Origin of the sequence: Kocuria rosea subsp. polaris, from assembly GCF_001483755.1 — a bacterium.
Classification (GTDB): Bacteria; Actinomycetota; Actinomycetes; order Actinomycetales; family Micrococcaceae; genus Kocuria; species Kocuria cellulosilytica.
This window is the reverse complement of the sequence record NZ_LQBK01000011.1, coordinates 1-111,955: the sequence shown is the minus strand read 5'-3', so window position 1 is coordinate 111,955 and position 111,955 is coordinate 1. Positions and strand designations below refer to the sequence as shown.

The window sequence follows — 111,955 nt, the reverse complement described above, 5'->3', positions numbered from 1 at the left end:
GCCCACCTCCTCGGCGGCCTCGGCGCCGAGCTTCTGCTCGAACGTGCCGCGCACGTCGATCTCGGTGAGGATGCCGAAGCCCTGCTCGGACAGCGCGGCCCGCGTCCGCTCGACCGCCTCGGCGTAGGGCAGCGGGACGACGACGGCGTTGGTGTAGCTCATGCTGGCGCTCCTTCTCGGTCCGGGTTCGTGCTTCGCGGTTCCACTGTTGGCACGCGGGGCCCGGAAAGGGAAGGGCCCGGCGGCCGGGTTCTCGCTGGGCGATACGGGGAGCGGGATTCGATACCCCTGGGGGTAGTTGAATACCCCAGGGGGTATCTGCCACACTCGGAGGGAACGCCCGGCGCACCGGCCGGCACCCCTCCACGCCCCGACCACCCCGCCCCGGCGGGGAAGCAAAGGACACGCACCATGACCGTCACCCTCGTGCTGACCCTGCTGCTGTCGGTGCTGATCGGGCTCTCGCTCGGCCTGCTCGGCGGGGGCGGGTCCATCCTGACCGTGCCGATCCTCACCTACGTCGCGGGCCTGGATCCCAAGGAGGCCATCGCGGCCTCGCTGTTCGTGGTCGGGGTGACCTCGGCCGTGAGCGCCGTCAACCACGCCCGCAACGGGCGGGTGAAGTGGCGCACCGGCCTGGTCTTCGGCGTCGCCGGCATGGCCGGGGCCTTCCTGGGCGGGCTGGCCGGGGGGTACATCCCGGGCACCGTGCTGATGATCGCCTTCGCCCTGATGATGGTCGCGACCTCCCTGGCCAAGATCCGCGGCCGCAGGAACGGGCCCGCGACGGCCCACGACGGGGAGCTGCCGGTTCTCAAGGTCGTCGCCGAGGGCCTGGTCGTGGGCCTGGTCACCGGCCTGGTCGGGGCCGGCGGCGGGTTCCTCGTCGTCCCGGCCCTGGCCCTGCTGGGCGGGCTGTCCATGCCCGTGGCCGTGGGCACCTCCCTGGTGGTCATCGCGATGAAGTCCTTCGCCGGGCTCGCCGGCTACCTCACCACGGTCTCCCTGGACTGGGCCCTGGTGGGTGCGGTGACCGTCGCCGCGGTCGCCGGCTCGTTCGCCGGGGCGCGCCTGGCCGGGCGGATCCCGGAGGCGGCCCTGCGCAAGGGCTTCGGGATCTTCGTCCTGGTCATGGGTGTCTTCGTCCTGGTCCAGGAGCTGCCCGGCGCGGCCGGGATCGCCGTGGGCGTCACCGCCGCGGCCGCCGGCGTGGCCGCGGCCGTCTGCTGGTTCGCCGTGCCGAAGTGCCCGCTGCGCGCCCCCCTCGCTGCCTGACCCCACAACCCACCACGTCCCCACATCCACACCGACAAGGAGGCCCCCATGGCCACTCTTGACATCACCGAAGCCGACTTCGCCCCCACCATCGAGAACAACGACATCGTCCTCGTGGACTTCTGGGCGAGCTGGTGCGGGCCCTGCCGGATGTTCGCCCCGACCTACGAGGCGGCCTCGGCCAAGCACCCGGACGTCGTCTTCGCCAAGGTCGACACCGAGGCCGAGCAGCGGCTCTCCGCCGCGGCCGGCATCAGCTCCATCCCCACCCTGATGGCCTTCCGCGAGGGCGTGCTCGTGTTCTCCCAGCCCGGGGCGCTGCCCGCCACCGGGCTCGAGCAGGTCATCACCGCCGTCAAGGACCTCGACATGGCCGAGGTCCACGCCGAGCTCGCCCGGCAGCAGGCCGGGCAGCAGGCCTGAGCCGCCCCCCTTGAACCAGCATACCCCTGGGGGTATGTTGGGGGCGGGGTCGCCCCCCGTCCCCTCGTTCCACCACCCGCTACAGGAGGAGAACCATGGACGTCACCGTCATCGACACCCCGCAGCTCGGGGACCGCAGCTACCTCGTGCACGACGGCACGGTCGCCCTGGTCATCGACGCCCAGCGCGACATCGACCGCGTCGAGACCGCCGTGGCGCAGGCCGGGGTGAAGGTCACCCACGTGGCCGAGACGCACATCCACAACGACTACCTGACCGGCGGCTACCTCTACGCCCGCAAGCACGGGGCCGCCTACCTCGTCAACGCCGCCGACGAGGTCTCCTTCGAGCGCACCCCGATCGCCGACGGCGAGACCGTCCGCGTCGGGGAACTCACCGTGAAGGCCGTGGCCACCCCCGGCCACACCCACCACCACCTCTCCTTCGTGGTGACCCACGGCGAGGAGCAGGCCGTGTTCTCCGGCGGCAGCGTCCTCTACGGCTCCGTGGGCCGCACCGACCTGCTGGGCCGCGAGCACATGGTGGGCCTGACCCACGACCAGTACGCCTCCGCCCGCCGCCTCGCGTCCGAGGCCCAGGAGCAGGCCGCCCTGTACCCCACCCACGGCTTCGGCTCCTTCTGCTCCTCCGGCCCCGCCACCGGGGCGGAGGAGTCCACCCTGGGCGAGCAGATCCGGACGAACCACGTCTACACCGATCCGGACGAGGAGCACTTCGTCGAGGAGCTGATCGCCAACCTCACCGCCTACCCGAACTACTACGTGCACATGGGCCCGGCCAACGCCGCCGGCCCCACCGAGCCGGACCTGTCCGTGCCCGACTCGCTCGCGCCGGAGGAGCTGCGGTCCCGTCTCGAGGCCGGGGAGTGGGTGGTGGACCTGCGCCACCGGGTGGCGTATTCCTCCGACCACCTCAAGGGCACGATCAGCTTCGAGTACGGCGACGGCTCGAGCTTCACCGCGTTCCTGGGCTGGATCTTCCCCTACGACCGGCAGCTGACCCTCGTGGGCTCGCGTGCGGACGTCGAGAACGCGATCCGCGACCTCTCCCGGATCGGCATCGACTCCCCCGACGCCGCCCTGGGCGAGGACCCGGCGAAGCTCGCCCCCGGGGCGACCGTCTCCTCCTACCCGCGCGTCGACTGGACGGGCATGCTCGAGCAGCGCCCCGAGGACGAGACCGTCCTGGACGTGCGCCGGGTGGACGAGTACGAGGACTCGCACATCGCCGGTGCGGTCAACATCCCGCTGCACGAGCTGCTGCCCCGGATGGACGAGGTCCCCGCGGGCCGGCTGTGGGTGCACTGCGGCTCCGGCTACCGCTCCGGGGTGGCCGCCTCCCTGCTCGAGCGCGCCGGCAAGGACCCGGTGCACATCGACGCCCTGTTCGCCGACGCGGAGGAGGCCGGCGTCCCGCTCGAGAGCTGACGCCGGCGCGGGGCCGGGTCCGCGCACCCGGCCCCGCGGCCCCTTCCCGCAGCCGCCCCACCCCAGCGAAAGGCCCGCCGTGAGCACCTCCCGCACCGTTCCCCCGTCCACCGCCGGACGGCGCAGCGTCACCGTGATCGGCGCCGCGGTCGTCCTCCTGCACCTCGCCGGCTGGGGCGCACTGCTCGCCCTCGTCGCGGGCACCGACACCCCCCAGGGCGGCACGAGCCTGTTCGTGGGCCTCGCCCTGAGCGCCTACGCCCTGGGCATCCGGCACGCCTTCGACGCCGACCACATCGCCGCGATCGACAACGCGACGCGATCGCTGACGGCACGCGGCCGGGAGTCCACGGCCACCGGCTTCTGGTTCGCCCTGGGGCACTCCTCTGTGGTCCTCGTCTCCGTGCTGCTGCTGACCCTCGGGGTGGAGGCCTTCGCCGGCGGCCTCGCGGACGAGGGCTCCGGGCTGCGCCGGGCCGCCGGGATCTGGGGCGGCACCGTCTCGGGGCTGTTCCTCGTCACTGCCGGGGCCCTCAACCTCGCCGTGCTGCTCCGGCTGCGCCGGGCCCGCCGCACCGCGCGCACCGGCGTCCTGGACCCCGCCGAGCTGGAGGCCCACCTCGCCGACCGCGGGGTGCTGCACCGCGTGCTGCACCCCATGACGCGGGCGGTGGACCGCCCGGCCCGGATGTACCCCGTGGGCTTCCTCTTCGGTCTCGGCCTCGACACGGCCGCCTCGATCGGGCTGTTCGTCATGGCCGGCGGGCTCGCCCCCGAGCTGCCCTGGTACGCGGCGCTCGTGCTGCCCGTGCTCTTCACCGCCGGCATGACGCTGTTCGACAGCGCCGACGGCATCCTGATGCACCGGGTCTACGGCTGGGCCTCGGTCGACGCCCGCCGCAAGCTGAACTACAACGTCACGGTGACCACCGTCTCCGTCGTCATCGCCTTCGTGATCGGCGGAGCGAGCCTGCTGTCCGTGCTCGCCGAGCTCGTGCAGCCGAGCGGCGGTGCGCTCGCTCTCGTGGCGGCGGTCGACCTCAACTTCCTCGGCATGGCCGTGATCGTCTTCTTCGGCGCCGTCTGGCTGGGCTCGCGGGCCCTGGACCGGTTCCGCCGCGACGGCAGGCCGGTCCCTGTGCGAGGCTGAGCCCGTGGTCCGACTCCTCCTGCTCGCCGACACGCACGTCCCCAAGCGCGCCCGCGACCTCCCCGCCGCGGTGTGGCGTGCTGTCGACGACGCCGACGTGGTGCTGCACGCGGGCGACTGGATCGACCTCGCGACCCTCGACCGGCTCGAGGAGCGCGCCGCCCGCCTGGTGGGGGTGTGGGGCAACAACGACGGCCCGGAGCTGCGCGAGCGGCTGCCCGAGGTGGCCCGCGAGACGCTCGGGGGCGTGCGCTTCGGCATGGTCCACGAGACCGGGGCCGCCGCCGGACGGGAGGCCCGCGCGGACCGGGCGTTCCCCGGCCTCGACGTCCTGGTCTTCGGCCACAGCCACATCCCGTGGGACAGCACCACCCCGGCGGGGATGCGGCTGCTGAACCCCGGCTCCCCCACGGACCGGCGGCGCCAGCCGTACTGCACGTACCTGACGGCCGTCGCCGCGGGCGGGCGGCTCACCGACCTGGAGCTGGTGCGCCTCCCCCGGCGCTGACGCCGCCCGGTCCGCCCCGGCGGGGCGCCCCCTCAGACCAGGCCGCGCAGCTTGTAGTAGCGCCGGCCCACCACGGTCCCGTTGACCCGGATCACGGCCCACACCAGCACGAGCAGCAGCGCCACCAGCACGGCGGGGACGGGCACGAAGACCGCCCAGACGACCAGCGCCATGCCGGGCACGGTCAGCAGGATCGGCCAGGCGTACTGCACCATCTCCACCGCCATGTAGTCCTGCATCTCCCGCAGCGCCGGGTCCTGCGGGACGGCGGCGCGGCGCACCGAGGTCCGCAGCCCCTTGCTCGCCCGGGCGCGGGCGTCCATGAGGTCGTTGCGGGGCGCGTCGTCCGCGCGGGTGAGCGAGAGGATGATGCCGCTGAGCAGCAGAGCGGCCCCGCCCACCACGAGCCCCCACTGGGCGGGGCTCAGCAGCCCGCGATCGCCCAGCAGGAGTGCGGCGGCGATGCCGCCCAGCAGCCCCACGACCAGGCTCGCCACGAGGGCGAGCACGATCCGCCGGGCCCAGATCGCATCGAGCTCCCCGAGCCGGGGGATCTGCACGTGCGGGTGGTCGGCCCCGCTGAGCCGGATCTCCTCGTCCATGGCGTACCGTCCTCTCGTCGTTCCGGTGCTCCTGCTCGGTCACCTCCATTGTCCCGCGACCCGGTCCCCGCGGCACGTCCTGCGCCGGAACGGCGGGGGACCCGGCCCGCACTTGACGGGGCACCGCCGGAGGTATTCGCTGGAGGCACGGCGGGACCGCCCAGCGGAGCCGCGACGACCACCAGGAGGCTCCATGACCGCCAGCGACCGCTTCTACCTCGACAAGGCGGATCCCGGCAGCTGGCGGGCGCTCAACGGGCTGGCCCGCAAGGTCGCCGCCGCGGCCGAGGACGCCGGGCTGTCCCGGGCGCTGGTGGAGCTGCTCAACATCCGGGTCTCCCAGCTCAACGGGTGCGCGTTCTGCCTGGACCTGCACACCGGCTACGCCGTGGAGGCCGGGGTGAGCGCGCAGAAGCTCGCCGTGCTCCCCGCCTGGCGCGAGACGGGGCTGTTCGACGACCGGGAGCGGGCCGCGCTGGCCATCGGGGAGGCCGTGACCCTGCTGCCCGACGAGGAGACCCGGCTGGCCGAACTGGCGGTGGCCCGGGCGGAGCTGACCGCCGAGCAGTACTCCGCGCTGCAGTGGACGGCGGTGGCGATCAACGCCTTCAACCGGGTCTCGGTCCTCTCCCGGCACCGGGTCCGCCCCCGGGCGGCGGCGCCCGAGGACCGGGGAGCCGGGGAGCAGGCGCCGGACGCGTCGCGCACCCCGTCGGCCGTCGCGGGAGGCACGGCGTGACCAACCTGGACGTGGACCCGCAGGAACTCCTGTGCACCGAGGCCGCCGGGGCCGGCGCGCAGCTGCTGGCACCGCGCGAGGTGCCCCTGGGCGGACCGCGGGCGATGACCGTGCGCCGCACCCTGCCCCAGCGGCGGCGCAGCCTCATCGGGGCGTGGTGCTTCGTGGACCACTACGGCCCCGACCTGGTCTCGGAGTCGGGCGGCATGACCGTGGCCAGGCACCCGCACACCGGGCTGGCCACCGTGAGCCTGCTGTTCACCGGGGGGATTGCCCACCGGGACTCCGCCGGCCACGACGCGATCGTGAAGCCGGGGGAGGTCAACCTCATGATCGCCGGGCGGGGCATCTCCCACCAGGAGTTCTCCACCCCCGGGACCACCCTCCTGCACGGGGTGCAGCTGTGGTACGCCCTGCCGGACGCGACCCGTCACATGGCCCCGGCCTTCGAGCACCACGCCCCCGAGCCGGTGCTCGGCGAGGGCACCGAGCTGCGCGTCCACCTGGGCTCCCTGGCCGGGGTCACGTCCCCGGTGGAGACCTTCACGCCGCCGCTGCTCGCCGCCGAGGCCCTCCTGCGGCCCGGGGCCCGCCTGGAGCTCGAGCTCGACCCGGGCCTCGAGCACGGCGTGCTGCTCGACAGCGGGGACCTGACGCTCGACGGCGCCCCCGTGCCGGCCGACCACCTCGCCTACCTCCCGGTCGGACAGGGGTCCGTGGTACTGGAGGCCGGTCTCAGCCCGGTCCGGCTGCTGCTCATCGGCGGGGAGCCGCTGGGCGAGCAGATCGTGATGTGGTGGAACTTCGTGGGCCGCACCCACGAGGAGGTCGTCGCCTACCGCGCCGCCTGGCAGGCGGAGATCGAGGCCGAACCCGCCGCCGCCCCGGTGGGCGGGACCTACGCCGACGGCGCCCCGTACCCGCGCTTCGGCCCCTACCCGCCGGACCAGCCCGCCCCGCTGCCGGCCCCGCCGCTGCCCACCGTCCAGCTGCGTCCCCGCGGCTGAGCCCGATCCCCCGGGAGAGCACCATGGACACCGCCGCAGTCACAGTCCGGAACAACCCCGGCCGGCACCGCTACGAGCTCCTCGACGGGGGGACCGTGATCGGCACGGCCCACTGGGTCCCCTTCGACGGCGCGGACGGCCCGCAGCGGATCTTCCACCACACGAGCGTGGACGAGGCCTACGGCGGACAGGGCCTGGGCTCGAGACTGGCCCGGGAGGCCCTCGACGACACGACCGCGGCCGGGCTGCCCGTGGTCCCGGTGTGCCCCTACATCAAGAAGTGGCTGCGCACGCACCCCGACCACCCTGCCGTGCGCGTGCCGGTGCAGCCCGAGCACCTCGCCGCCGTCCCCCGGCAGGAGCAGCAGTGACCCCGCCCACCCGGGCCGGACGACGGACGGGTCCCGCCCCGGGACGGGTGGAACAGGGTGTGCTCAGCTGCTCTGCGCGGCGACGAGGTCGAGGAAGTGGGCGCGCATCCGGCCGCGGTCGGGCTCCACACCGGTGATGAGCCGGAACGCGTCCACCGCCTGGCCGACGGCCATGTGGCCGCCGTCGAGCACCTGGCACCCCGCGGCCCGGGCGGCGGCGATGAGCTGGGTCTCCACCGGCAGGTAGACGACATCCGCGACCCACTGCCGGGCCGCCAGCAGGTCCGGGTCCACCGGCGTGCCGGGGTGGTGGTGCATGCCCACCGGGGTGGCGTTGACCAGCCCGTCGGCCGCGCGCACCAGGTCCGGCAGGCCCTCGACGGTGGCCGCCTCGACCTGCTGCTCGGGGAACAGCCGGGCCATGGCCGCGGCCCGCTCGGCCGCCCGGGCGGGGTCCACGTCGAACAGGTGGAGGGTCCGCACGCCGGCGCTGAGCAGGGCGGAGGCCACGGCGGAGCCGGCGCCCCCGGTGCCGACCTGGACCACGCGGTCCTTGGCCGCGCCGGGGAGCACCGCCCGGAACCCCGCGGCGAAGCCGGACACGTCGGTGTTGTGGCCGATGAACCGCCCGTCGCGGATCACCACCGTGTTGACGGCCCGCAGCGCCGCCGCCTCCGGGGCGACCTCGTCGAGGTGCTCCAGGACCAGCTGCTTGCACGGGTGCGTGATGTTGAAGGCGTTGAACCCGAGGTCGCGGCCGGCGCGCAGCAGCTCCCCCACGTCCTCGCCCGGACGGCCGATCACCTCGAGGTCCACCGGGCGGTACAGGTAGTGCAGGCCGTGGTGGTGGGCCTCGGTCTCGTGCATCGGCGGGGTGAGGCTGCGGGTGATGCCGTCGCCGATCAGGCCCACCAGGTAGGACTCGGAAGTGGTGCTCATGGAGGACTCCTTGCGGGGTGCGAGCAGGACGCGGCGGCGCCGACCACCCCCGGTGCGCAGCCGGTGCCGGTTGCGGGGAGAGCATCGCGAGCCGTTGGGACGCCCATCACAGTACACCGGGACGACCTCCGAGACCTCGTGTGCACCCACTATGTGAACACAGATGCCACAAAGTGGAAGTGCTGTGCGGGCGTGGCAGCGGGCGCACCCGACCGCCCGGCCCGTCGGTGGCGGCCGCCGAGTGGCTCGCCGCCCATCCGCACGTCAGCGGCTTCGGCGTGGAGACCGTCGGCATCGACGCGGGCGTCGCCGGCGGCTTCGACCCGCCGCTCCCCGCCCACCACCACCTGCTGGGGCAGGACAAGCACGGGCTCACGTCCCTGCGCCGCCTGGACCGGCTGCCGGTCCTCGGGGCGCAGCTCGTGGTCGCGCCCCTGCCGCTGGTGGGCGGAACGGGCAGCCCCGCCCGGGTGCTCGCCCTCGTCGAGCGGCCCGCGGCGTGACCGGCACGGTCGCTTCCTCGGCCCGGAGGCCCCGGTGGTGCAGGTGGACCTCGAGGAGTCCGTCCTGGGCGCGCACCGGCCGGCGGACCGGCCGCTGGACCTGGGGGTCGTGGGCGACTGCGCGCTCACGGCGCGGGACGTCCTCGCCGTGCTGGACGGCGCCGCCGTCCGGGGCGCGCCGGCGGTCAGGAGCCGGGCTGCTCGTCCCCCGCCGCGTCCTGCGGGGCACGGGTGATGCGCACCCGCTCCACCCGGCTGCGGTCCACGGCGAGGACCTCGAGCCGGTGGTCGTCCACGACGACCACGTCGCCGGGGCGGGCCACCCGCCCCAGCCGGTCCATCACGAACCCGCCCACGGTCTCGTAGTGGCCCTCAGGGATCACGAGACCGGCCTCCGCCGGGACCTCCTGGATGATCAGCCCGCCGTCCACGAGGACGGCCCCGCCCCGGCGCAGCACCGTGTCCTCGTGCTCCCGGATCCCGGCGTCGAACTCGTCGTAGATCTCCCCCACGAGCTCCTCCACCAGGTCCTCGAGGGTCACGATGCCCGCCGTCCCGCCGTACTCGTCGACCACCAGCGCGATGTGGTGCCCGCCCTTGCGCATGGCCTGCAGGGTGCGCAGCACGTGGTTGGTCTCCGGCAGGAACGGGATGGGCCGCACCACGTCCCGCAGGGTCCGCGGCGGTGCCTCGATGACCCCGTCCCCGTCCTCGTCCGCGAGCACGAGGTCGCGGATGTGCACGAAGCCCAGGACGTCGTCCACGCTCGTGCCGAGGACGGGGTAGCGGGAGTGCGGCAGGGTCAGCGCCGTGCGGTACGCCTCCGTGACGGGCAGGGTGCCGTCCAGGAACTGGACGTCGGGGCGGGGGCGCATGACCTCCGCCAGACGGCGCTCGCCCGCCTCGAAGACGTCCGTGAGGATCGAGCGGGACACGGGGCCGATGCCCCGGGTGTCCACGACCATCTCGCGGATCTCCTCCGCCGAGACCTCCTCGGCGGCGGCGTGCGGGTCCCCGCCCACGAGCCGCACCACCAGGTCGGTGGACACGGAGAGCAGCCAGATGACGGGGCGCATGAGCTTGGCGAACAGGTTGAGCGGCGGGGCCAGGGCCTTCGTGAAGCCCACCGAGCGCTGCATGGCCAGCCGCTTGGGCACGAGCTCCCCCAGGACCAGGGAGAGGTAGGCGATGACCAGGGTCATGCCGATCAGCGCCGTGGTCTCCGCGGCGGCGGTGGACAGCCCGGCCCGGACGAGCAGCGGGGCCACGTCCGGGGCGAGCGTGGAGGCGCCGTAGGCCGAGGAGAAGAACCCGGCGACCGTCACGCCGATCTGCACCGCCGAGAGGAAGAGGTTGGGGTCCCGGACGAGGGCGGCCGTCCGGGCGCCCTTGCGCCCCGAGCGCTCGATCCTCCGGACCTGGCTCTCCCGCAGGCTCACGATGGCCATCTCGGTGCCCGCGAAGACCCCTCCGACCGCCACGAACAGCAGGACCAGGAGGATGTTCACGAGGGTGCTGGAGTCCATGGCGACCACGCTACCGCCCCGCCCCGGGGCGGGTCCGGGGCACCGGCGCCGCGCCGGTATCCTGAGGCGACCGACGAGCCGGCCGCGCCGCCGCGCCGTCCGGCCGTCCGGGGGGGGAGGAGATCCATGGACGAGGTGTTCACCCTGCTCGGTCTCGGCCTCGTGGGCTTCGGGCTCTACGACGTGTTCCGCGGGCTCCTGTACCCCAGCGGCCGCGGCACGATCAGCTTCTGGGTGCTGCGGCTGGTGTGGAGGCTCTCCCGCAGCACGGACCACCGCTGGGGCTCCCTCGCGGGGCCGATCGGCGTGGTGGTCGTCATCGTGCTGTGGGGCATGCTCCAGGCGTTCGGGTGGGCCCTGGTGTACTACCCGTACGTCCCGGAGGGCTTCTACTACGCCGAGGGCATGAACCCGGAGGAGTACGACGACTTCGCCGAGGCGCTCTACATCTCGCTCGTGACCCTGGGCACGCTCGGCTTCGGGGACGTCGTGCCCACCGGGGCGTGGCTGCGCTTCGTCTCGCCGGTCGAGGCCCTGATCGGCTTCGCGCTGCTGACCGCGACGGTGTCGTGGTTCATCCAGATCTATCCGGCCCTGGCCCGGCGGCGCGCCCTCGCGGTGCGGCTGCGCGCCCTGCAGGCCGTGGGCTTCGCGGAACGCGTGGCGCACCTGGACCGCGCCGGCGCGAGCCGGACCGTGGACCAGCTCACCGCGGACGTGGTCGACGTGCACGTGGCCCTCGTGCAGAACGCGGAGTCCTACTACTTCCGTGAGGTCAAGGAGGACGCGGCGCTGGCCGTCTTCCTGCCCTACGCCATGGAGATCGCGGCCCGCGCCGGGGAGTCCCCTGCCGAGGAGGTCCGGCTCAGCGCCGCGATGCTCTCCTCGGCCGTCTCCGACATCGGCCAGCACCTGCGCACGGAGTTCCACGGCTCGGGCGAGAGCACCGAGGAGGTGCTCGGCGCCTACGCGACCGACCACGGGTACTCCACCGGTCCGGGCAGGCGCAGCGGGCGCTCTCGGAACTGACCCGCGGCTGCCGGGCCGCGCCCGGGGACGGACCCGGGGGCAGGACCCGGCGTGCCCGCGGGCGGGGCGAGGGGCCGGCGGTGGTCACCGCCGGGGGCGGCCGTGGCTCACCAGAGGTGGCGGCACTGCCCGTTCTGGCAGGAGAACTCGGGGGCGCGCCCGTCGGGCAGCATCATCGACGGGGACGCCAGCTCGACGTCGCGCGCCTGGTCCCAGTCGTCGGGCATGATCTGCACGTAGACCAGCTCGAAGCCGGTGGCGCCGCAGCGCGGGCACGGCGCGGTGGTGCCGCGCAGGCCCTCGGACGGGGTGGTGCTCATGGCGTGCCTCCCGTGGGAACAGGCGCCGGGCGCTCCGGAGCCGGTGGGCCCAGTGTAGTGGGCCCACCGGCGCCTCCGCCCGGGGGCCGGTGGAGGCGCCGGCCGGCTCAGGCTCTCGTGCCGGCCTCGCGCTTGGCGCGCTGGATCTCCTCGTAGACGTGGCCGCGCAGCTCCGTGAACCGCGGCAGGCCGCGGGTGGTGAGCTGGTCGCGGTCGTCGGGCAGGTCGATCGCGAGGTCCTCCTGGACCACCGTGGGCGAGCTCGAGAGGATGATGACGCGCTCGCCGAGGTAGACGGACTCGTCGATGTCGTGGGTCACGAACAGCACGGTCACGCCCATCCGGTGCCACACGTCCCGGATGAGGTCCTCGAGGTCGGCGCGGGTCTGGGCGTCCACCGCGGCGAAGGGCTCGTCCATGAGCAGGATCTTCGGCTGGTAGGCGACCGCCCTGGCGATCGCGACGCGCTGCTGCATGCCGCCCGAGAGCTGCCACGGGTACTTCTTGTCCGCGCCGCGCAGGTCGACGGCGGCGATCGCCTCCTCCACGAGCCGGCTCCGCTCGTCCCGGGCCAGCTTGGCGTTCTTCAGGGGCAGCTCCACGTTCTCGCGGACCGTCATCCACGGGAAGAGGCTGCGCCCGTACTCCTGGAAGACCACGGCCATGTCCTTGGGCGGGCCGGTCACCTGCTCCTCGCCCAGCAGCACCTCGCCGGAGGTCGGCGCCATGAGCCCCGAGATGCACTTGAGCAGCGTGGTCTTGCCGGAGCCGGAGGGTCCCACGAGGCACGCCAGCTCGCCGCGGTTGAGGTCGAACGTGAGGTTGCGGACGGCCTCCACGTCGCCGTGGTCGCTCTGGTAGATCTTCTGCAGCCCGCGCACGGACAGCAGCACGTCCTTGCCCCCGGTCCGGCCGGCGCCGCCGTCCGAGACCTCCGTGGCGGTCCCGTCCGGGCCGGGCCGGTCGGCGGCCGCGCCGCCGCCCGCTGCCGAGCTTCCTGATTCAGCCTGCATTCTCCACCTCTTTCAGGCCCCGGTACCAGGCGAGGACCTTGTGCTCAACACGTTGGAAGACGAACGCCAGCAGCACGCCGATGAGACCCAGGACGGCGATGCCGCTCCACATCTCGGGGATGGCGAACGACCGCTGGAACTGCACGATGGTGAACCCGAGCCCCGAGGACGAGGCGAACATCTCCGAGATCACCATCAGGATCAGCCCGATGGACAGGGCCTGGCGGATGCCGGCCATCATCTGCGGGCTGGCGGCGGGGACCACCAGGTGGATGATCCTCGACCACCCGTGGATCCCGTACGAGCGCGCCGTCTCGTTCATGACGGAGTCGACCGAGCGCACGCCCTCGATGGTGTTCAGCAGCACGGGCCACACCGAGCCCAGCACGATCACCACGACCTTCATCTGGTCGTTGACGCCGATGAGCAGCATCAGGACGGGCACCAGCACCGGCGGCGGGATGGCCCGGAAGAACTCGAGCACGGGCTCCAGCAGGTTCCGCAGCCAGCGCACCGAGCCGATCACGAGCCCGGCGACGACGCCGAGCAGGATGGACAGCGCCAGTCCCACCAGGAGCCGGCCGATGCTCGGCAGCACGTCGTCGAAGAACCGGTCCCCGAACCAGACGTCCACGAACGTGGTGGCGAACTCGCCCGGCTCCGGGACGTAGAAGCTGGTCTCCACCAGGGTGTAGACCCACCAGACGAGGATCAGCAGGACGGGCAGCGCGAGGGCGTAGCCCAGGGTCTTGACGAGTCTCACACCGCCACCTCTCCACGGACGGACGAGTGCCAGGACAGCGCCCGGCGCTCGAGCGCCCGCATCCCCAGGTTGATGAGCACGCCCAGCAGCCCGGCCGTGACGATGAACGCGTACATGGCGGTCACGGCGCCGCCGGACTGGGCCAGGGAGATCTCCCGGCCCAGCCCGGGCGTGCCGATCACGAGCTGGGCGGTCACCGCCAGGATCAGTGCCACGGCCGCCCCGAGCCGCAGCCCGGTGATCACGTAGGGCAGGGACGTGGGCCACGTGACGTACCGGACGCGGGCCACCGGTCCGAGGCCGTAGCTCTTGGCCGTGTCCTGCGCCACGGTGTCCACGTCACCGACCCCGTAGAGGACCTGGATGAGGATCTGCCAGAAGGACGCGTACACCACGAGCAGCAGGGTGGACTCGAGCTGCACCCCGAACAGCAGCACGGCCAGCGGGATGAGCGCCACCGACGGGATGGGCCGGAGGAACTCGATGGTGCTGTGCGTGGCCCGGCGCAGGAACGCGCTGCTGCCGATCACCAGCCCCAGGACGATCGCGGCGACCGCGGCGATGAGCAGCCCGAGGAACCAGGCCCGCACGGTCTGCCAGACCGCCAGCCAGAAGCCCGCCGAGCCGAGCTGCTCCCCGAGCTCCAGCAGGACCTCGCTGGCGGGGGGCAGGTAGCGCGGGTTGACGATGCCGGTCAGGGGCAGCAGCTCCCAGGTGAGCAGGAATCCGAGGATTCCCAGCACACCGAGGACGCCGGGTCCCCAGGACCGGCCGGCGCGGGTCCGTGCCATGGATGGGATCCTTCCTGTCGGTCCGTGCTCCTGCGCTACGGCAGGAGCGTGTCCAGGTCGGGCTCGTTGTTCAGCGAGCCGTACTCCACGGCCGCGCTGCCCAGCTTCTGGAACGACTCCCGGTCGAACTCGGTCCGGTAGCGGGGCAGTGCCATCTTCTCGCGCAGCTCGTCGCTGATCTCCGTGTAGGTCCCCACGATGTCGCGGACCTCGTCCGGGTTCTCGTTCGCGTACTCGAGGGACCTGTTCATGGCGTTCTGGAAGCTCTCGACGAGCTCCGGGTCCTCCTCGATCCGCTGCGCCGTCGTGAAGTAGCCGGCGATGTCGAGCTCCGGGTCGAACTCCACGAAGTTGTAGGACACCGCGCGGGCGCCCTCGTCGAGGACCTGGGTGAGGAACGGGTCCAGGATCCAGGCGGCGTCCACCTGGCCGCGGTCGAGGGCCGCCGGGGCGTCCGGGAAGCCGACCTCCACGAACTCGATGGAGTCGGGGTCGCCGCCGGCCTGCTCCACGACGTGGCGGATCGTGGTGTCGCCGATGTTGTTGAGGTTGTTCACCGACACGGTCTTGCCCGCCAGGTCCTCCGGCCCCTGGATGTCCGAGTCGGCGGGGACCACCACGGCGCTGAAGTCGCGCTCGGCGTCGCCGGAGGTCGTCGTGCCGTTGGTGACGAAGCGGATGTCCAGCCCCTCGTCCTGGGCGACCATCACGGACAGGGTGTTGCCGAAGGCGAAGTCGAAGTCCCCGCTGACCACGCCGGGCACGGCGGCGGCACCACCGGTGGTGGTCTGGATGTCGAGGTTGATGCCCTCCTCCTCGAAGAAGCCCTGCTCCTCGCCCAGCCAGATGGCGGCCGTGTCGACGATGGGGATGACGCCCACGGTGACGTCCTGCATCTCCCCCTCGGCGCCCCCGCCGCCGTCGCCGCCGCACGCGGCCAGCGCCAGTACGGATCCTGCTGCTCCCAAGCCCATGAGCGGACGCCGCATCATGCCTCCCTGTGTTCTCTGTGGTGGTGTCGGTGCTGACGTCGGTCCGGTGCTGACGTCCGTGGTCGGTGCCGGGCCCGCCCTCCGCACCCCGCTGTGCGACCCGGCGGACCCGGGCTGTGATAGGGATCACTCTAGTGGCGTAGCATTCACAAACCAGTACATCTTGTCGATGGACCGATACATGACGTCTATGAGCCGCCGGTCGAGGAGCATCCCCGTGGAGCTGGACCTGAACCTGATGCGCGTCTTCTGCACGGTCTACGAGCAGGGCAGCGCCACGCGGGCCGCGGCCGAGCTGCACCTCACCCAGCCGACGGTGAGCCACGCCCTGAAGAACCTGCGCCGGCAGTGCAACGACCAGCTCTTCGTCCGGGAGGGCCGGGGCCTGAGCCCCACTCCGTTCGCGCGGAGCATCTTCCCCCAGGTGAAGGCGGGGATCGCGCAGGTGACGGCGGCCGTCTCCTCCGGCGGCCGGTTCGATCCGGCGAGCGCCCGCGAGTGCTTCACCCTGGCCCTGACCGACCTCGGGGAGCTGGCGTTCCTGCCGTCCGTGATGACGGCGCTGCGGGAGCAGGCTCCGGGCGTGGAGCTGACCGTGCTGCCCCTGGACGTGGAGCACGTCCCGGAGGACCTGCTGCGCAACCGGGTGGACGCCGCGATCTGCGCCCCGTACATCGGCGGCGCCGACATCGTGCGGACGGTCATCGGCACGGACGAGTACGTCGTGATCGCCGCCCGCGACCACCCGCGCGTCCGGGAGCAGCTCACCCTCGAGCAGTTCGCGGCGGAGCCGCGGATCCGGCTCGCCCCCTCGATGGGCCACGAGCTCGCCGAGGTCGCGGCGGAGCGGGCGGGGGCCCCGGGCAGCACGGCCCTGCGGCTGTCCCACTTCACGGGCCTGGTCTCCGTCGTGGAGCGCACCGACTGCCTCGCGGTGCTGCCGCGGTACCTCGCCGAGACGCTCGTGGAGGCGGCCGGGATCCGCGTCTTCCCGCACCCCGTCGAGATGCCGGTCCTGCAGCTGGCCGTCTACACCCGTGAGCCCGGCCACCAGCGGCCCGCGCAGCGATGGTTCGCGCAGCTGATCGTGGACACGATGCGGGCGTCCGTCTCCCCGGACCCGTCGGCGCCGCTGCACCCCGTGCCCCGGCACCGCCGCCGCCCCTGACGGGTACGGCGGGCTCCGGCGGGCCGCGACCCAGGCCCCATCTGCTCCCACGGTGCGGCGGCGCGGCTCAGCGGCAGGAGACCGTGAACACCCGGCCGTCGCCGGACAGCTCCACGGCGCCGCCGCCCCGGTGCAGCAGCGACTCCCCGCCGCCCAGCTCCCACTCCCGGTCCTCGGCGCGCACCAGCACCTGCTCCCCCGTGCTCAGCAGGACCGCGGTGCCCTCCAGCTCGACCGGGACGGACCGTCCCGGCACGAGCCCGTGGGCGGTCAGCGACAGCCGCTCGTCCCACAGGGGGTAGACGCGGCGGCCGTGCTCGTCGGCGGCGGGCTCCACGACCTCCGGCTCCGCCTGCTCGTCGGCCAGCACGGCGAGCAGCTCGGCCACGTCCACGTGCTTGCCCGTCAGCCCGGCGCGCAGGACGTTGTCCGACGAGCTCATCACCTCGATCGCCGTTCCGGACAGATAGGCGTGGAGCTGCCCGGCCGGGGTGTGCAGGGACTGGCCGGGGGCGAGGCGGACGTGGTTCATGCACACCGCGACCAGCAGACCGCGGTCGTCCGGGTGCCGGTCCTGCACGTAGCGGACCATGGCGGCCACGGGGTCCTCCGGGTCCGCGGCGCGGGCCGCGGCGACGGTGGCCCGCACGGCGGCGGCGGCGGCGTCCTCGTCCATCGTCAGCACGGACGGCAGGACGGGGCGCCCGCCGCCGGCGACCTCGCGCAGCCAGTCCAGTCCCAGTCGCTCGGCCGTGGCGCGCAGCCGCTCCGCGGACCGGACGCCCGTGAGCAGCTCCACGCCGGTGAGGGCCACCACGGTCTCGGGCTTGGCGGAGCGGTCCTTGTAGTTGCGCCGCGGGTCGTCGAGCGGGACCCCTGTCCGCTGCTCGCGCTCGAAGCCGGCCGCGGCCTGCTCCGGCGAGGGGTGGACCTGGATGGACAGCGGGGCGTCGATGGCCAGGATCTTGAGCAGGAACGGCAGGCCCTCCAGCGGCTCGTCCCGGCCGTCCCGCACCACCGTCGAGGGGGCGGCGGGGTGCCCGCCGACCCACAGCTCGGCCTCGGGCTCATCGCTCGGGACGGGCCTGCCCTGGAGCCGGGCGAGCACCTCGCGGGAGCCCCAGGCATAGTGCTGGACCGGGTTGCGCATGCGGAGGATCTCGACCATGCTCGTCATCCAATCACAGGACCGCCCGCGCCCCGCGGCGCCCGGGAGCGGCCGTGGCCTAAGATCACCCCTTGTGACTATCGATCTCTCAGCTTCCTTCAAGGCCTACGACGTCCGCGGCATCGTGGGCGAGTCCATCACCGCGGAGACGGTCCGGGCCACGGGCGCCGCGTTCGTGGACGTCCTGGGCCTCGCCGGCCTGACGGTCCTGGTGGGCGGGGACATGCGCCCCTCCTCGCCGGAGTTCGTGGACGCCTTCGCGGAGGGCGCCGTGCGCCGCGGCGCGGACGTCGTGAAGATCGGGCTGATCTCCACCGACGAGCTGTACTACGCGTGCGGGACCTTCGACGCCGCCGGGGTGACCTTCACGGCGAGCCACAACCCCGCCGAGTACAACGGCATGAAGATGTCGAAGGCCGGCGCCGTCCCGGTCTCCTCCGAGACCGGGCTCTACGACATCCGTGACCTCGCCCAGCGCTATCTCGACGAGGGCGCCGTCCCGGAGGCCCCCGCGCCCGGCACGGTCACCGAGCGGGACGTCCTGGCCGGCTACGCGGAGTACCTGCGCTCGCTCGTGGACCTGTCCGGGACCCGGCCGCTCAAGGTGGTGGTCGACGCCGGCAACGGGATGGCCGGGCTGACCACGCCCGCGGTGCTGGGGGACGCCGTGCTGGAGGCGCTGCCGCTGGAGATCGTGCCCCTGTACTTCGAGCTGGACGGCACGTTCCCCAACCACCCCGCCAATCCGCTCGAGCCGGAGAACCTCGTGGACCTCCAGCGCGCCGTGCTCGAGCACGGCGCGGACCTGGGCGTCGCGTTCGACGGCGACGCCGACCGCTGCTTCGTGGTCGACGAGCAGGGCGGGACCGTCTCCCCGTCCGCCGTCACCGCGCTGGTCGCCGAGCGCGAGATCGACCGCGCCCGGGCGGAGGGCGTCGAGCAGCCGGTGATCATCCACAACCTCATCACCTCGCGCGCCGTCCCCGAGCTGGTCACCGCACGGGGCGGGCGCCCCGTGCGCACCCGGGTGGGCCACTCGTTCATCAAGGCCGTGATGGCCGAGGAGGGCGCCGTGTTCGGCGGCGAGCACTCCGCCCACTACTACTTCAAGGACTTCTTCAACGCGGACACCGGCATGCTCGCCGCAATGCACCTCCTGGCCGCCCTGGGCGAGCAGGACCGGCCGCTGAGCGAGCTGATGCACCAGTACGACCCCTACGCGGCGTCGGGGGAGATCAACTCCACGGTCGAGGACAAGGCGGGCGCCGTCCGGCGGGTCGTGGACGCCCTGGCCGGCCGGGACGTGACCGTGGAGGAGCTGGACGGCACCACGCTCAGCCGCCCGGACGAGGGCTGGTGGTTCAACCTGCGTCCCTCCAACACCGAGCCGTTCCTGCGTCTCAACGTCGAGGCGAAGGACCGGCGGACCATGGAGCGGGTCCGGGACCGGGTGCTCGGGATCGTGCGCGCCTGACGCCTCCGGAACGCACGGGGCCCCGCCGGACAGCTCGTCCGGCGGGGCCCCGTGCGCTGCGGGCGCCTCAGACCCCGGCGGTCTCGCGCGCCTCGTCGTGGAGCATCCACTGGTCCGGGCCCAGGATCTCGTAGGCCACGTTGCGGCCCGGGACGCCCTGGGCGATCACCGCGGAGCGGACGGCCTTCATGAAGGGCAGCGGGCCGCAGAGCACCACCTGCGCGTCGGCCGGGACCGGCACGGCGTCGAGGTCCATGAACCCGTCGTGGTCGCCCTCCCCCGGGGTCTCCATCCAGGTCTCCAGGCGGGCCGAGGGCAGCTCGGCGACCAGCATCTCGTGCAGCTCGCGCAGCGGCCAGGTCGCGGCCGAGCGGTCGGCGTGCAGGACGAGGACCTGGCGCTGCGACTCCTGGCGGACCAGCCGGTCCAGGAACGCGAGCATGGGGGTGACGCCGATGCCGGCGGAGGCCAGCACGAGGGGCCCGTCCCCGCCCGGGAGCACCACGTCGCCGTAGGGGTTGGAGACCCGCAGGACGTCGCCCACCTGCACGTCGTGGTGGAGGACCGGGGTGACCTCGCCGCGCTCGTCGAGGCGGACCGCGATCCGGCGCGTGCCCTCGGGGCCCGGCACGAGCGTGAACTGCCGCGGCTGCTCCACGCCGTCGGGCATCCGGACCTCGACGGTCACGTACTGGCCGGGCTCCGCCGGCGTCATCGGGGTGTCGTCGGCGGGCTCGAGGGTGATCGCCGTGGTGGTGGTCCCGGTCCGCTCCTTGGCCGCGACCCGGTACGGGGCGAACACCACGGTGTTGGCCTGACCCGCGTAGAGGCCCTCCTCGATCTTGATGAGGGCGTCGGCCATCAGCCAGTACACCTCGTCCCAGGCCGCCACGACCTCGGGCGTCGCGGCGTCGCCGAGGTCCCGGGCGATCGCGCCGAACAGGTGCTCGTGGACGATCGGGTAGTGCTCGGGGAGCACGCCCAGGGAGGCGTGCTTGTGCGCCACGCGGGAGAGCAGCTCGTCCGGGTAGCCCTCGGGGTGGGAGAGCAGCCACGAGGCGAACATCGCGATGGAGCCCGCGAGGGCCTGGGCCTGGGTCCCGTTCTTCTGGTTGGAGCGGCTGAACATGCCGTCCAGCAGATCGGGGCGCGCCTCGAACATGGACCGGTAGAACTCGGGGGTGATGAACGGGATGCGCTCGGCGACGACGCCGATGGTCTGCTCGATGACGGGACGGGACTGGTCGGACAGCACGGTTGCCTCCTGGGGTGCCGGTGGGTGACATCCCCAAACTAGCATTTGAGATGCTGGATTACGGAATCGGCGCTCCGGCCGCCGCGCCGCCCGGCGGTTCGGGCGGGCGCAGCCCGATGGACACCAGCACCGGACCCACCTGGCGCTCGCTCACGAGGTCCCGCACGCGCACGTCGTCGAGCGCGCCGTAGAAGGCCTCCCGGGCGTCGGCGAGGGCGCGGCGCAGCCGGCAGCCGTGGTCCAGGGGGCAGTCCCCGCCGGCCGACTCGCACTCGACCATCGCCGAGCCGGCCTCGAGCTCGCGCAGGAGCGAGCCGACGCTGGCATCCAGGCCGGCGGGGGTGATCGACACCCCGCCGGTGCGGCCGCGGCTCGAGGCGAGCAGGCCGAGCCCGCTGAGCCGGCCCACGGTCTTGGTCACGTGGTGGTAGGGGGCGCCCACGCCCTCGGCGATGGCGCGCGTGGTGAGCCTCTCCCCCTCGGGGACGGCTCCCGTCAGCAGCAGGACGCGCAGGGCAATGTCCGAGAAGGCCGTCAGCCGCACGTCCGGGTCCTCCGCTCGCTCATGGCGGCTCCTTCCCAGTCCTGGTGCGTCCCGGCCGTCCGCGGGAACGCCTCCATTGTCCCACGCGGCCCCCGGACGCGGACGAGGGGCCTCCCGTCAGGGAGACCCCTCGTCCGCGTCCGGGTCGGGGCGCCGCGGCCCGGACCGGGATCAGGCCTGGTTCAGGCGGTCCTCCAGCCCCGCGCGCTGCTCGAGGATGGGCTCGGGGACGTGGCCGAGCCGCTGGAACCACTCGTCGATGCTGGGCAGCTCCGCCTTCCACTCCCCGGCGTCGACCTTGAGGGCGGCCTCGAGCTCGTCGTCGGAGACATCCAGGCCCGTGAGGTCGAGGTCGTCCTTGGTGGGCACGGTGCCGATCGGGGTCTCCCGGCCGCCCGCCGTGCCCTCGAGCCGGTCGAAGATCCACTTGACCACGCGGGAGTTCTCGCCGAAGCCCGGCCAGGCGAAGCCCCCGCTCGGGGTGCGGCGGAACCAGTTGACGTAGAAGACCTTGGGCATCTCGTCCTCGCCGATGCGCTCGCCGACCTCGACCCAGTGCTCCAGGTAGTCGTTGGCGTTGTAGCCGATGAACGGGAGCATCGCCATGGGGTCGCGCCGGACCACGCCGACGGCGCCCTTCGCGGCGGCCGTGGTCTCCGAGGAGAGCGTGGCGCCCTGGAAGACGCCGTGCTCCCAGCCGAAGGACTGGGAGACGAGCGGCACGGTGGTCTTGCGGCGGCCGCCGAAGACGATCGCGGACAGCGGCACGCCCTCGGGGTCGTCGTACTCGGGGGCGAGGATGTCGGCCTGCTTGATGGGGGTGCAGAAGCGCGAGTTCGGGTGCGCGGCGGGACGGCCGCTCTCCGGGGTCCAGTCGCGGCCCTTCCAGTCCGTCAGGTGCTCGGGCGTCTCGTCCGTCATGCCCTCCCACCAGACGCCGCCGTCGTCGGTCAGCGCCACGTTGGTGAAGATCGTGTTGCCCCGGGCGATGGCGCGCATGGCATTGGGGTTGGTGGGCCACCCCGTGCCCGGGGCCACGCCGAACAGGCCGGCCTCCGGGTTGGTCACCCGGGCCTGCCCGTCCTTGCCGAAGCGGATCCAGGCGATGTCGTCGCCGACCATCTCGGCCTTCCAGCCCTCGAGGGTGGGCTCGAGCATCGCGAAGTTGGTCTTGCCGCAGGCCGAGGGGAAGGCCGCGGAGATGAAGCGGCTCCGGCCCTCGGGGTTCGTGATCTTGAGGATGAGCATGTGCTCGGCCAGCCAGCCCTCGTCGTGGGCGATGGCGGAGGCGATGCGCAGGGCGTAGCACTTCTTGCCGAGCAGCGCGTTGCCCCCGTAGCCGGAGCCGAAGGACCAGATGGCCCGGTCCTCGGGGAAGTGGACGATGTACTTGGAGGGGTTGCAGGGCCAAGGCACGTCCTCCTCGCCCGGGGCCAGCGGGGCGCCCAGCGAGTGCAGGCACTCGACGAAGAAGGCGTTCTGCTCGGTCATCTTCTCCAGCACGGGCGTGCCGATGGTCGCCATGATGCGCATGGAGCACACCACGTAGGCGGAGTCGGTGATCTCCACCCCGTAGCTCGGCCTCGCGGCCTCCAGGTGGCCCATGACGAAGGGGATGACGTACATGGTGCGCCCGCGCATGGCGCCGCGGAACTTCTTGCGCAGGGTGCCCTTCATCACCTCCGGGTCCTCCCAGTTGTTGGTGGGACCCGCGCCCTTCTCGGTCTTGGTGCAGATGAAGGTCCGCTCCTCGACGCGGGCGACGTCGTCCGGGTCGGAGAACGCGGCGAAGGAGTTGGGGAACTTGGTCTCGTCCAGGCGGACGAAGGTGCCGGCGTCCACGAGCTCGTCGGTGAGCTCCGTCCACTCGGCCTCCGAGCCGTCCACCCAGTGGATGCGGTCCGGCTGGGTCAGCTCCGCCATCTCCCGCACCCACGCGAGGAGGTGCGCGTGGGTGGTGGGCGCGTTGTCCAGAGCGCCCTTCACAGCCTCGTTCAGCCCGGTGGTCTCCGTCGTTGCAGTGGGGTTGTCAGCCATTGACATGTCTCCTCGTTGAGGCCGTCCGCCGACCGCCCGGGGCTCTCGTGGTTGTGCTCGTCGTCGAACACTCGACCCGGTGTCACCGGGCCCACAGTGAGCGGCGTGGAGGTGGGCGGCCGGTCTCTACTGTGATGTGGCCCCATCCTATCGCCCGGCCCCGCCACGCCCCAGCAGGGTTACGCGCGCCGCGGCCCGTCGCGCCGGGCGTCCGGCCGGGCGCCGGTGGATTTTGCGCAGCCGGAGGCCACATGTAGAGTTGTGTCCGGCTTGAACGGCGGTGACGCCGGGACGCCGATGCGCCTGTAGCTCAACGGATAGAGCATCTGACTACGGATCAGAAGGTTGGGGGTTCGAATCCCTTCGGGCGCACTCCAGCCGAGGAGCCCCTCACCAGCGGAAACGCCGGTGAGGGGCTTTTTCGTGCCCGGTTCCGGCCGGGCGGGCCCGGGCGAGCTCGGGTGACGGAGGGCTCAGGCCGCGGCGAGGGCGTGGATGTCGCCCCCGGCACGCCCCACGAGACCGCGGGTCACCACGGAGTCGAGCCCGGGCAGGGCGGCCAGGCGCAGCGCCAGGCGCCGCGCCTGCCGGCGCGCCCGGGAGGACGGCAGGAACCACTGCGCCCCGCCGCGGGCCACGCGCTGCTTCTCGGCCACGACCGGCCGCCAGGCCCGCTCCCAGTCCGCCAGCGCCTCGTCGACCGATGCCGCGCGGGCGAGCCGTTCGGCGAGCAGCCACGCCCCGGCGATCCCCAGGGACGCGCCCTGGCCGCCCAGCAGGGACACCGCCTGGCCCGAGTCCCCGAGCAGCACCGCCCGGCCGCTGCTCCACCGCGGCACCTCGATCTGCGTCACCGCGTCGTAGTAGAGCCGGTCCGCGGCGGGGCAGGCCGCCAGCGCGCGGGGCGCGATCCAGCCGAGCGAGCCGTGGACGGCGCGCAGGGCCTCGCGGGGCGCGGCCGGCAGGGCCGGCGCGGCGGTCCGGTGCACGGCGAAGGCGGCCACGCGCCCGTCGCGCAGCCCGTAGAAGCCCATGGCCCGGTCGATGCTGTCCGTGAGGCAGAAGCGGCTGCCGATCCGCCGGTACGACTCCGGGTCCTCGAACACGTACGCCGCCGTGTGCAGGCCGAGCCAGCGGCGGTAGCGCTGCTCGGGCCCGAACGCCGAGCGCCGCACCGCCGAGTGCACCCCGTCGGCGCCCACGACCAGATCGGCGTCGAGCACGGTGCCGTCGTCGAGCACCGCGCCGGCCCCGCCGGGACGCTGCCGCACGCCGACGACGCGCCGTCCGAAGCGGAGCTCCGCCACACCTCGCGCGTGCTCGCGGAGCACCTGTTCGAGGTCGGGGCGCATCACGCTGACGAGGTGCCCGTCGAGGGCGCGGGCGAACCGGGCGAACGGCAGGCCGGCCCGGTCGCGGCCGTGCTCGTCCACGTAGCTGAGCCGGTCCACCGTGTAGCCGAGCTCCCGGACCGCGGGCAGCACGCCCATCGCCTCCGCGGCGTCCCAGCCGGGGCCGAAGAAGTCCATCATGTAGCCCTGCTCCCGCGGGCGCGGCGCCCGCTCCAGGACGACGACGTCCCAGCCCTGCCGGCCCAGGCACCCGGCCAGGGCCAGCCCGGCGATGCCCGCCCCGCAGACGACCGCGCGCACGGCCCGCGCCGCTCAGTACCGGTCGCCGACGGCGACGACGCCGGCCAGCAGGTCGAGGTCCTCGGCCGTCAGGCGCAGCTCCGCGGCCGCCGCGTCCTCCCGCAGGTGGGCGGGGTCGGTGGTGCCGGGGATCGGCAGCACGTGCTCGCCCCGGGCCGTGGTCCAGGCGATCGCGACCGCCGCGCAGGTGCTCCCGTGCCGGCGGGCGACCTCGCGGAGGGGGGCGAGCACGGCGTCCTCGTTGGCGGCCATGGCCTCGGCCGTGAACCGGGGGTTGCGCGAGCGGAAGTCGGCGCCGGAGAACTCCCGGCCCGCGAGGCCACCGGCCAGGTAGCCGCGGCCCAGCGGGGAGAAGGGCACGAACACCGCCCCGTGCTCGGCGCACCAGCCGATGACGTCCCCGGAGGGGTCCCCGTCGGCGGTGGGCCCCGAGCCGTCGGGGTTGCGGGTCCACAGGGAGTACTCCGACTGGACGGCCGCGACCGGGTGGATCGCGTGCGCCCGGTCGGCCTGCTCCGTGCTGACCTCGGAGAGCCCCACGTGGCGCACCTTGCCGGCGGTCACGAGCTCGGCCATCGCGCCCCACGTCTCCTCGAGGGGGACGTCGGGATCCACGCGGTGCAGGTAGTAGAGGTCCACCACGTCGGTGCGCAGCCGGCGCAGGCTGTCCTCGGCCGATCGGCGCACCTCGTCCGGCCGCCCGCAGCGCTCCGTCCGGGGCGGGTCGAGGGAGGCGGCGCGCAGACCGGTCTTGGAGCAGAGGAAGACCTCGTCGCGGCGCCCGCCGAGGGCGGCGCCGACGAGCTCCTCGTTCGCTCCCCCGCCGTAGAGCACCGCGGTGTCCACCACGTTCATGCCGAGGTCCACCGCGAGCCCGAGGACCTCGTGCTTGCGCCGCTCGGTCAGCCCGTGCCGGTCGTAGACCCAGCTCAGGCCCATGGCTCCGAACCCGATCGCGCCCACGCGGTCCCCGGACGGGGTGAATTCGATCTGTCGCATCCCTTGCTCCTTCGTCGGTCCGGCCGCCGCGCGGGCGGCCGGAGCCCGCCGGTCAGCGGTCCCCCGCGGACGGGCGCGGCACCGTGAAGTCCACCAGGCGGGCGTCGGCGCCGTCCAGTCCGGCCCAGGCGCCCGGGACCTCCAGGACCGCCAGGCCGGAGGTGGGGCAGCCGTCGGCGAGAGCCATGACGGCGTCGTAGTCGGAGTCGGGGGTGGCCAGGCGCAGGGCGGCGTCGCGCAGACCGGGCAGGTGGCCGATGACCAGCAGGGACTCCACGGTCTCGGGCACGTGGTTGACCACCGCGATGATCCGGCTGTCCTGGGCCGCGTAGAGGGACTCGTCGAGCCGGGCGGTCGGTGCGAGGTCGCCGAGCTCGCTGCACACCCACGTGCAGGTCTGGCGCGCGCGCAGGGCGCTCGAGCACAGGATCATGTCCGGCACGTGCCCGTGGGCCAGCAGCCAGCGTCCCGCGGCGGCGGCGTCCGTCGCCCCGTCCCGGTGCAGGGGGCGGTCGTGGTCGGCCACGCCCCACGGGTGCTCGGCCTCCGCGTGCCGCATGAGGACGAGCTTCTTCCGGTCGTGGCGGGTCATCGGTTCATGATGCCACGCGAGCGCCGGGCACGGACCTGCCCCGGCGCCTCCGCGCTGCGGGAGGGACCGGGGCCTGCCGGGGCCGGCGACGGATCAGATCGAGTACTCGGGGGCCGCCCACACGACGACCTCGGGGTGCTCGTAGAAGCGGTAGCCCTGCCCGCGGACGGTGCGCACCGTGTTCGCGAGCCGGCCGAGCTTGGAGCGCAGGCGCCGGATGTGCACGTCGATGGTCCGCTCGTTGGGCACCTCCTCGGAGTCGCGCCACAGGCTGTGCAGGAGCTCGTGGCGCCCGACGGTCCGGCTGCCGTTCTCCACGAGGTAGTTCAGCAGCTCGAACTCCTTGAAGGTGAGGTTCAGGAGTCCGCCGTCGAGGAACACCTCCCGGCGGGAGAGGTCGATGAGCACCCCGGTGGACTGGCTCGTCTTCGTCTCGGGCGCCGGCGCGGGCGCGGCGGGCGCCGCGGGCCGCACGGCCCCCGAGGTGGGGTCCCCCAGGGCGTTGCGGACGACCTCGAGGTCGGTGCCGGCGGTGTCGGCGGGGGCCAGGGCCACCGCCGCGTAGGAGTCGGCCTGCGGGACCAGCTGCTGGGCGTAGGCCCGGATGCTCTGGACCATCTTGACCAGCGACGTGCCGCTGGCCGCCGCGGTCTCCTCGTTGAGACCCACGTAGATCACGAAGCCGCGCGCCTCGTTCTCCTGGGCCTGTGGACGCGGCGCCGTGTCCCGCTGCAGGCGGGTGGGGAGCGGCGCCTCCCCCGGGGCGGCCGGCATGGGGCCGAGCGTGTTCCGGAGGCTGCGGTAGTCCGCGGGGGCGGTCTGCCCCCGCTCGGGGGCCGCGGCCGGACCGCGGACAGCACGAGCTTCGCTCGCGCGGTTGCGCTGGGAGATGTGCACGTATCCCGGTGTGCCTGGCATCTGGTGCCCCTCGTCTTTCCGTCGTGCGGCGGACGAGGTTCCGTCCGCCTGAGTCGAACCGCCCCTCGGAACGGCCTCACCACTGCCGGCGTCCGGATCCCCGCACTCCGTGGTGGTTCCGGGGAGGGTCCCCGCGAAGCTGAAAAATCCCTGACAGTGGCGTTGCTCTCATCGTCCACCAGCCTCACCGATCCCGCAAGAAACATTCACGACGCTTTCTCACGATGTGAGATTAGAACGACTGCTGTCCAGTTTCTCCGCCAAAATGAACCCCCTTCAGCCGGCCGCAGCGGCGGCGGTCAGCGCATCTCCCCCGGGATATCAGAGATCTGGGCCGATCCGTTCCGCACTCCGCACGGGTGGCAGGTTGCGCGGCACTTGTCAAGACGCCTCCGGTCGCCGATCTCCTGTCTCACGATGTGGACGGAAGTCGCGGGAGTGAAAAAGGCCCGCCGACGCGGCCGGCGGGCCTTTTCTCGCACCTGGTCCGCGGATTCTCGCGGACGGCGGTCAGTCGACCACGCCGTAGAGCCGGTCCCCGGCGTCCCCGAGGCCCGGGACGATGTAGGCGTTCTCGTCGAGCCGTTCGTCCCTCGCGGCCAGGACGATGTTGACCTCCGAGTCCCCCAGTTCCTCCTCGAGGGCGGCCAGGCCCTCGGGGGCGGCCAGGAGGCACACGCACGTGATCTGCTCGGCCCCGCGGCGGTAGAGGAACTTGATCGCCTCCCGCAGGGTCCCGCCCGTGGCCAGCATCGGGTCCAGGACGAAGACCTGGCGCCCGGTGAGGTCGTCGGGCAGCCGCTCGGCGTAGGTGATGATGTCCAGGGTGTCCTCGTTGCGGGCCATGCCCAGGAAGCCCACCTCGGCCGTGGGGACCAGCCGGGTCATGCCCTCGAGCATGCCCAGGCCGGCGCGGAGGATCGGCACGACCAGCGGCCGGGGCTTCGACAGCCCCACGCCCGTGGTGCGCGTGACCGGCGTGTCGATCTCCACCGGTTCCACCCGGACCCCCCGGGTGGCCTCGTACGCGAGCAGCGTCACCAGCTCCTCCACGAGCAGGCGGAACACCGGGGACGTGGTGTTCTTGTCCCGGAGCACGGTCAGTTTGTGTGCCACCAGAGGGTGGTCGAGAACGGTCACTCGCATGGACCAAAATTACCACCGGGCCACCGGGGCGCCCCGCCCCCTCGCCGGGCCCGCCCCCGCCAGGGGGATCCGCCCAGGAGGAGACCCGCATGGCACTGCCCCCGCGCACCCGATCCGAGGCCCGGGCGGAGGCCTGGATGCGGCTGGCCCTCGCCGAGGCCCGGGCCGCGCTCGGGACGGGGGACGTGCCGATCGGCGCCGTCGTCGTCGGCCCGGACGGAACGGTGGTGGGGCGGGGCCGCAACCGCCGGGAGGCCGACGGCGACCCCACGGCCCACGCCGAGATCCTGGCCCTGCGCGAGGCCGCCCGCACTCTGGGCTCGTGGCGGCTGGACGGCTGCACGCTCGTGGTGACCCTCGAGCCCTGCGCCATGTGCGCGGGCGGGATCGTCCTGGCGCGGGTGCCCCGGGTGGTGCTGGGCGCGTGGGACGACAAGGCCGGGGCGGCCGGCTCCGTCCTCGACGTGCTCCGGGAGCGGCGGCTCAACCACTGGGTGGAGGTGACCGGCGGCGTCCTGCAGGACGAGTGCTCCCGGCTGCTCCTCGACTTCTTCGCGGGGCACCGGCGCGGCGGCGGCGCCGGGCCGGCCGCCCCCGGCCCCGCCGGCTCCGCGGGTTTTGGCGGTTGAGCACGCCAGCCGGTACAGTACTACGAGCTGGTGACGTGTCCGAGCGGCCGAAGGTGCATCACTCGAAATGATGTTTGGTGTAAGAGCCAACGAGGGTTCAAATCCCTCCGTCACCGCCAGTCGGGAAGGCCCCGGGTCCTGAGGGACCCGGGGCCTTCCGCGTGCCCGCCCACGCCGCCCGCGGGCCCCGGGATCCTCGTGCGCCCGCGGGAGCACGCGACGGCCCGGACCCGGACCCGCAGGCCGGGAGCGGATACCGTGGTGGCGATCAGCACGCCCGCCGAGCGGCGGGCCCGGACGGAAGAGGCGGAGCATGACGACGTCGGCACAGGCAGTCGGACACCTGGGAACGGACGGGGAGGAGTACCCGGACGCGTACTTCGTGCGGCTGGACGGCACCCGGTTCCGCTCGACGCTGCACTCGCAGGGCGCGTGGAACGAGGCCGAGCAGCACATGGGCGCCGCCTCGGGGCTGCTCGCCCACGCCGTGGAGGCCGACCACCCCCGCCAGGACCTGCTGCCCGTGCGCTTCTCCTACGACATCCTCGGCTTCATCCCCGGCGGCGAGGTCGAGGTGACCACGCGGGTGGTCCGCCCGGGCCGGACCATCGAGCTGGTCGAGGCCACGATGAGCCACGGCGGCCGCTCCTGCATCCGGCTGAGCGTGTGGCGGCTGCTCCGGGGCGAGACCGCGGGCTCCGCCGGCACGCACCGGGAGGCCCTGCCGCCGGTGACCGACGCCCTGCCCACCACGATGACCGGGCGGTGGCCGGGCGGGTACATCGCGTCCCTCGAGGGCCGCACCGTGCGCGAGCACCGGCCCGGCCGGGCCGCCATGTGGCTGCGCGCGCCGCACGCCGTCGTCGCCGGGGAGGAGTCCTCCACCACGGCACGGTTCCTGGCGGCCGTGGACGCCGCCAACGGCATCGCCGTGCGGGTGGGCCCCGACGAGATGGCCTTCCCCAACGTGGACCTGAGCGTGCACCTGGTCCGGGAACCGGTCTCCCCGTGGGTGGGCCTCGACACGCACGTCACCTTCGGGGCGACCGGCGTGGGCCTCACCGAGTCCGCACTGCACGACGAGGCCGGCTACCTCGGCCAGGTGGCCCAGTCCCTGACGATCCGGCCGCTGCCGGTCTCCGGCTGAGCCGCCCCGGCCCCGGCGGGCACCGGCCCCGGGGCGTCCGGGGCGTCCGGGGCGTCCGCCGTGCGACCGTACAATGGGGCGGGATTCCCGACGTCGAGACCAGGGGCGAGCGCGCCCCGAGGAGGCCATCGAAGTGAGCAGCATCAACATCACCGTGATCGATCGCGAGGGCAACCGCACCGAGGGTGTCGAGTGGAAGGACTACGAGAGCCTCATGGAGGCCCTCACCCGCCACAAGTACCCGATCCTGGCCACCTGCGGCGGCAACGCGTCCTGCTCCACGTGTCACTCCTACCTCGACCAGGGCTCCTTCTCGAAGGCCAACGAGATCAACGACGAGGAGGAGGACCTCCTCGACATGCTCGACGACACCCGGCACGACACCTCGCGGCTCAGCTGCCAGGTCGAGTGGTCGGAGGAGCTCGACGGCGCCGAGGTCACCATCGCCCCCGAGTGGTGAGCCGCCCGTCCCCGCGGGGACGACCCCGCCAGCTCTGACCAGATCCCGGACGGACCGCCGCCGGCGCGGCGCAGGAAGTGGACCATGACCGACATCCGGAACGACCTCACGACCCGCGCCGCCTACGTCTCGGACGCGTCGATCTACCGCCGGCTGCCCGAGGCGGTGGCCGAGCCGCGCAGCGTCGAGGAGGTCCGCGAACTGCTGGCCCTGGCGAGGGAGCGGGGCTGGCCGGTGGTCTCCCGCGGCGGGGGCACCTCCGTGGCGGGCAACGCGATCGGCGAGGGACTGGTCGTCGACACGTCCCGGCACTTCAACCGGATCCTGTCGATCGACCCCGAGGCGCTGACCGCCACCATCGAGCCCGGCGTGATCTGCGACCAGCTGCGCACCGCGGCGTCCGAGTTCGGCCTCACCTACGGCCCCGACCCCTCGACGCACTCGCGGGCCACGATCGGCGGGATGGTCGCCAACAACGCGTGCGGCTCCCACTCCGTGGCGTGGGGCACCTCGGCGGACAACCTGGTCTCCCTGAAGGTCATGCTCGCCGACGGCCGGGTGGTCGAGCTGCGCGAGGGCGGCACCTCCGAGCCGGGGATCGACCGGGCCCTGACCGGGATCCGCGACCGGCACCTGGCGATGCTGCGCACCGAGCTCGGCCAGTTCCCCCGCCAGGTCTCCGGCTACGGGCTGCACTACCTGCTCGGCGAGAAGGGCTTCGACGCCGCCAAGGCCTTCGCCGGCACGGAGGGCACGTGCGGGATCATCACCGAGCTCACGGTCCGCCTGGTCCGCAAGCCCGCCCACACGGCCCTGGCCGTGCTGGGCTTCGAGGACGCGTTCGAGGCCGCCACGGCGGCGCCGAGGCTGCGGGTGCCCGGCGTCTACACGATCGAGGGCATGGGCTCGGACCTGCTCGACGCCCTGCGCACCCGGCAGGGCCAGGAGCGCGCCGGCTCGGAGCTGCCCCGCGGCGGCGGCTGGCTCTACTGCGAGGTCGGCGCGGACACCCTCGAGGAGGCCGAGGCGGCCGCCCGCACGCTGCCGGGGCTCGTCCCGGAGAACGTCGTGGACTCCGTGATCGTCTCCGACGCGGGGCAGGCGCGGGCCCTGTGGCGGATCCGCGAGGCCGGCGCGGGCATCGTGACCCGCCTGCCCGAGGGCGGGGAGGCCTGGCCCGGCTGGGAGGACTCCGCGGTCCCGCCGGCGCGCCTGGGCGAGTACCTGCGCGACCTCTACGACCTCCTGCACGAGCTGGGCCTCACCGGCATCCCCTTCGGGCACTTCGGGGAGGGCTGCGTGCACATCCGCATCTCCTTCGAGTTCTCCGACGACGCCGGGGTGGCGGCCTACCGGACGTTCATCGAGCGCGCCGCGGAGCTGGTGCACCGCTACGGCGGCTCGGTCTCCGGCGAGCACGGCGACGGCCGGGCCCGCTCCGAGCTGCTGGCCACGATCTACTCCCCCGAGGCGCTGTCCTCCTTCGCGGAGTTCAAGGCCGTCTTCGACCCGGACGGCGTCTTCAACCCGGGCGTGCTGGTGGATCCCGAGCCCATCGACCGGGGCATCCGGCCCGGGCCCGGCGCCCGGACGTTCGACCTGACGCCGGTGCACGCGTTCTCCGGTGACGGCGGCTCGTTCTCCAGCGCGGTGAACCGGTGCGTGGGCGTGGGCGCGTGCCGCTCCGACGTCGGGGCCATGTGCCCGTCCTTCCAGGCGACCCGGGACGAGGTGCACTCGACCCGCGGCCGCGCCCGGTCCCTCGCCGAGATGCTGCGCGGGGAGTCCATCACGGACGGCTGGAAGTCGAAGGAGACCCTCGAGGCGCTCGACCTGTGCCTGTCCTGCAAGGCCTGCGCCTCGGAGTGCCCGGTCAACGTGGACATGGCGACCTACAAGGCCGAGTTCCTGCACCACCACTACCGGCACGGGCTGCTCTCGTTCCTGGGCCGGGGCCGGCGGCCGATGGCCCACTTCACGATGGGCTGGATGCCGTGGTTGATGCGGATCGCCGAGAAGGTGCCCTTCTCCTTCCGGGCGATCAACCTGCTCGAGTCCAGCCGTGCCGTCGAGGAGCTGACCAAGCGGCTCGGCGGGATCGAGCCGAGGCGGCGGATGATCTCCTTCGCCGAGCAGCCGCTCACCCGCTGGTTCCGCCGCCGGTCCGCCGCCCACCGCCCCGGTGACGACACCGACGGCCGGCCCACCGTGGTGCTGTGGCCCGACACGTTCACGAACTTCTCCGCCGACGCCCCCGGGCGGGCCGCCGTGGAGGTGCTCGAGGCCATGGGCTACCGGGTGCTGATGCCCATGGGCAACGTCTGCTGCGGGCTGACCTGGCACTCCACCGGGCAGCTGGACATGACGCAGAAGGTGCTGCGCGAGACCCTCGACGTGATGGAGCCGCTGCTGGAGGCCGGCTACCCGGTCATCGGGCTCGAGCCCTCGTGCACGGTCATGCTCCAGGAGGAGATCACGGAGCTGCTCCCCGGCGACCCCCGGGCCCGGCGCGTGGCCGAGCTGACGACGACGATCGGCGCGTTCGCGGCCCGCCACCTGGCCGAGGGCGGCGCGTGGCCGTTCCGGCAGCTGGCCACCGAGGCGGGTCCCGCCGGCGCCGTGTGCCAGGTCCACTGCCACCAGCAGTCGATGAGCGGCTACGGCCCGGAGCTCGAGGTGCTCGCGAAGCTGGGCGTGGACACCGCCGTGGTGGGCGGCGGGTGCTGCGGGCTCGCGGGCAACTGGGGGTTCGAGCCCGGACACTACGAGGTCTCGCAGACCCTCGGCGAACGCGAGCTGTTCCCCGCGATCCGGGCCGCCGCGGACGGGACGATCGTGCTCGCCGACGGCTTCTCGTGCCGCACCCAGATCGCCCAGGGCACCGGCGCCGACGGCGTCCACCTCGCCGAGGTGATGCGCGCGGCGCTGCCCCCGGTGGAGCCCGGCGAGCGGTAGCGCGCACCGCCGCCGGCGCCGGTGGCCGGCGGCGCCGCCTCGGGCCGCCGTGTCGGTGGCCCCGCCTAGAATGAGGGGCCCGGGCGGGACCGCTTCCCGGGGCGTGGCACGCCACGACGTCCGCACGAGGAGGATATCCCCCCATGTCTTCGCTCTTCCCCGCTCCCCGCCCCGTCCTGGGCGCTCTCGCCCTCGTCTCCGCCCTGGCCCTGACCGCCTGCGCGAGCGGGGCACCGGACCGGGCCGGTGCCGCCGGGAGCGGGGCGGGCCCCTCCGCGGCGGCGCCGTCCGGGACCGTCCCGGCGACCGGGGCGGAGGACAGCTCGGCGGACGCCACGGAGGACGCCGCGCAGCCGGCAGGGGAACGCGCGGGCGAGCCGGCCGAGCAGGACGGCGAGCAGCCCGGTGACCGCTCCACCGCCGGACCGGCGGAGGCCCCGGCCGCCGGCGATCCGGCCCCGGGCGCTGCCGAGGACGGCACGGACGGTGGCGTGACGGCCGGCGCGGAGGACGGCGCGGCCGCCGGCGGCCCGGCTGCCGGCCGCGCGGCGGGCGCGCGCACCGGGGGCGGCGTCCCGCTGTGCACCACGTCCCAGCTCGAGGCCGCGGCCACCCCGGTGGGAGGCGCCGCCGGCTCCGTCCACGTGGACCTCGTCCTCACCAACGCGGGCGCCGGCCCGTGCACGCTGGCCGGCTACGCGGGCGTCTCCTTCGTCGACGCCGCGGGCACGCTGACCGGCTCCCCCGCGGTGCGGGACGCCACCGTTCCCGGCACCGGCCGGGTCCTGGCGCCCGGGGAGTCCGCCGTCGCCGGCCTGCGCGTGGGCCAGGCCGCCAACCACCAGTCCTGCGACGCCCGGTCCGCCACCGGGCTGCGCGTCTACCCGCCCGAGAACACGGAGTCCGTCGTGATCCCCTTCCCCGTGGAAGCCTGCGCCGATGCGCAGATCCACCAGCTCGAGATCCAGGGCTTTGGCGCCTGACCCAGCCCTGAGCCTGTTCACCGAGCACACCCGGGCCTGGTTCTCGGGTGCGTTCGCCGCGCCCACCGCCGCCCAGGAGGGCGCGTGGCGGGCGATCGCCGCCCGGCACCACGCCCTGATCGTGGCGCCCACCGGCTCCGGCAAGACCCTGGCCGCGTTCCTGTGGGCGCTGGACCGGTTCGTGGCCGAGGCCGCCGCGGCTCCCGGCGCCACGGCCCCGGCCGCCCGCGCAACGGCCGAGGGCAGTGCGGCCGGCACCGCGGACCAGCCGTCCGCCGGCACAGCGGGCCGCGCAGCGTACGCTGCGGCGGCCGGCGGCCGGACCCTGCGGGCCAAGGCCCGGTCCGCGAGCGCTGCGGGCGAGCGGCGCGGAACCCGGGTCCTCTACATCTCCCCGCTCAAGGCCCTGGGCGTGGACGTGGAGCGCAACCTGCGGGCCCCGCTGATCGGCATCTCGCAGACGGCGCGGCACGCCGGCGTCGAGCCGCCGGAGATCAGCGTGGGCGTCCGCTCCGGGGACACGCCCCAGGCGATCCGCCGGGCCCTGCTCACGAACCCCCCGGACATCCTCATCACCACCCCCGAGTCGCTGTACCTGATGCTGACCTCCAAGGCGCGCGAGACCCTCACGGACGTGCAGACGGTGATCGTGGACGAGGTGCACGCCGTGGCGGGCACCAAGCGGGGGGCGCACCTGGCGCTCACGCTCGAACGGCTGGACGCCCTCCTGGCGCAGCCGGTGCAGCGCATCGGGCTGTCCGCGACCGTCGAGCCGATCGAGACGGTCGCCCGGTTCCTGGGCGGGCGGGAACCGGTCACCGTCGTCGCGCCCCGGGCGGAGAAGACGTGGGACCTCACGGTCTCGGTGCCCATCCCGGACATGACGGTGCTGGGCGGGCCGAGCGCCTCCCCGTCGCTGGCGGGCTCCGCCTTCGGCGACGACGACCTCGACGCCCTCGCCCCCACGACCACGGCGTCGATCTGGCCCCACGTCGAGGAGCGGGTCGTAGACCTCGTGCTCGAGAACCGGTCGACCATCGTGTTCGCCAACTCCCGCGGCCTGGCCGAGAAGCTCACGGCACGGCTCAACGAGATCTACGCGTTCCGGGTGGCGCACGCGGAGTCGGACGGCGCAGCCCAGGACGGCGGCGCCCGCGGCACCGGCCGGGACGGCGCCGGTCCCCACGACGACGGCGGGGCGCCCGGGCCCCGGCAGGTCGGGGACGTGCTGCGCTACGCCCTGGCCGGGCCGGAGGCGGCCGGCGGGGCGGCGGCCCCCGAACCCGCGGACCTGCGCCGGCAGACCGGCCGCTACGAGGGTGCGGCGCCGGTGCTGGCCCGCGCCCACCACGGATCGGTCTCGAAGGACCAGCGGGCCGTCATCGAGGACGACCTCAAGACGGGGCGGCTGCGCTGCGTGGTGGCCACCTCCTCCCTGGAGCTGGGCATCGACATGGGCGCGGTGGACCTGGTGGTCCAGATCGAGGCCCCGCCCTCGGCGGCCTCGGGCCTGCAGCGCGTGGGCCGCGCCGGGCACCAGGTGGGCGAGGTCTCCCGCGGCTGGTTCTACCCGAAGCACCGCGGGGACCTGCTGGACGCCGCGGTCACCGTGGAGCGGATGCTGCAGGGCCGGATCGAGCCGCTCGCGGTCCCGCTCAACCCCCTGGACGTGCTGGCCCAGCAGACGGTCGCGGCGACCGCGCTGGGGCCGGTCGACGTCGAGGAGTGGTTCGACACCGTCCGCCGGTCCTGCCCGTTCCTGACCCTGCCCCGCTCCGCCTACGACGCCACCCTGGACCTGCTCGCGGGCCGCTATCGGTCCGACGAGTTCGCCGAGCTGCGCCCGCGGATCGTGTGGGACCGGGAGACCGGCACCATCGAGGGCCGGCCGGGGGCGCAGCGCCTGGCCGTGACCTCCGGCGGCACGATCCCGGACCGCGGGCTGTTCGCGGTCTACCTCGTGGGCGAGCAGGACGGGAAGAACTCCAAGCGGGTGGGCGAGCTCGACGAGGAGATGGTCTACGAGTCGCGCGTGGGGGACGTGATCGCCCTGGGCGCCTCCAGCTGGCGGATCGAGGAGATCACCCACGACCGCGTCATCGTCTCCCCCGCCCCGGGCGTGCCGGGCAAGCTGCCGTTCTGGCACGGCGACGGCCCCGGCCGGCCCGTGGAGCTGGGCCGCGCGGTGGGCCGGTTCAACCGTGAGATCGCCGGGGCCGCCGAGCCGGACGCCCGGGCCCGGCTGCGCGCGGCCGGTCTCGACGAGTGGGCGGCCGACAACCTGCTCGCCTACGTGGGCGAGCAGAAGGAGGCCGTGGGACAGGTCCCGTCGGACCGGCTGTTCGTCGTCGAGCGCTTCCACGACGAGCTCGGGGACTGGCGCGTGGTGCTGCACTCGCCGTTCGGGATGCCCGTGCACGCCCCGTGGGCGCTGGCCGTGGGGGCCCGGCTGCACGAGCGGTACGGGCTCGACGGCTCCGCGCAGGCCGCCGACGACGGCATCGTGCTGCGCGTGCCGGCCATGGAGGACGAGCCCCCCGGAGCCGAGCTGTTCCTCTTCGACGCCGACGAGCTCGACCAGATCGTCACCGAGGAGGTGGGCGGCTCGGCGCTGTTCGCGTCCCGGTTCCGGGAGTGCGCCGCCCGGGCCCTGCTGCTGCCCCGGCGCGACCCCGGCCGGCGCTCCCCGCTGTGGCAGCAGCGCCAGCGCTCGGCGCAGCTGCTGGACGTGGCCCGGAAGTACCCACAGTTCCCGATCATCCTGGAGACGATCCGCGAGTGCCTCCAGGACGTCTACGACCTGCCCGCGCTCAAGGAGCTCCACCGGGCGGTCGAGCGGCGCGCGATCCGGGTGGTCGAGACCACCACGGAGCAGCCCTCGCCCTTCGCCCGCACCCTGCTCTTCGGCTACGTGGCCCAGTTCCTCTACGAGGGGGACTCCCCGCTCGCCGAGCGCAAGGCCGCCGTGCTGTCCCTCGACGCCGCCCTGCTCAACGAGCTCCTGGGCCGCGCCGAGCTGCGGGAGCTGCTGGACCCGGACGTCATCGAGCGCACGGAGGCGGAGCTGCAGCGCCTGGCCCCGGACCGCCGGCTGCGCGGGCTCGAGGGCGCGGCGGACCTGCTGCGCCTGCTCGGCCCCCTCACCACCGCCGAGGCCGCCCGCCGGCTCCAGGACCCCGGGGACCCGGAGGCCGCGTGCCCCGAGGACGTCGCCACCGCCTGGCTCGACCAGCTCGTGTCCGCCAACCGTGCGCTGCGGGTGCACCTGCGCGGCGTCGAGCACTGGGCCGCGATCGAGGACGCCTCCCGGCTGCGCGACGCCCTCGGCGTGCCCCTGCCCATGGGGGTGCCGCTGGCCTTCGTGGAACCGGTCGAGGACCCGCTGGCCGACCTCGTCTCCCGCTACGCCCGCACCCACGGGCCCTTCACCGTGGACGAGGCCGCCGCCCGGCTCGGCCTGGGTCCGGCCGTGGTGCGCACCACGCTGGAGCGGCTCGCCGCGGACCGGCGCGTGGTCGAGGGCGAGTTCCGGCCGGTGCGCCCCGACGGCGGCGGGGCCGGCCCGGCGGCCTCCGAGTGGTGCGAGTCCGAGGTGCTGCGCCGGATCCGGCGCCGCTCGCTGGCCGCGCTGCGCCGGGACGTGGAACCCGTCTCCGGGCAGGTCTACGCCCGGTTCCTGCCGGCCTGGCAGCACGTGGGCCGGGGCCACCAGCTGCGCGGTGAGGACGGGGTGCTGACGGTGGTGGACCAGCTCGCGGGCGTCGCCGTCCCCGCCTCGGCCTGGGAGCCGCTGGTGCTCGCGGCCCGGGTGGCCGACTACCGCCCCGAGCTGCTGGACGAGCTGACCGCCACCGGGGAGATCCTGTGGTCCGGGGCCGGCTCCCTGGCGGGCGACGACGGGTGGGTGTCGCTGCACCTGAGCGAGGCCGCCCAGCTCACCCTGCCCCCGGCCGAGACCCTCGCGGTCGCGGCCGGAGCCCTGGACTCCACGCTGGAGCGGCGTGTCCTCGACGTCCTGGCCCCCGGCGGCGCGTGGTTCTTCCCGCAGCTGCTGGGCCTGCTCGACGCCGCCGGGGAGCCCGTTCCCGCCGCCGAGCTGACCACCGCGCTGTGGAACCTCGTCTGGTCCGGGCTGATCACCAACGACACCTTCCTGCCCGTGCGCTCCCTGCTCTCCGGCGGGCAGGCCGCCCACCGGCACCGGGCCCAGGCCCCGCGGGGACGCACCACGTCCCGCCGGGGCGCCGCCCGGCTGCGGCCCGGCGCGGCCTCCCGCGCGGGGATCGGCGGGGCGCTGCGGGCGCCGGCGCGGGCGGCCACCCTGGAGCGCCACGACTCCCCGCTCGTGGCCGGGCGCTGGTCGATGCTGCGCCCCGAGCCCCTCGACCCCACGCTGCGGGCGTCGGCCACCGCGGAGCTGCTCATGGACCGCTACGGCGTGGTGACCAAGGGCCCCGTGGCGGTCGAGGAGCTCCCCGGCGGCTTCGCCACCGTCTACAAGGTGCTCTCCACGCTCGAGGACACGGGCCGGGCCCGCCGCGGCTACTTCATCGAGGGCCTGGGCGCCGCCCAGTTCGCGCAGGCCGCCACGGTGGACCACCTCCGGACGTTCAGCACCGACGACCAGGTCCGCGCCGAGGAGCCCGTGGCGCTGGCGCTGGCCGCGACCGACCCCGCCAACCCCTACGGGGCCGCGCTCGAGTGGCCGGAGCCCGTGTCCGTCCCCGCCCCGGACGGCGGGGGCGCGCCCGCGGGGCGGCACCGGCCCGGACGCAAGGCGGGCGCCGTCGTCGTGCTCGTCGACGGAGCCCTGGTCCTGTACGTGGAGCGCGGCGGGCGGACCGTCCTCGCGTTCACCGACGACGCGGCCGCCCTGGCCGCCGCCGGGCCCGCCGTGGCCGAGACCGTCCGCCGGGGCGCGGTGGACAAGCTGACCGTCGAGAAGGTCAACGGCGCCGGGGTCCTGGGCCACGGCCCCGTCGAGACCTCGGTGCGGGAGTCCCTGCTGGCCGGCGGGTTCTACTCGACGCCGCGCGGACTGAGGATGCGCCGATGAGCGCCGACCGGGACCCCGGGGGCGGCCGTGCCCGAGGGTGACACCGTCCACCGCCAGGCCGCCCTGCTGCGCCGCGCCCTGGCCGGCAAGGTCCTGACCCGCAGCGACCTCCGCTTCCCGTCGATCGCCACCGCGGACCTCTCGGGGCGCACCGTGACCGAGGTGCTGCCGCGGGGCAAGCACCTGCTGGTCCGCACCGACGGCGGCCCCGACGCCCTGCCCCCGCTCACCCTGCACTCCCACCTGCTCATGGAGGGCATGTGGCACGTCTATCCGCCCGGCGCCCGGTGGCGGCGCCCCGGCCACCAGGCCCGGGCGGTGCTCGAGAACGCGGCCGCGCAGGCCGTCGGCTTCGACCTCGGCATGCTGGACCTCGTGGCCACCGCGGACGAGGACGAGCTCGTGGGCCATCTCGGCCCGGACCTGCTCGGTCCGGACTGGGACCGGGCCGAGGCCCTGGCCCGGCTGGCCCTGCACCTGCGGCGGCACGTGGGCGCCGCGCTCATGGACCAGCGCAACCTCGCCGGCATCGGCAACGTCTACCGCAACGAGATCCTGTTCCTGCGGCGGCTGCACCCCTTCACCCCGGTGGCCGCCGTCCCGGACCTCGGTGCGGTCGTGGACCTCGCCCACCGGCTGCTGCACGCCAACCGGGACCGCTCGCAGCGCTCCACGGTGGGCGGTCCCGCCCGCCGGGGCGAGCAGTTCTGGGTCTACGGCCGCGGCCGGCAGCCGTGCCGCCGGTGCGGGGCCCCGATCCGGGAGGCACGGATCGACGACGCCGAGCTCGTGCCCGGCGAGCCCCACCCCGGGCCGCCGCGGGACCGCCCGGTGTGGTTCTGCGAGCGCTGCCAGCCCCTCCCCCGCTGAGTCCGGCCGTGGCGGCTTATCATGAGATCGCCGCCCCAGCGGCCCGACATCATGAGGAGGCACCATCAACACGACCCTGCTCGGCGCAGAGTACTTCGCGGCACCCGAGGACGGCGCGGACGGTGAGGAGTTCCGCTCCGCGTCCCGTGCCTCGGCCGCGGCCCTGGACCAGCGCGAGGACGTCGTCCGCTACAAGGACCGCTTCGCCCTGCGGATCACGGACCAGACCCCGCACGACGTCATGGTCCAGAACCTGCTCTTCCTGCGCGGGGTCCTGGACTCCGCGGGGGTCGACTACCTGCTGGTGCGCGGCAACGACGAGCGCCCCGTCATCGCGGTGGACCTCAAGGACCGGCCCCGGCTCCGGCAGGCCCTGGTGGACGCGGCCGTGGGCGAGCCCTACTACGTCAAGCCGATGGACACCAAGAAGAAGACCGTGCAGCTGCTGGCCGACGGCGAGCTGTCCTCCCGCCGCAACGCCCGGGTGCTGCGCCTGTTCCGGCCCCACTACTCCGCGGAGGCCCGGCTCTACTACGGCGCCGGCACCGGCGTGCAGGTGGAGCTCTGGGAGTTCGGCGAGGACGAGATCCGGTTGCCCATCGAGAACTCGCTGACCCGGCGCACCGTCCCGGTGGCCGAGGCCGTGCGCGGCACCGTGGAGCGCTTCGGTCTCACCTGGCCCACGATCGAGAACATGTTCGCCGACCACGCCATCGACATCGACTTCGAGATCGACATGATCTTCTCGTGGGTGGACGGCTCCGACGAGGAGTACCGCAGGGTCCGGGCCTCGTACATGGCCGACGCCGTGGTGGGCGAGGGCGACGCGCACGAGGCCCGCTTCCGGCAGGTCGACGAGCTGAAGTACGCCCTGCGCTCGGTGCACATGTTCGCCCCCTGGGTGCGCAACATCTACATCGCCACGGACTCCCGGCCGCCGGCGTGGCTGGCGGAGCACCCGCGGGTGCGGGTCGTGCGCAGCGAGGAGTTCTTCGCGGACACCTCGGCGCTGCCGATCTACAACTCGCAGGCGGTGGAGGCGCAGCTGCACCACATCGAGGGGCTCTCGGAGCACTACCTGTACTCCAACGACGACATGTTCTTCGGCCGCCCGATCGGCCCGGCGCTGTTCTTCTCGCCCGGGGGGATCACGAAGTTCGTGGAGAACGAGACCCGCATCGGCCTGGGCGAGAACTCCGCCGAGCGCTCGGGCTTCGAGAACGCCGCCCGCGTCAACCGCCGGCTCCTGTGGGAGCGCTTCGGCCGGATCACCACCCGCCACCTGCAGCACTGCGCCGCGCCCCTGCGGCGCAGCGTGGTGGCCGAGATGGAGCGGGAGTTCCCCGCCGAGTTCGCCCGCACCGCGGCCAGCCGCTTCCGGGCGGCGGACAACATCTCGGTCACGAACTCGCTCTACCACTACTACGCGCTGCTGACCGGCCGGGCCGTGACCCAGGAGACGGCCCGCACCCAGTACGTGGACACCACCACGCGCTCCGGGCTGCAGCAGATGGAGAAGCTGCTCGGCCGGCGCAACCTGGACATGTTCTGCCTCAACGACGGCAGCTTCCCGGAGGTGCCCGCGCCCGAGCGCGCCGAGCGGATGACGGACTTCCTCGAGCGCTACTACCCCATCACGGCTCCCTGGGAGAAGTGACCGCAGGAGCGTCCGGGCCCGCGGCCGGTGCCGGGCTCCCGGCACCGGCCGCGGGCGCCACCGGGGCTCAGGCGCGCGGCCGGTCCCCGGGTCCGGGCTCGCCCTCGCCCCGGTAGCCGCGGTCGGGGCCGGCGTCGCCGTCGCGCCGGGTCCGCGGGTCGGGGCCGGCGTCGCCGTCGGACCGGAGGTCACCGTCACCCCGAGTGCTCGGGTCCGGCCCGGGCTCGCCCTCGGACCGGAGATCACCGTCGTTCCGGGAGCGTGTGTCCGGCCCGGGCTCGCCGTCCTGCCAGGGGGCGTCGTCGGAACGGGCGTCCCGTTCGTGGTCCACACCGTCCTCGTGGTGTCCGCGCCGGGTGGCACCGGCTGTGGAGTCGTCCCCGTCCGGGGCGAGCGCCGCGGCGTCCCGGCGGTGGGTCTCCGCCTCCTGCCGCACCTTGTCGGCGTCCTCGGCCCGCCGCTGGGCGTCCTGCTCGAGGCGGTCGGCCTCGATCCGGGCCCGCTCGGCCTCGGCACGGGCCGCGTCGGCGTCCGCCTTGCGCTCGCGGGCCGAGAGGTCCTCCTCCTCGCTGCGGGAGCGCAGCTCGGCGGCGCGCTCCTGGTTCTCCCGCCGCTGCGCGGCGTCGCGCTCCTTCTTCTTGCGACTCCCGGCCAGCACGGCCAGGAGCACCACGGCCAGCACGACCACGGCCAGCACGATCCAGATCCAGGTTTCCATCGGATGTTCCTCCTCGGTAGGCCCCCACGTTCCTCAAAAGAAGCAGAGCCGCACGGGTCCGGCCAGCAGTCCGGCTCAGTGGCGGGCAACGGCGTGCCGGGCCACCCCGTGGCCGCGTTCCCAGCGCCGCGGGCACCGGGCCGGGCCGGTGCCCGCCAGGGGACCGCACCGGGGACCGGCCCAGGCCCGTCCGGGCGCCGGTCCGGGAGTCGCCCCTGGTCAGAGAGCTCTTCGGCGAACCCGCCCCCGGGCCGGTCCCGCGGCGTGCCGGGGCGGTCCCGCAGGCGGGGCGCCGGGGTACGGCACGCGGGGCACCGGGGTGCCGCGGAGAACGGGCGCGGCCGCGGCCGAACATGACTCCGCGCGTCGGGCACGGCGGGCAGTGGCGTGCCCTGCCGGACGTGCTCCCCGCCCCGACAGGGCGCGTTCCGCATGATCCAGCATGGATTTGCTTTACTTAATGCATTCGTGCTCCGTCCGCCCTCCCGAGAGGACCCCGCCATGCGACTCAACCCTGCCGGTCCCCTGATCACCATCGCCGTCGGCCTGATCCTCTGGCTGGCGCTGCCGTCCGTCGTGGGCCCGGTCAATCTCGCACTGGCCGGCCAGATCATCTTCTGGGTGGGCGTCGCCTACCTCGCCCTGGTCCTGATCGCCGCCGCCGTGCCGTCCCGGCGCCGCTCCACCCGCAGCACCGTGGCGGATCCCGGCACCGGGGAGCGCATCGAGCGCTCCGAGACCGACCTCAGCTGAGGACTCCCGCGGCACCCGCCCGGTGCGCGCGGCGAGGTCCGCCCCGCGCGCTCGCCGGTCCCGCCCGCGCGGTGCGGGCGGGACCGGTGCGGGCGGGACCGGTGCGGGCGGCGGACCACGGCGCGCAGGGACGGCTCAGACCAGTGCGGGGGCCTTCCGCAGCGCCTCCTGCAGGGCGCCCAGGACGAGGGCCACCGATCCGGCGTGGGCATTGGGGCCCATCAGGCCGATCCGCCACACCGTGTTCGCGTACTCCTTGACGCCCGCCCCGATCTCCACGGAGAAGTGCTCCAGCAGGTAGGACCGCACCCAGGCGGAGTCGACGCCCTCGGGCACCTTGACCGTGGTCAGCTCCGGCAGGCGGTGCCCCTCGGCGGCGAACAGCTCCAGGCCCATGTCCTGCAGCCCCGCCTGGAGCGCGTCCCCGGCGGCCTGGTGGCGGGCCCAGACGTTCTCCAGGCCCTCCTCGGCGATCCGGCGCAGCGCGGCGTCCAGGGACGCGATCATCGCCGTCGGCGCGGTGTGGTGGTAGGTGCGGGCACCGCCCTGGGCCTCGCCCACGTAGCCGCCGAGCATGCCGAGGTCGAGGTACCAGGAGCGGGGGTGCTGCACCCGGCGCTCGAACGCGGCGTCCGAGATCGTGAACGGCGCCAGCCCCGGGGCGACCCCCAGGCACTTCTGGGTGCCCGCGTAGCCGAGGTCCACGCCCCAGTCGTCCGCGCGCAGCTCGATGCCGCCGATGGACGTGACCGCGTCCACGAGCAGCAGGGCGTCGCCCTTGAGCGCGCCCAGCGCGGCGATGTCGGAGCGCACTCCCGTGGAGGTCTCCGCGTGCACCGCCGCGATGATCTTGGGGGACGGGTGCGCCTCCGCGACGCGCTGCGGGTCGATCGGCTCCCCGTAGGGGAAGTCCACGCGCACCACCTCGGCACCGCAGCGGGCCGCGACGTCGCACATCCGCTCGCCGAACAGGCCGTTGACGGCGACGACGACGACGTCGCCCTCCTCCACGGTGTTGACGAACGCCGCCTCCATGCCGGCGGAGCCCGTGGCGCTCAGCGGCAGGGTGCGCCGGTTGTCCGTGCCCCAGACCGTGCGCAGGCCGTCGCAGGCGCTGTCCATGATGTCGAGGAAGGCGGGATCCAGGTGGCCGAGCAGCGGGTGGCCCAGCGCCGCGGTGGCCTCCGGGTAGGGGTTGGACGGGCCGGGGCCGAACAGGTGTCGCTGGATCAGGGGCACGGTGCACTCCTCAGGGGAACGGGTGGACAGGTCCGCCGTCCAGCCTATGGCCTGCCGGCGCCGCACGCCGTCAGCGCGCTGCCCCGCCGCCCGCCGCCGCGGGTCACCGGCCTCGCCGACGGCCGAGGCGGCGGAGCATCGTCCTGAGGCGGCGTTCCGGGGCGCCCTGCGGACCGGAGCCGCCGCCGGGGACGCCGGCCGGGAACGGGCGGCGGGGCTGCTGGGCGATGGGGGACCAGGACGCGAACATCGCGCTGCCCTCGGTGGCCGTCATGCGGTTCTGGAGCGTGGGGCGTCCGGCGGGGCCCTGGACCACGCCGGTGCGCTTGTCGTAGGTGAAGCCGTCGTCGAGGACGATGTGCTCGTCCGTCTCGGCGACCACGGTGTACAGCACCACGTGCTCGCCCGAGTCCGCGCCGGGATGGACGGCGGCGCGCGCGCCGGGATGCGTGGCGCCGCCGTGGTTGAAGTCGAGCAGGTCGGCCATGGGAGGAGTGCCCTCCTGGGGAGTTCGGGGTCCGGGTCGCCGGTGCGGCACCGGCGCCCGGGCCGGGCCCGGTGGGGTGCGGTCCCGGTGGGGCGGGTGGGTGGCTTCCACTCTAGCGACCGGCCGCAGCACGCCCGGGCCCGCACCCTGCTGGGCAGGCCCCGGCCGCGCAGGGCCGGGGCGTCGCGGGCGGGGGCTCAGGGCCGCGGCGCGGCCGCGATCGGGCGGTGGGTCTCGTACATCCGCACCGCCACCACCAGCGCCGAGACGGCGCTGATGCCGGCGGCGGCCCAGACGGCTGCGTGCAGGCCCAGCAGGTCGGCCACGATCCCGCCGAGGACGGCCCCGACCGCGTAGCCCAGGTCGCGCCAGACGCGATAGACGCCCACGGCACGGCCGCGCCACACCGGGTGCGCCACGTCACCGACCACCGCGAGCAGGGTCGGATAGACCATCGCGGTACCGGCCCCCAGCAGCACGGTGCCGGCGGCCCAGCCGCCGAAGCCCTCCCCCAGGGCGATGAGCACCAGGGCGGCGGCCTGGACGGCCATTCCGGCAGTGATCAGGTGCTTGCGCCCGATGCGGTCCGACAGGGCGCCGGTGACCAGCTGCCCGATCCCCCACACTCCGGGGTAGAGGGCGAAGAGCAGCCCGATCTGTCCCACGGTCAGCTCGGCGGTGGCGAACAGCAGCGGGAACAGCCCCCAGGAGAGCCCGAAGTTGAGGTTGTTGACCAGCCCCGCCTGGCTCGCCGAGGACAGTGCCGGCTCCTTGAGGCTGGTCTGGGCGATGACCTGGCGGTCGGTGAGCTCCCCGTGCAGATGGTCGTGGAGGCCGTCGGCGCGGGGGGTGTGCCGGCCGGCGTCGAGCAGGGCGTGAGCCCGGGTCTCCTTGACGAACACCCCGGACAGCAGCAGCGCCAGGGCGGTGTAGGCGATGCCCAGCAGGAACGGCGCCGGGCGCAGCCCGTACTGCTCGGCCAGGTACCCGGCCAGCAGGGAGGTCACGGCCACCGCACCGTAGCCGGCGGCCTCGTTGAGCCCCATGGCCAGCCCGCGCTGGGCCGGGCCCACGAGGTCGATCTTCATCACCACGGTCGTGGACCAGGTCAGGCCCTGGTTGATGCCCAGCAGCACGTTGGCCGCCACGACCCATCCCCAGTCCGGGGCGAAGATCAGCATCAGCGGCACGGGCACGGCGAACAGCCAGCCGACCAGCAGCACGGGCTTGCGCCCGTACCGGTCGGAGAAGGTCCCGGCGAACCAGTTGGCGATCGCCTTGGTGATCCCGAAGGCGGCCACGTAGGTGAAGATGAAGGTGTAGCCGCTGAGCCCGAACTCGCCCTCGGCCAGCAACGGCAGCACGGTCTGCTGCTGGCCGACCATGCCGCCGACCAGGGCGTTGACCGCCACCAGCAGGGCGAACTGGGCGGCGTTGGCGCGCAGGCCCAGGCGGAGGGGCCGGGAAGCCGTGGGGCGGGGGCTCGTGCGCCGGTTCATGACCGTTCCCTCTCGTGTCGTGGACCCGCCGGGCGGCGAGTGGTCCGGTATTCCACGGAAGCGTGGAACAATGCTTCCAACAGTGTTCCACAGATCTTTGGAGGATGACATGGGGGACCCGGGCAAGAAGGCCGCGCTCTTCGAGCAGCTGGCCCGAGTGGGCAAGGCCCTGGGCAACGGGAAGCGGCTGGAGCTGCTGGACCTGCTGACCCAGGGCGAGCGCAGCGTGGAGAACCTCGCCGCGGCCGCAGGCCTGGGCCTGAGCACCGCCTCGGCGCACCTGCAGGTGCTCAAGCAGGCCGGACTGGTGACCACCCGCCGGGACGGGACGAGGATCCACTACGACCTGGCGGGACAGGACGTGGCACGCCTCTACGCGCAGCTGCGCACCGTGGCCGGCGACCGTCTGGCCGAGGTGGAACGCGCCCGCGAGGACTACCTCGGCACCGGCGGCGCCCTCGCCGGGGAGGCGGGCGAGCGGGAGGTGCACCGCGACGAACTGCTGGCCCGGGCGGAGGCCGGGGAGCTCACCGTCCTGGACGTCCGGCCGCCCGAGGAGTACGCCGCCGCCCACATCCCCGGGGCCGTCTCCATCCCGCTGGAGGAGCTGTCCGCGCGGCTGGCGGAGCTGCCGGACGGGCGGGAGGTCGTGGCGTACTGCCGCGGCGCCTGGTGCGTGCTCGCCCACGAGGCCGTGGACCTCCTGCGCGCCCGGGGACGCCGGGCCCGCCGGCTCGAGGACGGTCTGCTCGAGTGGCGCCTCGGCGGGCTGCCCGTGGACACCGGCCGGGCCGCCTGAGGGCGGGACGGAGCCCTGCGGGCGACGCCCCGTCCGGGAGCCGCTCCTCCGCCGCCGCGGCCGTTGTGGTCCGGCAGACTCCTCGGTAGCCTCTGGACAAGCCCGCGGCGGGTCCGGATCCCCGGAGACCGCCCAGCAGGCGGAACCGCACCGTCGACCTCGCGGCGGCCGCCGTCGGCGCCCCACCCCGCCCCGGGCCGGGAGGCTCCGCGGCGGCCCCTGCGCCCACACCGGGAGATCCGCATGGACACAGACCGCACGCCGCCTCCCGACGCCCGGGAGCTGCTGCTCGAGGCCATCGACCTGGCGGTGGGCAACGCGGCCGTCGACGGCGGACCCTTCGGCGCCGTCGTCGTCGCCCCCGACGGCCGCCGCTTCCCCGGGGTCAACCGCGTCACGGCGGAGAACGACCCCACCGCCCACGCCGAGGTCATGGCGATCCGCAACGCCTGCCGCGAGCTGGGCACCTTCGACCTCTCCGGCGCCACGCTCTACTCCAGCTGCGAGCCGTGCCCCATGTGCCTGTCGGCCTCCCTGTGGGCCCGGCTGGACGCCGTCTGGTACGCCGCGGACCGGCACGACGCGGCCTCCGGCGGCTTCGACGACGCGGAGTTCTACGAGTACTTCGCCAAGCCCGAGCACGAGCGGTCCCTGCAGGTCCTCCCCGTGGCCCTCGACGAGCGCACCGCGCCGTTCGAGGCATGGGCCCGCAACGCCGCGCGCACCGACTACTGAGCCCCGTTCCGCGCGCCCCGGCGCGACAGCAGCACCCCCGGTCGCCGGAGGGCGTCCCCGCACGTGGAGGCGGCGCCCACCCGGGTTGTGAGCCGCCTTACGAAATGCGGAACACTGGTCTACAAGTCAGTAACCTTGCGGTGACGAGTCCCGGCGGCTCACGGGTCCGATGTGCGATGCACATGGGGGGACACCGGAGCACAGCCGGCCGGGCTCCGTGGGCGCCGCTCTCGCACTGATCCGCGAGGGCGGCGCCTCTCCCGTCCCCGGGACCGGGGCACGACTGCGGTCCGCAGCGCGGTGAGCCCGCCCTCGGGCACGGGATGCCCTGGTGCCACCGCCTCACCCCGCGCAGCGCGACGGCCCCGGACCAGGGTCCGGGGCCGTCGCGCTGCGCGGGGTGAGCCGCTAGATCAGCTCGTCCGTGAGCCGGTGGGGCGTGCCGAAGCGGTGGGCGGTGATGCTGACCGCCTGCTCGTGCAGGAACGGCAGCATCTCGACCCGGCCGGCCCCGGTCACGGGGTGGGCGTAGACGGCGAGGTCCGGGCGCGAGCCCGTCGCGGCGATGAACGCCGCACGGTCCCCGCCGATCAGCCGGACGCGGCCGCCGCCGAGGGCCGGGGCGCCGGCCAGCCACGCGGCGTCGTCCTCCACCTGCACGGGCACGCCGCGGTCGGTGAGCACGGCGCGCACCGGGGCGGGCAGCTCGCGCGCCGAGGAGACGGTCAGGGCGGAGCCCGCCCGCAGCCCGGCGGCGACGACGCGCAGCAGGTCGGCCAGCGGCTCGCCCTCGGACAGGCGCACCGTCACGGGCAGGGGCAGGTAGCGGAAGACGTTGCGCTCGGCGTAGAGGCCGGTGACGTCCTTGGCCACGCCGAACTCCTCGGCCCAGGCGGCCTCGTCGCTGCGCAGCGCCTGCTCGAGGCTCTCCGCCTCGGCCGGCACGAGCTCCGCCGTCCCCGACTGCGCGGCCTGCAGCAGCTCGACGACGGCCGCGTCGGCCACGGGCAGCCCGTCCCCGCGCAGCGGTGCCGGCTCCCACTCGCCCAGGCCCATGAGGTAGCTGGGACCGCCGGCCTTGGTGCCGGGACCGACCGCCGACTTCTTCCAGCCGCCGAAGGGCTGGCGCTGGACGATGGCCCCGGTGATGTGGCGGTTGACGTAGAGGTTGCCGGCCTGGACGTGCTCGAGCCAGTAGGCGATGTCCTCCGGGTCCAGCGAGTGCAGCCCGGCCGTGAGCCCGTACTCCACCTCGTTCTGGATGGCCACGGCCTCCTCCAGGGTCTCGGCGGTCATCACGCCGAGCACCGGGGCGAAGTACTCGACCTGGTGGAACTCGGAGCCGCGCTGCACGCCCGTGCGCACGCCCGGGCTCCACAGCCGGCCGGTCCCGTCGAGCTGCTGCGGCTCGATCAGCCAGGACTGGCCCTCCTCCAGGGTGGTCAGGGCCTGGAGCAGCTTGCCCTCGGCGGGCTCGGTGAGCGGGCCCATCTGCGCGGCGGGGTTGATGGGGTGGTCGACGGTCAGGGAGGTCACCGCGTCCACGAGCTGGTTGCGGAAGCGGCGGGACTGCGCCACGGAGCCGACGAGGATGACCAGGGACGCGGCCGAGCACTTCTGGCCCGCGTGGCCGAACGCCGAGTAGGCGACGTCCTTGGCGGCGAGGTCGAAGTCCGCGCTGGGAGCCACGATCAGGGCGTTCTTCCCCGAGGTCTCCGCCAGCAGGGGCAGGTCGCTGCGGAACGAGCGGAAGAGCTCGGCCGTCTCGTAGGCGCCGGTGAGGATCAGCCGGTCCACCGAGGGGTGGGAGATCAGCTGGCGGCCGAGGGCACGCTCCTCCAGGTCCACGAGGGCGAGCACGTCGCGGGACACCCCGGAGGCGTCCAGGGCCTCCCAGACGGCCTCGGCCACCACGGCGCCGCAGCGCTTGGTCGGGCCAGCCGGCTTGAACACGACCGGGGAGCCGGCCGCGAGGGCGGCCAGCGCGGACCCGGCCGGGATGGCCACCGGGAAGTTCCACGGCGGGGTCACCACGGTGAGCCGGGAGGGGACGAAGGACGCGCCGTCGACCTCGTCCAGCTCCCGGGCGCGCTCGGCGTAGTAGTGGGCGAAGTCGATGGCCTCGCTGATCTCCGGGTCGGCCTGGTCGAGGGTCTTGCCGGCCTCCGCGGCCGCGACCTCGAGCAGCTCGGCGCGGCGGGAGGCCAGGGCCTCGCCGGCCCGGTGGAGCACCTCGGCGCGCTGGGCGCCGGTCAGCGCGGCCCAGCCGCGGCCGGCCTCGAGGGCCGCGTCGATGACGCGGTCGAGCTGCTCCTCCGTGCGCAGCGCCGCGGCCGTGACGGTGTCCGTGCCGGCCCGGGAGCCCGGGACGCGGTCGAGGATCGCCCGGCCCCAGTCCCGGTTGGCGGCCACGGCGGGGTCGGTGTCCGGCGTGTTGGCGAACGCGTCGGTCGGGGCGGGCGCCTCCGGCAGGCTGCGGTCCTGGACCCGGTGGGGGGCGGGCACGGTGTCGTCGAGCCCGGCCAGGGAGGCGAGGAAGCGCTGCTTCTCGCGCTCGAAGAGCTCCTCGTCCTCGGCCAGCTCGAAGACCGCGGACATGAAGTTCTCCCGGGACGCCCCCTCCTCCAGGCGGCGGATCAGGTAGGCGATGGCCACGTCGAACTCGGCCGGGTGCACCACGGGGGTGTAGAGCAGCAGGGAGCCGACGTCGCGCTTGACGGCCTCGGCCTGGCCGGTCGCCATGCCCAGCAGCATCTCGAAGTCGACGGCCCCGGACACGCCGCGCTCGGCGGCCAGCAACCACGCGAAGGCGATGTCGAAGAGGTTGTGCCCGGCCACCCCGATGCGCACGGCGTCCGCGTGCTCGGGCTGCAGGGCGTAGTTGAGGACCCGCTTGTAGTGGGTGTCCGAGTCCTGCTTGGTGCCCCAGGTCGCCAGGGGCCAGTCGTGCAAGGAGGCCTCGACCTGCTCCATCGGCAGGTTCGCGCCCTTGACCACGCGCACCTTCACGGGGGCGCCGCCGGCGGCGCGGCGCGCCCGGGCCCACTCCTGCAGGCGGATCATCGCCGCGAGGGAGTCGGGCAGGTAGGTCTGCAGCACGATGCCGGCCTCGAGCTCCCGGAACCGGGGCTGGTCGAGGATCCGCGTGAAGACCTCCAGGGTCATGTCGAGGTCCTTGTACTCCTCCATGTCCAGGTTGATGAACTTCGGCGTGGTGAAGAAGGCGGCCTGCGCGTACAGCGGGGTCAGCTTCTCGACGACCTCGGCGACGGCCTCGTCGAAGGCCCAGGCGGAGTGCGGGGCGACGGTGGAGGAGACCTTGATGGAGACGTAGTCGACGTCGGGGCGGGCCAGCAGGTCGTGGGTGCCCTGGAGCCGGCGGGCGGCCTCGCGGTCCCCGAGCACGGCCTCGCCCAGGAGGTTGACGTTGAGCCGGACGTCGTCCTTGCGGATCTTCGCGATCGACTTCCCGAGCTTCGCCTCGCTGGCGTCCACGATGAGGTGCCCGACCATCTCGCGCAGCGCCCTGCGGGCCGCCGGGATCACGACCTGCGGGGCGACCGGGGCCAGGGCCCCGCCCGCGCGCACCGCGGTGCGCAGGTGCCAGGGCAGGAAGGCGGGGACCTTCGGCGCCAGCCGGGCCAGGTTGCGGGCGGCCACCCGGACGTCCTCGGGACGGATGACGCCGTCGACGAACCCGACCGTGAAGTCCAGACCGCTGGGATCCTTGAGCACCCCGGCCAGCTGCTCGCCCGAGGCGTCCTTGGGGAACTCCTCGGCCTCGGTGAGCCAGCGGCGCACCGTGGCCACGGCCTGCTCGGGGAGCGACCCGGGAACGGCGGCGTGGGGAAGGGTGCGACCTGTCGACGGATCCGCGGGGGTGGGCGCGGTCGCGGGGACGGGGATCGTGGTCATGGGTGGTACTCCCTGGGTTGGGCCGAAAGCACTGCGATGTCTCCACTATGCGGCCCCGGACGATTCGGATAAAGTGAATGTTTCCGCAGATCATTCATCAGCGGAACTGACCCTTTGGAGGTGGCGCCGTGCTGGACGTGCGCAAGCTGCGGCTGCTCCGGGAACTCGCGCTGCGGGGCACCCTCGCGGAGGTCGCCACGGCCCTGAACTTCAGCCCCTCAGCGGTCTCCCAGCAGCTCTCCGCGCTGGAGAAGGAAGCCGGGGTGGCGCTGCTGTCCAAGGCCGGCCGGCGGGTCCAGCTCACCCCGCAGGCGGAGATCCTGGTGGCGCGCACCACCGAGCTGCTCGACGTCCTGGAGCGCACCGAGTCGGACCTGGCGGCGTCGCTGAGCACGGTCACCGGCACCGTGCGGGTCGCCGTGTTCCAGTCCGCGGCCCTGGCCCTGCTCCCCGAGGTGCTGGGCGCCATGCGCCGCGAGCACCCGGAGGTGCGGGTCGAGATGGTGCAGGCGGAGCCGGAGCGGGCGCTCTACGAGACGTGGGCCCGGGAGTTCGACGTGGTCGTGGCCGAGCAGTACCCGAGCCACGCCGCCGCCCACCACCCCGACCTGGACCGGCGGCGGCTGATCACGGACGCCATCCGCCTGGCCGTTCCGCCCGGCCCCGAGCACGCGTCCGTCACGTCCCTGCGGGAGGCCCGCGAGCTGCCGTGGGTCATGGAGCCGCGCGGCGCCGCCTCCCGGCACTGGGGCGAGCAGCTGTGCCGGCGGGCGGGCTTCGAGCCCGACGTCCGGTTCTCGACGGCGGACCTGCAGGCGCAGACCCGGCTCGTGGAGTCCGGCAACGCCGTGGCGCTCATGCCGGACCTCATGTGGGCGGGCGGGGACTCGCCCTGCCGGCTGGTCGACCTGCCGACCGGGCCGCGGCGGACGGTGTTCACCTCGATCCGCGGCTCGAGCGCGCACCGCCCGGCGATCCTCGCGCTGCGGGCCGCCCTCGAGACGGTGGCCGCCGACCTGGCCGGGCGGATGGAGTGAGCCGGCGGCCGCGGGGCGGGCCGCTACGGGCGGGCGGGAGCCCGCTCCGTGAGCGCCCCGCGCAGCCGGTCGTCCGCGACCTGCTCGAGCAGCCAGGGGCTGAGCAGGAACGGCGCGGCCGCCGCGGCGGCGAACAGCTCCTCCGGGGCGATCCAGGCGACCTCCGCGACCTCCGCGGGCAGGGGCCGCGGCCGGCCGGTGGCCCGCGCCACATAGACGGGGCAGAACTCGTTCTCCACGATCCCGGAGGCGTCCACCGCCCGGTAGCGGAAGTCGGGCAGCACCTCCCGCATCCCCGTCACCTCGAAGCCCAGCTCCTGGCCCGCCCGGCGGGCGATGGCCTCGACGAACCCCTCGCCCGGGCCCGGGTGGCCGCAGAAGCTGTTGGTCCACACCCCGGGCCAGGTCTTCTTGGCGAGCGCCCGGCGGGTCAGCAGCAGCCGTCCGGCGTCGTCGAGGACGTAGCACGAGACCGCGAGGTGCAGCGGGGTGTCCGTGGTGTGCACCCCGGCCTTGGGCGCGGTCCCGATGGGACGGTGCTCGTCGTCCAGGAGGACGACCTCTTCGGCTGCCATGGGCCTCGTTCCGGTCGGAGGGCGGTGACGTGCGCGTCCATTCTCGCAGGAACCACGGGCCGGCGGAACGCGGGCCCGCGGAGTGGACAACGGGGCGCGGGCGGAGCACGATCGGGAACCATGCGACGACGTCGGCCCGCCCCCGCTCCCCTGCCGCTGCGGGACGGCGTGGACCCCGTCCGGGTCCGGCTGCCCGCCGGGGAGGCCGAGGCCCCCGGGACCGTCCGCGACCACCTGCTGAACCGGTTCCCCGCGTCCGCCCCGGAGCTCGAGGAGCTCTTCGCTTGCGGCGGGATCGTCGACGACGCCGGACGGCCGCTCGCCCCCGGCGCCCCCTTCCGCCCCGGCGCCTCGGTCTGGTACCACCGTGCCCTGCCCGAGGAGCCGGAGCTGCCCGGGGACCTGCCGGTGCTGTTCGAGGACGAGTGGCTGCTGGCGGTCGACAAGCCGCACGGGCTGCCCACCACACCGCGCGGCGGGTTCGTGGCGCAGAGCGCGCTCGTGAAGCTGCGCCGCTCCCGCGGCGAGGACCGGCTCTCCCCGCTGCACCGGCTCGACCGCGGCACCGCCGGGGTCCTGCTGCTCTCGCGGGACCCCGCCACCCGCGGCCGGTTCCAGAGCCTCTTCCAGTCGCGGGCGGTGGGCAAGGAGTACGAGGCCGTGGCCGAGCACCGGCCCGGCCTGGACCTGCCCTGCCTCGTCGAGTCCCGCATCGTCAAGGACCGCACGTCCCTGCAGGCGCGGGAGGTCCCCGGTCCCGTCAATGCGCGCACCGTGCTCGAGGCGGCCGGGCCGCCGTTCACGGACGCGGAGGGGACGTGGGCCCGCTACGCCGTCCGGCCCGAGACCGGGCGCACCCACCAGATCCGGGTGCACCTGGCCGGGCTGGGCGTGCCCGTCCGGCACGACCCCCTGTACCCGGAGGTGCGGCCGGCCGGCGCGGAGGACCCGGACCGCCCGCTGCAGCTGCTGGCCCGGCGGATCGCCCTCGTCCACCCCGTGACCGGCGTGCCGCTCGTGCTCGAGAGCCGGCGCGCCCTCATGACCGGCGACGCCGCGTGAGCGCTCCGCGCGCCCCCCGGGCGGCCGGGCGCGTCCCGGCCCCGGACGTGGCCCGGGGGCTCATGCTCTGGGTCATCGCGGTCGCCAACATCACCGTGTGGATCTGGGCGGCCGGGCCCACCGACGGCCCCCGGGACCGGACCCTGGGGACCGGCGCCGGCACCGCGGGGTGGACGGCGGACGACGTCGTCAACATGGCCATGTCGATGCTGGTGGACGGCCGCGGCTTCCCCCTGTTCTCGTTCCTGGTGGGCTACGGTGTGGGCCAGATCACCGCGCGGGAGGCGGCCCGCGGCACGCCCCTGCCCCTGGCGCGCCGGCTGCTGCTGCGCCGCTACGGGTGGCTGCTGCTCTTCGGGGCCCTGCACGCTTGCCTGCTCTTCCCCGGGGACATCATCACCGCCTACGCGTTCGGGGGGCTCTTCCTGGCCGTGCTGATCGCCGAGAGCACGCTCACCCTCGTGGTCCTCGCGGCCCTCGGCTCGGTCCTCATGGTCCTCTACGGCGCGGCGAGCTGGGCCGTGCGGTCGCCGGGCGCGCCGCCGTTCCCCAGCCTGGTGGCGGACTCCGTCCCGGAGCGGCTGGCGCTCGGGCTCGCCGAAGGACTCGGGGTGGTGTCCTTCGCCCCGCTCCAGCTGCTGGGACTGCTGCCCATGCTGCTGCTCGGGCTGGCCCTGAGCCGGTACCGGGTGCTCGAGGAGCCCGGTCCCCGCCGCGGCCGGCTGCTCGCCGCCGCACTGGCCGGCATCGGCCTCGGGCTGCTCACGGGCGCCGGCACCGGGCTCCTGACCACGGACCGGCTCGAGCCCTCTGCCGTCGCGGGGTCCGTGCTCACCGGGGCGGACGCGGTGACAGGGGCCGCCCAGGGGATCGGCTACGCGCTCGTGGTGGCGCTGGTCTGCGACCGGGTGCTGCGCGGCGCCCCCGGCGCCGCGGCGGGACCCCTCAGGGCGCGGGAGCACCCCGCGCTGTGGTCGCTGCAGGCCCTGGGCCGCCGGTCGATGAGCGGCTACCTCGCGCAGTCCGTGCTGTTCACCGTGCTGCTGCCCCCGTTCGCGCTGGGCCTTGGCCGTTCCCTGACGCCCACCGCCGCGCTGCTGCTCGGCTCCGCCGTGTGGCTGGCCACGCTGCTCGGTGCGGCCGTGCTGGAGCGGCAGGGCCGGCCCGGACCGGCCGAGACCCTGCACCGGCGGCTCTTCCTCGGCCGGGCCCGGGACCGGGGCGTCCCGCCGCCCCCGGCGAGCGCCTAGGCTCGGTCGCAGCACTTCTCCCCCGCCGACACAGGAGCCCCCATGCCCACGACGACCGGCGCGAGCGCCGCGCACCGCACCGAGACCACCGAGCCCACCGGCGCCGCCGGACCTGCCGCCACGGCCGCGGAGCGGTCCGAGCAGGCGGACCGGGCGGCGCACTCGGTCCGGGAGCTGTTCGGCGGGCGGGCGCTGGGGGTGCCCGGCACGCTGCTCGGCGCCCCGGCGCACCCGCGTCCCACGTCCCTGAAGGCCCCGTGGCACTACTGGTGGCAGGCGCACCTGCTCGACGCGCTGGTGGACGCCGGGCTCCGGCACCTGGACGAGCCCGCGCGGGCGGGGAGGTTCCGCCGGGAGGGGCACCGGCTGCTGCGGGGCATCACCCTGCGCAGCGGCGGCCGGGTGACCCACAACTCCTACTACGACGACATGGCGTGGCTGCTGCTGGCCGTGGGCCGCCTCGCCGGACTGGACCGCGCCCTGACCGGCCGGCCGGACGTGGCGTGCCTCGACGCCGGCAGCGCCCTGCTCGCCAGGCTGGAGCAGGGCCACACCGGGGACCTCGGCGGCGGGGTCTTCTGGAACACCCGCCACGACGTCAAGAACACGGCGTCCTCCGCGCCCACGGCCCTGGCCTTCGTGCGCACGCACCGCACGGAGGAGGCCCGTGCGGTGCTCGGCTGGCTGCGGGGCACCCTGTGGAACCCCGAGCGGAAGGTCTTCCACGACGGCCTGCGCCTGGTCGCCGCCGGATCCGGGGCGGAGGTGACCCGCCTGGACGAGAGACTGTTCAGCTACAACTCCGGGCCCGTGCTCGGCGCGCTGCTCGAGCTCGCGGACGCCCCGGGCACGGCCGGGCCGGACCGGGCGGACCTGCTGGGCGCGGCCGCCGACGTGGTGGCGGGCGCCGCGGCGGAGTACGGCCGGGAGCTGGACGGGCACCCCGTCCTGCGCACCCACGGGGGTGGGGACGCCGGCCTGTTCAGCGGGATCCTGGCCCGCTACCTCGCCGACGCCGCCCTGCACCCGGGCCTGCCCGCCGCGGTCCGCGGCACCGCGGCGGAGCTGGTGACGGGCACCGCCGACGCCCTGTGGGCGGGACGGCGGGAGTTCGACCCGGCGGTCGACTTCAGCGCGCCGGACAGCACGGCCGCCGGCGAGACGGTCGCGATCTTCTCCCCGGACCCGGCGCGGCACGCCGACGAGTCGCAGCGCCCCGGCGTGCCGGTCGAGCTGTCCACCCAGGTGCAGGCGTGGACGGTCCTCGAGGCCGCCGCCCGGCTGACCCGCCCGTGACCGCGGCGGGAGCTCCCGGCTCCGCTGTGCGCTGAACCGGCCCTCCGGGGCGGCGGGGGCCGTGGCCCCGCCCGGGGTCTTGGGATAGAACAGCAGTATGAGTTTCCTCCGCACCCCCGATCCGCATCCCGGTTGGCTCAACGAGGACGATCTGCAGGAGGCCCGCCGCCGCCTGCCGATGGTGTACGTGCAGGCCCTGCCGGTCCGGCTCGACCCGCTGGGCTACCTCTCCGAGATCGGGCTGCTGCTGCAGGCCACCTCCCAGGGAGAGATGATGTACACGCTCGTCTCCGGGCGGGTGCTGTACCGGGAGACCATCCGGGCGGCGCTCCTGCGCCACCTGGAGAAGGACCTGGGCGCCATGGCCTTCCCGCAGCTGCCGGTGTCCACCACGCCGTTCGCCGTGGCCGAGTTCTTCCCCTCCCCGTCCGAGACCGGCCTGACCGACGACCGCCAGCACGCCGTGGCGCTGAGCTACATCGTGCCGGTGCGCGGCGAGTGCAGCCCGCGCCAGGACGCCCTGCAGCTGTCCTGGATGAGCCCCGAGGAGGCGCTCAGCCCGGAGGTCCAGGCCGAGTTCGCGGGCGGACGCGGGGACCTGGTGCGCCAGGCCGTGGCCCACGCCGGCTGGGGCCGCTGAGCGGTCCCGCCCGCGCACGGGGCCCTGGGCCCCGGCCCGGACCGCGCTCCACGGCCCCGGCCGGTGCCGCACAATGGACGGGTGCCCGCACCTGAGAAGACCCTTCCGCCCACCGCCGCCCGCGCCGCCTTCGGCTTCGAGCCGGAGCACCGCCTGGCCGACACCGCCCCGGCCCCCCGGGGACGCGCCGGGGGCGGCGGCCCGTTCCTGGGCCGCACCGGGACCATCACCACGCCGCACGGGACGATCCGGACCCCCGCCTTCGTCCCCGTCGGCACCGCCGCCACCGTCAAGGCGGTGCTGCCCGAGTCCATGGCGGAGCTCGGCGCGCAGGCCCTGCTCGCCAACGCCTACCACCTCTATCTCCAGCCCGGCGCGGACGTCCTGGACGCCGCCGGCGGGCTCGGGTCGTTCATGAACTGGTCCGGCCCCACCTTCACGGACTCCGGGGGCTTCCAGGTCATGTCCCTGGGGTCGGGGTTCCGGAAGGTCATCGACATGTCCACGGCCGCGACGGCGGGGGACGACGACGTCGCGACCGGCAAGGAGCGCCTGGCGCGGGTCGACGACGACGGGGTCACGTTCAGGTCCCACATCAACGGGGACGTCCACCGGTTCACCCCGGAGATCTCGATGCAGGTGCAGCACCGGCTCGGCGCGGACGTCATGTTCGCGTTCGACGAGCTGACCACGCTGCACAACTCCCGCGGCTACCAGGAGTCGTCCCTCGAGCGGACCCGCCGGTGGGCGCAGCGGTGCGTGACCGAGCACGTGCGGCTCACCGAGGAGCGCGCCGACAGGCCGTACCAGGCACTGTTCGGCGTGATCCAGGGCGCCCAGTACGAGGACCTGCGCCGGAAGGCGTGCCGGGACCTCGGGGCGATGGACTTCGACGGCTTCGGGATCGGCGGGGCCCTCGAGAAGGAGAACCTCGGCACGATCGTGCGCTGGTGCAGCGAGGAGCTGCCCGAGGACCGGCCCCGGCACCTGCTGGGCATCTCGGAGCCGGACGACATCTTCACGGCCCTCGAGAACGGCGTGGACACCTTCGACTGCGTCTCCCCCACCCGGGTGGCCCGCTCGGGCACCGTGTACGCCCCGGACGGCCGCTTCACCGTCAGCAACGCCCGCTTCCGCACGGACCTCGCCCCGATCGACGCCGGCTGCGACTGCTACACGTGCACGCACTACACCCGGGCGTACCTGCACCACCTGTTCAAGGCGAAGGAACGGCTGTCCGCCACGCTCACGTCGATCCACAACGAGCGGTTCGTCGTGCGCATGGTGGACGGGGCCCGCGAGGCCATGGCCGACGGGACCTGGGTCGAGTACCGGGACGAGGTCCTGGGCCGCTACTACGCGGGCCGGTCCTGAGCCCCCCGCCCGGCGTCGGGGTCCTCGTGGATCACGAGCACCGGGCACGAGGCGTGGGTGACGCACGCGGCGCTGACCGAGCCGAGCAGCATCCCACGGAAGCCGTCGTGGCCCCGGCGCCCCACGACCAGCATCGTGGCGTCCTCGCTCTCGTGCACCAGGACCTTGGCCGGGTGGCCGAAGACCACGGAGGTGCTGAGCCCGGCCGGCACGTCGTCCCCGAACGCCTCGTGGACCGCCTTGTCGACCCGCTTCCGGGTGATCTCGTCGAAGTTGTCGCTGCCCAGCGGGACGTACCCGGCGTACTCGGGCGGGTACTCCCACGCCCCGACCGCCTTGACGCCCGCGCCGAGGGCGTCCGCGGTCCGCGCCGCCCAGCGCAGTGCCTCCACCGACTGGGGGGAGCCGTCGACCCCGACGACGATCGCTGCTGCGGTTCCGTTGCTCATGCCCGATCCTTTGCTCGTGTGATCACCCTGACGTGATCAGTATCACAGAGCGCGGGGCGCCGTGCGCGCCGCGGCCGGCGCACGTCGCGGTGACGGGCACCGGCCGCCCCGGGGGCCGCCGGCGCCCTCAGCCGGCGCTCGCGGCCGCCCCGGCGTGCTCGGCCTCGACCGACTCCTCGGGGAGGACGAGGACCGGGCAGGGGGCGTGGGCGACACAGGCCGAGCTCGTGGAACCCATCAGCAGCCCCTTGAAGCCGCCGTGCCCCCGGCGCCCGACCACGAGCAGCGTGGCCCCCTCGCTGTGCTGCATCAGCACCTTGGAGGGGTGGCCGAACTCCACCACGGTGCGCAGCCCGGCCGGGACGTCGTCCCCGAAGGCCTCGTGGACCGCCCGGTCCACCCGCTTCCGGGCCAGTTCGTCGAAGTGGTCGTCCTTGAAGTGCACGAAGTTCACGTACTCGGGCGGGTTCTCCCACGCCCCCACGACCGTGAGGGTCGCGCCGTAGGCCGGCGCGAGGCGCGCGGCCCAGCGCAGCGCCGCCACGGACTGGGGAGACCCGTCGACTCCCACCACGATCACTCCATCCGACTGCTGATCCATGTCCCGTCCTCGCTGTCCTGACGCCGATGATGTGTGCCCAGTATCACAGAGCCCGCGGCGACGCGCTCACAGGTGCGAGAGGATGACCGAGCTCCTCGTGTGGTTGACGCCCTTCCACTCCCTGATCCGGACCATGACGTCCTCGAGGTGGGTGGTGTTCTCCGCGCGGATCAGGAAGATGCCGTCCGCCTCGCCGGTGACCGTGTACGCGGCGGTCACCTCGGCGATCTCCGCGGCCATCGTGCGCATCATCGACGGCGACAGGCCGCCGTCGCAGTGCAGCTCCACGAAGGCCTGGATGTGCCACCCCAGCACGAGGGGGTCGACCTCCGCGGTGAAGCGCTTGATGGCACCCGTCTGCTGCAGCACGTCCACCCGGCGCTTCACCGCGGGGGCCGACAGACCGACCTTCTGGCCGATGGCCGCATAGCTCTCCCGGCTGTCCTGGACCAGTGACGCAATGATCTGCCGGTCAATATCGTCAAGACGCAACAATTCGCTCCTCCCGTGAGCACAATCACATTGAATGATTCACTATCGGCCCGTTAGACTTTAGATGTCAACCGAGGAACAGCCCCTCGCCGGCACGTCCGGCGACCCAGCCTCGGACCCACGGATCTTCTCGCCCCGCGCACAGAAAGCTCGATGTTCCCATGGCTCTGCTCTTCGTCTTCGGTCTCCCCGCCCTCCTGTTCACCGCCATCGGACGGGCCGCAGCCCCCGCCGGCATCCGCGCCGAGGGCGCCCTGCGCCGCGCCGGCAGCGACCTCGCCCGCGGCCTCCGCGTGTGCGCCATGACCTCCCCGCAGTACCTGACCGGTGGGTCGCACGCCGGTCGCTGACCCCGGCGCTCCGGCGCCGACGACGACACCGGAGCAGCACCCCCGGCGGCCCGGCCTCTCGCGAGAGGCCGGGCCGCCGCGTGTTAACTTCTTGTTGCCATGACAAGATCGCACTTCGGACGACAGGCGTGTCTGTTGCCAACGGCCCTCCGGCAGGGTGTAGTGGTGAGATGCAGATCACACAAGCGGCACCCATGGCGACCGTGGCCGAGGACGTCGAATGGCTGGCGGCCATCGACAACGCCATCAACTCGGCGTTCGCCCCCATCACCGAGGTCTTCTCGACCATCGTCTTCGTCCCGATCACCGTCGCGGGCGTCAGCTTCCCGTTCGTCGTGGCCTGGCTCATCGCGGCCGGCGTGATCTTCACCGTCTACTTCGGCTTCATCCAGTTCCGCGGCCTCAAGGTCTCCTGGGACGTGGTCCGGGGCAAGTTCTCGTCCAAGGACGACCCCGGTGAGGTCCCCCACTTCCAGGCCCTGACCTCCGCGCTGTCCGGCACCGTGGGGCTGGGCAACATCGCCGGTGTCGGCGCGGCGATGGCCCTCGGCGGGCCGGGCGCCACCTTCTGGATGATCTGCGCCGGCCTGCTCGGCATGGCCACGAAGTTCGCGGAGTGCACGCTCGGCGTGAAGTACCGCGAGGTCCACGAGGACGGCACCGTCAGCGGCGGGCCCTTCCGGTACCTGCTCGTCGCCTACGGCAAGTTCGGCAGCGTCGTCGCCAAGATCTTCACCGGCATCTTCGCCGTCGCGATCCTCCTGTTCGGCGCGGCCGGCGGCAACATGTTCCAGGCCAACCAGACGTTCGCCCAGGCGCGCAACGTGACGGGCGGCCCCGACGGCTTCCTCGGCAGCGCCGGGGCGGCCCTCATCTTCGGGCTGATCCTCGCGGGCTGCGTGGGCCTGGTCATCATCGGCGGCATCAAGTCCATCGGCGCCACCACCAGCCGGCTGGTGCCGGCCATGGCCGCCGTCTACGTCACCGCGTGCCTGGTCGTCATCTTCGTCAACATCGGTCAGGTGCCTGCGGCGTTCGCCGCCATCATCGACGGCGCGTTCTCCCCGGAGGGCATGGCCGGCGGCGTCCTGGGCGTCATGATCGTGGGCTTCCAGCGCGCGGCGTTCTCCAACGAGGCAGGCCTCGGCTCCGCCCCGATCGCCCACTCGGCCGTCAAGACCCGCCGCCCCGTCAGCGAGGGGTTCGTGGCGATGTTCGAGCCCTTCGTGGACACCGTGATCATCTGCACCATGACCGCCCTCGCCATCGTCATCGCCAGCGCCCCCAGCCTGCAGGCCGGCATCGACCAGGTGCAGGCCGGTGGGGGCGCCCCCGACGGCGTCATCCTCACCTCGGACGCCTTCGCCACGGTCATCCCCTGGTTCCCGATCATCCTGGCGATCGCGGTGATCCTGTTCGCCTTCTCCACCCTGATCACCTGGTTCTACTACGGCCTCAAGGCGTGGGAGTTCCTGTTCGGGCGCAGCCGGCTCAGCGACAACATCTTCCGCGGCATCTACCTGTTCTTCACCGTGGCCGGCACCGTCCTGACCTTCAGCGAGGTCATCGCCTTCGCCGACGCGGCGCTGTTCGTCTGCGGATTCGTCAACCTGCTCGGCGTCTACCTGCTGCTGCCCGTCATCAAGAAGGAGATGAAGGAGTACCTCGCCGACCGCAAGAGCGGCACGCTGCACCTCCTCGGCAACGAGCCGTCGGACGGGTCCACCGCGGTCCGCCACGACGCCTGACCCTCGGCGCGTCCGCACGGCCGCACCGCACGGCCGACGCCCGGTACTCGTTCCGAGGGCCGGGCGTCGCCGTGCCCGGGGCCCGACCGGCTGCGCCTACTCGGTGCTCCCGGCGCCGTCGGCACCGGGCGCGCGCCGGGACTCGTGCCGGGACCTCCGCCAGGCGAGCACGCCCACGACCACCACGACCGCCCACGAGGCCGCGACCACCGCCAGGGCCGGCCACGACGGCCGGGACGTGAAGGCCCCCACCGCGGCGAAGCTCACCTGGCCCGGCATCCCGCCCAGCAGGGTGGCCCCGAGGTAGTCGCGCTGCGGGATGCGCACGAGCCCCGCCCCGTAGCTGAGGGTCCAGTTGGGCACGACCGGCCGGAGCACGAGCACCGTGAGGAAGCCCTTCCCGACGAGCTTGCGCTCCACCGCCTCGACGCGGCTGCCCGCGAGCCGGTACAGGGCGTCGCGGCCGAGGAACCGGGCGAGCCAGTACCCCAGCCAGGCCCCGGCGGTGGTGGCGACGACCCCGACCACGCTGCCCTGGGCCATGCCGAAGAGGAACCCCCCGGAGACGGCCATGATCGTCACCGGGATCGGTGTGGCCGCCACCAGGACGAACACCCCCGCGAAGACGAGGGGGCCCCAGGCGCCGAATTCCTCGACGAAGGCCCGCACCTGCTCCACGGTCGGCAGCTCGTGGCCGATGAGGTACCAGACGGCCACGCCCAGCAGCACCAGGAGCGCCCCGCCCTTGAGCGCGGTGACCCACGCCGGCCGCGTGCCGGGCTCGCGGGCCCCCGGCTCCGGCGCAGGTTCGGTGCTCACGTGCGCCACTGTACCGACCGCCGGCGCCGAGGACCGGTGTGCCGGTCCCCCGCCGGGCTCGGATAGTCTGCCCGCATGACCCAGGACGCCGCGACCCGCACCACTGCACTGACCCGGCGGCTGACCGCGCCCAACCCGGGGCCCATGACCCTGGACGGCACCAACTCGTGGCTGATCGGGGCGCCGGGGCAGCAGGACGTCGTCGTCGTGGACCCGGGTCCGGCCGACCGCGGCCACCTCGCCGCCCTGGCCGCGGCGGGGCGGACCGTGCTGACGCTGGTCACGCACCGCCACGCCGACCACACCGAGGCCGTCGACGACTTCCACGCGCTCACCGGCGCGCCCGTGCGCGCCTTCCTGCCGGAGTTCTGCCGCGACGCCGCCCCGCTGGCGGACCGCGAGACGATCGAGGCCGCCGGGTGCCGGATCCGGGTGCTGCACACCCCCGGGCACACCTCCGACTCCGTGAGCTTCCACCTGCCCGACGACACGCCGGCCCCGGGCGGGGACGCCGTGGCCGCGGCGCGCGCCACGGGCTCGGTGCTCACCGGAGACACGGTCCTGGGCCGGGGGACCACGATGCTCGACCACCCGGACGGGAGCCTGGGCGACTACCTGCGCTCGCTGCAGCGCCTGGCGGTGCTGGGCGACGCCCTGGTGCTGCCGGCGCACGCGGACGTGCGGGAGGACGTCGAGTCGGTGTGCGAGGAGCTCCTCGAGCACCGCATGGAGCGTCTCGCCGAAGTCCGGGAAGCCCTGCGGAGCCTGGGCCGCGCGGCGACCCTCGAGGCCATCACGGCCCGGATCTACGCCGACGTCCCGGCGCACGTGCTGCCCGCCGCCCGCAGCTCGGTGGGCGCGCAGCTGGCCTACCTCGGCTTCTGAGCCCTGTCCGCGGACCCGGGCGGGCTCGCAGCCCCTTCGGCGGCCGGGAGGGGCCGAAGCCTTTCGGTGCCCGGGCGGGGCCGCAGCCCCTCGGCGCCCAGGCGAGGCTGTAGCCCCTCGGCACCCGGGCCGGGGCCGCCTCCCCGGCGCCGGACCCGGCCCGGCTCGTCAGCGCAGGGGCGCGAGGGCCTCCCCCGCGACGCCGGCCTCGCCGTAGGTCGGCTCCCGGCGCTTGAGCCAGCCGATCACGGCGTAGGTCACCGGCATGACGAGCACCTCGACCAGGACCTTGTACACGTAGCCCACCACCACGTAGTTGAGGAAGTCCCCCGCCGTGGTGATGCCGATGACCGGGGCCGCCACGGTGCAGAAGACCACGGTGTCCACGAGCTCGCCCACCAGGGTCGAGCCGATGAGCCGCGCCCACAGGTGCTTCTCCCGGGTGCGGGCCTTGATCCGGACCATCACGAAGGCGTTGAGCAGCTGCCCCGCGAGGTAGCCCAGCAGGGATCCCGCCACGATGAGCGGGACCGGGCCGAGGACGGCCTCGAAGGCGGCCTGGCCGTCGTAGAACTCCGCCGGCGGCAGGGCGATGACGAGCCAGAACACGACCGAGGAGAACAGCCCCGCGGCGAACGAGGTGACGATGGCCCGGCGGGCGGAGCGGAAGCCGTAGACCTCCGCCACGACGTCGCCGAGGACGTAGGCGAGGGGGAAGAGGAAGAACCCCCCGTCGGTGATGACGGGGCCGAAGGCGACCCCCTTGGTCGCGGCGACGTTGGAGAGCACCAGGATCACGCAGTACGCCGCCACGACGAGGTCGAAGTGCGTGCGGGGGCGGCGGGCGAACCCGGCGGGGGCCGGGCCGGAGGAGGAGGAGGAGGACACGGTCGGTCACCAATCTGTATTGACGCGGCGCCGGCCCGCGCGGGCGGACGCCGTGGTTCGATCTGTGCGGTGTGCTGGACGGACGCGGGGCCCCGCCTGCCACCCGGGAGCCCCTTCCCCGCCGCCGCGGGCCCCGGGCGGGGACCCGCGGACCGGCCGGAGACCGTCCGACAGTCTAGCCCCGGCGGTTGGCCCCGGCCCCGGACGGGGGCGCACAATGGCTCCCATGACCGACACCAGCACCGTTCCCACGCCCGCCGCCGCGGACCGCGCCGCCCAGCCGCCCGTGGCCCTGACGATCGCCGGCTCCGAGGCCACCGGTGGCGCCGGCGCCCAGGCCGACCTCAAGACCTTCCAGGAGCTCGGGGTCTTCGGCTCCCTCGCCCTCACCTGCATCGTCTCCTTCGACCCGGCCGAGGACTGGGGGCACCGCCTGTTCCCCGTGCCGCAGGACGTGCTGCGCGAGCAGCTCGAGGCGATCACGGCCGCCCACGAGCTCGACGCCGTCAAGATCGGCATGCTGGGCAGCCCCGAGACCATCGCCACCACGGCCGAGGTCCTCACCGCACTGGCGCCGCGGCACCTGGTCCTCGACCCGGTGCTCATCTGCAAGGGCCAGGAGCCGGGCGCGGCCCTGGACACGGACGAGGCGCTGAAGGCGAAGGTCCTGCCGCTGGCCACGTTCGTGACCCCGAACCACTTCGAGTCCCTCTCCCTGTCCGGCATGGACGAGATCAGCACCGTCGAGCACCTCGTGGAGGCCGCGCGGCGGATCCACGAGACGTCCGGTGCCGTGGTCCTCGCCAAGGGCGGGGTCCGACTCGCCGGCCCCGACGCCGTCGACGTCTTCTACGACGGGACCACCCTCGAGGTGCTCTCGGAGCCCAAGGTCGGCGAGGTCCCCGTGGCCGGGGCGGGCTGCACGCTCGCGGCCGCGGTCGCCGCGGAGCTGGCGAAGGGGGCCGAGCCCCTCGACGCGGCCCGCGCCGCGAAGGCCTTCGTCTCCGCGGGCATCCGGCGCCGGCTCAGCTCGCGCGCCCCGTTCGACTCCCTCTGGCAGGGCGGCTCGGCCGCCGAGCGGTGAGCGGGTGAGGGCCCGGACGCCCGCCGGCCGGTCCGGCGGGCGTCCGGCCCGCGAGGCCGTGGAGCACAGTTCTGCTGAGGGTTTCCTGGACGTTTCCCCAGATCTTCTGCGCGGAGGAGCCGAATTCCCGGAAACGGTGGTGTCATAGTCAGACATACCGTCACCAAGGCTCAGCACAGTGTGCATAATTTGGTGACACGCACAGATAAGGTGTCATCATGCCTCGTATTTCTGCGGCCACCAATGCCGCGCAGCGGGAGAACACCAAACGAGCGATCCTCGACTCCTTCGGCCAGCTGCTCTACCAGCAGGGCCTCACCGGACTGACCATGACGCACGTGGCCAAGAACGCCGGCGTGGGCCGCACCGCGGTCTACAACTACTTCGCGGACATGGGCGAGCTGCTCGTGGCCTACGCCCTGGACGAGACCGAGCGGTTCATGACCGATCTGCGCCGCGACCTCGAGGGCGTCGCCAACCCGGTCGACCGGCTCGCCGTCTACATCCGTGCCCAGATCGAGGACCTCACGAGGCGCCACCTGCCCCCGGGTCCCACCATGCGCACCGTCCTCTCCCCGGAGGACTACCAGAAGCTGGGCGAGCACGTGGGCGAGCTGCAGGGCCTGCTCGCCGCGATCCTGCGGGACGCGATCGGCCAGTCCTACCTGCCGCAGGGCGACATCTCGGAGCTCGCCGCCCTGGTCCACGGCTCTCTGACCGCCGCGGCGGACCGCGGGCAGAACTCCGACCAGGACCGCGCGGCGCGGGAGCAGCACATCCGCTCCACCGTCCGCTTCATCCAGCAGGGCCTGGGGGCGCAGTTCGACGCCGAGGGCCACCCCGTGCCGCTCGCCCCCGAACGGCCTCCGCTCAGCGCCGCGTCCTGACCGCGCCCCGCTCCGCACGCGCACCCGGTGCGGGGCCGAGCTCCAGCACGCGCGCGTGCATCACCGTGCGGTGGTGCAGCGCGGTGCGCAGCGCCCGGTGCAGCCCGTCCTCCAGGTAGAGGTGGCCGTCCCACCGCACCACGTGCGGGAAGAGGTCGCCGTAGAACGTGGAGTCCGCGTCCAGCAGGCTGGCCAGGTCGAGGGTGGTCTTCGTGGTGATCAGCTGGTCCAGGCGGACCCGGCGCGGCGGGACGCCGGACCAGTCCGTCGGCGTGACCAGACCGTGGTCCGGGTACGGACGCGAGTCGCCCACGGACTTGAAGATCATGCGTTCATCCTAGGGGCGGGCCCCGCGGCGCACGGGGAGCCACTGCCCGGCGCGCTGCCGGTGGCCAGTGCACCCTCGCCCCCGGCGGCGCACGGGCCGCCGGGGGCGCTGCCGGTTCCGGCGAGGGGTCCGCAGGGACCGCCGGCGCCCCCGGGGGCCGGCTCCGGCGTCAGCTCCGGGTCACGGTGACGGCCCGGGTGGTGGCGTTCCACTCGATCCGGCCGCCGGTGTAGTTCTGGGCCATGCCGCTCGAGGTGCTGAACTCGTCGGTGGTCGGGTAGCCCAGGCCCCGCTCGTGGCCCAGGGCCGCCCACTTCCGCCCGATGGCCCCGTACTCCTTGATCGCGTTCGAGCCGGTGCGCGAGGACCACATGATCTTGGTCCGCTTCCCGGACGCGTCGAAGACCTGGTAGGCACCGCCGTCGGCGGTCCGCTTCTCGTTGGTCCGCGGCGGACCGTAGCTGCCCGCGTAGCCGTCGGCCGCGAACTTCCGGCCGATCGACCCGCCGTAGTCGACCATCCGGGTCCCGGTGGCCTTGGACCAGTAGAGGGCCTTGTCCCGGCCGTCGGCACCCGCGAAGCGCTGGTAGACGGAGCCGTGCCCGGAGGCGTACTCCGCGCTGACCGGCGTGGCCCACGCGGTGCCGCCCAGCGCCGCCCACGTGCGCCCGATCGCGCCGGTGAGCTGGTAGCCGTTGACGACGTCGTTGCCGGTGGGCGAGACGGTCCCGGGCGCCGGGGCCGCGCCGGTGCCGGAGTAGAGACGGTCGACGTCGTCACCGACCAGGTCGGCCAGGTCGTAGTTGGTGTGGTGCAGCCCGGCCATCACCACGCGGTCGGCCTTCGCGAAGCCGGCGTTCCGGTAGGCGGCCGCACCCTTGCCGGCCGCGTCCAGCGCGGACCAGTTGGACGGCTGGGTGGCGCCGTAGCTGTCGAGGGAGCCGACGTACCAGGTCGGGTCCGTGGCCCGGAGCGCGGCGTCGGGGGTGCTCTCGAGCCGGCCGTTGTAGACGCCGCCGCCGCCGATCAGCGTCGACCCGCCGCCCCGGATCCAGCCGGCGCGGTCGGAGAGCACCTCGGTGGAGATGAACTCCGCGCCGCCGGAGTACCCGGCCAGGTGGATGCGGGTCGTGTCGACACGCTGCTCGGAGACGACTCTGGCCGCCAGGGCGCGGAACCAGTCACCGACCGCCTCGCTGTTCGAGGTCCAGGACCGGTTGGCGGGGGCGACCGGCACCACGAGGATCATGTTCTTGGCAGCGGCCCGGGCGGCCATGGTCCTGAGCATCGAGGCGGTGGGGCGCTGGGCGTAGTACTGCCCGTCGCCGTCGAAGTAGAAGACCACGCCGACAGCCTCGGACCGGTCGACGCCGGCGTCGTAGAGGTGGTACTGCGAGGAGACGCCGGCGGCGGTGTGGACCGTGTTGGTCGTCGAGGCGTGGGCCGGGGCGGTCGCCCCGACCATCGTGCCGGCGAGCATCGCGCCGGCCAGGAGAGCGGCGGGCAGGGCGGTCGAGGGCATGGGGAACGAAGGCAGCTTCAAGGAGGACCTCTTGGGGGGATAGAGGACGGGGGAGAGCAGCCGGGGGGCAGCTGCGGGTGCGGCGGAACAGCCCGTTCCGTCACATCAGCAGGATATTGCATTAGCGAACGCGGGTGGTGGAGCGACGCAACGTTACGATGTGGTCCTGATCCGTCGTCACCCCCGGAGAGACCACCCCCATGACCCTTCGCCCCCTGGCGCTGGCCGCCCTCCTGATCCTCGCCCCCGCACCGGGTGCGGCCCACGCCGCCGAGACCCCGCCGCCTCCCGCACCGGCCGCCGGGTCCCCCGCCGAGGAGCCCCTGCCCGAGCCTGCGCCGGACAGGGGACCGGCCGGCCCGGCCGACCCCCTGCCGGACCCCGGCCCGGCCGAGCCCCCCGCTTCCGCACCCGAGGGCACTCCGGCGCCCGAAGCCGGCGGCACACCGGCGGACGACCGCCCCTCCCCCGGCACCGAGGGGTCCGAGCCTCCGGAGAACGGCGCGGACCGCGCCGGGAAGGGTCCGGCCGGCCAGGACCGCACCGGGGAGCTCGGCGCCGAGGAGGTCCCGGCGGAGGCGGGCGCCGGGACCCCGGCGGACCGGAGCGCGCACGCGGCGGAGCCCCCCGCCATGGAGCAGGCCTCCCTCGTCGGACCCGGTGCCGCCGCGGTCCACCGTCCCGGCTCCGGAGCCCTGCTCCAGCACGCCCCCGGAGCCCGAGGGCAGCTGCTGCCCGGACAGCAGCAGGTGAGCCCCGGGACGCTCACGCGCATCTCGCTGGGGACCGTGACCCGGGTCCCCGCCCAGGACGCGTCCGCGGGCTCCGCCGCCACCGGGTGGGTCGTGGGGCTCTCGGCGGCCGGCGTCGCGGCAGTCGCCGCCGCCCTGGTCCGCCGATCCCGGGGACGCCGCGCCCGCTCCTGAGGGCCCGCCGGGGCGCACGTCCCGAGGGCGCACGAGAAAGAGCCCCGCACCGGGAGGATCTCCCGGTGCGGGGCTCTTTCTGCAAGTGCGGAGGATGGGGGATTTGAACCCCCGAGGGCGTGAACCCAACACGCGTTCCAGGCGTGCGCCATAGGCCGCTAGGCGAATCCTCCAGGCATGCACGTCACGGCGGCCTGACGGCGCCGGAACATGCGGGGTCCAGCATAACCGAAGCTCCGGGCAATGCCGAATCCGCGGATCCGCCCGCCGGGTTTCGACCCGCCCCGCCGCATCCGCTAGACTCTCTGACAGCCCCTCGCGTGGCGTCATCCTGTTGAACTCCCCCAGGACCGGAAGGTAGCAAGGGTAAATGGGCTCTGGCGGGTGCGCGAGGGGTCTTCTCGTCCCCGCGGCGGCCCGCGTCCCCAGCGCCGATCCGCCCGGTCCGCCTGTCGGATTCCGTCGCTAAGGTGTCATCTGTGACTACCGCCCTGTACCGCCGCTACCGCCCGGAGACCTTCGAGGACGTCATCGGCCAGGAGCACGTGACCGAGCCGCTGATGACGGCGCTGCGCAAGGACAGGGTCAGCCACGCCTACCTCTTCTCCGGCCCGCGCGGCTGCGGCAAGACCACCTCCGCCCGCATCCTGGCCCGCTGCCTCAACTGCGCGGAGGGCCCCACCGCGACCCCCTGCGGCCGCTGCGACAGCTGCCGCGACCTGGCCCGGGACGGCGCCGGGTCCCTCGACGTGATCGAGATGGACGCGGCCAGTCACGGCGGCGTGGACCACGCCCGCGACCTGCGCGAGCGCGCCACGTTCGCCCCCGTCCGGGACCGGTACAAGATCTTCATCATCGACGAGGCGCACATGGTCACGCGCGAGGGCTTCAACGCCCTGCTCAAGATCGTGGAGGAGCCGCCGGAGCACATCAAGTTCATCTTCGCGACCACCGAGCCGAGCAAGGTGCTCACGACCATCCGGTCCCGCACCCACCACTACCCCTTCCGCCTGGTCCCCACCGAGCCGCTCATGCACTACCTCGAGCAGCTCTGCGCGGAGGAGCACGTGCAGGTGGCCCCGGGCGTGCTCTCCCTGGTGGTCCGCGCCGGCGCCGGCTCCGTCCGCGACACCCTCTCCGTGCTCGACCAGCTGATGGCCGGCTCCGACGAGCGCGGCATCGGCTACGACCTCGCCGTGGCCCTGCTGGGCTACACGCACGGCGCCCTGCTCGACGACGTGGTCGACGCCTTCGCGTCCGGGGACGGCGCCACGGTTTTCCGCGCGGTGGACCGCGTGGTCCAGACGGGTCAGGACCCGCGCCGCTTCGTGGAGGACCTCCTCGAGCGGTTCCGGGACCTGATCATCGTCAACGCGGTCCCCGAGTCGGCGGGCAACATCCTGCACGGCATGCCCCAGGACCAGATCGCCCGGCTGCGCAACCAGGCGTCCCAGCTCGGGGCGGCGGAGCTCTCCCGCGCCGCGGACATCACGAACACGGCCCTCACCGAGATGACCGGGGCCACCTCGCCCCAGCTGCACCTCGAGCTGCTGTGCGCGCGCATCCTCCTGCCCTCCTCGGAGGACACCACGCGCGGGGTCACAGCCCGCGTGGACCGGTTGGAGCGGCGCCTGAGCATCGGCCGGGGCTCCACTGCGGCCGCCGGCCAGGAGGAGGCCGCCGGTCCGGCCCAGTCCCCCGAGGCCCCTGCGGCGGCGACCGCTCCTGCCGCCCCGACCGAGGACCGGACCGCCCCGGGCCCCGGGCCCGCGGCCGCCCCCGCACCGCAGCGGCCGGGCCCGGCCGCGCCCGGCGCGGAGGCGCAGCAGACGCCCCCACGGGAGACCGACCCGCGGGAGACGGCCGCGCCGGGCACCGGGCCGGCCCGGGCGCCCGGCGACCGCCCGTCCGCCCGGGAGGGCTACGGGCAGGACCGGCCCGGGGAGCAGGATCCGTCCGCCGGACGGGACCAGCCCGCCGAACGGCAGCGGCCCCCGGCCGCCGAGCAGCCGTCCGGCCAGGACACGCCCCGGGCGGGCGAGCCCGGCGGCAACGAGATCGACCTGCTGCGTGCCTCCTGGCCGGAGATCGTCAACGCGCTCGCCGACATCCGCCGGGTCGCCTGGTTCACGGTCCAGCGGGGGACGCCGCAGTCCTTCGACGGCAAGGTGCTGCGCATCATGTTCGACGCCGAGGGCGACCTCATGAACTTCCCCCGGTTCGAGGACGACCTGCGCCAGGCGGTGCAGCAGATCCTCGGCATCGACTGCCGCGCGGAGGCCGTTCCCCCGGGCGGCGGCGGGCACGGCCGGGGCGGCGGCGGGGGAACGCCGCGCGGCCCCGAGCCGTCGACGCGCCCGTCCGGGCACCGGGACGAGCCCCGAGCCGGGGGACCGCACCCGGAGCAGCGCGCGGCCGGGCCCGGGGTCCCGGGCGGCCCGGAAGGGCGTCCCGCCGGGCAGGACCGGCCGGGCCGTCCGCACGGCCAGGTCCGGCCCGAGGGCCAGCGCGGCCAGGACCGACCGCAGGGCCCGCGTGACCAGGACCGGCCCGAGAATTCGCGCGGCCGGGCGGAGCGACCGGTTCCGTCCCGGGCACCGGGCACGCCACCGGCCGGCGCGCCCGCGCCGGAACCGGCCGCGGACGCAGGGCCCCGGGACGGGGCCGACGGCGGGCAGGACCCGTGGGACGCGCACGGGGTGCCCGCCACGGACGCTCCCCCGGAGTGGACCGACCCCGCCTGGGCGCAGGAGCCCGTGCACAGCTGGTCCGTGGCCGCAATTCCTCAGGGGGGTGCCGCGCCCGAGGACCCTGCCGGCCCCGCCTCCCGCGCACCGGCGCAGCCCGCCGACCGGTCCCCGGAGCAGGCACCGGAGCAGCCGGCCGGCCGGTCGGCGCGGCAGGCCGGACCGCAGCCGGTGCCGGGCCTGGTACCCGGCCCCGAGTCGGCCGGGAGCCCGGCCCGGACCGCCGACCGTGCGGACCCTACGGTCCGGACCGGGACCCCGGGGGCCCGGGACCGGGACGTCCCCCCGTCCGACGACGACGTCCCGCCGCCGGAGGAGCCACCCCATCCGGAGGAGCCTCCCTACCCCGACGAGCCCCCCTACCCCGACGACCCGGACGCGGCGCCCCCCGAGCAGTGGCGGCCCGCGGCCCCCGCACCGCGGAGCCCGGACGCCGGACGCGGCCCCGGTGGTCGGTCCGGGAACGGACACGGGAACGCGTCCAGGAGCACCGCCGCAGCTCCCGCCGCCCGCCCGACGGCGCAGCCCGACGAGCCCCGGAACCCACCGGGCGCCACGCCCCCGGTCCCGGCTCCGGCACCGGGTGCGGCACCGGCTTCGGCGCTGGCTTCGGCGCCGGCCGCCGCTCCTGCCGCCCCGCGGCAGGCTCCCCCGGCGCCCGCTCCGGACGGCGCCGACCGGAGCGCGCGGCTGAGCTTCCGGGAGCGCCACGCCGCCGCCATCGCCGCCGGACGGCAGGCACCCGGGGCCGCCGCGGCGCCGCCGGACGGCGGCGTAGAATGGGACGACTCCTTCGTGCCCAGCTCGGACGACGAGGCGCTCGAGGACTCCACCCTCTACGGCCGCGCCGCGATCGAGCGGATCCTCGGGGGCATGCTGATCGAGGAGCGGGACCTCCACGCCGGGGAGTGAGCTGGGGAGCGAGCCGGGGCGCCCACGCACCGGCACCCCGGTGACGCCGTGGCCGAGGACGAGCAGGAGGGCCGCGCACCGGCCCGGAAATCGAGGGAAACGTGTACGAAGGCGCCGTTCAGGAACTGATCGACGAGCTGGGCCGGTTGCCCGGCGTCGGACCGAAGTCCGCGCAGCGGATCGCGTTCCACCTCCTCGACGCCGACAAGGAGGAGGTCCGCCGGCTGGCCGACGCCATGACGGCGGTCAAGGACAAGGTGAAGTTCTGCCGGATCTGTGGCAACGTCTCCGAGCTCGACGAGTGCGCCATCTGCCGTGACGCCCGCCGGGACGACAGCGTGATCTGCGTGGTCGAGGAGTCCAAGGACGTCATGGCCATCGAGCGCACCCGCAGCTTCCGCGGGCGCTACCACGTCCTGGGCGGGGCCATCAGCCCCATCCAGGGCATCGGCCCGGACCAGCTGCGCATCCGGGAGCTCATGACCCGGCTCTCCGGCGACACCGTGCAGGAGGTCGTGCTCGCGACCGACCCGAACCTGGAGGGCGAGGCGACCGCCACCTACCTCTCCCGCATGCTGAAGACCCTGGGGATCCGCGTGACCCGCCTGGCCTCCGGGCTGCCCGTGGGCGGCGACCTCGAGTACGCCGACGAGGTGACCCTGGGCCGGGCGTTCGAGGGCCGGACGGTCGTCGCCTGACCCGCCGCGCTACGATGTCCTGGTGCCCTGCCGCGGGGAGCGGGCGCACGGACCGGGGCCGACCGCCGGTGCCCGGCCACCCTCGACCACAGGAGTTGAACCCATGAGCCTGATCGTGCAGAAGTTCGGTGGATCCTCCGTCGCGGACGCCGACGGCATCCGCCGCGTTGCACGGCGGATCGTGGAGACGCGCAACCGGGGCCACGACGTCGTCGTCGTCGTCTCCGCGATGGGCGACACCACGGACGAGCTCCTCGACCTCGCCCACGAGGTCACCCGCAAGCCCCCGGCCCGTGAGCTCGACATGCTGCTCACCGCCGGCGAGCGCATCTCGATGGCGCTGCTGGCCATGGCGGTCTCCGGGATGGGCGCTCCTGCCCAGTCCTTCACCGGTTCCCAGGCCGGGATGGTCACGGACGGCGCCCACGGCGCGGCCCTGCTCGTGGAGGTGAACCCGCAGCGGGTGCGCGAGTCCCTCGACCAGGGCAACATCGCGATCATCGCCGGGTTCCAGGGCGTGCACCGCTCGACCAAGGACATCACCACCCTGGGCCGCGGCGGCTCGGACACCACCGCCGTGGCGCTGGCCGCCGCCCTCGACGCCGACGTCTGCGAGATCTACTCCGACGTCGACGGCGTGTTCACCGCCGACCCGCGCATCGCGCCCCGGGCGCGCAAGCTGGACGTGGTCAGCAGCGAGGAGATGCTCGAGCTCGCCGCCAACGGCGCGAAGATCCTGCACCTGCGCTGCGTCGAGTACGCCCGCCGCTTCGGCGTGAAGCTGCACGTCCGTTCGTCCTTCACCCAGAACGAGGGCACCTGGGTCATCCCGGGCCCCGAAGACGCCGCCACCTCCCCGAAGGAGATCCCGTTGGAACAGCCGCTCATCGCCGGTATCGCCCACGACCGCAGCCAGGCGAAGGTCACCGTCGTCGGGGTGCCGGACAAGCCGGGCATCGCCGCCCGCATCTTCCGGCTGCTCGCCGAGGCCAAGGTCAACGTGGACATGATCGTGCAGAACATCTCCACCGGCGACAACCCCCTGACGGACCTCTCCTTCACGGTGGACGAGTCCCAGGGCGACCTCGCCATGAGCCTGCTGCGCGCCGCCGAGGAGAAGATCGGCTACGCGGGCCTGGAGTACGACGACCAGGTCGGCAAGCTGTCGCTCGTGGGCGCCGGCATGAAGTCGAACCCGGGGGTGACGTTCACGTTCTTCGAGGCGCTCGCGTCCGCGGACATCAACATCGACATGATCTCCACCTCCGAGGTGCGGATCTCGGTGGTCACGGCCGCCGACCGGCTCGACGAGGCCGTGCGCGTGGTGCACAGCGCCTTCGACCTGGACACCGACGAGGAGGCCACGGTCTACGCAGGAACCGGTCGCTGATCCGCGTGCCCCGCTCCACCGGCCCGACGACGGGGCGGGTCCCGTGACCCGCCCCGTCGTCGTCCTGCCCCGCGAGGAGTGGGAGCCGCGGGCGCACGCCCACGAGCGGCGCGCGGCGCGCTACGCCGACCCCTTCGTGGCCCGCCGCCACCGCGGGCAGAAGCACCCGGTCGAGGACTTCCTGTTCACCTACTACACGCTCAAGCCCGCGCAGCTGAAGCGCTGGCACCCCGGGGCGGGCACCGTGCTGCTGGACGCCGCCGAGCGGGCCGGGGAGAAGTTCTACCGGCCGCTCACCGGCCCCGAGCTCGCGGACCGGGGGCTCTCCCCCCGGGACGGGGCCGTGGCCGTCGACGACGACGCCTTCCGCGACCGGCGGGCCCCCGCGGTCGACTTCGCCCGGTCGGTGCTGGGCGCCCACGCGGTCAACCCGGGCTTCTTCGGCTGCTTCGGCCTCCACGAGTGGGCGATGGCGTACCGGTCGGAGGACAACGACATCCGGCACGAGCAACTGGAGCTGCGGCTCGGGGCCGCGGGCACGGACGCCGTGGTGGAGTCCGCCAGGATCCGGTGCACCCACTTCGACGCATTCCGGTTCTTCCAGCCCCAGGCCGTGCCGCTCAACGAGCTGCGGCCCACCCGGGAGTCCCAGCGCCGGATGGAGCAGCCGGGCTGCCTGCACGCCACCATGGACCTCTACAAGTGGGCGTACAAGCTGGTCCCGGCGATCCCGTCCGAGCTGCTGATGGACTGCTTCGAGCTCGCGTGGGACGTCCGGGCCACGGACATGGCGGCCGCGCCCTACGACCTCGCCGGCTGGGGCTACGAGCCCGTGCGGATCGAGACCCCGGAGGGCAAGGCCGAGTACGTGCGCCGGCAGCGGGAGTTCGCCCGCCGCGCGGAGCCGCTGCGCCGGCGGCTCGGCGCGGCGCTCGAGGTCCTCGACCCGGCCCGCGCCACCGAGGGCGCCGCGGCGTGAGCGCCCCCGGGGAGCCCGCGGGGGGCTGGGAGCGGATCGTGGCGGCCGCCGCCGTGCCGGCGCCGCTCGACTTCGTGACGGTGCCCTCCAGCACGGGGCAGGTGCTCGTCACCCGTGACGCCGGGGGCGTCCTGCACGTACTGCGCAACACGTGCCCGCACCAACAGGCCACCGTGTGCCGGGAGCCCGCCGGGCGCGCCGGGACGTTCGAGTGCCCCAACCACTTCTGGGTGTTCGCCCCGGACGGGCGCTTCGTGGGGTCCCGGCTGGCCCTCGCCGCCGGCCGGGAGGCACCACCGGATCCCGCCAAGGACCTCCCGGCGGCGGCGGTCGACGTGGTCGACGGCTGGGTCGTGGCCCGCTTCGACTGATCGCGGCTCAGTCGGCCGCGGCGGCACCGTCGTCGTCGCGCCGCCGCCCCGCGCGCCAGACCTCGACGTCCGCGCGCCGGATCCGGCGGTGGCTGCCCCGGTACTGCACCGGCAGGACACCCTCCGTGGTGAGATTGCGCAGATGGGTGGCCGAGATCCCGGCGAGCGCGGCCGCCTGCGAGGTGGTGAGCAGGTCCTCCGGGGAGCGGGCGGAGTCCTCGCCCTGGCGCGCGAGCCACGCCTGGACGTCCGCGCGCCGGATCCGGCGGTGGCTGCCCCGGTACTGCACCGGCAGGACGCCCTCGGAGGTGAGGTTGCGCAGATAGGTGGCCGAGATCCCGGCGAGCGCGGCCGCCTGCGAGGTGGTCAGCAGCTCCTCGGCGCCGCTCGGCGGCCCGGCGGCGGAGGTCACCGCGGCGGACGTGACGGTGACTGCCTCCCCGCGGGTCAGCCGGGCCAGGAGGTCCACGACGGCGTCGCGCGCCCCCTCCGGCAGGCGCAGGGAGGTGCCGTCCACGAAGACCGTCACGTCCCGGGACTCGAGGGCTTCCGCCAGGCGCTCGGCCTCCCGGCCGCTGAGCCCGGGGGTGGTGGTCGGAGGGTGCTGAGTCATGGGCCCATTGTCCCAGCACCGCGCTCCGGACCGCGGCACGCGCTCCGGGTGCCGGGGTCACGAGCTCCCGGTGGGGCAGACAACGGGCGGTGCGGCTCCTACCCTGGAGGGACCGGAACGATCAGTGAACTGACGGACCACGTCCGGCGGACAGGAGGACCGAGATGACCACGGTGCGAGAGATCATGACCCCGGGCGCGGAGTGCGTCGGCGAGAACGAGACGCTCGAGGACGCGGCCCGGAAGATGAAGGACCTCGACGTGGGCGCCCTGCCGATCTGCGGGGAGCACGAGCGACTGATGGGCGTGCTCACCGACCGCGACATCGTGGTGCGGTGCCTGGCGATCGGCACCGACCCCCGGCAGGTCAAGGCGGGCCAGCTCGCCGAGGGCAAGCCCGTCACCGTCGGCGCGGACGACAGCGTGGAGGAGGCCGTCCGGACGATGACCGACCACCAGGTGCGCCGCCTGCCCGTGATCGACGGGCACGACCTCGTCGGGATGGTCAGCCAGGCCGACATCGCCAGGAGCATGCCCGAGGACCGTGTGGGCGAGCTCGTGGAGCTCATCTCGTTCGGCAAGTACTGACCGGGCCCTGCGAGCAGCGCCCGGGGCGGTCCTCCGGCCGCCCCGGGCACCGGGGTCACAGGATCGGCTTGCCGCCGGTGACGGCGACCCGCGAGCCGGAGATGTAGCTGCCGTCGTCGGAGGCCAGCAGCACGTAGACGGGCGCGAGCTCGGCCGGCTGACCGGCGCGGCCCAGCGGGACGTCGTCGCCGAAGGACCCCACCTTCTCCGCGGGCATGGTGGACGGGATCAGCGGCGTCCAGATGGGTCCCGGCGCCACGCTGTTGACCCGGATGCCCTTCTCCCCCAGCATCTGCGCGAGCCCGGCGGAGAAGTTCGCGACCGCGGCCTTCGTGGCGGCATAGGGCGCCAGCTGCGGGGACGGCTGGTCGGACTGCACCGAGGAGCTGCCGATGATCGCCGACCCCGGGGCCATGTGCGGCACCGCGGCCTTGGTGAGGTGGAACATGGCGCCGACGTTGAGCCGGAACGTGTAGTCCCACTCCTCGTCGCTGATCTCGTCGAGGCTGTCGTGGCTCATCTGGTAGGCGGCGTTGGAGACGAGCACGTCGATCCGGCCGAACTCCTGCACGGCCTTCTCGACGACGGCCCGGCAGTGGGCCGGGTCCGAGAGGTCGCCGCGGACCAGGACGGCCCGGCGACCGGCCTCCTCGATCCAGCGGGCGGTGTCCTGCGCGTCGTCGTCCTCCTCGAGGTAGGCGATCAGGACGTCGGCGCCCTCCCGGGCGTAGGCGATCGCGGCGGCGCGGCCGATGCCGCTGTCCCCGCCGGTCACGATCGCGGCCCTGCCCTCGAGCTTGCCGGAGCCACGGTAGCTGTGCTCGCCGCAGTCCGGGACGGGGGTCATCGCGGCCTGGACGCCGGGGGCCTCCTGCTGCTGTTCTGGCTGGCTCATGGCGTGGTCCTTCCGTGGTCTGGGGCGTCCGGACGGTGCGCGCACCGCCCACCGGACACCTCCGATGATCAGCACGCTGTTCACTTTAGGCGGCCACGCCGGTTCTGTCGCGCCCCCTCTCGGCCCCGACGCCACCGGGACGGGCCGGGCTCAGCCGGCCCCGTCCCGCCAGCGGAGGACGGCCAGCCAGAGCAGCACCCCGGCCAGGCCCATCGTCCCGGGCACGAGCACGGGGGACGGCCCGACCGCCCCGCTGGTCGCCGCCCACAGCTGGGCGGCGCCCGACATCGACTCCCAGACCCCGGCGTACCGCGGGTCCGCCGGCCCGGCCCGCAGGTTCGCCAGGACGTGCTCGTAGACGCCGTAGGCGCTGCCGAGCACGGAGAGGACCGCGGCGATCCGCACGGTGCGGGCCGTCCCGGCGCTGCGCCGCACCAGCCACGCCGCGGCCCCGAGCAGCAGCACGGCCAGGACCGCCCACGGGACCAGCTGCGCGGGCCCCTGCCAGTGCCGCAGCATCGCCAGCTCGGTCAGCGCACCGAGGACCGTGCCGATCCCCAGCAGCGTCAGGACCCGGCGGTAGACCGGCACCAGCCGTGCGTCGTCGGCGCCGGCCGCTGCGGCCCCCGGTGCGGTGCTCATGGCACCAGGGTCTACCGGACCCGCCTTGGAGATTTCCGGGAGACCGCCGCCGGGGCTCTCCTCCTCGCCCCGGGCCGCCGCGGACGGGCGGCGGTGACCCCTACCACACCGGGGGCCGCCCACCCCGGCGCGGCGGGACCGGCGTGCCCGAACCGATAGAATGGCTGACGTTCGCCGGATCCCGGCCCGCTGCTCGACCCTCAGGAGTTCCCCGATGGCCCGCATTGTTGTCGACGTCATGCCCAAGCCCGAGATCCTTGACCCGCAGGGCAAGGCGATCGCCAACGAACTGCCCCGCATCGGCCTGGACGGCTTCGCCGGTGTCCGGCAGGGCAAGCGCTTCGAGCTGACCGTCGACGGCGAGGTCACCGAGGACGCACTGGCCCAGGCCCGCGAGGCCGCCGAGAAGCTGCTCTCCAACCCCGTCATCGAGGACGTCGTGCGCGTGGCCGTCCTGGACGAGACCGAGGAGGCCTGAGCATGCCCGACCTCGAGACCCCCCTGATCGCGGACCTCTCCGGCCCCGCGCCGGACGCCGCGCTCGCCGGCGCCCGCGTCGGCGTGGTGACCTTTCCCGGCACCCTCGACGACCGCGACGCGGCGCGCGCCGTGACCCTGGCCGGCGGCACCCCGGTGTCCCTCTGGTACGCCGACGAGGACCTGCAGGACGTCGACGCCGTGATCCTGCCCGGCGGCTTCTCCTACGGCGACTACCTGCGCGCCGGGGCCATCGCCCGGTTCGCCCCGCTCATGGACCGGATCATCGAGGGCGCGAACGCCGCGGGCACCTCCGGGTCCGTCCCCCTGCCGGTCCTCGGGATCTGCAACGGCTTCCAGATGCTCACCGAGTCCCACCTGCTGCCCGGGTCGATGATCAAGAACGAGGGCCTGAAGTTCCTCTGTCGAGACCAGCGCCTGCGCGTGGAGAACAACGCGACCGTGTGGACCACCGAGTTCCGGCCGGGCCAGGAGATCGTGGTCCCGCTCAAGAACCAGGACGGACAGTACGTGGCGGACGAGACGACCCTCGACGCCCTCGAGGCCGAGGGCCGCGTGGTGTTCCGCTACGTCGGGGACAACCCCAACGGCTCCCGCCGGGACATCGCCGGGATCTGCAACGGGCGCGGCAACGTGGTGGGCCTCATGCCGCACCCGGAGCACGCGGTGGAGCCGGGCTTCGGCGCGGACTCCTCGGCCTCCGGCGAGGTCGGCATGCGCGACGGCACGGACGGGCTGGACCTGTTCGTCTCCGCCCTCAAGGCACTGGTCAAGTAAGGGACACCGGACACTTCATGAGCGAGAAGCACTTCAACCTGGACACCGTCGAGCACGCGACGGCCACCCCCGACACCGAGCTGCCCTGGGCCGAGCTGGGCCTCAAGGACAACGAGTTCGAGGAGATCAAGAAGATCCTCGGCCGCCGGCCCACCGCCGCGGAGCTGGCGATGTACTCGGTCATGTGGTCCGAGCACTGCTCCTACAAGTCCTCCAAGGTCCACCTGCGCCAGTTCGGCGAGAAGGTCACCGAGGAGATGAAGAAGGACCTGCTGGTCGGCATCGGCGAGAACGCCGGCGTCACCGACCTCGGGGACGGCTGGGCCGTGACCTTCAAGATCGAGTCCCACAACCACCCGTCCTACGTGGAGCCCTACCAGGGCGCCGCCACGGGCGTGGGCGGGATCGTGCGCGACATCATCTCGATGGGCGCCCGGCCCGTGGCCGTCATGGACCCGCTGCGCTTCGGGGCGATCGACCACCCGGACACCGCCCGCGTGGTCCACGGCGTAGTGGCGGGCGTGGGCGGCTACGGCAACTCCCTGGGCCTGCCCAACGTGGGCGGGGAGGTCGTCTTCGACTCCTGCTACCAGGGCAACCCGCTCGTCAACGCGCTCGCCGTGGGCGTGATGCGCCACGAGGACATCCGCCTGGCCAACGCCTCCGGCGTGGGCAACAAGGTGGTGCTGTTCGGCGCCCGCACCGGCGGCGACGGCATCGGCGGCGCCTCCGTGCTCGCCTCGGAGTCCTTCGACGACGCCAAGCCGTCCAAGCGGCCGGCCGTGCAGGTGGGCGACCCGTTCGCGGAGAAGGTGCTCATCGAGTGCTGCCTCGAGCTGTTCAAGGGCTCCCTCGTGGAGGGCATCCAGGACCTGGGGGCGGCGGGCATCTCGTGCGCCACCTCGGAGCTGGCCTCCAACGGCGAGGGCGGCATGCACGTGGACCTCACCCAGGTGCTCCTGCGGGACCCGACCCTGACGCCGGGCGAGATCCTCATGTCGGAGTCGCAGGAGCGCATGATGGCGGTCGTGACCCCCGAGAGGGTCGCCGCGTTCGAAGCCGTGATGGAGAAGTGGGACGTCGAGTTCTCGTGGATCGGCGAGGTCACCGGCACCGGCCGGCTCGTGATCGAGTGGGACGACGAGGTCATCGTCGACGTCGACCCCCGCACGGTCGCCCACGAGGGCCCCGTCTACGACCGCCCCTATCACCGTCCCGCGGACCAGGACCGGCTCCAGGCCGACCGCTTCGCCGGCTCCCCGGCCGACGCCGGGCGGCCCTCCGGGGCGGAGCTGCGCAACGCCGTCCTCGAGCTCATGGCCTCCCCGAACCTGTGCGCCAAGGACTGGGTGACCGACCAGTACGACCGTTACGTGCAGGGCAACACCGCGATGGCCATGCCCGACGACGCCGGGGTGGTCCGCGTGGACGAGGAGACCGGCCTGGGCGTGGCCCTGTCCACCGACTGCAACGGCCGCTACGCCTACCTCGACCCGTACGCCGGCGCGCAGCTGGCCCTGGCCGAGGCCTACCGCAACGTGGCGACCTCCGGCGCCCGGCCCGCGGCCGTCTCCGACTGCCTCAACTTCGGCTCCCCCGAGGACCCGGAGACCATGTGGCAGTTCGCCGAGGCCGTGCGCGGGCTCGCCGACGGCTGCCAGCAGCTGGGGGTGCCCGTGACGGGCGGCAACGTGTCCCTCTACAACCAGACCGGCGGCGTGGCCATCCACCCGACGCCCGTGGTGGCGATGCTGGGCGTGCTCGACGACGTCCGGCGCCGCACGCCGTCGGGCTGGCGCGAGGACGGCCAGGCGATCTACCTGCTCGGGACCACCCGGGACGAGCTCGACGGCTCCGAGTGGGCGAACCTGCGCGGGCACCTGGGCGGGCTCCCCCCGGCCGTGGACCTCGCCCAGGAGAAGCTGCTCGGGGACCTGCTGATCAACATGTCCCGCGACGGCATGATCGACGCCGCGCACGACGTCGCGGAGGGCGGCCTCGCCGCGACCCTCGCCGAGATGGCGCTGCGCTTCGACACCGGCGCGCGCATCGGGCTGGGCGAGGTCTGCGAGCGGGACGGCGTGGACCTGTTCACCATGCTCTTCTCCGAGACCCAGGGACGGGCCGTGGTGGCCGTGCCGCGCAGCGAGGAAGTACGGTTCAAGGACATGTGCACCATGCGCGCCTATCCGCACACGCGGATCGGCGTGGTGGACACCGAGAACCGCGCGCTGGACGTGCAGAGCGAGTTCGGCATCGGCCTGGACGAGCTCCGCGCAGCGCACGAGGGCACGCTGCCGAAGCACTTCGGCTGATCCGCCGGGGGCGGCACGGAGCCGCCCCCGGCACCCCGCTCCACCGGACCCCGTCCGTCCACCGCCGGCACCCGCGCCACCCGCGCACGCAGAAAGCAGCACCAGCATGACTGAGGACCTCGAGGCCCTGCGCCCCGCACCCGTCCTGGAGACGGCACGACTCCTGCTCCGTCCCTTCACCGCCGAGGAGCTCGACGCCGTGGCCGCCGGCGAGCGGGCGGCCCACTTCGCCCACGGCTTCCCGACCGCCGAGGACATGGACTTCGCCCGCGAGTCCCTGATGGCCGGGGGCTACTTCTTCACGGAGTCCGTGTACGCGCGGATGGCCGTCGTGGAGAAGTCGACCGGGGAGGTCATCGGCACGGCCGGCTTCGTCGGTCCTCCGATCGACGACGAGCTCGAGATCGTGGGCTCCCTCGCCGCGGACCACCGCAACCTCGGCTACGCGCAGGAGGGCGTCACCGCGCTGCTCGGCGTCGCCTTTGGGGACCCCTCCGTCACGGGGGTGCGCGCCAGCGTGCCCGGCGACAACGCCCCGGCCGAGCAGGTGCTCGTCGCCGCGGGCTTCGTGCACCGGGAGACCCCCGGCCCGGAGACCGACTACTTCCTGTCCCGCCCCGCGTAGACCGCGCCGCCGCGCGCGGCGGCGACCCCCCCGACCGACGAGGTGACCCCGGCCGTGTACCCGTTCAACAGCGTCGCGAACCTCCTCCCGGAGCCCGCGACGCTCGTGGTCCTGGTGCTCGGCCTGCTCATCAACGTGGTGGCCCTGGGCTGGATCCCGCACAACCGGCGGCCCTCCGTGGCCCTGGCCTGGCTGCTCGCGATCTTCCTGCTGCCGTACGTGGGGGTCCTGCTGTTCCTGGCCATCGGCTCCTCGAAGCTGCCGAAGAAGCGGATGGCCATGCAGGCGAAGATGAACGACGTCATCCGCGAGAACACCCCGGACTCCCACATCATGGGCAACACGGACGAGGAGCTGCCCGAGTGGGTCAGCTCCACCGCGGCGCTGAACTACAAGCTCGGCGCCCTGCCCATGGTCGGCGGCAACTCCTTCGAGATCCTCACCGACAACCACGAGGCGATGCGGATCATGGCGGAGGCGGTGGACCGGGCCCGGGACTACGTGCACTTCGAGTTCTACATCGTGGCCATCGACGACGCCTCGCGCCCCCTGCTGGAGGCCCTGGTGCGGGCCCACCGGCGGGGTGTGCGGGTGCGGGTGCTCATCGACCACCTCGGCTCCGTGGGCTACCCCGGGTACCGGCAGATGATCAAGCGCTTCGACGAGGCCGGGCTGCCGTGGCAGCGCATGCTGCCCGTGCGCCCGTGGAAGGGCGAGTGGCAGCGGCCCGACCTGCGCAACCACCGCAAGATCCTCGTGGTCGACGGGACCCTCGCCTTCACCGGCTCGCAGAACATCATCCACCGCTCCTACAACAAGCGCCGGAACCTCCGGAAGGGGCTCCAGTGGAAGGACCTGATGCTCGAGTGCACCGGCCCGGTGGTCGCCGAGCTCAATGCCCTCTTCACGAGCGACTGGTACTCCGAGACGGGCGACCTCCTGCTCGACGAGGCCACCCGCGACCTCCCGGACGTGCAGGGACCGGTCTTCGCGCAGGTCGTGCCCTCCGGGCCCGGGTTCGAGACGGAGAACAACCTCCGCCTGTTCAACCACCTGATCTACAACGCCAACGAGCAGATCATCATCGCCAGCCCGTACTTCGTCCCGGACGAGTCGCTGATGCACGCGCTGACCACCGAGGCCCAGTCCGGGGTGGACGTGCAGCTGTTCGTGGGCGAGACCTCGGACCACTTCCTCGCCTACCACGCCCAGAACTCCTACTACCAGGAGCTCGTGGAGGCCGGCGTGAAGATCTACCGGTACCGCTCCCCCACCGTGCTGCACGCCAAGTTCGTGCTCGTGGACGACTACGCCTCCGTGATCGGCTCCTCCAACATGGACGAGCGCTCGTTCGCCCTCGACCTCGAGGTCTCGGTGTACATCGCGGACCGGGAGTTCCGGCGGCGGATGGACGCGGTGGTCGCCGAGTTCCACGAGGCCAGCACCCTGCTGGACTTCGACGAGTGGAACCGCCGGCCGCTGTGGCACAAGTACGCCGACAACGTGGCCCGGCTGACCTCGGCCCTGCTCTGATCCGGCCGGCCCGTGCTCAGGCGTCCAGGACGCCGCGCACGATCGAGTCCCCCGAGTGCGTCGGGTCGCCGTCGATCGGCTCGTTCGAGACGTCCACGACGGGGAACTCCCCGACGTCCAGGTTCTCGGGCAGCACGAACACGGCCTCGTCCCCGGCCATCACCCCGAGGCTGACCATCCGCTGCGCATCGGGGGCGAGCAGCCAGACCTCCTTGAACCCGTCCACGTCGGCGGGATCGGTCCGCACCACCAGTTGACGGGTCCCGTCCGGCCGCTCGTCCACCTCGGCCGAGCCGCGGGCGGTGTAACCGGCCAGGGGCTCCAGCTCGGCGGTGGCCAGCACCGTGGGATCCGGCTCCAGGCCCACCCGCTGCGCGCCCCAGACCGAGATGCCGCCCACGAACAGCGCCGCCGCCGCGGCGGCCGCGGCCAGCGGGTACGGCACCCCGCGCCGGGGCCTGCTCCGGCGGGCGTCGAGGTCGACGACGGTCGCCCCGCCGTGCCCTGCGCCGTCGTCGGCGGGCGTGCCGGTCCGGTGGCTCGTGGCGTCGTCGCGGGCGTCGTCGGACGCCTCGTCCGCCGCGTCCTCGGAGGCGACGTCCGGGACGTCCCCGCCCCGGGACCCGGCGAGCGGATCCGCCGCGACGCCGGCGGAGAGGCCCAGCTCGGCGTGGATGGCGGCCCAGACCCCGGGGCCGGGAGCCGTCAGGACGGGCGGCTCCGCCCGGCCGGCGCGGACGACGCGCTCCAGGGACGCGAGCTCGGCCGCGCAGTCCGGGCAGGAGGCGACATGCTGCTGGTCCTGGGCGTCGCGGGCCTCACCCAGAGCCAGGAGCGTCAGCGTCTCCTCACTCAGGTGTGCCATGACCGTCTCCCAATCGTGTTCGTAGGTTCGTGAGGCCGCGCCTCAGGTGGCTCTTGACCGTGCCGAGGGGCAGGTCCAGGTGCTGCGCGATCTGCTGGTGCGTGAGCTCCTCGTAGAAGGCCAGCGCCATGATCGTCGACCGGGGAGGCCCCAGCCGCTCGACCTCCGCGCGCACCACGAGCCGGTCCACGAGCAGGTCCGACTCCTCGTGTTGTTGCTCCCGGTCGGTGCGCACGGCGTCCGCCTGGCGCCGCTCCGCGTCGCGGCCGGCCGTCCTCGCGGCGTCGGCGATGCAGTTGCGGGCGATGCCGATGAGCCAGGCGGGGGCCGAGGAGTGCTCGGGGCGGTAGCCGGAGCGGTACTTCCACGCCCGGATGAAGACCTCCTGCACCACGTCGTCGGCGCCCGCGTCGTCGCGCAGGGCCCGGACGGCGAGTCCCCGGATGACCCCGGCGCAGTGCCCGTACACGGCACTCAGCGCCTGCTCGTCTCCCGCGGCGAACGCGGTGTCGAGCTCGGGTCCCCAGTCCGGGGGCGGCGTCGGCATCGTGGGGAGGCTCCTCGTGGGCCGGAGGTCGTGGTGGCGAGCGGTCGGGCGAGGTGCGGGCGTCCGCGTCGTGCCCAGCCTAGTGGACACCGGCCATGCGGTCATGCGCCTCTCGCCTCCTCCGTCGCTCAGGGCACCGGGACCGCCCGCAGCACCACGTTGTCCTCGTAGTCCCCGATCTCCTCCAGCCACTCCCCGCCGCACGTCACGAGGTGGAGCACCGGCTCCCCGGTCCGCCGGAACAGGTCCGCGTCCGCGAGGGACTTCTTGTGGACGTGCTGGACGGACTCGGTGCGGTAGCGCTGGACGCTGCCGTCCGCGCGCTCCACCCGGACCTCCGCCCCGACCGGCACGTCCTTGAGCCGGGCCATCGGCGTGACCTCGGTGAGGGTGTCGACGTGGCCGGCGACGACCGCGGCGCCCTCGTCCGCCCCGGGGGACGGACCGTGCCGGTACCAGCCCAGCTCCACGTGGTTGTCCGGAATGGTCATGGCCCCGTTGTCCTCGACCCCCACCGGGACCACCGGCATGTCGATCGGCGACCCGTCCACGACCACGCGCACCGGGGCGGGGATCTCCTCGGCGGGTGCCTGGGTGGCGGGGGCCACGGGGATCTCCGCGGGGGCGGCGGTGGACTGCGCCGCGCCCTCCGCGGGGACCGGACGGTCGGGGCCGGCGAGCGCCGGCACCGCGTCCTCGCCCGGGTACGGCCCCGCCGCCAGGGAGTACGCGGTCGGCGGCCCCCCGTTCTCGGGGAGAGCGGACACGGCCGCTGCCGCGAGCAGGGACACCGAGGCGACCGCCCCGGCACCCGCCGCCGCCAGACGACGACGACGGGTGCCGGGAACTGCCGGCCCGGGGGCGCGGTGGGCTGCTGCCTGCCGCGCCCCCGGACCGAGCCTGTCGGGACCGCTCACTACCGGCGGCTGCCCGCGAGCACCCGGCGGGCGCCGTACGCCGCGCCGATCAGCCCGAGCGCACCGGCGGCCGCGAGGCCGGCGGTCAGCATCGTGCGCTGCTCCTGGGCCGCGAGACCGGACTGGCCGCCCGGCACGGCCTCGGGCGCCTGCTCCATGCCCTCCAGGGTCTGGACGGCGAGGGCCAGGTTCCCGGCCTCGAGGGAGCCCCACGCGTACACGATGTTGTGGGTGCCCTCGGCCAGCTCGAGGTCGGCCGGGCCGATGACCGGCTCGGTGGTGCCCGCGGCGGCCACGGACGCCGAGACCGTGCCCGCGTCGACCGGCAGGGTCTCCTCGTTCGGGTTCTCGAGCCCGGTGATGACCGGCTGGCCGCCCGCGAGGACGTCCACGGCCGGGGCCGCGGCCACGTGCCGCACGGTGAGGTGCGACTTCCCGGCCTCGATCTCGGACATGTCGTTGGTGAACAGGGCGGCCGTGGGGCTGCCCTCCGCGTCCAGGTGGGCCGCGGCCGTGTAGCTCATGCCGGTCTGCAGGTCCGCGGTCACGGGGCCGATGATCGGCTCCGAGGCGTCGGCGGCGTCGGGGGCCGTGATGGCCAGGTCGTAGCTGCCGGCGGGCAGCTCCAGCGGACCGGCCAGGGTGCCCGGCTCGAAGTCGTCGAGGGTCAGCTCGCCGTTGACGTACACGTCCACGACGGTGTCGGGGACGCCGTGGAGCACGGACAGCTCCGCGTGCTCGGCGGCGAACGCCGGGCTCATGCTGAGGGCACCGGCACCGAGGCCGAGGACTGCTGCGGCGGAAAGGGTCTTGCGCATGGTAACTGCTCCTTGAACGGGCTCCCTGGCGGAAGCGGAATCGACCTTGCACCCGTACTACCGGCGTGGACCCCTCCGCGGATGCAGCAGGTCACATTTTTTTCGGAAAGTTCTTCCGGGACCGTTCCGCACCACAATGAGGAGGGCGGCGCCGCGGCTCGCGCGGCGCCGCCGGAGCACCCGACGGATCTCCAGGAGGAACCGTGGACACCCACCGCTTCACCGGCCGGACCGCCGTCGTGACCGGGGCCGGCTCGGGCATCGGGCGCGCCACCGCGCTGCGGCTGGCCGCCGAGGGGGCCACCGTGGTCGTCGCCGACCTGTCGGCGCGCCGGCTCGAGGCCCTGGTGGCGGACGAGCCTCGCCTGCCGCTGTTCCCCGTGGTCGCGGACGTCACGGACGAGGAGGCGGTGGGCCGCGTGCTGGCGGCGGCCGAGGGCCGGCTCGACGTCCTGGTCAACAACGCCGGGATCATGGACCGTTTCGAGTCCGTGGCCGAGGTCGACGACGCCACGTGGGAGCGGGTCTTCGCCGTCAACGTCGGCTCCGTGATGCGGCTGACCCGCGCGGCGATCCCGCTGCTGCGGGTCTCCGGCAGAGGAGCGATCGTGAACGTGGCGTCCGAGGCGTCGCTGCGCGGCTCCGCCGCGGGGGCGGCCTACACCGCCTCCAAGCACGCGGTGGCCGGGCTGACGAAGAGCACGGCCCTGATGCACGCGGCGGACGGCATCCGCACCAACGCGGTCGCCCCCGGGGCCACGGCCACGGCGATCGAGGCGCCCATGGGCTCGGACCTGTTCCCCGGCCGGATGGCGGCGTTCATGCAGAACATCCCCTACACGGCCACGGCGGAGCAGGTGGCCGCCGTGATCGTCTTCCTCGCGAGCGACGACGCCTCGAACGTCAACGGCGTGGTCATGCCCTCGGACGGCGGCTGGTCCGCCGTGTGAGGCCCGCGCGAGGGTGCACGCCCCCGCGCGGGCCCCGGCTCACTGCTCCTCGAGCGAGGAGGTCTCCTCGGGCTCCTCGAGGTCGACCTCCTGGTCCTGCTCCACGAGGTCGTCGGGGTTCGCCTCGAGGGAGGACGCCTCGGAGCGGTCGGGCTCGTGCGCCGGCGCCTCGTCGTCCTGGTCGTCCAGCTCCGGCCGCTCGGCGTCGATCGACTGCTCGAGCCGGTCGGCCTCGTCGTACTCGGGTACGTCGCTCATGGATGCCTCCTGCGTCGTGGGACCAACGGGACCACCGGTCGCGCGACCGGTCGTGTGCGTCCGACCCTACTCGTCCTGTCCTCTGTTCCCAGCCCCCTGACGGTCGGATAACGTGGTCTGCACCACAGGAAGCACCGCTCAACAGCAGGAGTTGTCCATCATGACGAGCCGATTCCACCGCTACGCCGAACTGTTCAAGAGCAAGGGCCCCTGGTGCACCGTCTACACGGACATCAGCACCGGCACCGTCGACTCGCTGCACGCCATCGACGTCCTTCCCGAGAACATCTGCCGAGAGCTGGAGCGCCAGGGCGCGAGCAAGGCCGATCTCGCCGCCGTGGAGGCGGCCGTGCGGCCGGCCGAGGGCGCGCCGGACCCGGTCTGCCGGTACCTGCTGGTGCGCGACGGCACCGTGGAGATCGACGAGGTCCTCCCCGGCCCCCGGGCCGGCCGCGGTGTCATCCAGGTGGAGGAGGTGCCCGACCTCACTCCCCTGTTCCGGCACCGCCCGGACGACTTCCCCTACGTGGTCGCCGAGGTGGGGCGCGACGGCGGCGAGATCCGCCTGCAGTACGCGAGCCGCGTCCGGAGCACGGACGAGCAGCAGATCGAGGGCGAGACCGAGCACCTGAAGAAGTTCCCCGGGGGCGGCTGGTCGCAGGGACGCTGGCAGCGGCACACCGAGGACGTGTGGCGGCGCAACACCGAGCAGGTGGCCGAGCAGATCGACAAGGTCGTCGCCGAGAGCGGGGCGCAGCTCGTGGTCCTGGCGGGGGACATGCGGGCCCGGGGGCTGGTCGAGGAGCAGCTGTCCAAGGCGAGCCGGGCGATGCTGAGCGTCGTCGACGCCAACACCCGCGCGGAGGGCAGCAAGTCCGCCGATTTCGACCACCAGGTCGAGGAGCGCGTGGCGGAGGTCGTGGCCCACCGCCAGCAGGAGCTGCTCGAGCGGCTCGCCGAGCAGCAGGGGCGGCCCGACCCCACTGCCGTCTCGGGGATGGAGCCCGTCGTCTCGGCCCTGCAGCAGGCGCAGGCGCAGACGCTGCTCATCGACGACACCCACCTGGACACGGAGCAGGAGCTCATCGCCCTGGACGCCGAGCCGTGGATCGCCGTCCAGGAGTCGGAGGCCGTGGGCGCCCGCGTGCTCGGCAGGGTCTCCGCCGACGCCGCGCTGGTGCGCGCCGCGGTGCTGACCGACGGCCGCCCCGTCTTCGTGCCGCCGGGGGCGCTGCCCAACGGCACGGACGTGGCGGCCCTGCTCCGCTGGGGCTCCGCACCGGCGCGCTGATCCCCGGACGACGAACTTCGTGCCTCCACGGAACTGCTCCCCGGACACCGGACCTGAATTCCTCAGCCGGCGTCCGGGGAGCAGTTCTCGGTGCGGGGGCCCTCGTCCGCTCCGCGCCCCGGGCCGGGGGCCCCGGCCCGGGCGGGGATCCCGGGCCGGGGCCCAGGATGAAGGGTCAGCGCCCCGGGGTCAGGAGATCAGCTCGCGGGCGGGAGTGTCCGCGGCGGAGGGCTTGCCCGCGTAGGCGCCGCGGTACGCGGCGGCCGGGTGGGTGCCCAGCACCTTGGCCTGCCCGGCGCCGTAGAGGTTCTCGCGCAGCGTGGTGCCCTCGTACCCGGTCCGGTAGCGGCCGCGCTTCTGCAGCTCCGGCACCACCCACTCCACGAAGTCCTCGAACGAGCCCGGGGACACGTGGTAGGCGAGGTTGATGCCGTCCAGCCCGCCGTCGTCGATCCACCGCTCGAGCTCGTCGGCCACGGTCTGCGGGGAGCCGACGATCGGCACGCCCATGCCGCCCATCGAGATGTGCTTGGCGACCTCCTTGACCGTCCACTTCTTGTGCGGGTCCGCGGTGGTGAACGGCGTGAGGAAGGACTGGATGGACTCGGTCTTGATGTACTCCAGGACGTCGTTCTCGTCGTAGCGGCCCAGGTCCACCCCGGACCAGCCGCCCACGAGGCCCAGCGCGCCGTCGGTGTCCGCGTACCGCTCGTAGTCGCGGCGCTTCTGCTCGGCCTTCGCGTCGGTCTCGTCGACGATCACGTGCAGCATGGCGAAGATCTTGAGGTCGTCCCGGCCCCGGCCGTTGGCCTCCGCCTCGTCGCGCAGCTTGTCGGTGACCACGCGGGTCAGGTCCGGGCGGATGCCGCCCACGAACACCGCCTCGGCGTGCCGGCCGGCGAACGCACGCCCGCGGGACGAGGCTCCGGCCTGGAAGATCAGCGGCGTGCGCTGCGGGGACGGCTCGGTCAGCCCGATCCCCGGGACGTCGAAGTACTTGCCGTGGTGCTGGATGGGGTGGACGAGCGCCGGGTCGGCGAAGATACCGTTGACCCGGTCCCGCTTGACCGCCCCGTCCTCCCAGGAGCCCTCCCAGAGCTTGTAGCAGACCTCCATGAACTCCTCGGCGATCTCGTAGCGCTCGTCGTGGGAGATCTGCTCCGTGAGCCCGTGGTTCTCCGCGGCGGACTTCAGGTAGGACGTCACCACGTTGAAGCCCATCCGGCCCTTCGTCAGGTGGTCCAGGGTCGCGAACTTCCGGGCCAGCGGATACGGCTGCTCGTAGGTGATCGCGCTGGTCACTCCGAAGCCGAGGTGCTTCGTCACGGCCGCCATCGCGGAGATCTGCATGAAGGGGTCGTTGACGGGGATCTGCGTGGCGTCCCTGATCACCGGGGCCGCGGAGTTCTGGTAGACGTCGTAGTACCCGACGACGTCCGCGAGGAAGAGCGCGTCGAAGAGCCCCTTCTCCAGGAGCTGGGCGACGTCCGTCCAGTACTCGATCGTGTTGTACTCGTCCGCCCGGGACCGGGGGTGCTTCCACAGGCCGGGGGCCTGGTGGCCCACGCAGGTCATGTCGAAGGCGTTGAGGGCGATGCGCTTGCTCATGGGTGTTCCTCCCGGGTCGATGCCGACCCGCGCCCGTGCGTCGTGGAGACCTGCTCGCGGGTCCGACGCACTGCTGGGCGCCGTACTTGCCGCGGAGCGTGTGCACCACGGCCCGATGTTCATCTGGGGCACCCCGCTACGGGAGAGGGTTGCCGCCCGACCAGCCAGAGCTTCGCGTCGGGACTCGTCATCGTCGTCGGGGAACAGCTTAGCGGGTCGCCCGGCACCCGGCGCAAGCCGGACCGCGCACCACGGCGCAGGCCAGGGGACGGTTCGGCCGGACCGGTTCGGTCGGCCGGGTCGGTCCGACGGTTCGGTCGGCCGGGTCGGTCCGACGGTTCGGTCCGACGGTTCGGTCGGCCGGTTCGGTCGGCCGGTTCGGTCGGCCGGTTCGGTCCGACGGATCGGCCGGGCGGCTCAGGCGGGCGGGGCGAGCGGCGGGGTCCGGCCCGGGTCCAGGGTCCAGCCCCGCCGGAGCCGGACGCGGAGCTCGATCAGGGGGCAGGTGTCCATGACCACCTCGAGGCCGGCCTGCTCCGCCCGGGCGGCCGCGTCCTCGTCGACGACGCCGAGCTGCAGCCACACCGCCGCGGCGCCCGCGGCGATGGCCTGGTCCACGACCGCGCCGACGCGGCGGGAGTTGACGAAGCAGTCCACCACGTCGATCGGCCCCGGGACCTCGGCGAGGGTGCGGAAGCCGGGCTCGCCGTGCACCGGCTCGCCCTTCGGGTTCACCGGGACGATCGTCATGCCGAGGTCGTCCCGGATCTGCTTCGCCACCGAGTGGGCCGGACGGGCCGTGTTGCCGGTCAGCCCCACCACGGCCCACCGGCCGGGCCGGGTCATGAGGCGGTCGATGACGGCGGGGTCGTTTCGGGTCATGGCACCAGCCTGGCACGGCGCCCTCCCCCGCACGACCCCTGACGCCGCTCTCCTGCTTCTCCGCTCTCCCGCTCTCCCACCCTCCTGCTGCCCCGCTCTCCCACCCTCCTGCTTTCCCGCGAGGTTGCCGGTGTCGGCGACCGCGGCGTGTCCGGTCGCCGACACCGGCAACCTCGCGCGGCGGGTACTCGCGAGGTGCTCGCGCGGGGGCCTTCGCGGGGGGCTCTCGCGCGGGGTCAGGACACGGGACGGCCGCGGATCGCCGCCCGCACGAGAGCCACCGCGCGCGGCACGGTGCCGCACGGCGTCACCACGTCCTCCACGAGGTCACGGTGGGTGATGCGGACCTCGGTCCAGCCCGCGGCCTCCGTGCGGCGCTGACGCCGGATGTCGATCTCGCGCTGGCCGGCGCGGTCGTGGTGGGCGCCCTCGTACTGGATGCTGACCCGAGCGGACTCGACCGCGAGGTCCGGCAGGACCTCCGTGCCGTCGGGGGCGACGACCCGGCGGTCGGTCTCCACCTCCTCGATCCCGTGCTCCCCCAGCAGCAGGCGGAGCCGGGTCTCCGGGGCCGAGTCCGCACCCTGTGCGGACAGCTCTGCGGCGATCCGGAGCATGCGCACGCCCCGCCGCCCTGTGTACCGGACGAGCAGCCGCATCAGCTCGGCTTTCGGCAGCAGAGGAGGGACGCCGCTCCGCAAGCCGTGACGGTGCTCGCAGACGGCGCCGTCGACGCAGACCACCAGCTCGTCCGGGCCCAGCACCGGGGCCAGGTCCAGCAGTGTCCGCACCGGGACCGTCACTTCGACGCCCGCCACGCGCACGGTCTCCCACGGAGCGAGGTCCGCGTGGTGCCCGGCCACCCCACGGCGTCTGGGCGGCACCCCGTCGTCGGCGCGGGTGATGTGGATCGGCGCGACGTCCTGCAGCCGCCGCGGCAGCCGGAGGTTCCAGACGATCCCGGCGCTCGCATGGCTGAGCGCACCGCCCGGGGTCAGCGCGAGCACGGGGCGGGCGCCGGCGAGAACCGCGCTGCGCGCCGCGCCCTCGACGTCGGTCCCGGGTCCGTGCCGGACGACCTCGTGCACGCCGCGGGAGAGGGTGCGGTAGCGCAGACCGCGACGCTGGGAGTCGGTGACGCCCAGGGCGTCGGCCTCGGCGGCCGTGAACGGACCGGGCAGGAGCGGGGCGGGAACGGGTCGCGGTGCGGGCATGGCACGACTCAACAGCCCGCCGGGGGCGGCGGACCGCGTGGACACCGGGCTGTGGAGCCAGGACCACCGCGCGAGAGTGCACCTGTCGGCGACCGACGGCGCGTCGGTCGCCGACAGATGCAACCTCGCGCAGGAGGAGGAGCAGGGGGGGAGGGGTCAGGAGAAGAGGGGCAGGCGGTCCGCGTGCGCACCCAGCTCCGTGCGCTCCTGCGCGGTCAGCTCGGCCCGGCCGGTGCCCACGCGGGCGAAGTGCTCGTCGCTCCAGTGCTCGAGCGGTTCCCGCTCCCACAGGTCGGTGAGCACCCGGCGGACCTCGGCGAGCCCGTCCGCGGCGGGGCCCGGGGAGCCGTCCAGGTGCCGGATCAGGTCCAGATGGTGCACCGTGGCCTCCACCGCGAGGGTGCTCAGCAGGTCCTCGACGCGCAGCACGTGGCCCTCGGTGCGGACCGCGCCGTCGCCGCAGTGCTCCGCCGCGTGCACGAGTGCCCGGGTGGTCTCGCGGTGGAGCTCCCGCACCGGGTCCCAGTCCAGCACCATGGACGCGGCCACGCGAGCGCGGCGCCGCTGCTCGGCGGCCGCCGCGGGATCGCCGCCCCAGTCCGTCCAGTAGGTCGCGGCGTCCCGGTCCGGGCGGGCGGTCGTGGGCGTGTGCAGGGCGACCAGCCCCTGCAGCGCGTCCGTCGTGCAGTGCTGGACCAGGTCCCGGACCGACCAGCCCGTGCACCCCGTGGCGGCCCAGGAGTCGTCGTCGCCGAGCCCGTCGAGGACCGCGCCGAACGCCGCGAAGGCGTCGCGCACCAGATCCGCCCGGACCGGGGTTCTGCGGCTCGTCATGGGTCCATGGTGGGGCACGGAGGACCCTCGTGCCAGCGATGTGTCGCGACGCCCGCGGATGCGACGGATTTGCCAGGGGACACGCCGAGGACGTTCAATGGGCCCGTAACCATCCGGAGCGGCTGAGAGACCTGGCTCGTCGACGTCGCAGCAACCGGCACGGATCCGCCTGATCCCCCGTGCGAGGTGCTAATGCCAGGACCGATGGAGTTGATCATGAGCACTTCTCTGCTGAGCCCTGCGCCGCCCGCCGCCCCGAACCCGTCGAAGCGCGCCTTCTCCGTGGCGTTCGAGCACGTCGGCAAGGCGTTCCCGGCCGGCCGCGAGACGCACCACGTCCTGCAGGACGTCGACGTCACGGTCCGGCCCGGCGAGGTCCTGGCGGTCCTCGGGCCCTCGGGCTGCGGCAAGTCCACCCTGCTGCGCGCCGCCGCGGGCCTCGACACCGCCTCGGCGGGCCGGGTGCTCATCGACGGCACCCCCGTGTCCGGGATCGACCCGCGCTGCGCGGTCGCCTTCCAGGAGCCCCGCCTGCTGCCGTGGCGCTCCGTGCGCGAGAACGTCCGCCTGGGCCTGCCCCGCGGGCTCCCCCGGGACGAGGGGGACGCCGTGATCGACGACCTGCTGCGCCTGGTCGGGCTCACCGCGCACGCGGGCCACCGTCCCCGCGCGATCTCCGGCGGCATGGCCCAGCGCGCGTCCCTGGCCCGGGCCCTGGCGCGCAACCCGGGGGTCCTGCTGCTCGACGAGCCCTTCGGCGCGCTCGACGCCCTGACCCGCCTGCAGATGCAGGACCTGCTGCTCACCGTCCACGCGGCCCAGCCCACCACCGTCCTGCTCGTCACCCACGACGTCGACGAGGCGCTGCAGCTCGCGGACCGGATCGTGGTCCTGGGCCGGACCGGGCCCACCGCTCCCGCCTCGATCAGCACGGTCCTCACGGTCCCCGGCGAACGCCCCCGGGACCGGGCCTCCGAGGTCCTCGCCGGGCTGCGCGTGCAGCTCCTCGGCCACCTGGGCGTCGACGTCCACCACCCCGCGGCCCGCTGACGCGGCCCGCTCCCGCTCTCCTCCCGCTCTGCCCCTGCTCTGCTCGCAGGACCGGCGGCGTCACCCGCCCGCGCCGACCGCCCCGTCCGCCCACCACGAAAGGCCCCGCCGTGCCCCTCTCCCACCGTTCCGTCCGCACCGTCCCCGCGCTCGCCGCCGTCCTGGCCCTCGGCCTGACCGGGTGCATGGCGGGCGAGGGCTCCGGCGAGGCCCCCGCGCAGGCCGCCGGGGGCGGCACGGTCCGCGTGGACTGGGCCACCTACAACCCGCTCTCCGTGGTGATCAAGGAGAAGGGCTGGCTCGAGGCCGCCTTCGCCGAGGAGGACACCGAGGTGGAGTGGGTGCAGTCCGCCGGGTCGAACAAGGCCAACGAGGCGCTGCGCGCGGAGGCCGTGGACATCGGCTCCACCGCGGGCTCCGCGGCGCTGCTGGCCCGCAGCAACGGCACCCCCATCCAGGTGATCGACCTCTACTCGCAGCCGGAGTGGTCCGCCCTGGTCACCGCCCCCGGCACCGGGGTGCAGGAGGTCACGGACCTCGAGGGCCGCACCGTGGCCGCGACCAAGGGCACCGACCCGTACTTCTTCCTGCTCCAGGCCCTCGACGAGGCCGGGGTGGCCGCCGAGGACGTCACGGTCCAGAACCTGCAGCACGCCGACGGGCGCGCCGCTCTGGAGAACGGCCAGGTGGACGCCTGGGCGGGGCTGGACCCGATCATGGCCGCCGCGGAGGAGAACGGCGCGGAGCTGTTCTACCGCAACGTCGACTTCAACACGTACGGCTTCCTGAACGCCCACGAGAACTTCCTCGAGGAGCGGCCAGAGGCCGCCCAGACCGTGGTGGACGTCTACGCCTACGCCCGGGAGTGGGCGCAGGAGAACTCCGCGGAGACGGCGCAGCTGCTGTCCGAGGCGGCCGGGATCGAGCTCTCCGTGGCGGAGGCGGTGCTCGAGCGCACCAACCTGGACATCGACCACGTGCCCGGGGACGAGCAGCTGGCGGTCCTCGAGAAGGTCGGGCCGATCTTCGTCGACTCCGACGACGTCGCCGACCAGGAGCAGATCGACGAGGCGCTCGCGAGCCTCGTGGAGAGCTCCTACGCCGAGGACGCCGACGCCTCCCGCGCGGCCGAGCTGATCGAGGGCCGGCAATGACGCAGCCGCTGACACCCGCCCAGGAGACGGAGCGTCCTGAGGACGCACCCGCGGCCGCGACGGCCACCCGGCGGCGGCCGCTGCTGCGCGCCGCGCTGGGCCTGCTGCTGCCCGCGGCGCTGCTGGTCCTGTGGCACGTGCTGTCCGCCGCCGGGGTGTTCAGCGCCGTGCAGCTGCCGGCTCCGCTCGCGGTGCTCGAGGCCGGGATCGGCCTGCTGGCCGGCGGGGACCTCTGGACCCACGTGGGCATCTCGAGCCAGCGGGTGCTGATCGGCTTCCTGCTCGGGGCCGGGCTCGGCCTCATGGCCGGGTCCTTCATCGGCCTCTCCCGGTGGGGCTCCACGCTGGTGGGTCCCACCATCGGGGCGTTCCGGGCGGTGCCGTCCCTGGCGTGGGTGCCGCTGCTGCTGCTGTGGATCGGCCTCGGCGAGGACTCCAAGGTCACGCTGGTGGCCATCGGCGCGTTCTTCCCCGTCTACACCACCGTCTCCGCGGCCCTGCAGCACGTGGACCGCAACCTCATCGAGGCGGCGCGGGCCTTCGGGCTCCACGGGCTGCGCCTGCTCACCACGGTCCAGCTGCCGGCCGTCATGCCCTCGGTCATCTCGGGGCTGCGCCTGGCGCTGGCCCAGGCCTGGCTGTTCCTCGTGGCCGCCGAGCTCCTGGGCGCCTCCATGGGCCTGGGCTGGCTGCTCACCGACTCGCAGAACAACGGGCGCACCGACCGCCTGCTGCTGGCGATCGTCCTGCTCGCGGTGCTCGGCAAGCTCTCGGACGCCCTGCTGGGCGTGTTCGAGAAGTGGGCCGTGCGGAAATGGGCCTGACCCGTGCGCCCGGCACCGTGGAACCGTCGTCCGTGCAGCCAGGAAAGGACCGCAGCACCGTGAGCTTCAGCTGGAGCAACCCCTCCTCCCCCACCCCCAATCCCGCGCTCGTCTCCGACGAGGCCCGGATCGCCTTCTGGGAGGGCCAGGCCTCCCGGCTCGACTGGGCCGAGCCGTGGCGGACGGCCCACCGCTTCGAGGCGCCGCGGCGGATCGGCGAGGACGAGCAGGGCAGCCCCACGTGGTCGGTCCCCGAGATCGCGTGGTTCGAGGGCGGGAAGCTCAACGTGGCCCACAACTGCGTGGACCGCCACGTCGAGGCCGGCCGCGGCGCCCACGTGGCCCTGTACTTCGAGGGCGAGCCCGGCGACCGACTGGTCTACACCTACGCCGATCTGCAGCGGGAGGTCTCCCGCGCCGCCAACGCCCTGCTCGCCCTCGGCGTCGAGCAGGGCGACCGGGTGGTGATCTACCTCCCGGTCATCCCGGAGACCGTCATCATCACGCTGGCCTGCGCCCGCATCGGGGCGGTGCACTCCCTGGTCTTCGGCGGCTTCTCCGCGGAGGCGCTGCGGTTCCGCGTCGAGGACACCGGCGCCAAGGTCCTCGTGACCACGGACGGGCAGCACCGGCGCGGGGCCGTGGTGCCCGTGAAGGCCGTCGCGGACGAGGCCTGCGGCGGCGACAACGCGATCGAGCACGTCGTCGTCGTCCGCCGCACCTCCCGGCCGGGCCGCACGGACCTGCCGCGGGGCACCCGGGGGACGCACTCCAAGGACGAGGACGCCGTCCCGTGGACGCGCGGGCGCGACGTGTGGTGGCACGAGCTGGTAGCCGAGCAGTCCGACGTGCACGAGCCCCAGGCGTTCGACGCCGAGACGCCGCTGTTCATCATCTACACCTCCGGGACCACCGGCAGGCCCAAGGGCCTGGTGCACACGATGGGCGGCTACCTCGTGCAGACCGCCTACACCCACGCCCTGCTGTTCGACCTGCTGCCCGACGTCGAGGACGAGGACGGCGAACTGCGCCCGGACGAACTGGCGACCGTCAACGACCCCGCGAAGGTGGACTCGACCGTCCACTGGTGCACCGCCGACCTCGCGTGGGTCACCGCGCACACCTACGAGATCTACGGGCCCCTGGTCAACGGCGTGTCCGAGGTGATCTACGAGGGCACCCCGAACACCCCGCACTGGGGCCGGCACTTCGAGGTGATCGAGCGCTACGGGGTCACCGCCTACTACACGGCGCCCACGCTGATCCGCTCCCTGATGGGGGCGTTCCCGAAGGGCGTGCCGCCGCTCTACAACCTCAACTCCGTCCGGCTGCTCGGCTCCGTGGGGGAGTCGATCAACCCGGAGGCGTGGCGCTGGCTGCGCGCCCAGCTGGGCCGGGACGAGGTGCCGTTCGTGGACACGTGGTGGCAGTCCGAGACGGGCGCCACCGTGATGTCCCCCCGCCCGCACGACCCGCAGTTCGCGCCCCCGGGGACGTTCGACGACGGAGCGCCGCACACCGCCCTGAAGCCGGGCTGCGCCACCCGGGCGGTCCCGGGGATCTCCACCCGCGTGGTGGACGAGGCCGGGGAGCCGGTCCCGCCCGGGGTGCAGGGCTTCGTGGTGGTGGACCGGACCGGCCCCTCGATGGCCCGCACCGTGTGGGGCGACCCGCAGCGCTACCTCTCCTCCTACTGGCAAGCCTACGCCGAGCAGGGCTGGTTCCTGGCCGGGGACGGCGCCCGCTGCGACGAGGAGGGGGACATCTACATCCTGGGGCGGGTCGACGACGTCATCAACGTCTCCGGGCACCGGCTGTCCACCATCGAGATCGAGTCGGCGCTCGTCACCCACCCGTGGGTGGTCGAGGCCGGTGCCGCGCCGGTGCGCGACGAGCTGACCGGCCACGCGGTGCTCGCCTACGTGGTGCTGACCTCCGAGGCCGCCCGCGTCCCGGCGGACGAGCTGACCGCCGCGCTGCGGGAGCACGTGGCGCACGAGATCGGCCCCATCGCCAAGCCCCGGGCGGTCGTGGCGGTCCCGGACCTGCCGAAGACCCGCTCCGGGAAGATCACCCGGCGCCTGCTCGCGCAGCTGTGGGAGGGGGCGCCGCTGGGCGACCGGTCCTCGCTGCAGAACGAGGAGGCGCTGGAGCACATCGCCGAGGTCCTGGCCGCACGGCGGCAGGACCACGGCGACGCCGGGTGACGGCCCGCGACCTCCTCCGCAAGGACGTTGAGACTTGTGACGTCCCAGTCCGCACCGCCCCTAGGATGAATGCCGTGAACGACACCCCCCGCCCCGCAGGAACCGGCCGCCCTGCACCGGCCGGGCTGCTGCCCGGGCTGCCGAACACCGAGCTCAAGCTCGCCATGGCCGGCTCCGGCGCCCTGTTCTCGGCCTACGTCCTGGTGCACCTGCTCGGGAACCTGAAGGTCTACCAGGGCGAGGAGAAGTTCAACGCCTACGCCACGTTCCTCCGCACCGCCGGTGCCCCCGTGCTGCCGCGCGGCACCGTGCTCTGGGCGGCACGCGGCGTGCTGGCCACCGGTCTGCTCGTCCACGTCGGCGCCGCCGCGGTGCTCACCGCGCGGTCCTGGGCCGCGAACGGGACGCTGCTGCCGCGCACCGGCCGGCGCCCGCGGGGGCGCCGTCGCTCCCCCTGGGCGGTGGCGAAGCGCTCGATGCGCAGCACGGGCGGCGTGCTCGGGCTGTTCACGGCCTTCCACATCCTCGACCTGACCCTGGGCGCCCGGCCCGCCGCGGCCCGGGGCTTCGAGCACGGCAGCGCCTACGCCAACCTCGTGGCCAGCCTGTCCCGCCCGCCCGTGGCCGCGGCGTACGCCGTGTCCATGGCGGCGCTGGCCGCCCACCTGGTGCACGGCATCCCGGAGATCGCCAACGACGTCGGCGTGCCCGGGGACCAGCGGTTCCAGCGGCGGCTGCGGATCGCCGCGAACGCCTTCGGCGCCGCCGTGGCCGCCGGCAACACCACGATCCCCGTGGCCGTGCTGACCCGCGCGGTGCGCTGAGCCCCGTGGCCGCCCCTCCCCCGCCGGCGGGGCGGCCTCCCGCGGAACGACTTGCCGCGGGACCGGGCACCTGCCGGCGAACGAGCACGAGACGACCTCCGACGAGACGACAAGGACCCGAGCGAGTGAGCACCTTCTCCCTGACCGTGGACGTGTGGCGCCAGCCCTCCCCGGAGGAGCCCGGGGACTTCACGGCCTACGACGTCCCGGACGCGAGCCCGGAGATGACCGTGCTCGAGCTGCTCGACCGGATCAACGCACAGCTGGAGGCCGCCGGCGAGGACCCGGTGGTCTTCGACGACGGCTGCCGCGAAGGGATCTGCGGCAAGTGCGGGGTGACGGTCGACGGCGTGGCGCACGGACCCGAGCGCAACGCCGCGAGCTGCATGCAGCACCTGGGCGCCTACCGGGACGGGGACCGGGTGCGCATCGAGCCCCTGCGGGCGTCCTCCTTCCCCGTCAAGCAGGACCTCTCCGTGGACAAGAAGGCGCTGCGCCTGGTGGCGAAGGCCGGGAAGTTCCCGGTGGCGATGAAGGCACTGGCCAACGGCGGCTGCATCAGCTGCGGGGCGTGCGTGGCGTCCTGCCCCAACGGCTCCGGCCAGCTCTTCGTGGGCACGATGCTCAAGGAGCTGCCGCCGCTGGCCAAGGACGACGCCGAGCGCCGGGAGCGCTCGGCCAGGGTGATCGACGCGGCGGAGGAGCAGTTCGGCCCCTGCTCCCTGCTCGGCGACTGTGTGGAGGTCTGCCCGGCCGGGCTGCCGATCGAGAACCTCTCCGCGGTGGCGCAGGAGTACCTGCGCAACCGGTTCCCGCGCCGGGGCGGGGACGCGCCGGAGCCGCGGTGACCCCGCGCGGCGTGTCTTGCCGCGCGGGGAGGTGACTGCTACTTTTCGGGCACGTCTTCGAGACCCGTGAGGTGGATCACATGAGCGAGCGCCCCGGCAACATCGTTCCCGAACAGGGAGAGTTCGACTACGAGCCGGAGGACCGCGACCCCGCTCGCGCCCCCGGCAGGACCTGGCTCTACCGCGGCCTCGGCGTGCTCCTGGCCCTGCTGGTCTGGTTCCTGCTCGGCGGCGCGGAGGTCTCGGCCGACGCCCGGATCGTGGGCGCCGTCGCCGCGCTGATGGCGGTCTGGTGGATGACCGAGGCGGTGCCGCTGTCGATCACCTCGCTGCTGCCCATCGTGCTCTTCCCGGTGCTCACCGCGCTCGAGGTCTCCGAGGTCACGGCGCCCTACGCCAACCCGATCGTGTTCCTGTTCCTGGGCGGCTTCCTGATCGCGATCGCCATGCAGAAGTGGAACCTGCACCGCCGGATCGCGCTGCTGACCCTGCGCCGCGTGGGCACCCACCCCCGGCAGATCATCCTGGGCCTGATGATCTCCACGGCCTTCCTGTCGATGTGGGTGTCCAACACGGCCACCACGCTGATGATGCTGCCCATCGGCCTGTCCGTGCTGACCCTGGTGGTCGAGAACAGCAGGCACGCCGGCACCCGGGCGGAGGCCGGGGCCATGGGTGAGGACATCCGCTCCGGCAAGGCCATCAGCGACGTCATCGACGACCGCGACGTGCGCCTGTTCGGCGTGGCCCTGGTCCTGGCGATCGCCTGGGCGGCCACCATCGGCGGGCTGGGCACGCTGCTGGGCTCCCCGCCCAACGCCATCGTGGCCGGCTACATCAGCGAGGAGCTGGGCCGGACCGTGGGCTTCGCGCAGTGGATGATGCTCGGCGTGCCCATCGTGATCGTCTTCATCGGGCTCGCGTGGCTGATCATCACCCGGGTCATCTTCCGCTTCCACCTCGACGAGGTGCCGGGCGGCAAGGAGCTGATCAACGAGGAGATCGCCGCCCTCGGCCCGATGAGCCAGGGCGAGAAGATCGTGCTGGGCGTGTTCGTGACCGCGGCGTTCTTCTGGATCGTCCCGGGACTGCTCTCCGGGATCGGCGACATCGGCGAGCAGCTGCCCTGGCTGGACCTCTTCGACGACACGGTGGTCGCCATCGGCGCCGGCGTGCTGCTCTTCCTGCTCCCCGGCGACAAGCAGGGGAACATGACCCTGGAGTGGAACGACGCCGAGGAGGGCCTGCCCTGGGGCGTGCTCCTGCTCTTCGGCGGCGGCCTGTCCCTGGCCGCCGCGGTGGCCGGCACGGGCCTGGACGCCTGGTTCGGCGAGCAGGTCAGCGGGCTGGGCGCGCTGCCGATCGTGCTGCTGCTGGCCGCGGTCGTGCTGATCGTGCTGCTCCTGACCGAGATCACGTCCAACACCGCCACGGCCGCCACGTTCATCCCGATCCTGGGCGGGGTCGCCGTCGGCATCGGGGTGGACCCCATGACGCTGCTCATCCCGGCGGCGCTGGCGGCCACGTGCGCGTTCATGCTGCCGGTGGGCACCCCGCCCAACGCCATCGTCTTCGCCACCGGCCAGGTCAAGATCGCCGAGATGGTGCGCGGCGGCGTGGTGCTCAACATCGTGGGCGTCATCCTGATCACGATCTTCACCGTGCTGATCGGCCCGTTCGCGCTGGGCCTGGTGATCTAGCGGGCCCGCCGGCGCCGGGACCAGCGGCGGACGAACTTCTCCGCCTCCACGATGACCAGCACGGTGGAGCCCACCAGGACGGCCAGCAGCCATTCGGAGGCGTCCAGCGGCGCCAGCCCCATGAGCCCCGCCGAGACCGGCCACGCCAGGACGCCCCAGTGCAGCGCCAGGGCGGCGAACGAGGTGAGCACCAGGGGCTTGTTGCCCAGCAGGTCGAGCTGGAACAGGGACCTGCGCTCGGCACGGGCGCTCATGACCTGGAAGAAGCTGAACAGCACGAACGTGGTCAGGGCGAGGGATCGGGCATGGACCTCGTCGGCGCCGGCCTCCAGCGCGGAGACGAAGACGGCCAGCACGCCCAGGGCCATCCACACGGCGGTGATGCCGGCCCGGAACCACAGCGTCCGGGAGAGCACGCCCTCGGACCGGGGCCGGGGCGGCCGGGTCAGCTCGTCGCCCTCCGCGGCCTCGAGGGTCAGCGCGATGTCCTGGACCCCGTTCGTGACGAGGTTGATCCACAGCAGCTGGACGGGCAGGAAGAGCAGCGGCCGGTCGGCCACCACGCTCAGCGACACCGCGACCAGCGCCGCGGCCCCCGTGGAGAGCAGGAAGAACGTGGCCTTGCGGATGGCCGCGAAGGTGACCCTGCCCTGCCGCACGGCGTGGACGATGGTGACGAAGTTGTCGTCGGTCAGCACCAGGTCCGCGGCCTCCCGGGCCACGTCGGTCCCGGACCTGCCCATGGCCACGCCGATGGAGGCGGCCTTCAGGGCCGGGGCGTCGTTCACCCCGTCGCCGGTCACGGCCACGACGTGGTCCCGGTCCTGCAGCACCCGGACGATGCGCAGCTTGTCCTGCGGGGCGACCCGGGCCGCCACGCTGGTCCGCTCCAGCCGGGCCGCGAGCCCGTGGTCGTCGAGCCCCGCCATCTCGGCGCCGGTCAGCGCGGCGTCCTCGACGGGCAGCCCCAGCCGTTCGGCCACGGCCATCGCCGTCACCGGGTGGTCCCCGGTGATCATCTTCACCTGGATACCGGCCCGCAGGCACTCCGCGACGGCCTCCGCCACTCCCGGGCGCGGCGGGTCCGCCATGCCCTCCAGGCCCAGCAGCAGCAGCCCTCCCGGCGGCGGCAGCGGATCGGGCAGCTCCTCGTCGTCGTCGAGGACACGCGCGCCGGTCGCGATGACCCGCAGCCCGTCGCGGCCCATCGCCTCGTTGGCGGCCAGGACCAGGTCCTCGTCGAGCGGCCCCGGGCCCCCTGACCGGGCGAGCGCCACCGAGCGCTCCAGGACGGCCTCGGGGGAGCCCTTGACGTGCAGGACCCGCCGGCCCTGCGCGTCGCGGCGGACCGTCTGGCTGTACCGCAGGTGCGGTTCGTACGGCTGGTGGGCCACGGGCGGCGCACCCCGCTCCTCCTCGGTGAGCGCACCGAGGGACACGGCGACCGCGGCCATGGCGGCGTCGACCGCGTCCCCGGCGTACGCCGCTCCGCCGTCCCCGTCCACGGCCTCGGCCTCGGCCCGGGGCACGGCCTCGTTGGTCAGCGCCCCGGTCCGGAGCACGGCGCGGAGCAGCTCGGAGTCCGCCGCTGCGGGACGCCCGTCGACGAGGTCCGCCCCCGCGTCCGCCGCCCAGACCCGTTCCACGGTGAGCCGGTTCTGGGTCAGGGTGCCGGTCTTGTCGGAGCCGATCGTGCTCGTCGAGCCCAGCGTCTCGACCGCCGGCAGCGTCCGGACGATGGCGTGGTGCCGGGCCATGCGGGAGACCCCGACGCTCATCGCCACGGTCAGCACGATCGGCAGCGACTCCGGCACCGTGGCCACCGCCAGCGCCACCGCGGTGCGGAACATCTGCGAGGGCTCGTTGCCCAGGAGCAGCCCCACCACGAAGACCACGACCACGGACACCAGGACGACCAGTCCGATCCGGCGCTCCAGCGAGTGCGTGAGCACCTGCAGCGGGCTCTGCCCGGAAGGCCCCTGCACGAGCTCGTTGATGGCCCCCAGCTCGGTCCGTTCCGCGGTGGCGACGACCACGCCCCGGCCGCGGCCGCTGGTGACGAACGTGCCGCTGAACGCGATGTCCGTCCGGTCCGCCGTCCCCGCGGCCTCCGGCACCGGCGCCGTCCGCTTGGCCGCGGCGCGGGACTCCCCGGTGAGCATGGACTCGTCGACCCGCAGTCCGTTGGCCTCCAGCAGCCGCAGATCGGCCGGCACCCGCTCCCCGCTCTCCAGCAGCACCACGTCCCCGGGCACGACGTCCGGGCCGGCCACCGTGCGCTCCTGCCCGTCCCGCAGCACACGGCAGGACGGGGTGGACAGCGAGCGGAGGGCGCGCACGTCCCGCTCCGCCTTGCGCTCCTGGTAGAAGCCCAGGGCGGCGTTGACCAGCAGCACCACGAAGATGGCGGTCGCGTCCACCCAGTGCCGCTGGACCGCGGTGACCGCTCCGGCGAGCAGGAGCACGAAGATGATGGGGCTCACGAACTGGCGCAGCAGCACCGTCCACCAGGGCGCCGCCTCCGCGACGGGCAGGACGTTGGGGCCGAGGTCGGCCAGCCTCGCGGCGGCCTCGTCCGCGCCGAGCCCGCCGGCAGGGGCCGACAGGGCCTCCAGGACCTCGCCGGTGCTCAGGGCGTGCCAGGCAGGGCTCTGCGGGGTGCCCGTCGTGGCCGGTCGTGGGGCGGAGCGCATGACGGACCTTCCCGTGCGTCGGGGCGGCTGTGCTCCCAGTCTAGGGGCCGCCCCGGCCCGGTTGGCGCGGGGCGGCCCGGGGCAGCACAATGGGAGGCAGCCATCCCGAGCGGCCGAGAGACCTGGATCGACGACGCCGCAGCAACCGTGGTCGACGTCGCAGACCGCACGGTGCTACCGCCAGGACCGATGGAGCAGCGCACCCCCGGCCCGCTCGCCCGGGTCCGTCTCCGCCCGGGACCGTCCAGCGGCACCACTCGCACGAGGAGTTCTCCCCATGGCCGACCACCAGTTCGGGTTCCGCACCCGCGCCCTGCACGCCGGGGGCACCCCCGACGCCGAGCACGGCGCCCGCGCGGTCCCGATCTACCAGACCAGCTCGTTCGTCTTCAAGGACGCCGACGACGCCGCCAACCTGTTCGCCCTGCAGAAGTACGGCAACATCTACTCCCGCATCGGCAACCCGACCGTCGCGGCGTTCGAGGAGCGCATCGCCTCCCTCGAGGGCGGCATCGGCGCCGTGGCCACCGCCTCCGGGATGTCCGCCGAGTTCCTCGTGTTCGCCGCGCTCGCCCAGGCCGGGGACCACATCGTGGCCTCCGCGCAGCTCTACGGGGGGACGGTCACCCAGCTGGACGTCACCCTGCGCCGCTTCGGCATCGAGACCACGTTCGTCCCGGGCACGGACCCCGCCGACTACCGGGCCGCCGTGCGCCCGGGGACGAAGGCCGTCTACACGGAGGTCGTGGCCAACCCGTCCGGGGAGATCGCCGACCTGGAGGGCCTCGCCGCGGTCGCGCACGAGGCCGGCGTCCCGCTCATCGTCGACTCGACGATGACCCCGCCCTACCTGATCCGCCCGTTCGAGCACGGGGCGGACATCGTCATCCACTCGGCGACCAAGTTCCTGGGCGGCCACGGCACCACGCTGGGCGGCGTCGTCGTCGAGTCCGGCCGCTTCGACTGGGCGAACGGCAACTTCCCGTCCATGACCGAGCCGGTGCCGACGTACAACGACGTCACCTGGTGGGGGAACTTCGGGGAGTACGGGTTCCTGACCAGGCTGCGCACCGAGCAGCTGCGGGACATCGGCCCCGCCCTGGCGCCCCAGTCCGCGTGGAACCTGCTCCAGGGCGTCGAGACGCTGCCGCAGCGGATGGACGCGCACCTGGCCAACGCGCACGTCGTCGCGCGCTGGCTGGAGGAGGACCCGCGCGTCTCCTACGTCGACTGGGCGGGGCTGCCGAGCCATCCCCACCACGACCGGGCGCAGAAGTACCTGCCCCTCGGCCCGGGCGCCGTGTTCGCGTTCGGGGTCTCCCCCACCGAGCGGCTCGGGGGACGGGAGGTCGGCGCCCGCTTCATCGAGAACCTGCAGCTGGCCAGCCACCTGGCCAACATCGGCGACGCCCGCACCCTCGTCCTGCACCCGGCCTCGACCACCCACCAGCAGCTGAGCGCCGAGCAGCTGCTGCGGGCCGGGGTGCGGGAGGACCTCATCCGCCTGTCGGTGGGCCTCGAGGACGTCGAGGACATCCTCTGGGACCTGGACCAGGCCCTCTCCGCGGCGACCGGGCTCTCCCGGGAGTCCGCACCGACCGCCGAAGGAGTGCTCCGATGACCGCCGAGACCCGCACCTGGACGGGGCCGAGCGCCCCCGAGCGGCTGAAGATCCTGCACGGCACCGAGTCGATCGCCATCGTGGGCGCCTCCGACAAGCCCTCCCGCGCCTCCTACTTCGTCTCGACCTACCTGCTGTCCTCCTCGCCGTACCGGGTGTACTTCGTCAACCCGGTGCTGCGGGAGATCATGGGCCGGCCGGTCTACCCGTCGCTGGCGGACCTGCCGGAGGTCCCCGACGTGGTCGACGCGTTCCGGCGCCACGACGACCTCCCGGACGTGGCCCGCGACGCGGTGGCCGTCGGGGCCAGGACGCTGTGGCTGCAGCTGGGCTCCTGGCACGAGGAGGCCGCGCGGATCGCCGAGGAGGGCGGGCTCACGGTGGTCATGGACCGCTGCGTGAAGATCGAGCACGCCCGCTTCCACGGCGGGCTCCACCTGGCCGGCTTCAACACCGGGGTCATCTCGGCGAAGCGGCAGGTCCTGGCCTGAGACGCGGAACGGTCCCGGAGGCCTGGGGCCTCCGGGACCGTTCCGCGCCGCGAGCGGCAGGCCGCTACGCGCGCTCGAGGACGAACCGCACGTCCGCCTTCAGGCTCTGGCTGACCACGCAGTAGCGCTCCGTGGCCCGCGCGAGGCGCTCCAGCGCGCTGTCGTCGAGCTCCGCGTCCACCCGGGCGGTCACCACGACGTCCTGGACCCCGACGGGCACGGTCCGGTCGACGCCCAGCGTGCCGCGGGCGTCGAACATGCCGTCGGCGGTCAGCTCGGCCGAGCGCACCTCCACGCCCATGGCAGTGGCCACGCTGCGCAGGGTCACCCCGGCGCAGGCCAGGAGGGCGTCGAGGAGCATGTCCCCGGAGCAGGCGTCGCTGCCGTCCCCGCCGGTGGCGGCGTGCGGTCCGCCCCGCACGGGGCCCGCCCAGGTGTCGACCGTGCAGGTCAGTCCGGGGTCCCGGAAGTCGCCGTGGGAGTGCAGGGGCGTGCGCGCCGCCCCGGGGTCCTCCCGGTAGCGGTCCTTGAGGGGAGCCTGGAGCTGTCGGAGCTCCGTGGCGGTCATCTGGGTTCGAGATTCCATGCTGTCACTGTAGAGCGTCCGGCGCGGACGGCACCACGCGGGGCGTCCGCACCGGTCCGCTCAGCGGGCGCGCTCGGCCACGCGGTCCTCCCAGTAGGCGCGGGTGGTCACCACGTCCGTGCCGTCCCAGGCGCCCAGTCCGGACAGGCCCGGGACGTCGCCGCTGTGGAAGATCGGCTCGACCCCCTGCTGGCGCTGGGCCTCGTAGTTCTTGAGCACCCGGACGGCCACGCCGGAGAGCAGGACCAGGGCCACCAGGTTGATGGTGGCCATGACCGCCATGAACAGGTCGGCCAGGGACCAGACGAGGTCCAGGGCCAGCACGGCGCCGCCGAAGACGAACACCAGCACGAGCACGCGGTAGGCGGTCATCGCCGCGGCCGAGCCCGTGAGGAAGCGGATGTTGGACTCGCCGTAGTAGTAGTTGCCGATCACGGACGTGAACGCGAACAGGAAGATCGCCACGGTCAGGAAGTGCACCGCCCAGTCGCCCAGCTGCAGGGCGAGCGCGGACTGGGTGAGGGACGCGCCCTCCCGGCCGCCGAGCTCGGGGTCCGAGAGGAGCACGATGAACGCGGTGATCGAGCAGATCAGCCAGGTGTCGAAGTACACGCCGAGCGCCTGCAGGAAGCCCTGCTTGGCGGGGTGGGACACGGACGCGGTGGCCCCGGCGTTGGGGGCGGAGCCCATGCCGGCCTCGTTGGAGAACAGGCCGCGCTTCATGCCCTGGATGATGACGCCGATGAGCCCGCCGGTGACGAACTCGCGGATGCCGAAGGCCCCCTCCAGGATCTGGCCGAGCACCGCGGGGACCTCGCCGACGTTCAGCACGACCACGAGCAGGCCCAGCAGGACGTAGAGCACGGCCATGAACGGGACGACGATCTCGGAGACCGCGGAGATCCTGCGGATGCCCCCGAAGATGATCGCCGCGGTCAGCCCGACGAGCACCGCGCCGACCAGGATCCGGAACCACAGGACCTCGGCGGCGGCGACGTCCACGCCGAGCGAGCCGCCCAGCGCGTCCACGATCGAGTTGGACTGCACGGAGTTGAACACGAACCCGTAGGTCAGGGTGATGACGACGGCGAACAGCAGCCCCATCCAGCGCGCGCCGATGCCGCGCTCCATGTAGTAGGCGGGTCCGCCCACGTACCCGGTGGGGGCCTTGATCTTGTACAGCTGGCCCAGCAGGGACTCCGTGAACGCGCTCGCGGCGCCGATCCCGGCGATCACCCACATCCAGAACACGGCGCCCGGCCCGCCCAGGCTGATGGCGATCGCGACGCCGGCGATGTTGCCGGTGCCCACGCGGGACGCGGCGGAGACGGTGAAGGCCCGGAACGCGGAGATGCCCTTCTTGCCGTCCCCGGCCAGGCCGGGCTTGTCGCCCAGCACCCGGAACATCTCCGGGACCAGCCGCAGCTGCACCACACCGGTGCGGACGGTCAGGTAGAGGCCCACCCCGATGAGGATGGCGAAGACCACGTTCCACACCCAGCCGCCGAGGGTGCCGACGAGATCGGTGACGAGTTCCATTGCAGCTCCGAACTGTGACGACGCGGTCCCCGGCGTGGGGTCTGCGGGGGTCCGCGTGAACGACCGGGCGCAGCGGTCGCGCGCCCCGACGGAACTCTAGTGGACGTGACCGGCGTCTCGTCCCCCTCGGTCTGCGCCGAGGTCGCGGCCGACGGCGACCGGACGGTGCCCGGTCGCCGTCGGCC

The 111,955-nt window shown here is 73.8% G+C and carries 103 protein-coding genes, 3 tRNA genes, 1 other RNA gene and 3 riboswitches (1 of these 110 cut by a window edge); of the genes, 60 read left to right on the top strand and 47 right to left on the bottom strand.

Annotation, left to right across the window (positions count from 1 at the left end; genetic code table 11):
* Positions 1–162: the 5' portion of a DUF302 domain-containing protein gene (locus tag AVL61_RS08575; protein WP_058873937.1), read on the bottom strand. The gene continues 162 nt to the left of window position 1, outside the view; 162 of the gene's 324 nt are visible here — the first part of the coding sequence; its start codon is at positions 160–162; its stop codon lies off the left edge, out of view.
* A 249-nt stretch (positions 163–411) separates the two neighbouring features.
* On the opposite strand from AVL61_RS08575, the gene AVL61_RS08570 reads away from it, so the two are divergent.
* From AVL61_RS08570 to AVL61_RS08550, 5 genes are all read left to right on the top strand, one after another.
* A complete protein-coding gene (locus tag AVL61_RS08570) occupies positions 412–1,275 on the top strand; it encodes a sulfite exporter TauE/SafE family protein (RefSeq protein ID WP_058873936.1) in 864 nt (287 codons plus the stop codon).
* Positions 1,276–1,323: 48 nt separating this feature from the next.
* On the top strand, positions 1,324–1,698 hold the full coding sequence (gene trxA / locus AVL61_RS08565) for a thioredoxin (protein WP_058873935.1): 375 nt from the start codon (positions 1,324–1,326) through the stop codon (positions 1,696–1,698).
* A 95-nt stretch (positions 1,699–1,793) separates the two neighbouring features.
* Complete coding sequence (locus AVL61_RS08560; RefSeq protein ID WP_058873934.1) at positions 1,794–3,146, top strand: MBL fold metallo-hydrolase; 1,353 nt, start codon at positions 1,794–1,796, stop codon at positions 3,144–3,146.
* Positions 3,147–3,225: 79 nt separating this feature from the next.
* On the top strand, positions 3,226–4,296 hold the full coding sequence (locus tag AVL61_RS08555) for a HoxN/HupN/NixA family nickel/cobalt transporter (protein WP_157571348.1): 1,071 nt from the start codon (positions 3,226–3,228) through the stop codon (positions 4,294–4,296).
* A 4-nt stretch (positions 4,297–4,300) separates the two neighbouring features.
* Positions 4,301–4,804 (top strand): metallophosphoesterase family protein, encoded by a 504-nt coding sequence (locus AVL61_RS08550; RefSeq protein WP_058873933.1) that lies wholly within the window; start codon positions 4,301–4,303, stop codon positions 4,802–4,804.
* A 32-nt stretch (positions 4,805–4,836) separates the two neighbouring features.
* Here AVL61_RS08550 and AVL61_RS08545 read toward each other — a convergent pair whose 3' ends face one another.
* Complete coding sequence (locus AVL61_RS08545; protein ID WP_058873932.1) at positions 4,837–5,406, bottom strand: hypothetical protein; 570 nt, start codon at positions 5,404–5,406, stop codon at positions 4,837–4,839.
* A 193-nt stretch (positions 5,407–5,599) separates the two neighbouring features.
* On the opposite strand from AVL61_RS08545, the gene AVL61_RS08540 reads away from it, so the two are divergent.
* The 3 genes from AVL61_RS08540 to AVL61_RS08530 are packed head-to-tail and all read left to right on the top strand — an operon-like array spanning position 5,600 to position 7,523.
* Positions 5,600–6,145, top strand: coding sequence for a carboxymuconolactone decarboxylase family protein (locus tag AVL61_RS08540; RefSeq protein ID WP_058873931.1), 546 nt, complete (start codon positions 5,600–5,602; stop codon positions 6,143–6,145).
* The gene (locus AVL61_RS08535; protein WP_058873930.1) at positions 6,142–7,152 is read left to right on the top strand and encodes a pirin family protein; all 1,011 of its coding nucleotides are present in this window, start codon (positions 6,142–6,144) and stop codon (positions 7,150–7,152) included. Before AVL61_RS08540 ends, AVL61_RS08535 begins: the two co-directional genes overlap by 4 nt.
* 23 nt (positions 7,153–7,175) lie before the next feature.
* Entirely contained in the window at positions 7,176–7,523 is a 348-nt protein-coding gene (locus tag AVL61_RS08530; protein ID WP_058873929.1) for a GNAT family N-acetyltransferase, read from the top strand.
* Between the two features lie 63 nt (positions 7,524–7,586).
* On the opposite strand, the gene AVL61_RS08525 is transcribed toward AVL61_RS08530, so the two are convergent.
* A complete protein-coding gene (locus AVL61_RS08525; RefSeq protein WP_058873928.1) occupies positions 7,587–8,462 on the bottom strand; it encodes a shikimate dehydrogenase in 876 nt (291 codons plus the stop codon).
* Between the two features lie 173 nt (positions 8,463–8,635).
* On the opposite strand from AVL61_RS08525, the gene AVL61_RS08520 reads away from it, so the two are divergent.
* Positions 8,636–8,965, top strand: coding sequence for a cyclase family protein (locus tag AVL61_RS08520; RefSeq protein WP_408669417.1), 330 nt, complete (start codon positions 8,636–8,638; stop codon positions 8,963–8,965).
* Between the two features lie 185 nt (positions 8,966–9,150).
* Here AVL61_RS08520 and AVL61_RS08510 read toward each other — a convergent pair whose 3' ends face one another.
* Positions 9,151–10,491 (bottom strand): hemolysin family protein, encoded by a 1,341-nt coding sequence (locus AVL61_RS08510; RefSeq protein WP_058873926.1) that lies wholly within the window; start codon positions 10,489–10,491, stop codon positions 9,151–9,153.
* A gap of 126 nt (positions 10,492–10,617) precedes the next feature.
* Between AVL61_RS08510 and AVL61_RS08505 the strand changes: the two genes are divergently transcribed.
* A complete protein-coding gene (locus AVL61_RS08505) occupies positions 10,618–11,520 on the top strand; it encodes a potassium channel family protein (protein WP_058873925.1) in 903 nt (300 codons plus the stop codon).
* Positions 11,521–11,627: 107 nt separating this feature from the next.
* On the opposite strand, the gene AVL61_RS08500 is transcribed toward AVL61_RS08505, so the two are convergent.
* From AVL61_RS08500 to AVL61_RS08480, 5 genes are all read right to left on the bottom strand, one after another.
* Positions 11,628–11,840: a hypothetical protein gene (locus AVL61_RS08500; protein ID WP_058873924.1), complete on the bottom strand. Its 213-nt coding sequence runs from the start codon at positions 11,838–11,840 to the stop codon at positions 11,628–11,630.
* 107 nt (positions 11,841–11,947) lie between these two features.
* Positions 11,948–12,853, bottom strand: a complete 906-nt coding sequence (locus tag AVL61_RS08495) for an ABC transporter ATP-binding protein (RefSeq protein WP_231738332.1) — start codon at positions 12,851–12,853, stop codon at positions 11,948–11,950.
* Complete coding sequence (locus AVL61_RS08490) at positions 12,843–13,616, bottom strand: ABC transporter permease (protein ID WP_058873923.1); 774 nt, start codon at positions 13,614–13,616, stop codon at positions 12,843–12,845. The genes AVL61_RS08495 and AVL61_RS08490 overlap by 11 nt, the downstream gene beginning before the upstream one ends.
* Positions 13,613–14,407 (bottom strand): ABC transporter permease, encoded by a 795-nt coding sequence (locus tag AVL61_RS08485; RefSeq protein ID WP_058873922.1) that lies wholly within the window; start codon positions 14,405–14,407, stop codon positions 13,613–13,615. Before AVL61_RS08485 ends, AVL61_RS08490 begins: the two co-directional genes overlap by 4 nt.
* Before the next feature lie 35 nt (positions 14,408–14,442).
* Positions 14,443–15,396 carry an ABC transporter substrate-binding protein gene (locus AVL61_RS08480; protein WP_058873986.1) on the bottom strand — a complete coding sequence of 318 codons (954 nt, stop codon included), beginning with the start codon at positions 15,394–15,396 and terminating at the stop codon, positions 14,443–14,445.
* A gap of 184 nt (positions 15,397–15,580) precedes the next feature.
* On the opposite strand from AVL61_RS08480, the gene AVL61_RS08475 reads away from it, so the two are divergent.
* Complete coding sequence (locus AVL61_RS08475) at positions 15,581–16,567, top strand: LysR family transcriptional regulator (RefSeq protein ID WP_197412670.1); 987 nt, start codon at positions 15,581–15,583, stop codon at positions 16,565–16,567.
* Between the two features lie 67 nt (positions 16,568–16,634).
* Here AVL61_RS08475 and manA read toward each other — a convergent pair whose 3' ends face one another.
* Positions 16,635–17,735 carry a mannose-6-phosphate isomerase, class I gene (gene manA, locus AVL61_RS08470; protein WP_058873920.1) on the bottom strand — a complete coding sequence of 367 codons (1,101 nt, stop codon included), beginning with the start codon at positions 17,733–17,735 and terminating at the stop codon, positions 16,635–16,637.
* Between the two features lie 73 nt (positions 17,736–17,808).
* On the opposite strand from manA, the gene AVL61_RS08465 reads away from it, so the two are divergent.
* Positions 17,809–19,209 (top strand): phosphomannomutase/phosphoglucomutase, encoded by a 1,401-nt coding sequence (locus tag AVL61_RS08465; RefSeq protein WP_058873919.1) that lies wholly within the window; start codon positions 17,809–17,811, stop codon positions 19,207–19,209.
* 67 nt (positions 19,210–19,276) lie between these two features.
* Here the strand turns inward: AVL61_RS08465 and AVL61_RS08460 are convergent, their stop codons facing one another.
* From AVL61_RS08460 to AVL61_RS08450, 3 genes are all read right to left on the bottom strand, one after another.
* Positions 19,277–20,464, bottom strand: a complete 1,188-nt coding sequence (locus AVL61_RS08460; protein ID WP_058873918.1) for a globin domain-containing protein — start codon at positions 20,462–20,464, stop codon at positions 19,277–19,279.
* 58 nt (positions 20,465–20,522) lie between these two features.
* Complete coding sequence (locus AVL61_RS08455; RefSeq protein WP_058873917.1) at positions 20,523–21,008, bottom strand: RrF2 family transcriptional regulator; 486 nt, start codon at positions 21,006–21,008, stop codon at positions 20,523–20,525.
* Between the two features lie 171 nt (positions 21,009–21,179).
* Entirely contained in the window at positions 21,180–23,045 is a 1,866-nt protein-coding gene (locus tag AVL61_RS08450; protein ID WP_058873916.1) for a phosphoenolpyruvate carboxykinase (GTP), read from the bottom strand.
* Positions 23,046–23,344: 299 nt separating this feature from the next.
* Between AVL61_RS08450 and AVL61_RS08445 the strand changes: the two genes are divergently transcribed.
* Positions 23,345–23,417 (top strand) — tRNA-Arg (locus tag AVL61_RS08445).
* Between the two features lie 101 nt (positions 23,418–23,518).
* On the opposite strand, the gene AVL61_RS08440 is transcribed toward AVL61_RS08445, so the two are convergent.
* The 5 genes from AVL61_RS08440 to upp form a co-directional block, all read right to left on the bottom strand.
* Positions 23,519–24,697, bottom strand: a complete 1,179-nt coding sequence (locus AVL61_RS08440) for an FAD-dependent monooxygenase (protein ID WP_058873915.1) — start codon at positions 24,695–24,697, stop codon at positions 23,519–23,521.
* A gap of 12 nt (positions 24,698–24,709) precedes the next feature.
* On the bottom strand, positions 24,710–25,696 hold the full coding sequence (locus AVL61_RS08435) for an aldo/keto reductase (protein WP_058873914.1): 987 nt from the start codon (positions 25,694–25,696) through the stop codon (positions 24,710–24,712).
* 52 nt (positions 25,697–25,748) lie between these two features.
* Complete coding sequence (locus tag AVL61_RS08430; protein ID WP_058873913.1) at positions 25,749–26,288, bottom strand: SixA phosphatase family protein; 540 nt, start codon at positions 26,286–26,288, stop codon at positions 25,749–25,751.
* 93 nt (positions 26,289–26,381) lie between these two features.
* The gene (locus AVL61_RS08425; RefSeq protein ID WP_058873912.1) at positions 26,382–27,206 is read right to left on the bottom strand and encodes a winged helix-turn-helix domain-containing protein; all 825 of its coding nucleotides are present in this window, start codon (positions 27,204–27,206) and stop codon (positions 26,382–26,384) included.
* A 510-nt stretch (positions 27,207–27,716) separates the two neighbouring features.
* Positions 27,717–28,352 carry a uracil phosphoribosyltransferase gene (gene upp / locus AVL61_RS08420; RefSeq protein WP_058873911.1) on the bottom strand — a complete coding sequence of 212 codons (636 nt, stop codon included), beginning with the start codon at positions 28,350–28,352 and terminating at the stop codon, positions 27,717–27,719.
* Positions 28,353–28,441: 89 nt separating this feature from the next.
* Between upp and tadA the strand changes: the two genes are divergently transcribed.
* The 9 genes from tadA (at position 28,442) to AVL61_RS08375 (ending at position 42,109) form a co-directional block, all read left to right on the top strand.
* The gene (tadA, locus tag AVL61_RS08415; RefSeq protein WP_058873910.1) at positions 28,442–28,981 is read left to right on the top strand and encodes a tRNA adenosine(34) deaminase TadA; all 540 of its coding nucleotides are present in this window, start codon (positions 28,442–28,444) and stop codon (positions 28,979–28,981) included.
* A 29-nt stretch (positions 28,982–29,010) separates the two neighbouring features.
* Positions 29,011–29,100: transfer RNA gene (locus AVL61_RS08410), tRNA-Ser, on the top strand.
* A gap of 194 nt (positions 29,101–29,294) precedes the next feature.
* A complete protein-coding gene (locus tag AVL61_RS08405) occupies positions 29,295–30,128 on the top strand; it encodes a thioesterase family protein (RefSeq protein ID WP_058873909.1) in 834 nt (277 codons plus the stop codon).
* 133 nt (positions 30,129–30,261) lie between these two features.
* Positions 30,262–30,588: a 2Fe-2S iron-sulfur cluster-binding protein gene (locus AVL61_RS08400; RefSeq protein WP_058873908.1), complete on the top strand. Its 327-nt coding sequence runs from the start codon at positions 30,262–30,264 to the stop codon at positions 30,586–30,588.
* Between the two features lie 84 nt (positions 30,589–30,672).
* Positions 30,673–33,543 (top strand): FAD-binding and (Fe-S)-binding domain-containing protein, encoded by a 2,871-nt coding sequence (locus tag AVL61_RS08395; protein ID WP_058873907.1) that lies wholly within the window; start codon positions 30,673–30,675, stop codon positions 33,541–33,543.
* A 143-nt stretch (positions 33,544–33,686) separates the two neighbouring features.
* Positions 33,687–34,526 (top strand): DUF4232 domain-containing protein, encoded by an 840-nt coding sequence (locus AVL61_RS08390; protein WP_058873906.1) that lies wholly within the window; start codon positions 33,687–33,689, stop codon positions 34,524–34,526.
* On the top strand, positions 34,483–39,582 hold the full coding sequence (locus AVL61_RS08385; protein ID WP_058873905.1) for an Lhr family ATP-dependent helicase: 5,100 nt from the start codon (positions 34,483–34,485) through the stop codon (positions 39,580–39,582). The genes AVL61_RS08390 and AVL61_RS08385 overlap by 44 nt, the downstream gene beginning before the upstream one ends.
* Before the next feature lie 27 nt (positions 39,583–39,609).
* Positions 39,610–40,452 carry a DNA-formamidopyrimidine glycosylase family protein gene (locus AVL61_RS08380; protein ID WP_058873904.1) on the top strand — a complete coding sequence of 281 codons (843 nt, stop codon included), beginning with the start codon at positions 39,610–39,612 and terminating at the stop codon, positions 40,450–40,452.
* Between the two features lie 76 nt (positions 40,453–40,528).
* Positions 40,529–42,109: a stealth conserved region 3 domain-containing protein gene (locus tag AVL61_RS08375; RefSeq protein ID WP_408669418.1), complete on the top strand. Its 1,581-nt coding sequence runs from the start codon at positions 40,529–40,531 to the stop codon at positions 42,107–42,109.
* Positions 42,110–42,176: 67 nt separating this feature from the next.
* On the opposite strand, the gene AVL61_RS08370 is transcribed toward AVL61_RS08375, so the two are convergent.
* Positions 42,177–42,827, bottom strand: a complete 651-nt coding sequence (locus AVL61_RS08370) for a hypothetical protein (protein ID WP_058873902.1) — start codon at positions 42,825–42,827, stop codon at positions 42,177–42,179.
* Positions 42,828–43,328: 501 nt separating this feature from the next.
* Between AVL61_RS08370 and AVL61_RS08365 the strand changes: the two genes are divergently transcribed.
* Positions 43,329–43,580, top strand: coding sequence for a DUF6458 family protein (locus AVL61_RS08365; RefSeq protein WP_058873901.1), 252 nt, complete (start codon positions 43,329–43,331; stop codon positions 43,578–43,580).
* Positions 43,581–43,715: 135 nt separating this feature from the next.
* Here the strand turns inward: AVL61_RS08365 and AVL61_RS08360 are convergent, their stop codons facing one another.
* The 3 genes from AVL61_RS08360 to AVL61_RS08350 form a co-directional block, all read right to left on the bottom strand.
* A complete protein-coding gene (locus AVL61_RS08360) occupies positions 43,716–44,819 on the bottom strand; it encodes a pyridoxal-phosphate-dependent aminotransferase family protein (protein ID WP_058873900.1) in 1,104 nt (367 codons plus the stop codon).
* 103 nt (positions 44,820–44,922) lie between these two features.
* Positions 44,923–45,306, bottom strand: a complete 384-nt coding sequence (locus AVL61_RS08355) for a hypothetical protein (RefSeq protein ID WP_058873899.1) — start codon at positions 45,304–45,306, stop codon at positions 44,923–44,925.
* A 197-nt stretch (positions 45,307–45,503) separates the two neighbouring features.
* Positions 45,504–46,805 (bottom strand): MFS transporter, encoded by a 1,302-nt coding sequence (locus AVL61_RS08350; protein WP_058873898.1) that lies wholly within the window; start codon positions 46,803–46,805, stop codon positions 45,504–45,506.
* 109 nt (positions 46,806–46,914) lie between these two features.
* Here AVL61_RS08350 and AVL61_RS08345 point away from each other — a divergent pair, with 109 nt between their 5' ends.
* Both AVL61_RS08345 and AVL61_RS08340 read left to right on the top strand, forming a co-directional pair.
* On the top strand, positions 46,915–47,604 hold the full coding sequence (locus AVL61_RS08345; protein ID WP_058873897.1) for an ArsR/SmtB family transcription factor: 690 nt from the start codon (positions 46,915–46,917) through the stop codon (positions 47,602–47,604).
* Positions 47,605–47,847: 243 nt separating this feature from the next.
* The gene (locus AVL61_RS08340) at positions 47,848–48,339 is read left to right on the top strand and encodes a nucleoside deaminase (protein ID WP_058873896.1); all 492 of its coding nucleotides are present in this window, start codon (positions 47,848–47,850) and stop codon (positions 48,337–48,339) included.
* A 408-nt stretch (positions 48,340–48,747) separates the two neighbouring features.
* On the opposite strand, the gene AVL61_RS08335 is transcribed toward AVL61_RS08340, so the two are convergent.
* A complete protein-coding gene (locus AVL61_RS08335; protein WP_058873895.1) occupies positions 48,748–52,254 on the bottom strand; it encodes a proline dehydrogenase family protein in 3,507 nt (1,168 codons plus the stop codon).
* A gap of 128 nt (positions 52,255–52,382) precedes the next feature.
* Between AVL61_RS08335 and AVL61_RS08330 the strand changes: the two genes are divergently transcribed.
* Positions 52,383–53,291, top strand: coding sequence for a LysR substrate-binding domain-containing protein (locus tag AVL61_RS08330; RefSeq protein WP_058873894.1), 909 nt, complete (start codon positions 52,383–52,385; stop codon positions 53,289–53,291).
* A 23-nt stretch (positions 53,292–53,314) separates the two neighbouring features.
* On the opposite strand, the gene idi is transcribed toward AVL61_RS08330, so the two are convergent.
* A complete protein-coding gene (gene idi, locus AVL61_RS08325) occupies positions 53,315–53,866 on the bottom strand; it encodes an isopentenyl-diphosphate Delta-isomerase (protein WP_058873893.1) in 552 nt (183 codons plus the stop codon).
* Positions 53,867–53,986: 120 nt separating this feature from the next.
* Between idi and AVL61_RS08320 the strand changes: the two genes are divergently transcribed.
* The 5 genes from AVL61_RS08320 to tgt all read left to right on the top strand — a co-directional run bounded on the left by AVL61_RS08320 (position 53,987) and on the right by tgt (position 59,488).
* Positions 53,987–54,928: a pseudouridine synthase gene (locus AVL61_RS08320; RefSeq protein WP_058873892.1), complete on the top strand. Its 942-nt coding sequence runs from the start codon at positions 53,987–53,989 to the stop codon at positions 54,926–54,928.
* Positions 54,925–56,178: a DUF418 domain-containing protein gene (locus tag AVL61_RS08315; protein ID WP_058873891.1), complete on the top strand. Its 1,254-nt coding sequence runs from the start codon at positions 54,925–54,927 to the stop codon at positions 56,176–56,178. The genes AVL61_RS08320 and AVL61_RS08315 overlap by 4 nt, the downstream gene beginning before the upstream one ends.
* Before the next feature lie 42 nt (positions 56,179–56,220).
* Positions 56,221–57,474, top strand: coding sequence for a glycoside hydrolase family 76 protein (locus AVL61_RS08310; RefSeq protein WP_082697033.1), 1,254 nt, complete (start codon positions 56,221–56,223; stop codon positions 57,472–57,474).
* Between the two features lie 97 nt (positions 57,475–57,571).
* Positions 57,572–58,114 (top strand): NUDIX hydrolase family protein, encoded by a 543-nt coding sequence (locus AVL61_RS08305; RefSeq protein WP_058873890.1) that lies wholly within the window; start codon positions 57,572–57,574, stop codon positions 58,112–58,114.
* 81 nt (positions 58,115–58,195) lie between these two features.
* Positions 58,196–59,488 (top strand): tRNA guanosine(34) transglycosylase Tgt, encoded by a 1,293-nt coding sequence (gene tgt, locus AVL61_RS08300; RefSeq protein WP_058873889.1) that lies wholly within the window; start codon positions 58,196–58,198, stop codon positions 59,486–59,488.
* Here tgt and AVL61_RS08295 read toward each other — a convergent pair.
* From AVL61_RS08295 to AVL61_RS08285, 3 genes are all read right to left on the bottom strand, one after another.
* Entirely contained in the window at positions 59,470–59,937 is a 468-nt protein-coding gene (locus AVL61_RS08295; RefSeq protein ID WP_058873888.1) for a universal stress protein, read from the bottom strand. The two genes, tgt and AVL61_RS08295, sit on opposite strands and share 19 nt — an antisense overlap.
* A 127-nt stretch (positions 59,938–60,064) precedes the next feature.
* Positions 60,065–60,538, bottom strand: coding sequence for a universal stress protein (locus AVL61_RS08290; protein WP_058873887.1), 474 nt, complete (start codon positions 60,536–60,538; stop codon positions 60,065–60,067).
* 66 nt (positions 60,539–60,604) lie between these two features.
* The gene (locus tag AVL61_RS08285; protein ID WP_231738330.1) at positions 60,605–61,030 is read right to left on the bottom strand and encodes an Lrp/AsnC family transcriptional regulator; all 426 of its coding nucleotides are present in this window, start codon (positions 61,028–61,030) and stop codon (positions 60,605–60,607) included.
* Between the two features lie 161 nt (positions 61,031–61,191).
* Between AVL61_RS08285 and AVL61_RS08280 the strand changes: the two genes are divergently transcribed.
* Positions 61,192–61,380: a hypothetical protein gene (locus AVL61_RS08280; protein WP_058873885.1), complete on the top strand. Its 189-nt coding sequence runs from the start codon at positions 61,192–61,194 to the stop codon at positions 61,378–61,380.
* 170 nt (positions 61,381–61,550) lie between these two features.
* Positions 61,551–63,128, top strand: coding sequence for an alanine/glycine:cation symporter family protein (locus AVL61_RS08275; RefSeq protein ID WP_058873884.1), 1,578 nt, complete (start codon positions 61,551–61,553; stop codon positions 63,126–63,128).
* Positions 63,129–63,224: 96 nt separating this feature from the next.
* Here AVL61_RS08275 and AVL61_RS08270 read toward each other — a convergent pair whose 3' ends face one another.
* Complete coding sequence (locus tag AVL61_RS08270) at positions 63,225–63,947, bottom strand: TVP38/TMEM64 family protein (protein ID WP_157571347.1); 723 nt, start codon at positions 63,945–63,947, stop codon at positions 63,225–63,227.
* Positions 63,948–64,022: 75 nt separating this feature from the next.
* Here AVL61_RS08270 and AVL61_RS08265 point away from each other — a divergent pair, with 75 nt between their 5' ends.
* Positions 64,023–64,832, top strand: coding sequence for an MBL fold metallo-hydrolase (locus tag AVL61_RS08265; protein ID WP_058873882.1), 810 nt, complete (start codon positions 64,023–64,025; stop codon positions 64,830–64,832).
* Between the two features lie 168 nt (positions 64,833–65,000).
* Here AVL61_RS08265 and AVL61_RS08260 read toward each other — a convergent pair whose 3' ends face one another.
* Positions 65,001–65,720 carry a queuosine precursor transporter gene (locus AVL61_RS08260; protein ID WP_058873881.1) on the bottom strand — a complete coding sequence of 240 codons (720 nt, stop codon included), beginning with the start codon at positions 65,718–65,720 and terminating at the stop codon, positions 65,001–65,003.
* Positions 65,721–65,946: 226 nt separating this feature from the next.
* Between AVL61_RS08260 and AVL61_RS08255 the strand changes: the two genes are divergently transcribed.
* Positions 65,947–66,804, top strand: coding sequence for a hydroxymethylpyrimidine/phosphomethylpyrimidine kinase (locus AVL61_RS08255; RefSeq protein WP_058873880.1), 858 nt, complete (start codon positions 65,947–65,949; stop codon positions 66,802–66,804).
* 218 nt (positions 66,805–67,022) lie between these two features.
* Entirely contained in the window at positions 67,023–67,691 is a 669-nt protein-coding gene (locus AVL61_RS08250; protein WP_058873879.1) for a TetR/AcrR family transcriptional regulator, read from the top strand.
* Here AVL61_RS08250 and AVL61_RS08245 read toward each other — a convergent pair.
* Together AVL61_RS08245 and AVL61_RS08240 are read right to left on the bottom strand one after the other, a co-directional pair.
* On the bottom strand, positions 67,675–68,019 hold the full coding sequence (locus AVL61_RS08245) for a type II toxin-antitoxin system VapB family antitoxin (RefSeq protein WP_058873878.1): 345 nt from the start codon (positions 68,017–68,019) through the stop codon (positions 67,675–67,677). The two genes, AVL61_RS08250 and AVL61_RS08245, sit on opposite strands and share 17 nt — an antisense overlap.
* A 169-nt stretch (positions 68,020–68,188) precedes the next feature.
* Complete coding sequence (locus AVL61_RS08240) at positions 68,189–69,562, bottom strand: hypothetical protein (protein ID WP_157571346.1); 1,374 nt, start codon at positions 69,560–69,562, stop codon at positions 68,189–68,191.
* A gap of 179 nt (positions 69,563–69,741) precedes the next feature.
* Between AVL61_RS08240 and AVL61_RS17835 the strand changes: the two genes are divergently transcribed.
* Positions 69,742–70,467: a hypothetical protein gene (locus AVL61_RS17835; RefSeq protein WP_058873876.1), complete on the top strand. Its 726-nt coding sequence runs from the start codon at positions 69,742–69,744 to the stop codon at positions 70,465–70,467.
* Positions 70,468–70,555: 88 nt separating this feature from the next.
* Here the strand turns inward: AVL61_RS17835 and AVL61_RS08230 are convergent.
* Positions 70,556–70,640: transfer RNA gene (locus tag AVL61_RS08230), tRNA-Ser, on the bottom strand.
* Between the two features lie 134 nt (positions 70,641–70,774).
* Between AVL61_RS08230 and ffs the strand changes: the two genes are divergently transcribed.
* From ffs to AVL61_RS08205, 6 genes are all read left to right on the top strand, one after another.
* An RNA gene (gene ffs, locus AVL61_RS17375) (signal recognition particle sRNA small type) lies at positions 70,775–70,871 on the top strand.
* Positions 70,872–70,946: 75 nt separating this feature from the next.
* Positions 70,947–74,126 (top strand): DNA polymerase III subunit gamma and tau, encoded by a 3,180-nt coding sequence (locus AVL61_RS08225; protein WP_058873875.1) that lies wholly within the window; start codon positions 70,947–70,949, stop codon positions 74,124–74,126.
* A gap of 101 nt (positions 74,127–74,227) precedes the next feature.
* Positions 74,228–74,824 (top strand): recombination mediator RecR, encoded by a 597-nt coding sequence (gene recR / locus AVL61_RS08220; protein WP_058873874.1) that lies wholly within the window; start codon positions 74,228–74,230, stop codon positions 74,822–74,824.
* 103 nt (positions 74,825–74,927) lie between these two features.
* A complete protein-coding gene (locus AVL61_RS08215) occupies positions 74,928–76,214 on the top strand; it encodes an aspartate kinase (RefSeq protein ID WP_058873873.1) in 1,287 nt (428 codons plus the stop codon).
* A 43-nt stretch (positions 76,215–76,257) separates the two neighbouring features.
* A complete protein-coding gene (locus tag AVL61_RS08210; RefSeq protein ID WP_058873872.1) occupies positions 76,258–77,193 on the top strand; it encodes a hypothetical protein in 936 nt (311 codons plus the stop codon).
* Positions 77,190–77,564, top strand: a complete 375-nt coding sequence (locus tag AVL61_RS08205) for a Rieske 2Fe-2S domain-containing protein (RefSeq protein WP_058873871.1) — start codon at positions 77,190–77,192, stop codon at positions 77,562–77,564. Before AVL61_RS08210 ends, AVL61_RS08205 begins: the two co-directional genes overlap by 4 nt.
* A gap of 7 nt (positions 77,565–77,571) precedes the next feature.
* Here the strand turns inward: AVL61_RS08205 and AVL61_RS18715 are convergent, their stop codons facing one another.
* Positions 77,572–78,177 (bottom strand): helix-turn-helix domain-containing protein, encoded by a 606-nt coding sequence (locus AVL61_RS18715; RefSeq protein ID WP_197412669.1) that lies wholly within the window; start codon positions 78,175–78,177, stop codon positions 77,572–77,574.
* Positions 78,178–78,341: 164 nt separating this feature from the next.
* Here AVL61_RS18715 and AVL61_RS08195 point away from each other — a divergent pair, with 164 nt between their 5' ends.
* Complete coding sequence (locus AVL61_RS08195) at positions 78,342–78,764, top strand: CBS domain-containing protein (protein ID WP_058873870.1); 423 nt, start codon at positions 78,342–78,344, stop codon at positions 78,762–78,764.
* A 55-nt stretch (positions 78,765–78,819) separates the two neighbouring features.
* Here AVL61_RS08195 and AVL61_RS08190 read toward each other — a convergent pair whose 3' ends face one another.
* Together AVL61_RS08190 and AVL61_RS08185 are read right to left on the bottom strand one after the other, a co-directional pair.
* Positions 78,820–79,659, bottom strand: a complete 840-nt coding sequence (locus AVL61_RS08190; RefSeq protein WP_058873869.1) for an SDR family oxidoreductase — start codon at positions 79,657–79,659, stop codon at positions 78,820–78,822.
* A 150-nt stretch (positions 79,660–79,809) separates the two neighbouring features.
* On the bottom strand, positions 79,810–80,301 hold the full coding sequence (locus AVL61_RS08185; RefSeq protein ID WP_058873868.1) for a hypothetical protein: 492 nt from the start codon (positions 80,299–80,301) through the stop codon (positions 79,810–79,812).
* Positions 80,302–80,515: 214 nt separating this feature from the next.
* Here AVL61_RS08185 and purS point away from each other — a divergent pair, with 214 nt between their 5' ends.
* From purS to cls, 5 genes are all read left to right on the top strand, one after another.
* Entirely contained in the window at positions 80,516–80,779 is a 264-nt protein-coding gene (purS, locus tag AVL61_RS08180; RefSeq protein ID WP_058873867.1) for a phosphoribosylformylglycinamidine synthase subunit PurS, read from the top strand.
* 2 nt (positions 80,780–80,781) lie between these two features.
* Positions 80,782–81,576 carry a phosphoribosylformylglycinamidine synthase subunit PurQ gene (gene purQ / locus AVL61_RS08175; RefSeq protein ID WP_058873866.1) on the top strand — a complete coding sequence of 265 codons (795 nt, stop codon included), beginning with the start codon at positions 80,782–80,784 and terminating at the stop codon, positions 81,574–81,576.
* Positions 81,577–81,593: 17 nt separating this feature from the next.
* Positions 81,594–83,891 (top strand): phosphoribosylformylglycinamidine synthase subunit PurL, encoded by a 2,298-nt coding sequence (gene purL / locus AVL61_RS08170; protein WP_058873865.1) that lies wholly within the window; start codon positions 81,594–81,596, stop codon positions 83,889–83,891.
* A gap of 106 nt (positions 83,892–83,997) precedes the next feature.
* A complete protein-coding gene (locus AVL61_RS08165) occupies positions 83,998–84,516 on the top strand; it encodes a GNAT family N-acetyltransferase (RefSeq protein WP_058873864.1) in 519 nt (172 codons plus the stop codon).
* 54 nt (positions 84,517–84,570) lie between these two features.
* Positions 84,571–86,049: a cardiolipin synthase gene (cls, locus tag AVL61_RS08160; protein ID WP_231738328.1), complete on the top strand. Its 1,479-nt coding sequence runs from the start codon at positions 84,571–84,573 to the stop codon at positions 86,047–86,049.
* 16 nt (positions 86,050–86,065) lie between these two features.
* Here the strand turns inward: cls and AVL61_RS17370 are convergent, their stop codons facing one another.
* From AVL61_RS17370 to AVL61_RS08140, 4 genes are all read right to left on the bottom strand, one after another.
* Complete coding sequence (locus tag AVL61_RS17370) at positions 86,066–86,914, bottom strand: anti-sigma factor (protein WP_082697030.1); 849 nt, start codon at positions 86,912–86,914, stop codon at positions 86,066–86,068.
* A complete protein-coding gene (locus AVL61_RS08150; protein ID WP_058873861.1) occupies positions 86,898–87,461 on the bottom strand; it encodes an RNA polymerase sigma factor in 564 nt (187 codons plus the stop codon). Before AVL61_RS08150 ends, AVL61_RS17370 begins: the two co-directional genes overlap by 17 nt.
* A 128-nt stretch (positions 87,462–87,589) precedes the next feature.
* Complete coding sequence (locus AVL61_RS08145; protein ID WP_157571345.1) at positions 87,590–88,228, bottom strand: class F sortase; 639 nt, start codon at positions 88,226–88,228, stop codon at positions 87,590–87,592.
* Between the two features lie 149 nt (positions 88,229–88,377).
* The gene (locus tag AVL61_RS08140) at positions 88,378–89,196 is read right to left on the bottom strand and encodes a DUF4397 domain-containing protein (RefSeq protein ID WP_058873859.1); all 819 of its coding nucleotides are present in this window, start codon (positions 89,194–89,196) and stop codon (positions 88,378–88,380) included.
* Positions 89,197–89,399: 203 nt separating this feature from the next.
* Here AVL61_RS08140 and AVL61_RS08135 point away from each other — a divergent pair, with 203 nt between their 5' ends.
* Positions 89,400–90,146 carry an SDR family NAD(P)-dependent oxidoreductase gene (locus AVL61_RS08135; RefSeq protein WP_058873858.1) on the top strand — a complete coding sequence of 249 codons (747 nt, stop codon included), beginning with the start codon at positions 89,400–89,402 and terminating at the stop codon, positions 90,144–90,146.
* 39 nt (positions 90,147–90,185) lie between these two features.
* Here the strand turns inward: AVL61_RS08135 and AVL61_RS08130 are convergent, their stop codons facing one another.
* On the bottom strand, positions 90,186–90,404 hold the full coding sequence (locus tag AVL61_RS08130) for a hypothetical protein (RefSeq protein ID WP_058873857.1): 219 nt from the start codon (positions 90,402–90,404) through the stop codon (positions 90,186–90,188).
* Positions 90,405–90,564: 160 nt separating this feature from the next.
* On the opposite strand from AVL61_RS08130, the gene AVL61_RS08125 reads away from it, so the two are divergent.
* Positions 90,565–91,695, top strand: coding sequence for a baeRF2 domain-containing protein (locus AVL61_RS08125; RefSeq protein WP_058873856.1), 1,131 nt, complete (start codon positions 90,565–90,567; stop codon positions 91,693–91,695).
* Between the two features lie 189 nt (positions 91,696–91,884).
* Here AVL61_RS08125 and AVL61_RS08120 read toward each other — a convergent pair whose 3' ends face one another.
* From AVL61_RS08120 to AVL61_RS08105, 4 genes are all read right to left on the bottom strand, one after another.
* Positions 91,885–93,303: an LLM class flavin-dependent oxidoreductase gene (locus tag AVL61_RS08120; RefSeq protein ID WP_058873855.1), complete on the bottom strand. Its 1,419-nt coding sequence runs from the start codon at positions 93,301–93,303 to the stop codon at positions 91,885–91,887.
* A 77-nt stretch (positions 93,304–93,380) separates the two neighbouring features.
* Positions 93,381–93,495, bottom strand: a riboswitch (SAM riboswitch).
* Between the two features lie 225 nt (positions 93,496–93,720).
* Complete coding sequence (locus AVL61_RS08115) at positions 93,721–94,185, bottom strand: CoA-binding protein (protein ID WP_058873854.1); 465 nt, start codon at positions 94,183–94,185, stop codon at positions 93,721–93,723.
* A 236-nt stretch (positions 94,186–94,421) separates the two neighbouring features.
* Positions 94,422–95,399 carry a hypothetical protein gene (locus tag AVL61_RS08110; RefSeq protein WP_058873853.1) on the bottom strand — a complete coding sequence of 326 codons (978 nt, stop codon included), beginning with the start codon at positions 95,397–95,399 and terminating at the stop codon, positions 94,422–94,424.
* Positions 95,400–95,555: 156 nt separating this feature from the next.
* The gene (locus AVL61_RS08105; RefSeq protein WP_058873852.1) at positions 95,556–96,233 is read right to left on the bottom strand and encodes a maleylpyruvate isomerase N-terminal domain-containing protein; all 678 of its coding nucleotides are present in this window, start codon (positions 96,231–96,233) and stop codon (positions 95,556–95,558) included.
* A 106-nt stretch (positions 96,234–96,339) separates the two neighbouring features.
* Positions 96,340–96,444: riboswitch (SAM riboswitch) on the top strand.
* A 5-nt stretch (positions 96,445–96,449) separates the two neighbouring features.
* On the opposite strand from AVL61_RS08105, the gene AVL61_RS08100 reads away from it, so the two are divergent.
* From AVL61_RS08100 to AVL61_RS08070, 7 genes are all read left to right on the top strand, one after another.
* Complete coding sequence (locus AVL61_RS08100; RefSeq protein ID WP_058873984.1) at positions 96,450–97,283, top strand: ABC transporter ATP-binding protein; 834 nt, start codon at positions 96,450–96,452, stop codon at positions 97,281–97,283.
* A 110-nt stretch (positions 97,284–97,393) separates the two neighbouring features.
* The gene (locus AVL61_RS08095; protein WP_058873851.1) at positions 97,394–98,437 is read left to right on the top strand and encodes an aliphatic sulfonate ABC transporter substrate-binding protein; all 1,044 of its coding nucleotides are present in this window, start codon (positions 97,394–97,396) and stop codon (positions 98,435–98,437) included.
* Positions 98,434–99,261, top strand: coding sequence for an ABC transporter permease (locus AVL61_RS08090; RefSeq protein ID WP_058873850.1), 828 nt, complete (start codon positions 98,434–98,436; stop codon positions 99,259–99,261). Before AVL61_RS08095 ends, AVL61_RS08090 begins: the two co-directional genes overlap by 4 nt.
* Positions 99,262–99,320: 59 nt before the next feature.
* Positions 99,321–101,468, top strand: a complete 2,148-nt coding sequence (locus tag AVL61_RS08085) for an AMP-binding protein (RefSeq protein WP_058873983.1) — start codon at positions 99,321–99,323, stop codon at positions 101,466–101,468.
* Positions 101,469–101,533: 65 nt separating this feature from the next.
* Positions 101,534–102,292, top strand: coding sequence for a succinate dehydrogenase/fumarate reductase transmembrane subunit (locus tag AVL61_RS08080; RefSeq protein ID WP_408669416.1), 759 nt, complete (start codon positions 101,534–101,536; stop codon positions 102,290–102,292).
* A gap of 125 nt (positions 102,293–102,417) precedes the next feature.
* Positions 102,418–103,140 (top strand): succinate dehydrogenase/fumarate reductase iron-sulfur subunit, encoded by a 723-nt coding sequence (locus AVL61_RS08075; protein WP_058873848.1) that lies wholly within the window; start codon positions 102,418–102,420, stop codon positions 103,138–103,140.
* Between the two features lie 80 nt (positions 103,141–103,220).
* A complete protein-coding gene (locus AVL61_RS08070) occupies positions 103,221–104,840 on the top strand; it encodes an SLC13 family permease (RefSeq protein ID WP_058873847.1) in 1,620 nt (539 codons plus the stop codon).
* Here the strand turns inward: AVL61_RS08070 and AVL61_RS08065 are convergent.
* A complete protein-coding gene (locus tag AVL61_RS08065) occupies positions 104,837–107,533 on the bottom strand; it encodes a cation-translocating P-type ATPase (protein WP_058873846.1) in 2,697 nt (898 codons plus the stop codon). The two genes, AVL61_RS08070 and AVL61_RS08065, sit on opposite strands and share 4 nt — an antisense overlap.
* A 97-nt stretch (positions 107,534–107,630) precedes the next feature.
* Positions 107,631–107,729: riboswitch (SAM riboswitch) on the top strand.
* 81 nt (positions 107,730–107,810) lie between these two features.
* Here AVL61_RS08065 and AVL61_RS08060 point away from each other — a divergent pair.
* Complete coding sequence (locus tag AVL61_RS08060) at positions 107,811–109,154, top strand: O-acetylhomoserine aminocarboxypropyltransferase/cysteine synthase family protein (RefSeq protein WP_058873845.1); 1,344 nt, start codon at positions 107,811–107,813, stop codon at positions 109,152–109,154.
* A complete protein-coding gene (locus AVL61_RS08055; protein WP_058873844.1) occupies positions 109,151–109,645 on the top strand; it encodes a CoA-binding protein in 495 nt (164 codons plus the stop codon). Before AVL61_RS08060 ends, AVL61_RS08055 begins: the two co-directional genes overlap by 4 nt.
* A gap of 64 nt (positions 109,646–109,709) precedes the next feature.
* On the opposite strand, the gene AVL61_RS08050 is transcribed toward AVL61_RS08055, so the two are convergent.
* Positions 109,710–110,231: an OsmC family protein gene (locus tag AVL61_RS08050; protein WP_197412668.1), complete on the bottom strand. Its 522-nt coding sequence runs from the start codon at positions 110,229–110,231 to the stop codon at positions 109,710–109,712.
* Positions 110,232–110,291: 60 nt separating this feature from the next.
* Positions 110,292–111,770 carry an alanine/glycine:cation symporter family protein gene (locus AVL61_RS08045; protein ID WP_058873842.1) on the bottom strand — a complete coding sequence of 493 codons (1,479 nt, stop codon included), beginning with the start codon at positions 111,768–111,770 and terminating at the stop codon, positions 110,292–110,294.
* Positions 111,771–111,955: the final 185 nt, after the last annotated feature.

Bases quoted from the DNA above. Each gene is read 5' to 3' on its own strand.
- AVL61_RS08120 (WP_058873855.1), bottom strand. From the start codon at position 93,303: ATGAGCAAGCGCATCGCCCTCAACGCCTTCGACATGACCTGCGTGGGC.
- AVL61_RS17835 (WP_058873876.1), top strand. From the start codon at position 69,742: ATGACCCTTCGCCCCCTGGCGCTGGCCGCCCTCCTGATCCTCGCCCCC.
- purS (WP_058873867.1), top strand. From the start codon at position 80,516: ATGGCCCGCATTGTTGTCGACGTCATGCCCAAGCCCGAGATCCTTGAC.
- AVL61_RS08130 (WP_058873857.1), bottom strand. From the start codon at position 90,404: ATGAGCGACGTACCCGAGTACGACGAGGCCGACCGGCTCGAGCAGTCG.
- AVL61_RS08060 (WP_058873845.1), top strand. From the start codon at position 107,811: ATGGCCGACCACCAGTTCGGGTTCCGCACCCGCGCCCTGCACGCCGGG.
- AVL61_RS08545 (WP_058873932.1), bottom strand. From the start codon at position 5,406: ATGGACGAGGAGATCCGGCTCAGCGGGGCCGACCACCCGCACGTGCAG.
- AVL61_RS08480 (WP_058873986.1), bottom strand. From the start codon at position 15,396: ATGCGGCGTCCGCTCATGGGCTTGGGAGCAGCAGGATCCGTACTGGCG.
- trxA (WP_058873935.1), top strand. From the start codon at position 1,324: ATGGCCACTCTTGACATCACCGAAGCCGACTTCGCCCCCACCATCGAG.
- AVL61_RS08485 (WP_058873922.1), bottom strand. From the start codon at position 14,407: ATGGCACGGACCCGCGCCGGCCGGTCCTGGGGACCCGGCGTCCTCGGT.
- purQ (WP_058873866.1), top strand. From the start codon at position 80,782: ATGCCCGACCTCGAGACCCCCCTGATCGCGGACCTCTCCGGCCCCGCG.
- AVL61_RS08350 (WP_058873898.1), bottom strand. From the start codon at position 46,805: ATGAACCGGCGCACGAGCCCCCGCCCCACGGCTTCCCGGCCCCTCCGC.
- manA (WP_058873920.1), bottom strand. From the start codon at position 17,735: ATGGTCGAGATCCTCCGCATGCGCAACCCGGTCCAGCACTATGCCTGG.
- AVL61_RS08405 (WP_058873909.1), top strand. From the start codon at position 29,295: ATGACGACGTCGGCACAGGCAGTCGGACACCTGGGAACGGACGGGGAG.
- AVL61_RS08125 (WP_058873856.1), top strand. From the start codon at position 90,565: ATGACGAGCCGATTCCACCGCTACGCCGAACTGTTCAAGAGCAAGGGC.
- AVL61_RS08280 (WP_058873885.1), top strand. From the start codon at position 61,192: ATGGCTCTGCTCTTCGTCTTCGGTCTCCCCGCCCTCCTGTTCACCGCC.
- AVL61_RS08495 (WP_231738332.1), bottom strand. From the start codon at position 12,853: ATGCAGGCTGAATCAGGAAGCTCGGCAGCGGGCGGCGGCGCGGCCGCC.
- AVL61_RS08255 (WP_058873880.1), top strand. From the start codon at position 65,947: ATGACCGACACCAGCACCGTTCCCACGCCCGCCGCCGCGGACCGCGCC.
- AVL61_RS08195 (WP_058873870.1), top strand. From the start codon at position 78,342: ATGACCACGGTGCGAGAGATCATGACCCCGGGCGCGGAGTGCGTCGGC.
- AVL61_RS08390 (WP_058873906.1), top strand. From the start codon at position 33,687: ATGTCTTCGCTCTTCCCCGCTCCCCGCCCCGTCCTGGGCGCTCTCGCC.
- AVL61_RS08050 (WP_197412668.1), bottom strand. From the start codon at position 110,231: ATGGAATCTCGAACCCAGATGACCGCCACGGAGCTCCGACAGCTCCAG.
- upp (WP_058873911.1), bottom strand. From the start codon at position 28,352: ATGCGAGTGACCGTTCTCGACCACCCTCTGGTGGCACACAAACTGACC.
- AVL61_RS08435 (WP_058873914.1), bottom strand. From the start codon at position 25,696: ATGCGACAGATCGAATTCACCCCGTCCGGGGACCGCGTGGGCGCGATC.
- AVL61_RS08510 (WP_058873926.1), bottom strand. From the start codon at position 10,491: ATGGACTCCAGCACCCTCGTGAACATCCTCCTGGTCCTGCTGTTCGTG.
- AVL61_RS08215 (WP_058873873.1), top strand. From the start codon at position 74,928: ATGAGCCTGATCGTGCAGAAGTTCGGTGGATCCTCCGTCGCGGACGCC.
- AVL61_RS17370 (WP_082697030.1), bottom strand. From the start codon at position 86,914: ATGGCACACCTGAGTGAGGAGACGCTGACGCTCCTGGCTCTGGGTGAG.
- AVL61_RS08305 (WP_058873890.1), top strand. From the start codon at position 57,572: ATGAGTTTCCTCCGCACCCCCGATCCGCATCCCGGTTGGCTCAACGAG.
- AVL61_RS08540 (WP_058873931.1), top strand. From the start codon at position 5,600: ATGACCGCCAGCGACCGCTTCTACCTCGACAAGGCGGATCCCGGCAGC.
- AVL61_RS08055 (WP_058873844.1), top strand. From the start codon at position 109,151: ATGACCGCCGAGACCCGCACCTGGACGGGGCCGAGCGCCCCCGAGCGG.
- AVL61_RS08365 (WP_058873901.1), top strand. From the start codon at position 43,329: ATGCGACTCAACCCTGCCGGTCCCCTGATCACCATCGCCGTCGGCCTG.
- purL (WP_058873865.1), top strand. From the start codon at position 81,594: ATGAGCGAGAAGCACTTCAACCTGGACACCGTCGAGCACGCGACGGCC.
- AVL61_RS08525 (WP_058873928.1), bottom strand. From the start codon at position 8,462: ATGAGCACCACTTCCGAGTCCTACCTGGTGGGCCTGATCGGCGACGGC.
- AVL61_RS08150 (WP_058873861.1), bottom strand. From the start codon at position 87,461: ATGCCGACGCCGCCCCCGGACTGGGGACCCGAGCTCGACACCGCGTTC.
- AVL61_RS08310 (WP_082697033.1), top strand. From the start codon at position 56,221: ATGCCCACGACGACCGGCGCGAGCGCCGCGCACCGCACCGAGACCACC.
- AVL61_RS08530 (WP_058873929.1), top strand. From the start codon at position 7,176: ATGGACACCGCCGCAGTCACAGTCCGGAACAACCCCGGCCGGCACCGC.
- AVL61_RS08190 (WP_058873869.1), bottom strand. From the start codon at position 79,659: ATGAGCCAGCCAGAACAGCAGCAGGAGGCCCCCGGCGTCCAGGCCGCG.
- AVL61_RS08560 (WP_058873934.1), top strand. From the start codon at position 1,794: ATGGACGTCACCGTCATCGACACCCCGCAGCTCGGGGACCGCAGCTAC.
- AVL61_RS08165 (WP_058873864.1), top strand. From the start codon at position 83,998: ATGACTGAGGACCTCGAGGCCCTGCGCCCCGCACCCGTCCTGGAGACG.
- AVL61_RS08430 (WP_058873913.1), bottom strand. From the start codon at position 26,288: ATGACCCGCCACGACCGGAAGAAGCTCGTCCTCATGCGGCACGCGGAG.
- AVL61_RS08290 (WP_058873887.1), bottom strand. From the start codon at position 60,538: ATGGATCAGCAGTCGGATGGAGTGATCGTGGTGGGAGTCGACGGGTCT.
- AVL61_RS08500 (WP_058873924.1), bottom strand. From the start codon at position 11,840: ATGAGCACCACCCCGTCCGAGGGCCTGCGCGGCACCACCGCGCCGTGC.
- idi (WP_058873893.1), bottom strand. From the start codon at position 53,866: ATGGCAGCCGAAGAGGTCGTCCTCCTGGACGACGAGCACCGTCCCATC.
- AVL61_RS08425 (WP_058873912.1), bottom strand. From the start codon at position 27,206: ATGCCAGGCACACCGGGATACGTGCACATCTCCCAGCGCAACCGCGCG.
- AVL61_RS08090 (WP_058873850.1), top strand. From the start codon at position 98,434: ATGACGCAGCCGCTGACACCCGCCCAGGAGACGGAGCGTCCTGAGGAC.
- AVL61_RS08505 (WP_058873925.1), top strand. From the start codon at position 10,618: ATGGACGAGGTGTTCACCCTGCTCGGTCTCGGCCTCGTGGGCTTCGGG.
- AVL61_RS08115 (WP_058873854.1), bottom strand. From the start codon at position 94,185: ATGACCCGAAACGACCCCGCCGTCATCGACCGCCTCATGACCCGGCCC.
- AVL61_RS08340 (WP_058873896.1), top strand. From the start codon at position 47,848: ATGGACACAGACCGCACGCCGCCTCCCGACGCCCGGGAGCTGCTGCTC.
- AVL61_RS08335 (WP_058873895.1), bottom strand. From the start codon at position 52,254: ATGACCACGATCCCCGTCCCCGCGACCGCGCCCACCCCCGCGGATCCG.
- AVL61_RS08355 (WP_058873899.1), bottom strand. From the start codon at position 45,306: ATGGCCGACCTGCTCGACTTCAACCACGGCGGCGCCACGCATCCCGGC.
- AVL61_RS08250 (WP_058873879.1), top strand. From the start codon at position 67,023: ATGCCTCGTATTTCTGCGGCCACCAATGCCGCGCAGCGGGAGAACACC.
- AVL61_RS08140 (WP_058873859.1), bottom strand. From the start codon at position 89,196: ATGCGCAAGACCCTTTCCGCCGCAGCAGTCCTCGGCCTCGGTGCCGGT.
- AVL61_RS08295 (WP_058873888.1), bottom strand. From the start codon at position 59,937: ATGAGCAACGGAACCGCAGCAGCGATCGTCGTCGGGGTCGACGGCTCC.
- AVL61_RS08245 (WP_058873878.1), bottom strand. From the start codon at position 68,019: ATGATCTTCAAGTCCGTGGGCGACTCGCGTCCGTACCCGGACCACGGT.
- AVL61_RS08395 (WP_058873907.1), top strand. From the start codon at position 30,673: ATGACCGACATCCGGAACGACCTCACGACCCGCGCCGCCTACGTCTCG.
- AVL61_RS08110 (WP_058873853.1), bottom strand. From the start codon at position 95,399: ATGCCCGCACCGCGACCCGTTCCCGCCCCGCTCCTGCCCGGTCCGTTC.
- AVL61_RS08475 (WP_197412670.1), top strand. From the start codon at position 15,581: ATGACGTCTATGAGCCGCCGGTCGAGGAGCATCCCCGTGGAGCTGGAC.
- AVL61_RS08080 (WP_408669416.1), top strand. From the start codon at position 101,534: ATGAATGCCGTGAACGACACCCCCCGCCCCGCAGGAACCGGCCGCCCT.
- AVL61_RS08105 (WP_058873852.1), bottom strand. From the start codon at position 96,233: ATGACGAGCCGCAGAACCCCGGTCCGGGCGGATCTGGTGCGCGACGCC.
- AVL61_RS08385 (WP_058873905.1), top strand. From the start codon at position 34,483: ATGCGCAGATCCACCAGCTCGAGATCCAGGGCTTTGGCGCCTGACCCA.
- AVL61_RS08370 (WP_058873902.1), bottom strand. From the start codon at position 42,827: ATGGAAACCTGGATCTGGATCGTGCTGGCCGTGGTCGTGCTGGCCGTG.
- AVL61_RS08570 (WP_058873936.1), top strand. From the start codon at position 412: ATGACCGTCACCCTCGTGCTGACCCTGCTGCTGTCGGTGCTGATCGGG.
- AVL61_RS18715 (WP_197412669.1), bottom strand. From the start codon at position 78,177: ATGACTCAGCACCCTCCGACCACCACCCCCGGGCTCAGCGGCCGGGAG.
- AVL61_RS08100 (WP_058873984.1), top strand. From the start codon at position 96,450: ATGAGCACTTCTCTGCTGAGCCCTGCGCCGCCCGCCGCCCCGAACCCG.
- AVL61_RS08185 (WP_058873868.1), bottom strand. From the start codon at position 80,301: ATGAGCACCGCACCGGGGGCCGCAGCGGCCGGCGCCGACGACGCACGG.
- tadA (WP_058873910.1), top strand. From the start codon at position 28,442: ATGGCACTGCCCCCGCGCACCCGATCCGAGGCCCGGGCGGAGGCCTGG.
- AVL61_RS08345 (WP_058873897.1), top strand. From the start codon at position 46,915: ATGGGGGACCCGGGCAAGAAGGCCGCGCTCTTCGAGCAGCTGGCCCGA.
- AVL61_RS08065 (WP_058873846.1), bottom strand. From the start codon at position 107,533: ATGCGCTCCGCCCCACGACCGGCCACGACGGGCACCCCGCAGAGCCCT.
- AVL61_RS08275 (WP_058873884.1), top strand. From the start codon at position 61,551: ATGCAGATCACACAAGCGGCACCCATGGCGACCGTGGCCGAGGACGTC.
- AVL61_RS08070 (WP_058873847.1), top strand. From the start codon at position 103,221: ATGAGCGAGCGCCCCGGCAACATCGTTCCCGAACAGGGAGAGTTCGAC.
- AVL61_RS08265 (WP_058873882.1), top strand. From the start codon at position 64,023: ATGACCCAGGACGCCGCGACCCGCACCACTGCACTGACCCGGCGGCTG.
- AVL61_RS08045 (WP_058873842.1), bottom strand. From the start codon at position 111,770: ATGGAACTCGTCACCGATCTCGTCGGCACCCTCGGCGGCTGGGTGTGG.
- AVL61_RS08450 (WP_058873916.1), bottom strand. From the start codon at position 23,045: ATGGCTGACAACCCCACTGCAACGACGGAGACCACCGGGCTGAACGAG.
- AVL61_RS08320 (WP_058873892.1), top strand. From the start codon at position 53,987: ATGCGACGACGTCGGCCCGCCCCCGCTCCCCTGCCGCTGCGGGACGGC.